Below are 113799 nucleotides of genomic sequence, written 5' to 3' on the forward strand. Positions count from 1 at the left end.
CACCCTCCCGGCCGTGCCCGAGTACTGGCGGGCCACCCCGGCCGAAGCGGTGCCCTTCTTCAGGAACCCCGTTTCGTCAATCGCCAGAATCCCTCCCGGGTCCCCCAAATGCCGCTCCACATACCCGAACAGGGCATCACGGACCGCATCTGGATCCCAGTCCGTGGTTGAGAGCAGACGCTGCATCCCATCCGGAGTGCCATGCCCGGCACGCTCGGACAAGGTCCAGGAGTTCTTCCGCTCCTCATCCGAGAGCAGCCCGCGGATATAGCCGATCGCATTGTTCCGCGGCTCCGCACGGGCAAACTCGCCCCCGATCAGCTCACGGATTTCCCCGAGCCCGTCGGCCCATTCCCGTATTTCAGCCACCCACATATTTTCGCCCATCCATCCTGATTAACAGGTTTCAGGAACGAAGTCCGATTAAAACGCCGCCAGCGCCAAGAATAAACGCGGCTGTAGTACTAGGCCCGGCGCCGGCTGCGGCCGGCCTGACCGCCATATGGAGTTGATCAGCCTGTCCAAATGGTGGATTGTTTGTCCACCTAGTGGACGGCCGTGCGTATTATGTCAGATATATCCATTCCTTAGCCGGGCGTTCTCCGCAGGGCGTGTCCGGTCTTACGTTAGTTGGCCATTTTCGCAATTTATCTGGCCACCTACGGTTTTCGGGGGTTTGTCTCAGTTAATCTGGCCACCATGGATGCTGCTCGCGCGTTGAGGTAGCTGTCTTCGAACATGACTGGAGGACCTACGCCATACAGCACGATACTGGCTCAAGCTGGGAGAATCTGGGCAGATAGCCCAGCGGCCAAGGCGCCCCACTCAGGGACGCAGGACCGCAGCCCGGTTCCCCTGAACTTACCCTCGCGGGATAACGACGCCGAGCATTCCATACGGAATGGCCATCTAAATTGAGACGATTCCCACCAATTCGTCTCAATTTATCTGGCCTTTTCCTACGTCAGGGTGGCCAACTAAATTGAGACCGGACAGGGCGGCCCGGTCTTCATGAAAGCGTTTCTACATGTCATCCACTGTTAAGCCGACGGAGAGCGGGGTCAAGCAGGTGAACTCGCGCGGCCGCGTGATCGTCGCCAGCCTGATCGGCACCACCGTCGAGTTCTACGACTTCTACGTCTACGCCACTGCAGCCGTCCTGGTTTTTCCGAAGCTCTTCTTCCCGGGCCAGAACGAGACCACCCAGCTGCTCAGCTCCTTCGCGGTCTTCGGTGTCGCCTTCGTCGCCCGCCCGCTCGGCTCGATCGTCTTCGGCCACTTCGGTGACAAGTTCGGCCGCAAGGGGACCCTCGTAGCCTCGCTGCTGACGATGGGTATTGCCACCTTCCTGATCGGCTGCCTCCCCACCGCACTGGTTCCGGGCTGGGAATTCTGGGCACCGGCCCTGCTGGTGGTCATGCGCTTCGCCCAGGGACTGGCCCTCGGCGGCGAATGGAGCGGGGCGGCCTTGCTGGCCACCGAGAACGCCCCGGCCAACAAGCGCGCCATTTACGGCACGTTCCCGCAGATGGGCGCCCCGATCGGCTTCATCATTGCCAACGTACTCTTCCTGGTCTTCAGCTACGCCCTGTCGCCGGCGGCATTCATGGAGTGGGGTTGGCGTGTGCCGTTCCTCGTCAGCGCGGTCATGGTCATCATCGGTCTCTACGTCCGCCTCAAGCTGATTGAAACCCCTGCTTTCACTAAGGTGCTCGAGTCCAATGAGGTCGCCAAGCTGCCGGTCGGCCGGGTCTTTAAGACCAGCTGGCGTCCGCTGATCCTGGGCACCTTCATCATGCTGGCCACCTATGTGCTCTTCTATCTGATGACCACGTTCACGCTGACCTATGGCACCAAGCCCACGCTGGCCGGCGCGCAGGCAGCTGCAGAGAAGGCCGGCAAGCCGATGACGGACGCGGCAACCGCCGCCTTCGTTCCCGGACTGGGGTTCACGCGCAACGACTTCCTGTGGATGCTGATTGCCGGGGTCGTCTTCTTCGGCATCTTTACCCTCGTGTCCGGTCCGCTGGCCGAAAAATACGGCCGCCGCAAGATGCTGCTGGGTGTGACCGCGGGCATCTTCGTCTTCGGACTGCTGTTTGTCCCGCTGTTCAGCGGCGGCTTTGTCGGCACCATGGCACTGCTGATCCTCGGCTTCACCCTGATGGGTCTCACCTTCGGACCGATGGGCGCGGTCCTGCCGGAACTTTTCCCGACCAACGTCCGGTACACCGGCTCGGCCATCAGCTACAACGTCGCCAGCATCCTGGGCGCGGCCGTGGCTCCGTTCATCGCCGTCTGGCTCTGGGAGATGTCCAAGGGTAGCCCGGTGCTGGTGGGTGTCTACCTCAGCGTGATGTCCGTGCTGACCCTGGTTGCGCTGTTCCTGAGCAAGGAAACCAAGGACGTCGACTACGAGAACAACCTGGCCTGACGCTCCGGCGCAGCCATGTTTCGTAGCTGAATGCCCGGTGTGTTCCTAAAACACGCCGGGCATTTCCGGCCGAGTGCGGTGGGCGCCCCCGAGGGCGTTCGTCCAGTTCGTCGGGCCTAGCGAGCGTAGCACTCCACAAAGTTGCGCAGGATTGCCATCGGCTCCGTCGCGCTGAAACCGCGGGCGCGGTCCATGAGCTCCTCGGCGGACTCGGGCGGGAAATAGCCCGCGTGGCGGTAGGTGTCGATCCGTGTGATCAGCCCGTCGGCGTCGAGTTCCGGATGGAACTGGGTGGCGTACAGGTTGTTCTTGATCCGGAACATCTGCACCGGGCAAGTCGCGGAGCTTGCCAGCAGCACCGCCGCACCGGGCAACACCGTGCACGCCTCCTTGTGGCCCACGAACGCCGTGAACTGTTCCGGCAAACCTCGCAGGAGGGGATCCTTCATCCCCTCCGGCGTCAGGCTGATCGTCACGCCTCCCAGCCCCTCGCCGAAGGTCCTGTCGATTACGGCGCCCTGGTGCAGGCCCAGCGTCCCCACGCCGTAGCAGGCACCCAGGAACGGGAAGTCCGCGGCCACGATCCAGTCCAGCAGCGCGGCCAGCTCCCGCTCGACCCGGTGCTGGGTGGCGCCCTTGGTCTCGTCGGGATCGCTGGACGTGAAAGGGCTCCCGCCCACAATCACACCGGAATACTGCGTGAGATCCAGCTCCGGAAGGGGAGCGGATTCCATCCGGATCCGGTGCAACTGGGCCGCCGCAAGCCCGGTGTAGCGCAGGTAGGCGAGGTATTCGTCGTCGGCCGCGTCATCCTCGGCGCGGGAGGCGAGCAATAGGAATGGGAACACGTAACTTAGTCTGCCCCCGCCGTCCCGTTTGCCGCTATTCGGCCGTCTCGTCTTCGATCGTGGCGATGAGCGCGCCCGCGGCGACGGTTTCGCCGGCCACGGCGGCGAGGCCGGTCACGATTCCGGCGCGGTGCGCTGTCAGCGGCTGCTCCATCTTCATGGCTTCGAGCACGACGATGAGGTCGCCCTCTGCCACCCGGTCGCCCTCGGCGACGGCCACCTTCACGATGGTGCCCTGCATCGGGGAGGTCAGCGCGTTGCCGCCGGCCGGAGCCGCCGTGCCGCCGTTGCGGGAGCGCTTCTTGACCTTGGCCGGCTTGCCGCCGCCGGCGAAGCCGGTGCCCAGCGATGCCGGCAGCACCACTTCGAGGCGCTTGCCGCCAACCTCGACGACGACGCGCTGGCGTTCGCCGGCGTCGGCCGCTTCGGCCCCGCTGCCGTTCGGAGTCCAGGCGGGGATGTCGTTGACGAAGGCGGTCTCGATCCAGCGGGTGTGGACCTTGAACGGGCCATCGGCCGGAGCGAAATCGGGGTTGGTGACGACGGCAAGGTCGAACGGGATTACAGTGGGGATGCCCTCCACCACCATCTCCTCAAGGGCCCGCCGGGAGCGCTGCAGCGCCTGGTTGCGGGTGGCACCGGTGACGATCAGCTTGGAGAGCATTGAGTCGAAGTTGCCGCTGATGACGTCGCCCTGCTCCACGCCGGAGTCGATCCGCACGCCGGGGCCGGTCGGATTTTTCAGGCCGGTGATAATGCCGGGGGCGGGCATGAAGTTCCGGCCCGGGTCTTCGCCGGTGATGCGGAACTCGATCGAGTGGCCGCGGACCTCGGGGTCGCCGTAGCCGAGTTCCTCGCCGCGGGCCAGCCGGAACTGCTCGCGGACCAGGTCGATTCCGGTGACTTCCTCGGAGACGCAGTGCTCCACCTGCAGCCGGGTGTTGACCTCCAGGAAGGAGATGGTGCCGTCCTGGCCGACCAGGAACTCGCAGGTTCCAGCGCCGAGGTAACCGGCCTCTTTCAGGATGGCCTTGGAGGATTCGTAGAGCCGGCGGTTCTGCTCATCGGTGAGGAACGGGGCCGGGGCTTCTTCGACGAGCTTCTGGTTGCGTCGCTGCAGCGAGCAGTCGCGGGTTGAGACGACGACGACGTTGCCGTGCGCGTCGGCGAGGCACTGGGTTTCGACGTGGCGCGGGCCGTCCAGGAAGCGTTCGATAAAGCACTCGCCGCGACCGAACGCGGCAGTGGCCTCGCGCACGGCGGATTCGAAGAGCTCGGGGATTTCCTCGCGGGTGCGGGCCACCTTGATGCCGCGTCCGCCGCCGCCGAAGGCCGCCTTGATGGCGATCGGCAGGCCGAACTTGTCCACGAATTCGAGGATTTCTTCGGCGGATTTCACCGGGTCCGCAGTGCCGGGGACCTGCGGTGCGCCGACCCTCTCGGCAATGTGGCGGGCCTGGACTTTGTCGCCGAGGGCGGAGATGGCCGCGGGGGAGGGGCCGATCCAGGTGATGCCGGCGTCGATCACCATGGCGGCGAACTCGGCGTTTTCGGCCAGGAAGCCGTAGCCGGGGTGGATGGCGTCGGCGCCGGAGCGCTGTGCCACCTCGATCAGCTTTTCCATCACCAAGTAGGACTCGGCAGCGGTGTTGCCCCCGAGCGCGTAGGCCTCGTCGGCGAGTTTCACATGCAGTGCGTCCCGGTCCGGGTCCGCGTAGACCGCCACGGAGGCGAGGCCTTCGTCGCGGGCGGCGCGGATGATCCGCACGGCGATTTCACCGCGGTTGGCGATCAGGACCTTGTTCAGGCGATGGGTGCCCGGCGTGGTGGCGGCGGGCACTGGCTGGGCGGACTGCTCCGAAATTGCTGACAAGGCGTCTCCTTCTTTCCTTCAGGGAGCCTAGCGCGGTTTTGTGGGGTCCGCCGATATTACTTGCGGATTCCGCGTGTAAACGGACAATCCTTTGTCGGGTTCCTACAAGGTGGTGGGCTTTGGCTTACTCGGCACGGACGTCGGCCGGGTCGGCAGCCCCGCCCGTCCAGAGTTCAGTGACGCCCACCTTGGCTTGGCCCAGGAGGGCGCGCAGGGTGGAGATCGAGAGCCCGACGACGGTGTGCGGGTCGCCGTCGACCTTGCGGATGAAGGCCCCGCCGTAGCCGTCGATCGTGAAGGAGCCGGCGCACTGGAGCGGCTCGCCGGTGGCGATGTAGGTGTCGATCTCGTCCTCGCTCATCTCCATGAAGTGCACTTCCGCGGAGGTGACGGAGCCCAGCGTTGCGCCGGTGCCGGCGACCGGGGTGCCGGTTTCCGAGGCGTCCACCGAACCGTCGGAATCGGTGTCCCGGCAGTCCACGAGCCAGTGGCCGGTGTGCAGCACGCCCATGCTGCCGCTCATCCGGAGCATCCGTTCCTTGGCGACCTCGGCGGTGTAGGGCTTACCGTGGGCCTCGCCGTCGAATTCGAAGACCGAGTCGCAGCCGATCACCAGGGCGCCGTCGGCCTCCGGCAGCGAGGCGACCGCCTCGGCCTTGGCGCGGGCCAGCAGCAGGGCGGTATCGTGCGGGTCGGTCACGCCGTAGCGGGCCTGCACGGCCAATTCGTCAACATCGGAGACAAGGACCTCGTGTGCGATGCCGGCGTTGCGGAGCAGCTTGGTGCGGGCGGGGGACTGGGAAGCAAGAATGAGGCGGGTCACGGCTCCAGCCTAATTCACCGCGACACGCGGCCTGAGCCGCGCCAGTTGCCCGGGCCGGACCGTCGCTGTGCACAACAAAGCCGCCCGCCGATCGAACTGATCGGCGGGCGGCTTGCGGTCCCGTTGTAGCCGGCCGGCTACCGGGCGGCCGCCTCGGCAGGTTCCGCGGTGACGCCGTCGCTGTTGGCGTCGGGCTTGCGCAGCCGGGCGCCCTCGACATCGACGTCCGGGAGAATGCGGTCCAGCCAGCGCGGCAGCCACCAGGCCTTGCTGCCGAGCAGGTACATCACGGCCGGGACAATCGTCATGCGCACCACGAAGGCGTCAATCAGCACGCCGAAGGCCATCGCGAAGCCCAGCGGCCGGACCATGTTGAGGTGCGAGAAGATGAAGCCTGAGAACACGCTGACCATGATGATCGCGGCCGCGGTGACCACGGCTGCCGCGTGGCTGAAGCCGACGCGGACCGCACGCTTGGCCGTCTCGCCGTGCATGTAGGACTCGCGCATGCCGGAGGCAATGAAGACCTGGTAGTCCATCGCCAGGCCGAACAGCACCCCGATCAGGATGATCGGCAGGAAGCTGAGCACCGCGCCGGGGTTCTCAACGCCGAACACGGCACCCAGCCAGCCCCACTGATACACCGCGACGACGGCGCCAAAGGCGGCCGCGAGCGAGAGCAGGAACCCGCCGGTCGCCAGCAGCGGCACCCAGATGGAGCGGAACACGAGCAGCAGCAGGAGCAGCGAGAGTCCGACGACGATCGCGAGGTACGGCGGCAGCGCGTCACCGAGTTTGGTGGACACATCGACGTTACCGGCGGTCTGACCGGTGAGGCCGATGCTAACCCCGGTGGAGTCCTTGATCCGGGCCTTTTCGGCGCGGAGTTCGGAGACCGCCTGGACGGTGCTCGCGCTGGCCGGACCCTCCGTCGGGAGGATCTGGAAGACTGCGGTGCGGCTGTCCTCGGAGAGTGCCAGCGGCACCGCGGCAGCCACGTTGTCCGTGCTGCGCAGGATGTCAGCGACGTCGAACTGTTTGGCCTGCGCGTCGGCGGCGCTGAGGCCCGCGGGCAGGTCGCCGACCACGATGATCGGCCCGGTCATCCCCTCGCCGAAACTCCGCTTGGTGGCGTCGTACGCCTTGAAGGCCTGCGAGGCCACCGGCTCGGAGCTGGCGTCCGGCAGGGCTAGCCGCAGCTGGCCGGCCGGCAGCGCCACCACACCCAGCAGCAGCACCCCTCCCAGCAGCGACAGCCACGGGTGCCGCGTGACGACGCCGCCCCAGCCGTGGCTGCTGCGGTATTCGTCCTTGGCCAGGTCCTCGGTCTCGTGACCGGGGGCGGCGTTGTGCTGCGCCGCCTTGGCCCAGGCCCGCTTGGACAGCAGCTTGCGGCCGACCAGCGACAGGACGGCCGGCGTCAGGGTCAGTGCGATTGCGACGGCGACGGCCACCGTCGCGGCGGCAGAGAGACCCATGACGGTCAGGAAGGGCAATCCCGGTACCACGAGGGCCGCGAGGGCGATGATCACCGTGAGGCCGGCGAAGAGCACGGCGTTGCCGGAGGTGCCGGTGGCCAGCGCCACGGATTCTTCGGGGTCCATCCAGGCGAGCAGTTGGCCGCGATGCCGGTTGACGATGAACAGGGAGTAGTCGATCCCGACCGCGAGGCCGAGCATGAGGGCCAGCATCGGGGAGATGGAGCTCATGTCCACGGCGCCGCTGAGCGCGAAGGTGCCGCCGACGCCGACGCCCACCCCGACAATGGCCATCAGCAGGGGAAGCCCGGCAGCGATGAGGGTGCCGAGCATGACCACCAGGACCAGAGCGGCGACCGCGATGCCGATGATTTCGGCGGTGCCGAAGATCTCCGAGATGTCTTCGCTGATCTCCTTGCTTGGCAGGGCGGTCACGTTGGCCGCGGAGACCTCTTTGACGATGTCTTGGACTTCCTGCCGCACTTCCGGCTTGAGTCCGTTGATCGAGGTGTTGAACTGCACCTGGGCAATGGCGGCCTTGCCGTCCTCGGAAACGAAGCGCAGGCCCTTGGAAGCGTCCAGTTGGCGTTTGCCCAGCGCCAGCTTGGCGTTGCCGGCCTCCAGGTCCTTGGTGCCGGCGTCGAGCTTTGCCTGGCCTTCGGCGAGGGCCGCCTTCTGCTGGCCGAGCCGGGCCTCGATGGCCGCGGCGGGGAGCCCGGCCGCGGTCAGCTGCGCTTCGGCGGCGTCCAGCTGGGCCTTGCCGGCCGCGAGATCCGCGGCGGACCTGTCCAGTTGGGCCTTGCCCGCGGCCGCCTGCTGCTCGCCGGCGGCAAGATCCGTGCCTGCCTTTTCCAGCTGCGCCTGGGTCGCAAAGGGGTCAACGGTGCCTCGCACTTCCGGGATGGTCTTGAGCTTGGCCAACGCGGCGGAGACCGCTTCCCGGCCCGCCGGGCTGAATCGCGCGTCGTTGGCTTCGAAGACGATGCTCGCGGAGCCGCCGGAGGATGCCGGCAGCTCTTTCTTGAGCTTGTCCGCCATCTGTTGGGTCTCGGTGGCAGGGATCTGGAAGTTGTTGGACAGGGTGCCGTGGAAGGCGGCCGCGGCGCCGCCCACGGCCACCATGACGGCCAGCCACAGTGAGATGACGAGCCAGCGGCGGCGGTAGGAGAACTTGCCGAGGCGGTACAGCAGAAGTGCCATGTCAGAACCGATCTGGGGAAGGGGCGGCGGTGGGGATGGCGGCCGGGGCGGCCGCCGGGGAAGCGAATCCGGAGCCCAGCAGGCTCATGGAGTCGATCAGGAGTTGACGGAGGGTGCTGAGCGATTCGGGCGAGAGGGAGCCTTTACAACGGGCGAACCAGACGTCCATTGCTGCTTTGCCACAGGAGATCACCGAGCCGGCGAGGGCGCGGAGATAAAGTTCGTCGATCGCGCTTCCGGCATCCTGCCCGAAGCGCGCCCGGGCGGCGTCGATAATCTCCGCCGTGCAGTGATCCCAGGCTTCCAGTTCAGACCGGTTCAGCTGCGGATTGGACTGGCCGAGGCTGTAGAGCTCGGCCAGCGGCGCCACGGTCATGGGATCCGCGAGTTCAACCAGGGCGGCGCGGGCGGATTCCAGGATCGGCTCGTCGGACGGGCGGAGCCGGAACTGCTGGAGCGCCTTGTCAAGGAACCTGTGGGTCGCCGAGGCCAGGGCCGCCTCGGTGCTGCTGAAGTAGTTGAAGAAAGTCCGGCGCGAGATGCCGGCCGCCTCTGCGATGTCCTCCACGGTGAAGTTGCCGGGCCCCCTGGCGCGGAGCAGGCCGACTGCCGACTCGGTGATGGCCTGGCGGGTGGCCGCCTTGTTCAGCTCGCGCCGGGAGGGGGCCGCAGCCCCGGCTTCGGAAAGGGGAGGAGAGGGCATGCGCTTACACTACGTGCATGTTTGCACTCAGGGCAACTTTTTATCGGCCCGCGTTTCCGTCCCGGGCCAGCCGGATGGACTGACCCGTGGCGCCGGCCTCGCCCTCGGCCAGCGGGACCGCGAGGACGGCCGTGCCGTAGGCGCAAATTTCCGTCCAGTTGTTGGCCATGTGGGCCGTGTCGAAACGCATCGCCACTATTGCGTTGGCGCCGCGCTGCGCAGCCTCTGCGACCATCCGGGCCATGACCTCCTGCCGGCTCTCGTAGAGGACCTGGGTCAGTTCACGAAGCTCCCCGCCGGCCAGCGACCGCAGTCCTGCCACCACCTGGGCGCCGATGTCCCGCGAGCGGACGGTGAGCCCCATGACCTCGCCGAAGACGGCATCGATCCGGTGGCCGGGAATGTCGTTGGAGGTGACGATCAACATGACCTGAGCCTAGCCACTTCGCGGGCCGGGGCACCCGGCACCCGGCGGAAATCATTCACAGGAAGCCGAAAGGTTGTGAACAGCTGCGCCAGAGCCCGCTGGCGGAGACTGGAGGCAGGTCTCCGGGAGAGACCGCAGCCAACTGAGCCGTCACCTGACGGCAGACCCAGGAGACAGTCCATGTCACGCACCAAGAAAATCACGCTCGGCATCTCTGCCGCCGCGCTGGCCGTGGGCGCCGGCCTCGGAGTGGCCGGGATGGCTTCGGCCACCACGACGCCGACCCCCGCTCCCAGCGCCAGCTCCAGCGCCCCGACTGACGGAACCACCACGACCGGTATCGGTGGCGGACGAGGCGGCCACAGCCACGGCGGCGAACGTGGCGGCCTCGGCGGCGTGGAGGCGTCCGAACTCGCCACCAAGCTAGGCGTCGACGAGGCCAAGGTCACCGCGGCCCTGAAAACCTTCCGCGAAGCGCACAGGCCGGCTGCCCGGCCGGCCGAGGGCACCAAGCAGGACCGTTCGGCCCTGAAGGCGGAGCTGGCCAAGTCGCTCGCTTCCTCGCTGGGCATCGATGAGGCCAAGGTCACCGCGGCCCTGACCGAGCTCCGCAGCACGGAACAGGCGGACCACGCCGCGGCGCTGAAGACCAAGCTGGATAAGGCCGTCAGCGTCGGCACCCTGACCCAGGCCGAAGCCGACGCGGTCACCAAGGCCGTCGAGAAGGGCGTCATCGGCGGAGGCGGCCGGTAGGGCTCCTGCCGGTAGGGCGCTCCCGAAACTGAGGTAACAAAGAAGTGGTCCCCGGGTCTTTCCCGGGGACCACTTCTTAGATGGGCTCTTGCAGCGCCCTGCAGCGGGTTAGGCGTCCAAACCTTAGGACCTGGCGCCCGCCAGTGCGCTTCCTTCGAACGCATCCGACTCGGCGTCGCGCCCAACGGCAGCCGGGACGCCGGCAGCCTGGACGCCGGCAGTCAGCGCGTCGACGTCGGCGTCAACGGCGTCGTCACTGAACGGGTCGCCGTGGCGCGGCGCGTTGTAGAGCGACTCGTCCAGGATGCCATGGCGCTTGGCCACGATCGTGGGGACCAGGGCCTGTCCGGCCACGTTGACCGCGGTGCGGCCCATGTCCAGGATCGGGTCGACCGCCAGCAGGAGCCCGACGCCGGCCAGCGGCAGTCCCAGCGTGGAGAGCGTCAAGGTCAGCATCACGACGGCGCCGGTGGTACCGGCAGTCGCGGCGGAGCCCAGCACGGCGACGAGTGCGATCAGCAGGTACTGGCTGAAGTCCAGCTGGATGCCGAAGAACTGGGCCACGAAGATCGCGGACACGGCCGGGTAAATTGCGGCGCAGCCGTCCATCTTGGTGGTGGCGCCCAGCGGAACGGCGAAGGAGGCGTAAGCGCGGGGTACGCCCAGGGAGCGTTCGGTCACGCGCTGGGTCAGCGGCAGCGTACCGATCGAGGAGCGGGACACGAAGGCCAGCTGCACGGCCGGCCAGACGCCGGAGAAGTACTGCTTGATGGACAGGCCGTGGCTGCGGACCAGGATCGGGTAAACCACGAACAGTACAAGGGCCAGGCCGACGTAGATCGCGAACGTGAACTTGCCGAGCGAGCCGATCGTGTCCCAGCCGTAGACGGCGACGGCGTTGCCGATCAGGCCCACGGTGCCGATCGGGGCGATCCGGATGATCCACCAGAGGACCTTCTGGATGACGGCCAGCGCAGAGGCGTTGAGATTCAGGAACGGCTCGGCGGCCTTGCCCACCTTGAGCGCCGCGATGCCGACGGCGATCGCGATCACCAGAATCTGCAACACGTTGAAGCTCACGGCGGTGCTGGCGACACCGTCGGTGACCGTGGTGCTGGCACCGAGGCCCAGGTAGTTCTTCGGGAACAGCCCGATCAGGAACGCCCACCAGTCACCGGACTTGCCGGCGTACTTGGCCTCCTGGCTGATGCCGGTACCGGCACCGGGCTGCAGCAGTACGCCCAGCCCGATGCCGATCAGGACCGCCACCAGCGAGGTGATGGCGAACCAGAGCAGCGTGTTCCAGGCCAGCCGGGCCGCATCGGAAACGGCGCGCAGGTTCGAGATGGAGCTGACGACAGCGGTGAAGATGAGCGGCACGACGGCGGTCTGCAGCAGCGAGATGTAGCTTGAGCCGATGGTCTGCAGCGTGGTGCCGAGGGCGTTGGGGTTGGCCTTGGTGCTGCCGGTGTATTTCGCGAGCAGGCCGAGGCCCAGGCCCACGATCAGGGCGGCAATGATCTGGAAGCCAAAAGAGCGGGCCCATTGGGGCAGCTGGAAACCGGGCTTTGATGCGGTTGCGGAGGTGCTTGTCTGAGTGGTCACCCGGACACGCTAGGGCCAGCACCCTTATCACGACGAACAAACGTTGAGAAATATTACGCGCACCCTTGGCCGGCCGCACCTTCGAAACCCCGCAAATCTGCCGAAGGACCGTCCGTTTATGAAGTTATTCCTAGCCCTGATGTGACGATTGTCACACCAACGGCCTGGGGGAGCAGGCATCCGGCCAACGACCTACCCCAGCAGCGCCCGTTTCAGGGTGTCCAACCCTACGGATCCCATGTTGAGCGCCTTGGTGTGGAACGCCTTGAGGTCAAAGCCAGGCCGGGATTCGAGCTCGGCGCGGATCTGCTCCCAGAGCCGCTGGCCCACCTTGTACGACGGCGCCTGGCCCGGCCAGCCGAGGTAGCGGGTGAACTCGAAGGTGAGCTGGCCCCCGCTGATGTCGAGGTTCTGCTTGAGGAACCCATAGCCCGTCTCCGGCGTCCAGGTGCCCGACCCCCAGCGCTCGGGGACCTCCAGCTCCAGGTGCACGCCGATGTCGAACACCACCCGGGCCGCGCGCATCCGCTGCATGTCGAGCATGCCCATGTGGTCACCCGGATCCTTCAAATAGCCGAGCTCCTGCATGAGCTTCTCGGCGTAGAGCGCCCAGCCTTCGCCGTGGCCCGAGGTCCAGCAGACATTGCGGCGCCACTTGTTCAACAGTTCGCGGCGGTAGGTGGCGGTGGCGACCTGGAGGTGGTGGCCCGGCACGCCCTCATGGTAGACAGTGGTGGTCTCGGACCAGGTGGTGAAGGTGTCTTCGCCCGGCGGCACTGACCACCACATGCGGCCCGGCCGGCTGAAGTCGTCCGAGGGCCCGGTGTAGTAGATGCCGCCTTCCTGGGTCGGGGCAATCTTGCATTCGAGCGTCGTCATGATGTCCGGGATGTCGAAGTGCACACCGGCGAGGTCGGCCACCGCCTTGTCGGAGCGTTCCTGCATCCAGGCCCGGAGGGCGTCCGTCCCCTTGAGCTGCCGGGACGGGTCGTTGTTCAGGATTTCCTTGGCCTCTTCGACCGTGGCTCCAGGACGGATCTCGTTGGCTACGCGTTCTTGTTCGGCGATCAGGCGGTCGAGCTCCTGCACGCCCCAGGCGTAAGTTTCCTCGAGGTCCACCGTGGCGCCCAGGAAGGAGCGGGACGCCAGGGTGTAACGTTCACGGCCCACGGCGTCCTTCTCCGGGGCGGCCGGCAGCAGCTCGGCTTCGAGGAACCCGGCCAGCCGGGAGTACGCCGCGCGGGCGGCGGCAGCGCCGGCGTCGAGCGTGGACTGCACCGCTGCGGGGAGCGGACCCTCTGCGGTTGCGGCGCCGGCCGCCAGTGCGGCGAAGAAGCCGTCGTCGGCGGCGTGTCTGGTGGCTTGCTCGATCACGATCCGCACCTGGCGGGCGGCGGCAACCTTGCCGCCTTCCTTAGCGGAGCGCAGCGACGCGACGTAGCCGTCCAAGGCGGCCGGGACGTTGTGGGCACGTCCGGCGATGTGATCCCACTGCGCGGCGGTGTCCGTCGGCATGAGGTCGAAGATCGCGCGGATCTCCTGGGCGGGGGAGGCGATGTTGTTCAGATCGGCCAGGTCCCAACCGGAATGGTGGATTTCCAGTTGCAGGCCCAGGCGCTCGCGCATCGCATCGAGGGTGACCGCGTCGACGTCGTCAACCGGCTCGAGCCCGTCGAGGGCGGAGAGGGTGTCGCGCGCGGCGGCGGCGAGGTCCCGGTGACCGGCGGGCGAGTAGTCCGGGTACTCGGTTTCGTGGCCGGGCAGCCCGAGCTCGGTGGCGAAACTCGGGTTAAGCCGGATCAGGGTGTCCGTGAAGGCGTCGGCGACGGCGTCGATCGCGGTCTGCGGGCGCGCTGGAGCCGGGCTGGCGGGCGTGCTGTTCTCATTGGGTTCGATAGTCACCCGAACGAGACTAGCCGGGGCGCGGCGGTTATGAAAGGTTTGCTGAACTTTTCCTAGCCGCGGCTGCGCTTCCATGACCCGGGGCCGGGCTTCGGCGCCAGCTTCAGCTGCTGCCGGCGGATCCAGTGCCGCACGCCCGGCTTCGCTGGCCCCGCGGTTTCGCCGCTGCCGAGGGAGAGGACGACGGCGGTCAGCGCCGCGAGTTCCTCCGCCGTCGGCTCGCCTTTGACGACGGCGAGCAACGGCTGTTCCGCGGGTCCTGCACCCGTTTCGGCCGGCGTCACAGCGGGATGTTCCCGTGTTTCTTGGCGGGCAGGCTGGCGCGCTTGTCCCGCAGCGCCCGCAGGCCCTTGATGATCTGGAGGCGGGTCTCGGACGGGGCGATCACCGCGTCCACGTAGCCCAGCTGGGCGGCCTGGTACGGGTTCAGCAGCTCCTCCTCATACTGCCGGATGACGTCCGCGCGCTTGGCCTCGACGTCGCCGCCGGCCTCCGCGACCGCGGCGAGTTCGCGGCGGTACAGGATGTTGACTGCGCCCTGGGCGCCCATGACGCCAATCTGCGCGGTGGGCCACGCCAGGTTGAGGTCGGCGCCGAGCTTCTTGGAGCCCATGACGATGTAGGCGCCGCCGTAGGCCTTGCGGGTGATGACGGTCAGCTTCGGCACGGTGGCCTCGGCGTAGGCGTATAGCAGTTTGGCGCCGCGTCGGATGATTCCCTGGAACTCCTGGTCCTTGCCCGGCAGGAAGCCCGGCACGTCCACGATCGTGATGATGGGGATGTTGAAGGCGTCGCAGTGCCGCACGAATCGGGCCGCCTTTTCCGAGGCGGCAATGTCCAGGGTGCCGGCGAACTGCATCGGCTGGTTGGCTACGATGCCCACGGTGTGGCCCTCGACGCGGCCGTAGCCGATCATCACGTTCGGGGCGTAGAGCGACTGCATCTCCAGGAAGTGCGCATCGTCGACGATCTGTTCGATCACCTTGCGCATGTCGTACGGCTGGTTGGCGGAGTCCGGGATGAGGACGTCCAGGGCCAGATCGTCGTCGTCGACCTCCGGCTGCTGGCTGTGCTCCAACACGGGAGACTCGGCCAGGTTGTTGGAGGGCAGGAAGTCCAGCAGTTCGCGGACAAACTCAACGGCGTCCGCCTCATCCGCGGCCAGGTAGGTGGAGGTGCCGGTGTTGGCGTTGTGCTGGCGGGCGCCGCCCAGGGTCTCCATGTCCACGTCTTCCCCGGTGACGGTCTTGATCACGTCCGGGCCGGTGATGAACATGTGCGAGGTCTTGTCCACCATGACCACGTAGTCGGTCAGAGCGGGGGAGTAGGCGGCGCCGCCGGCGGAGGGACCCATGATGAGCGAGATCTGCGGGACGACGCCGGACGCGTGGACGTTGTTGCGGAAGATGTCCGCGAACATGGCCAGCGAGGCGACGCCTTCCTGGATCCGGGCGCCGCCGCCGTCGAGGATGCCGACCACCGGGCAGCCGTTGCGGAGCGCGAACTCCTGAACTTTGACGATTTTCTCGCCGTTGACCTGGCTCAGCGAGCCGCCATAGACGGAGAAGTCCTGGCTGTAGACGGCCACGGGGCGGCCGTCGACGGTGCCGTAGCCGGAGACCAGGCCGTCGCCCAGCGGCTTCTTCTTTTCCATCCCGAACGCGGTGGAGCGGTGCACGGCGAGCGCGTCGAACTCGACGAAGGAACCGGCGTCGAGCAGCAGGTCGATGCGCTCGCGGGCGGTGCCCTTGCCCCGAGCGTGCTGCTTCTGGATCGCTTCCGGGCCGGACGGCTGCTCGGCACGGGCCTGGCGGTCGCGGAAATCGGCTATCTTTCCCGCGGTCGTGGTCAGATCGTGGCTCATCAAGTGTCTCCGGCTCTGTTGTTCTTTGCGGTTGTTCGTTACGGCTCTCGCTGGCCCGTGCGGGAAGCTTAAGTGGGTTCCACACAAAAACGTGGCCGTGCTGGCAAGTCTAGTGAGGGTATTCGCCTGAACCGCTGTAGAAAACCTACAATTTTCGCTCCGGCCCTCGCCGGATCGGCCGCGGTCAGCCACCGCGGGCCCCGGATGTTACTGGCCAGTAACGCAGGCTAAGGTGTGCTTATGACTTCAGGCAACGATGCTTCGGGCACCTCGCAATCCCACCGGCAGGGGCCCTACCGGACCTCGGCGTCCCTTCAGGGCCGTACCATCCTGATGTCCGGCGGCAGCCGCGGGATCGGCCTCGCGATCGCCACCCGCGCCGCCCGGGACGGCGCCAAGATCGTGCTGCTGGCCAAGACCGGCCAGCCGCACGCCAAGCTCGAGGGCACCGTGTACTCCGCCGCCGAGCAGATCGAGGCGGCCGGGGGACAGGCGCTGCCGCTGGTCGGCGATGTGCGCAACGACGACGACGTCGCCGGCGCAGTTGCCGCCGCCGTCGAACGCTTCGGCGGAATCGACATTGTCATCAACAACGCCTCGGCGATCGACCTGTCCAAGACCGACGGCATGGACATGAAGCGCTACGACCTCATGCAGGACATCAACGTCCGCGGCGCCTTCCTACTCAGCAAACTCGCGCTGCCCGCGCTGCGCGAGTCCGAGGCCGGGCAGATCCTCACGCTCTCGCCGCCGCTGAACCTGGACCCCAAGTGGGCCGGCATGCACCTGGCGTACACCATGGCCAAGTACGGCATGAGCCTGACCACCCTGGGCCTCGCCGAGGAACTCAAGGTGGACGGCATCAACGTGAACTCCCTCTGGCCCTGCACCCTGATCGACACCGCTGCAGTCCGCAATATGCCCGGCGGCGAACGGATTGTCCGCGGTGCGCGCGGCCCGCACATTATGGCCGACGCGGCGCACGCCGTGCTGACTGCCAGCAACGCGATCCCGGCTTCCGGCAGCTGGAGCGGCAATTTCTACACCGACGAACAGGTGTTGGCCGCGGCCGGGGTCACGGACTTCTCGTCCTACAGCCTGGGCGCGCCGGAAGACCAGCTGGTTCCTGACATCTTCCTCTGAATTCTGCCGGACCCGCGGCCGGTCCCGGCCGCCCCGGCGCCACGGGACCGGTTCCTCGGTAGGATTCAAGCATGGAAGCCGCGCAGGAGATACCGGACCGTCCGCCCCTGGATCAGGGCGCCCTCAGCGACGCCGCGTTCCTGGCGGCCAATGGCATCCCGCAGTTGGCCGTGGTGGAGTCCACCGGCTCCACCAACGCGGACCTGCTGCGCGGGGCGAGCGAGGACCCCCGGGCCTGGCCGGACCTGGCCGTGCTCACGGCCGAGTACCAGAGCGCGGCCCGGGGCCGCCTGGACCGGCGTTGGGAAGCCCCGGCCCGCAGCTCCCTCGCCGTCTCGGTCGTACTCCGGCCGGTCAACGCGGAGGGCCGGCCGCTGCCCACCCAGTGCTATTCCTGGCTCTCGCTGCTCGCAGCGCTGGCGTTGCGGGAGGCGCTGCTGGACACGGCAGGGATCCCGGCCGAGCTCAAATGGCCTAACGATGTGCTGATCCGCGGGAAGAAGATCGCCGGGATCCTTGCACAACTGGGCCCGATGGGCGACGGCGCCGTGCCCCCCGTGGTGCTCGGCACCGGCCTCAACGTCACCCTCACCCGGTCCGAACTGCCCGTTCCCACCGCCACGTCGGTACTGCTGGAACAGGCCGCCACGGTGGACAGGACAACCCTGCTCAAGAGCTACCTGTCGCGTTTCGCGACGCTCTACCGCAGCTTTTGCAACGCCGACGGCGACCCCGCCGCGGGACTGGCAGGCGGACCTTCCCTGCACCACCGGGTGGAGCACGCGCTGACCACCCTCGGCAGGCAGGTCCGCGCCCACCTCCCCGGCGACAACGAGATCATTGGCCATGCCACCCGGCTGGATGAATATGGCTCCCTGCTGGTGGTGGACTCCGGCGGGCACGAGCACGTGGTGACCGCCGGCGACGTCGTGCACCTGCGCCCCTGGACCCCTCCCGGCGAAGCCGGGCGCAGCGAAAGCGGCTATGCGTAAACAGCTCTTCCCGGGCGAGCAAGTGATAATCGTGACCCGCCCCCAGCCCCGGAAGCTGATTGTTCCGGCCCTGCTGTTCATCCTGATTACCGCCCTGGCCGCTTACGCCAGTGCCTGGATAGTGAAAGGCGGCCCGGCCAAGCTCGTACCGCTCATCACGTCGGACTGGACGCCCTGGCTGATCGGCGCCTGCCTGGCGCCGGCCGCCTGGGCTGTGATTGCCTACTGCGTGCCCAAGCTGGTGAGCTGGCAGGCCAGCCGCTACATCCTGACCAGCCGGCGCCTGGTGGCCCGTTACGGCATTTTGCGACGGCGGGACCAGCAGGTTCCGCTGGCCGCAGTCCGTAATGTGTTCGTCGAACAGACGCTGCTTCAACGGACCCTGCGGTCCGGGACTATATCCTTGGATACCGGGTACCCCTCCAACACGTTGGTTCCGGACGTCCCCGAGGTCATGACGTTCCGTGAATTCATCCTCGACGCGATCGACGAACTTCCGGAGGGCGAACCACTTGAGGCCGACGACACGGTGCACGGCTCCGGCGAATGGCCGTGGGACATGAGGGAAGGTGGAAGAGATGAACGCTGACAACGCGCACCCTGACACCGGACTCCTGGCGGCCGGGCCCTCCGGCCTCCCCGAGGTGGCCTTCGACGCGCCTGGGCTCGCAGCGGCGGCACCCGATTCCGTCGGCCCGGAAGAGATGGCCAACGGCCACCGCACGTCTGTTTCGGCCGATGGCAGGGCCGACGACGCCGACGCTGCCGGCCCGGAGGTTGCGGAGGCTCCGGCTGGCGCCCCTGCCACCGGCGCCATGTCTACGGATCGCCTCGCTGCCAAAGCCCTGGAGCAGCGTCTGCTGGGCGGCGAACGCAAGCTGCGCCGCCGCGAGGTGGCCGCTGGGGCCGGGCTCTCGCTGCTGTCCGCCCGGAAACTCTGGCGCGCACTCGGGTTCCCTAACCTGGGCGATGAGGACGTTGCGTTCACGGAGCGGGACCAGACCGCACTGAACACGATTGTGGACCAGGTCCGGACCGGAAAACTCACCGAAGAAGCAGCCATCTCGGTCACCCGCGCCATCGGCCAGATGACGGACCGCATGGTGGTCTGGCAGATCGAGGCCCTGGTCGAGGACATGGTCCACCAGCAGGGCGTCACCGACGCCGTGGCCCGCAAGCGGCTGGTCGAAGAGTTGCCCGCCCTGGTGGACGCCTTGGAGGAAATGCTGGTCTACTCCTGGCGGCGACAGCTCAACGCCGGAGTGCAGCGCCTCGCCGTGCGCGCCGAGGCCGGGCTGGCCTCGAGCGAGGAGGGCCGCGAAGGGGACGAGGACGACGCCCCATTGCCGCTGGCGCGGGGCGTCGGGTTCGCCGACCTGGTCTCCTACACCAGCCTGTCCCGCCGGATGAACGAAAAGACGCTCGCCCAACTGGTGCAGCGCTTCGAAAACAAGTGCGCCGAGATCATCTCCGTCGGCGGTGGACGCCTCGTGAAGACGGTCGGCGATGAAGTGCTGTACATTGCTGAGACTCCCGCGGCCTGCGCGGAGATCTCGCTGGCACTTTCGCAGGCGTTCAACGAGGATGAGATCCTGCCGCAGGCCCGCGTCGCCATGGTGTGGGGCCGCATCCTCTCGAGGCTGGGCGACATCTACGGGCCGACCGTGAACCTGGCGGCCCGGCTCACTTCGCTGGCCGATCCGGGCACCGTGCTGGTGGACTCCATGACGGCCGCCGCGTTGGAACAGGATGAACGCTTCGTGCTGCTGCCCCGGGCCGCGGAGAATGTGCGCGGCTTCGGCGAAATCCACCCCGTGGAGCTGCAGCGCGGCCGCGGGAAGGGCCTGGTCGTGGACTAGGTGCCGGCAAAAGGCGCCTAGAAGCATGACCCGTTCGGCGCGGGACGCACCTCGCAGGCGCAAGACCCGGTACTATCCCGGTAGCGCATTCGGACACCGGCCGCATCCGCGGCGCACTCGCTCCTGGCGGAAACCGCCTGGGCACGCACCGGATCCAGCGGACACCTCGGTGACCGCTCCTACTATCTAGGACAGGCATGACATCCCAGCCGGCTTCCGTTCCCCCCGCCGGGGCTTATGGTTCCTCGCCCGGAACCGCCTCCAGCGCAGCTTCCAGCAGTGACCCGAACAGGGCCCCCAGCAATGACCCGAACAGCGTCCCCGGCAGTGCTCCCAGCCTGCGGCTGAGGTTCGGCTGCGGGACGGACCGCGGCCTGCACCGTGCGATGAACGAGGACTCGTTCATCGCCGCGGACCCCGTCTTCGCCGTTGCCGATGGCATGGGCGGCCACGAGGCCGGCGAGGTCGCGAGCGGCATTTGCGTCCGCACCCTCGCCGAGATGCCTCAGCTCGCGACGGGGCAGCGGGATGCCACCGCCGCCGTCGTCCAGCAGTACCTGCTGCAGGCCGACGCCGGCATCCGCGAGGCAACCGGCTCCCGCGCCGGAACTACCCTCTCAGGCGTCGTCGTCGTGGAACAGATGGGCGTCCCATACTGGCTGGTGGTGAACATCGGCGACTCGCGCACCTACCGGCTCAGCCACGGCAAGCTCAGCCAGGTCAGTGTGGACCACTCCGAGGTGCAGGAACTGGTGGATGCCGGCGAGATCACACCGGCTGAAGCCGCGGTACACCCTCGCCGCCATGTGGTGACCCGGGCGCTGGGCACCGGCGACGAGACGGCCGCCGACTACCGGTTGCTGCCCGTCGAGGAAGGCGACCGTATCCTGGTCTGCTCGGACGGGCTCAACGGCGAACTCGACGACCAGAACATCGCCCGGATCCTGGGCTCGGAGTCGGACCCGCAGGCGGCCGTGGACGAGCTGATCCGGGCGGCCCTGCGCAGCGGCGGCCGCGATAACGTGACCTGCATCGTGGTGGACTCCAGCACCCCTGCCAACGTCGAGGCCGCCCGGGCCGCTCCGGCGTAGGACGGCGCTTCCTCGGCGGGACCGGGCGAGGGTAATTAGGCCCGGCACCGGGGAATTCTGACCGGACAATGTCGGCGATGTGAGGCAGGATAGGTCTGTGAGCACAGGGAAGACTGCAGTAGAAACCGACCTTAACGGCACTGCCGGGGAGATGGTCCCCTCCGGGGCCGTGCGCGAAGAGTACGAGGTCCTGGTCGAAGCGGTCCGCAAGCACCGTTTCGCGTACTACCAGGAAGACGCCCCGATCGTCTCCGACGCCGAGTTTGACGAGCTCTTCCGGCGGCTGCAAACCATCGAGGCCATCCACCCGGAACTGGTGGCCAACGATTCCCCCACCCAGGAGGTGGGCGGCGAGGTGTCCGCAGCCTTCGCCGCCGTCGAACACCTGACCCGGATGTACAGCCTCGAAGACGTCTTCTCGCTTGAGGAGCTTGAGGCCTGGATCGCCAAAGCCGAGGCCGGCATCGCCAAGTTGGGCAACGGCGGCAACCCGGCGTCGTGGCTCACCGAACTCAAGATCGACGGCCTGGCCGTGAACCTGCTCTACCGCGACGGCGTACTGATCCGGGCGGCCACCCGCGGCGACGGCTTCACGGGGGAGGACATCACCCACAACGTCCTGACCATCAAGGAAATCCCGCAGCAGCTCACCGGCGAAAATTTTCCGGCCGAGATGGAGATCCGCGGCGAGGTCTTCATCCCGTCCCAGGCGTTCGCGGACTTCAACGACACACTGATCGCCGCCGGCAAGGCTCCGCTGGCCAACCCGCGAAACGCCGCCGCCGGCTCGCTGCGGCAGAAAGACCCGGCGGAAACCGCCAAGCGTCCGCTTAAGATGTACGTGCACGGCATCGGCGCCCGCGAAGGGCTGGCTACGCTCAGTCAGTCGGACACCTACCGCCAGCTCGCCGCCTGGGGGCTGCCCACCAGCCCCTACTTCGAGGTGTTGCCCGGCCGGAAGGAAGTCCTTGACTTCATCCGGCGCTACGGCGACAAACGGCACAGCCTGAGTCATGAAATCGACGGCATCGTGGTCAAGGTGGACGACCTGGCCACCCAGCGGGCCCTCGGCTATACCTCGCGGGTACCGCGCTGGGCCGTGGCCTACAAGTACCCGCCCGAGGAGGTCAACACCAAACTTCTGGACATCGCCGTCAATGTGGGCCGCACCGGCCGGGTCACCCCCTACGGCGTGATGGTGCCGGTCAAGGTGGCCGGCTCCACGGTGGAGATGGCCACCCTGCACAACCAAGCTGTCGTCAAGGCCAAGGGCGTCAAGATCGGCGACATCGTCGTGCTGCGCAAGGCCGGCGACGTCATCCCGGAAATCGTCGGTCCCGTGCTGGCCCTCCGCGACCAGCAGGACCCGCCGGTCCGCGACTTCATCATGCCCACCGAATGCCCCGCCTGCGGCACGCCGCTGGCGCCGGCCAAGGAAGGCGACGTGGACATCCGCTGCCCCAACGCCCGGTCCTGCCCGGCGCAGTTGCGCGAACGGGTCTTTCACCTGGCCGGCCGCGGCGCCTTCGACATCGAAGCCCTCGGCTGGGAAGCGGCCATCGCCCTGACCCAGCCGGCCCAACCCGACGTCGCGCCGCTCACCAGCGAGGCGACACTGTTCGGGCTCACCCCGGAGGACCTCGCCGGGGTCCGGATCCGCCGCGAAAAGCGGTCCAAGGGCGTGGCGACCGGTGAATTCGAACTCGTCCCCTATTTCTATACCAAGGGCACCGCCAAGGCCCCGTCCAAGCCGACCGCCACCACCGACAAGCTCTTCAACGAACTGGAAAAGGCCAGGACCCAGCCGCTGTGGCGCGTCCTCGTGGCGCTGTCCATTCGGCATGTGGGCCCGCGGGCGTCCCGGGCCCTGGCCACCGCCTTCGGGAGCATGGATGCGATCCGGCAAGCCTCTGAGGAGGAACTTGCCCACGTCGACGGCGTCGGTCCGGTTATTGCTGTGGCGCTGAAGGACTGGTTCGCCGAGGACTGGCACCGCGAGATCGTGGACACCTGGGCGGCCGACGGCGTCCGGATGAAGGACGAGCGCGACGAGTCCACCCCTCGGACCCTTGAGGGCCTGACAGTGGTGGTCACCGGCAGCCTGGAAGGATTCAGCCGGGACGAGGCCAAGGAGGCGATCCTGATCCGCGGCGGCAAGGCGGCAGGCTCCGTCTCGAAGAACACCAGCTATGTGGTGGCCGGAGATAACGCGGGCACCAAGCTGGACAAGGCCGAACAGCTGGGCCTCCCGGTCCTGGACGAGGACGGGTTCCGTGCGTTGCTCGCCGGCGGGCCGGCCGGCCTCGGCGAGGGGTCCCGCATGGCGGACGGCGCCGAGGCTGAGGCCGAGGCTGAGGCCGAGGCTCTGGCCGCGGACGACGGCGAAGACCACCAGGAGACGGCCGAATGACTACCGGCCCGGCCGATTTTCCCGAGCCGGCGGCGTTCCTTGATCTGGCCAGGCGGGCAGCCGCCGCCGGCGCCGCGGTGCTGGCCGGACGGAGCGGCGCCGCGTTGGACATCAGCAACAAGGGTGACTCGGGGGACTGGGTCACGGCCTTCGATCTCGCGGCCGAGGCCGCCGTCCGCGAGGTCATTACCAGTGCACGGCCCGCGGACGCGATCACCGGCGAGGAGGGCGGCACCGTGCTGCCCGACACCCTGAGCGGTTTCCGCTGGTCAGTCGACCCGCTCGACGGCACCACCAACTTCATCCGCAACATCGTCTACTACGGCACCTCGGTGGCGGTGGCCGGCCCCGACGGCGCCTGGCTGGCCGGCGTCGTCCACGCCCCGGCGCTGGGACGGGTCTACTACGCCTCCCGCGGCGCAGGCGCGTGGCTGGAAGAGAACGGGCAGCGCACGCCGCTCAGCGGCCCGGTGCCGGGCCGGACCGGGCAGCTCCTCGCGACGGGCTTCAGCTATGACCCGGCGGTGCGGGCCGAGCAGACCGCCGGCCTGGGCGGACTCATGGACGGCTTCGCGGACGTCCGCCGGCTGGGATCCGCGGCGTTGGACCTCTGCCTCGTCGCTGACGGCACGCACGACGCGTACGGCGAACGCGGCCTCAACGAACACGACTTCGCCGCCGGCGCACTAATCGCGGAAGAGGCCGGCTGCTGGGTCCGGCGTCCCCGGCTCACCAGTGTCCTCGAAGGCGGCCCCGCCGACGAGGAACGGCTCGCCGCCTGGACCTGCGCCGGGCCCCTTGAACTCTCCGGCAGATTCCCGCTCTGACCGGGCCACACTCAGACGGACGCACCCTCTCCCTGCGGCTTGCTTCTTCGTCAAACCCGCATAGCGGGCGCGGAATGGTTGGGCCGGCTCCCGGCAGATCGGATCTGCCGGAACGCGCCGGGACCCTATAGCGTGTGGACCTACATCCGTTGCTGACAGGAGTACCGACATGCGAGCGACAAGCATCGTGGCGAACCTTCGAGTGGCCAACGTCGAGGCGGCGAAAGGATTTTATACCGACTTCCTCGGGCTCAGTACCGAGGAGTTCAACATGGGCTGGGTGGCCCGCTACACCTCGCCCGACACGCCGGCGGACGTCCAGCTCGTGGTGCGGGACGCCACCGCACGCGAAGACGCGGTCATCTCCGTCTTGACGGACGACATCGAGGAGGCTTATGCACAAGCGCAGCAACTCGGTTACGAGATCGTGCATCCACTAACGACAGAGCCATGGGGGCACCGCCGCTTCTTTGTCCGGTCACCGGACGGAAACGTCATCAACGTCGGCTACCACCGGGACTGAACCCGTTGGCCGCCGTTAGCTACACTGATCCTGCTGATGCCCCGACTGAAAACTCGACGTGGCCGATGTCTGGTGTGGGGGCCTGCCTGGCCGGTACGGTGCACGCCGGGTTTTAGCTTGTACTGGGCCGTCGGCGGGAAATGGCTTCTGGCCACTGTCGGCCAATGTGCGGTCCAGCTCGGCGTCGAAGCCCTGCCTGGGGCCGGGCTCGTACATGGCATATCCGTGCGCCGCGGACCTGGGACGCTCGGCCACGGGCGCAGTTCATCCGTGCCCGCCCGTCCCTGATAGTTCAGTCACGGAAACGGCCCGTTGGTGCTCGGCCGGCGCCTGCGCCCCTACCATGGATAGGTGCCTTCGCAGATCCTCATTCGCCCCGCCGTCCCGGCCGACTACGACGCCGTCGCCCGCATCACCCGCGACGCCTACCTGGCCGCGGGCTACTTCGAGGACGCGGACCACCCCTACATGCAGCAGATCCAGCGGGTCGCCCAGCGGCACGAACACGCGACCATCTGGGTGGCGGAGCGCGCCGGACGGGTCGTTGGCTCGGTGACGCTCGCCGTCGCAGGTGAACCGTACGCCGACATCGCGCAGGCGGACGAATTGGAATTCCGGATGCTCGTGGTGGACCCTGCCGTGCAGCGCAGCGGCGCCGGCAAGACGATGGTGCAGGCGATCATCGAGCACGCGAAGTCCCTTCCCGGCATTACCGGCGTGGCACTCACCACCGGCCTGACCTGGGAAAGCGCCCACGGCCTCTACCAAAAGACCGGCTTCCGGCGCGTCCCCGAGCGCGACTGGGTCGTCCCGGACACGGAGATCAAGCTGCTCGTCTACCGCCTGGACCTCTAGCGCCGCACGGGAAAAGCGGCACGGGAAAGCCCGGCACGGGAAAGGCCGCACGGGAAAGCCCGGCTCCGGTAGGGTTTGCAGCGAGAGCATCGTCCCTGACGCACGCCGGGAAGAGTTCGAGTCCGGTTGGAGGTTCCATGGCACCGCACATCCCAGGCACAATAGACGCGAAACTGCTCGGCCTGTATCTTTCGGACCACCTCAGCGGCTCCACTGCCGGCCTCGGCAGGATCGAACGGATGGCCAAGGACTTCACTGACACGCCGGTCCACGCTGAGCTCGTGGGCGTGGCTGCGGAGATCCGGCGGGAGCGTGAACTGCTTCTCGGTCTCATCCATGAGCTGGGCATCCCGCGACGCCCGCACCGGCAGGCCGCCGCCTGGTTGGGAGAGCACGCCGGCCGCCTGAAACTCAACGGCCGGCTGCTGGGCCGCTCGCCAATGACCCTGGTCCTGGAGGCGGAACTGATGCGAGCCGCCGTCCTGGCCAAGATCGGCGGCTGGCAGACGCTGGAGGAGCTCGCGCCGGAACTGGGACTGGACCAGTCCACATACGCCCGCCTCATCGCCGAAGGGCGCCAGCAAATCGAAGCCCTGGGCCGGGTCCACGAGCACGCCCGCATCAACGCCTTCCGCACGCACGGCGACATCACCGGCTAGCTGCGGCCCGGGAAACGCCAACACGGGCCGCGGCATCGGCTGAGCCCGGGAAATATCAACGAGATGGCAGTTCACGGCAGTAATTTCGCGGCAAAGTCAAACATTGCCGGGAACTGCCATTTCGGCGCCGGACGGTGGCAGCGCTGAGACCCACGTAGACTAGAGCGGAAAATAATCCGAACTTGCAGGGGAGATCCATGGCTGCGATCAACCGCGACGACGTCGCGCACCTCGCGCGTCTCGCGCACATCGAGATGAGTGCTGAAGAGCTGGACAGGATGGCCGGCGAGCTCGCCGTCATCGTGGAGTCGGTTAAATCCGTGAGTGAAGCCGCCGGTGATGACGTCCCGGCCACGTCCCACCCGATCCCGCTGACCAACGTGTTCCGCGAGGACGTCGTCGGCCACACCTTCACGGCCGAACAGGCACTTTCCGGCGCCCCCGACGCGTTTGAGGGCCGCTTCAAGGTCCCGGCAATCCTGGATGAGGACTAAGACATGACTGAAACCCACCCCGAGCTGTTCCGCCTCTCCGCAGCCGCGCTCGCCGAGAAGCTCGCCGCGCGCGAGGTCACCGCCGTCGAGGTCACCCAGGCGCACCTGGACCGGATCGCCGCCGTCGACGGCCAAGTCAACGCCTTCCTGCACGTCAACGCCGAGGAAGCCCTCGCCGTCGCCGCCGAGGTGGACGCGATCCGCGCCGCAGGCGGCCCCGCTGCCGAGGAGCTGCACGTCCTCGCCGGCGTCCCGATCGCCGTCAAGGACCTGATCGTCACGATCGGCCAGCCCACCACGGCGGGCTCCAAGATCCTCGAGGGCTGGTACAGCCCCTACGACGCCACAGTGGTGGAGCGCCTCCGCGCCGCCAAGATGCCGATCCTGGGCAAGACCAACCTGGACGAATTCGCCATGGGCTCCTCCACTGAGCACTCCGCGTACGGGCCCACCCACAACCCCTGGGACCTTGAGCGCATCCCCGGCGGTTCGGGCGGCGGCTCGGCTGCCGCCGTCGCGGCCTTCGAAGCCCCGCTTGCCCTCGGCACCGATACCGGCGGTTCCATCCGGCAGCCCGGCGCCGTGACCGGCACCGTCGGAGTCAAGCCCACGTACGGCGGCGTCTCCCGCTACGGTGCCATCGCGATGGCCTCCTCGCTGGACCAGATCGGTCCGGTCTCCCGTACCGTGCTGGATTCGGCCCTGCTGCACCAGCTCATCGGCGGCCACGACCCGCGCGATTCCACTTCGCTGCCGGACCCGCTCGAGGACCTTGTGGCCGCGGCCCGGACCGGCAATGTCGAGGGCATGAAGATCGGCATCATCAAGGAACTCCACGGCGAGGGCTACCAGGCCGGCGTCGAAAACCGCTTCAACGAGGCCCTCAAACTGCTCAAGGGCGCCGGCGCCGAGATCATCGAGGTTTCCTGCCCCAACTTCAAGTACGCGCTGGGCGCGTACTACCTGATCATGCCCTCGGAGGCCTCCTCCAACCTGGCGAAGTTCGACGGCGTCCGGTTCGGCCTGCGCGCGCTGCCCAAGGACGCGCCGCTCACGATCGAACGGGTCATGGCCGCCACCCGCGCCGCCGGCTTCGGCGACGAGGTCAAGCGACGCATCATTCTCGGCACCTACGCGCTCAGCGCCGGCTACTACGACGCCTATTACGGCTCGGCCCAGAAGGTGCGCACCCTGATCCAGCGCGACTTCGACGCCGCGTTCGCCCAGGCCGATGTGCTGATCTCCCCGACGGCGCCGACCACGGCATTCAAGCTCGGAGAGAAGCTCAACGACCCGCTGGCGATGTACCTCAACGACGTCGCCACCATCCCTGCCAACATGGCAGGGGTCCCCGGGCTGTCCCTGCCCGGCGGGCTCGCCGACGAGGACGGACTGCCGGTCGGCGTCCAATTGCTGGCCCCGGCCCGCCAGGACGCCCGGCTCTACCGGGTCGGCGCCGTGCTCGAGTCGCTGCTCGAGGCGCAGTGGGGCGGGCCGCTGCTGGACCGTGCGCCCGCACTGACAGCCCCCTCACCGACTGATTCTTCTACGGCTGGCTCTTCTTCTTCGGCTGGCGCCGCCCTGAGCCACGGAGGTTCACACTAATGACTGACGCAACCCTCAGCTTCGAAGAGGCGATGGAGAAGTACGACCCCGTCCTGGGCTTCGAGGTCCACGTGGAGCTCAACACCAGGACCAAGATGTTCTCCTCTGCGCCCAACGTCTTCGGCGACGAGCCCAACACCAACGTCAACGAGGTGGACCTCGGCATGCCCGGCGTGCTGCCCGTGGTGAACAGGACCGCGATCGAGTCCTCGATCAAGATCGGCCTGGCGCTGAACTGCAAGATCGCAGAGTCCTGCACGTTTGCCCGGAAGCAGTACTTCTACCCGGACACACCCAAAAATTTCCAGACGTCACAGTATGAAGACCCGATTGCCTACGACGGCTACCTGGATGTCGAGCTCTCCGACGGCACCGTGTTCCGCGTCGAGATCGAACGCGCGCACATGGAGGAGGACGCCGGAAAGCTGACCCACATGGGCGGGGCCGCCGGCCGTATCCAGGGCGCGGATTACTCCCTGGTGGATTACAACCGCTCCGGCGTGCCGCTGGTGGAGATCGTGACCAAGCCGATCGAGGGCGCCGGCAGCCGCGCCCCAGAACTCGCCAAGGCCTACGTGGCCGCCGTCCGCGAGATCGTCAAGAACCTCGGCGTCTCGGACGCCAAGATGGAACGCGGGAACGTCCGCTGTGACGCCAACGTCTCGCTCCGCCCGCACGGCCGCGACCGCTTCGGCATCCGCTCGGAGACGAAGAACGTCAACTCGCTGCGCGCCGTCGAACACGCCGTCCGCTACGAGATTCAGCGGCACGCCGCGGTGCTGGACTCCGGCCAGCCCGTCATTCAGGAAACCCGGCACTGGCACGAGGACACCCGCACCACCACCTCGGGCCGGCCGAAGTCCGACGCCGACGATTACCGCTACTTCCCGGAACCGGACCTCGTGCCGATCGTTGCCTCGCGTGAATGGGTCGAGGAGCTTCGGGCCACGCTGCCCGAGCCGCCGGCCGCCCGCCGCAAGCGCCTGCAAGCCGACTGGGGCTACTCCGACCTGGAGTTCCGCGACGTCGTCAACGCGGGTGTCCTGGACGAGATCGAGGAGACCATTGCTGCCGGTGCCACCGCTACTGTGGCCCGCAAGTGGTGGATGGGCGAGATCGTCGGGCGCGCTAAGAACGCCGACGTCGACCCCGGCCAGCTCGGCGTCAAGCCGGCCACCATCGTGGAGTTGAACCGGATGGTCGAGGACGGCAAGATCAACAACAAGATGGCCGCTGAGGTCCTGGACGGCGTCCTCGCCGGCGAGGGCACGCCGGCTGAAATCGTTGAGAAGCGCGGCTTGGCCGTGGTCTCCGACGACGGCCCCCTGCTCGAAGCCATCGACGCAGCCCTCGCCGCGCAGCCCGGCGTCGCGGACAAGATCCGCGGCGGCAAGCTGCAGGCGATCGGCGCGATCGTCGGCGCCGTCATGAAGGCCACCCGCGGCCAGGCCGACGCCGGCCGCGTCAAGGAACTGATCTTGGAGCGCCTCGGCGTCGAAGGCTAACTCCCCGGCCGCCTGCCCAACTAGCTCGCAGTTAAGGCCGTTTTGAGCGCTCAAAACGGCCTTAACTGCGAGCTAGTTGGGTCAAGCGGGGAAATTAGGTGACCAGCCCCGTCATGATGGTCTGCAACGCTTCGCAGACCAACATGACGGACTTGCGTTTAAGGTTCTCCGGGCGGGACAGGATGTCGATCCGGCGCCGGGTGCTGATGCCTTCCAGCGGCTTCAGTACGATCTCCGGGTTCAGCACGGGCCGCGCGGTGTGCCGCGGCAGCAGCCCGATCACGCCGCCGGCCGCCACCAGCGCCGCCACCGTGGAGTAGTCATTGATCCGGTGCACGACGTTCAGTTCGCGGCTGGACACCGCGGCGACAGCGGCGAGCACGTCCGCGGGGGAGTATCCGGCGTGGCTGGTCACCCAGGGTTCGCCGACGACGTCGTCCGCCGTCACCGCCGGCTGCCCGGCGAGCCGGTGTCCGGCCGGCAGGGCCACGTCCAGCGGCTCGTGTGCGAGCGGGATTACCGCGACCCGGTCCTCCGGCCACCGCGGGCTGTGGTCCATCCGGTGCGCCAGAACCAGGTCATAGCGGGCGGTCAGGGCCGGGAAATCCTGCTGGGCAACATCCTCGTCGGATAGCTGGATTCTCGGCTGCCCGGGTTCGGCCAGCAGCCGGGCCAGGGGTCCGAACAAGGCCTGGCCGGCGCTGTGGAACCCGCTCAGTGTTACCGGCGCCACCGGCGAACCGTGGTAAGCGCCGATCGCCATTCTCGCATCGGCCATCGCGCTCACGACGGCGGCCCCCGCATCCGCGAGCACCTGCCCGGCCTCGGTCAGCACCAGGTTCCGGCCCTCCTTCCGGGTCAGCGGCACCTCCACGGACTTCTGCAGCGCGGCGAGTTGTTGGGACACCGCCGAGGGGGTCACCAGGAGCGTTTCCGCGACGGCTTTGACGCTGCCCAGGGCGCCGAGTTCGCGGAGCATTTCGAGCTGGTGAATTTCCATACCTCTATCCTATGAGTAAGAATTATCTAAATCGTCGATTGAGAAAATATCGGTTGTGCTAATGCTTTGCGCCCGGTCTAATGGGGTGAGTTGTCCCACACGAACGCTCTGTAGCCGGCGTAACCAGCACAGCAGCAACCAGCACAGTTAGGCAGGCCCATGAAGGCCCTTTACAAGTCCGGTGCCCACGCGGGATTCGAACTGGTCGACCGCCCGGAGCCTGAAGCCGGGGCCGGGGACGTCAAGATCCGCGTCATCAGCACCGGAATCTGCGGCACGGACCTGCACATCCAGTCGTGGGACGCCTGGGCGCAGGGGATCATCAATGCGCCCCTGATCGCCGGCCACGAGTTCTACGGCGAGGTGGTGGAGGTCGGCGGGGACGTCCGGGACGTCCGGGTCGGCGACCGGGTCTCCGGCGAAGGCCACATTGTCTGCGGGATTTGCCGCAACTGCCGCGCCGGCCGCAAGCAGATGTGCATCAACACCGTCAGCGTCGGCGTGCAGCGCGACGGTGCCTTCGCCGAGTACGTCGTCATCCCGGAAACCAATGTCTGGGTCCACCACGATCCGTCCGTGACCCCGGAGCTCGGAGCGATCTTCGACCCGTTCGGCAACGCCGTCCACACCGCGTTGAGCTTCCCCCTGGTCGGCGAGGACGTGCTGATCACCGGAGCCGGACCCATCGGCCTGATGGCGATCGCCGTCGCCCGCCACGCGGGAGCCCGGAAGATCGCCATCACCGACGTCTCCGCACCGCGCCTGGAACTGGCCCGGCAGCTCGGCGTCGACCTCGCAATCGACGTCTCCACAACGCGCGTCAAGGATGCCCAGCGCGAACTGGGCATGCGTGAAGGCTTCGACATCGGCATGGAAATGTCCGGCCACCCCACCGCGCTGCCTGAGATGATCGAGAACATGAACCACGGCGGCCGGATCGCGATGCTGGGTCTGCCCAGCCGGTCCATCGACATCGACTGGGGCAAGGTGGTCACGCACATGCTGACCATGAAAGGCATCTACGGCCGCGAGATGTTCGAGACCTGGTACGCGATGAGTGCCATGCTGTCCTCCAACCCGGTACTGCGGGCGAACATCTCCGCCGTCGTCACGGACACGCTGCCTGCTGCCGACTGGGAGAAGGGCTTCGAGATTGCCCGGGCCGGCGTGGGCGGCAAGGTCGTGCTCGACTGGACCGGCTTCTAGGCCGCGCCCGTTTTCCGGTACCGTACAAAAATTCACCCCAGCTGAGGAGCGCAACCCATGTATTCAGCCATCAAGGACCAGCTGCAGCACGAACTCGACGAGATCCGCGGCGCCGGCCTGTTCAAGACCGAGCGTCACATCGACTCGCCGCAGGCCGGCCATATCCGGGCAGGCCGAATCGGCCAGGGCGCCGCGGACGTGCTGAACTTCTGCGCCAACAACTACCTCGGCCTCGCAGACCACCCCCAGATCGTTGCCGCCGCCAAGGCCGCCATGGACGAGCGTGGCTTCGGCATGGCCAGCGTGCGCTTCATCTGCGGCACCCAGGACCTGCACCTGGCCTTAGAGGCGCGGGTCTCGACGTTCCTCGGCACCGAGGACACCATCCTGTTCTCCAGCTGTTTCGACGCCAACGGCGGCGTCTTCGAATCCCTGTTCGGCCCGGAAGACGCCGTGATCTCCGACGCGCTGAACCACGCCTCGATCATCGACGGGATCCGGCTCTGCAAGGCTCAGCGCTTCCGCTACGCCAATCAGGACATGGCCGACCTCGAATCCCGGTTGATCGAAGCCACCACACAGGAAAACCCGGCCCGTCGCAAGATTATCGTCACCGACGGTGTCTTCTCGATGGACGGCTTCCTGGCCCCGCTCGAAGCGATTTGCGACCTCGCCGAAAAGTACGACGCCCTGGTCATGGTGGACGATTCGCACGCGGTCGGGTTCATGGGCGCCACCGGCGCGGGCACCCCCGAACACGCCGGCGTCCCGGACCGGGTGGACATCTACACCGGCACTTTCGGCAAGGCCCTGGGCGGCGCGTCCGGCGGCTACGTCTCCGGCCGGCGGGAGGTCATCGCCATGCTCCGGCAGAAGGCACGCCCCTACCTGTTCTCAAACTCGCTCGCACCGGCCATCGTAGCGGCCACACTGACGGCCCTGGACCTCGTGGAGTCCTCCGGGGACCTGCGCAGCAAGCTCTTCGCCAACGCCGAACTCTTCCGCCGCCGGATGGGCGAGGAAGGCTTTGAACTGCTCCCCGGCGAGCACGCCATTGTTCCGGTCATGTTCGGCGACGCCGTGATGGCGGCCAAGGTGGCTGACACGATGCTGGTCCACGGCGTCTTCGTCACCGCCTTCAGCTACCCGGTGGTGCCCAGGGGCGCCGCCCGGATCCGCGTCCAGCTCTCCGCCGCGCACAGCGCGGACGACGTCGAGCGCTGCGTCCAGGCGTTTGTCCGCAGCCGGGAGACGCTGGCCGCCTCCGCCTGACCCGGGCCCGGGGCGGCAGGCCGGCCGTCCCGAAACTACTGACGTGAGCTGGTGCCGGGTGCAAGGATGGAGGCATGTCAGCTAAATACGATGTCGTGATCGTCGGCGGCGGCATTGCCGGCCTGTCCCTCGCCTCCGCTCTCGCCGGCAAATGCAGCGTGGCCCTGGTCGAAGCCGAGCAGTCGCTGGGCTACCACACCTCCGCGCGCTCGGCCCGGCAGCTGATCCCCAGCTACGGCCCCCCCGTGGTCCAGGAGCTGACGATGCGCACCCTGGAACTCCTCGGCGCCCACGAGGGCACCCGGCCCGAACCGGTGCTCTCGCCCCGCCGCTTCATGCTGATCGGTGACGAGGACACCGTCCAGCAGCAGGCCAGCGGCTTCATGCGGCCGATCAGCCACGCCGAAGCCCTGGAACTCTGCCCCGCGCTCCAACCGGATGCCTTCACCGCCGCCGGTCTGGATTCCGGGTCCTTTGCCTGCAACGCTTCCCTGCTGCTCGAAGACCACCGGGAGCGGGCCGCCGCGGGCGGCGTGGACATCATCACCGGCGCCAGGGTCCACTCGGCCCAGCGCCTCGGATCCGGCTGGGAGCTCGGCGCCGGGCAGGAGGGGTTCGAGACCGCCGTCGTGGTCAACGCCGCCGGCGCCTGGGCGGACGAGCTCGCGGTGCTCAGCGGCGTCGAGAAGCTCGGACTCCAGCCCTATCGCCGCACCGCGGCGATCGTCGACGTCGCACACCCCCTCCCGCAGGGCTGTCCGATGGTGGCCTCGACCGGCAACTTCTACTTCCGGCCGGACGGGCGGCGGCAGGTGCTGATTTCGCCGTCCGAAACCGTGCCGAGCGGCCCCGAGGACGCCCGGCCGTATCCGGGCGACATCGAGGCGCTGATTGCCCGGCTCAACACCATCACCACGATGGGGATCGGCAGCGTCAGCCGGGCCTGGACCGGGCTCCGTACCGAAGCCGCCGACGGCATCCCTGTGGTGGGGTTCGACGCCGAGGCCACGGGCTTCTTCTGGCTGGCCGGCCAGGGCGGCTACGGTTTCCAGACTTCCTCCGGCATCGCCGAGCTGGCCGCCGGGCTGATACTGGCCGGGCAGGGCTCGCCGGAATCGTTCGAGGCCGGCAATCCGGCATCCCGGACAGCCGCAGCGCTTGCGGCGACCCGGATGTCGATCCGGGGCTGAAGAATGGACCCATGAGCACCCTGATCACCAATATCGCGGAACTGATGACCCAGGACGCGGAACACCGGGTCCTTCGCGCCGCGGCGGTTGTGATCGAGGGCGAACGGATCGAGTGGCTCGGTGCGGCCGCGGAGGCTCCTGCGGCCGACGACGCCGTCGATGCCGGCGGCCGCGCGCTGTTGCCTGGCTGGGTGGATTCCCACACGCACCTGATCTTCGCCGGGGACCGGACCGCGGAGTTCGAGGCCAGGATGGCGGGGGAGGGCTACAGTGCCGGCGGGATCGCCGTCACCACCGGCGCCACCCGGGGCACGAGCGACTTCGACCTCACCCGGCTTGCGCTGGGCCGCGTGGCCGAGGCCGTCGCCCAGGGCACCACCTACCTGGAGACCAAGACCGGCTACGGCCTCGACGTGGACAACGAGGCCCGCAGCGCCCGGATCGCCTCCACCGTCGCGGACGAAGTAACGTACCTGGGTGCGCATCTGGTCCCCGCCGGCATGGACGCCGAGGAGTACACCGACCTGGTCTGCGGACCCATGCTCGCCGCGGTCCGCCCTTACGTGCGCTGGGCTGACGTTTTTTGCGAACGGGGCGCGTTCAACGAGGACCAGTCCCGCCGCGTGCTGCAGGCCTGCCGGGACGCCGGGCTGGGCCTGCGCGTGCATGGCAACCAGCTGGGTGCCGGCCCCGGTGTGCGGCTGGCGGTTGAGTTCGGGGCCGCGAGCGTGGACCACGTGAACTACCTGTCCGGCGCTGACGTCCGGGCCCTCGCGGACAGCTGGTCCGGCTGGGAAGCGGCGGCCGGCGCGGGGGAGCGCGGCACCGTCGCGACCTGCCTGCCCGCCTGCGACCTGTCCACCCGGCAGCCGCTGGCACCCGGCCGGGAACTGCTCGACGCCGGCGTCCAGCTGGCCCTCGCCTCCAACTGCAACCCCGGCACGTCCTACACCAGCTCGATGGCGTTCTGCGTCACCACCGCTGTGCTGCAGATGCGGCTCAGCGTGCACGAAGCCGTCCGCGCGGCGACGTTCGGGGGCGCGCTGGCGCTGGGCCGGGAGACCGGGAACGACGTCGACGGCCAGCGCGCGGTGGGCTCGATCGCCGTCGGACACCGGGCGGACCTGCACCTGCTCAATGCCCCGTCCGCCACCCATCTGGCGTACCGGCCGGGGATGCCGCTGACCCACGCCGTCTGGCGGGCCGGGGTCCGCGCCCGTTAGAACACCATCGGCGGCGCGTTCAGCACGGTCTCGTCCACCCTGCGGTCCTCCCACTGGCTGAACGGCTTGTCGAGTTCGTACTTGCCCTCCGGGGTGCGCAGCAGGGTGCGGATCTCGGCATTTTCCGGGTTGTTCAGCGACTCGAAGTACTCCACCGACCAGTGGAACCAGCGCATGCAGTACAGCCGCATGGTCAGCCCATGCGTCACAAACAAGGTATTGGGCGGATAGTCCGGCCTGGACCAGTGCCGGTACAGCGTCTCCATGAAGGAGGAGATCCGGTCATAGACATCGGAGCCGGACTCGCCTTCGCGGAAACGGTAAAAGAAGTGCCCGTAGGCGTTGCGGAGCTCCTTCTGGTCCTCGATCTCGCCGGCGATCTGGAAGTTCGCCCAGTCCTGTTCGCGCAGCCGCGGCTCCTCGATCACGCGCTCCGTGAGGGACCCCAGCCGGAGTGCCTCCAGGGTCTGATAGGCCCGCAGATAGGGGGAGACGTAGACGCACACCTGCTGGCCGTCCAGTTCGCGCCGAAGCTGCTCGCCGGCGGCGGCGGCCTGTTCGACGCCGACGTCGGTCAGCGGGATCCGGTAGTCGGGCACCCGGTTGTAAATCGAGGTGTCGGCATTGGCGGCGGACTGGCCATGCCGGATCATGAAAATTTTCCCGGGCGCACTCACGTCTTCAGCTTAGGCACTTGCAGTCAACTCCCTGAAACGGCAGGCAAGATAGAAGCATGTTGGTTCCCTCCCGCCGTCGGCTGCGGCTAGAAGTCTGGATTGTCCTGGGACTGTCCCTGGGGCAGTCGGCGGTGTACTCGGTGGTGCAGTTGCTGGACAAGCTGACCAGGGCGCCGCTGGCGCAAGGCACCTCGACGCTGAACCGCTCGCAGAGCAGCCGCGAATACTTTGACCTCACCTACCAGTTGCTGGACATTATCTTTGCCCTCGTCCCTGTGGTGCTGGTGATCTACTTCCTTACCGAACACCGGGTGGCTGGCCGGGCGGACAGCACCGGCACCTCGGCGTTCGGGAAGCTGGGATTCACCTTCGCCCGCCCCGGCAAGGACCTGCTCCAGGGTCTGGGCCTCGCCGCGCTGATCGGGATCCCGTCGCTGGGCCTCTACGCGGCCGGCCGGGCGCTGGGAATTACGACGACGATCATCCCCAGCGCGCTGGACGCCTACTGGTGGACGGTGCCGGTGCTCATCCTCTCCGCGATCCGGCACGGGATCGTGGAGGAAGTAATTGTGGTGGGCTACCTGCTGGACCGGCTCGGCAAGTTCGGCTGGGGCATGCCGCTGGCCATCTTCGCCAGCTCCATGCTGCGCGGCAGCTACCACCTGTACCAGGGCTTCGGGCCCTTCATCGGCAACGCCATCATGGGCGTCATTTTCGCCCTTGTCTACACGAGGACGCGCCGGGTGATGCCGCTGGTGATCGCACACGCACTGCTGGACATCGTCGCCTTCGTCGGTTTCAGCCTCTTCGGGAAAGCGATCGGCCTGGGCTGACCCCGACGGGTTGCCGGGCCGATCTGCACTTTAAAGGGTTTCGGCCGCCAGCGGCGGGTGGCATCATTGGCACCCGCTGTTGGCGGCCGAAGTTTGGTTGGCCGAAGGCGTCAGATGGTGACGGCCCCGGAGGCGGTTTCGAAAGTGACGGACATGATCCCCGGCGTCCCATGCGGGGCCAGCCAGTTGACCGCCACGTCGTCGAGCGGCTTTTCCACCGGTTCGCCCAGCCACTCGGTGACACGCTCGGCTGAGCCCGCGATGGTGAGCTCAGACATTTTGAGGTTGCTCTCATACGCGTGGGACGGGTGCAGCGCAGGATCGCCCTCCCACTTGACCATGAAGGGGACCTGCGGATCCGCGATCAGGCCCAGGATGCCGATCTGCTTCCAGACCAGTTCGCGGCCGTCCGGGAATTTGCGGTTGCCGTCGACAGCCGAACGGCCCAGTCGCTCCTCGAAGGGTGCCAGGTCGCTAACCTCGACGCACCAGCCCATCCAGCCGCCGCCGGCCGCCGAGCGGGCGCGCACGGCCTGGCCGAACGGCGCCTTGTCCGAGGCAGGATGGTTCAGGACCTCCACGACCTCCACGTACTTGTGACCGGCGAGCGGAATAATCATGTTGCGGGTCCCGAACCGGGGGTGTACCCCGCCCTTGACGGCTTCAACACCGAGGGCGGTCGCAATTCGTTTGGTGGTGGCGGCGAGGCCATCCTGTTCACAGGCGTAAGAGACATGATCCATGCGCATGCCCTCATCTTGGCACTTTGTGATGGGGCTCTCAGCTTAGGTGACCCTAACCATTACGGAAGGTCATTCTGGCCGTCTGTACGGGCGCGGCTAGGCGGTCTGTAGCCAGCCGCTGGTACGGATGCCCCGGCGGAGGGATTCCGGCGACGGCTGTCCCGGGCCGCTGTCTCCCGCCGGGTAGATCCGGCAGGCCAGGGCCGGCTTGGTGCTGATCGGAAACAGGTCGTGGCCGCCGATGCTGAAGGTCGGGAATCCGCAGAAGGAATGGGCAGCGGCGTCGGCATCGGTGCTGCGGGGCGCCGTTGCGGGCCGGCTGCTGCTGGCGGTCCTCGCAGCGGATCCGCACGGCCAGAATGACGCCGGAGGCAGCGGTGAGAGCGGCGACGACGGCAATGGCGGGTCAGGCCGGCGCCGACGAGCGTGACTTCATCTTCGTCATAAAGCTATCCAGACGCCAGTGGGCCTTCCTAAACTAGAGCCAGGTCATGAGCGCCAGCATCAAGCCCCGGCTTGCTGGCCGGCAACCCTCCTTGCGCGGTGGGGTGCCCCGGGTGAAGACCTGGCCGTCCGGCGTCCGCCGGAAGGCAAGCGCGGCGCCAGAGCCGTCCGGGCCCAGGAGGCCAGGGCCGGCCTGTGCCCGGACACAGGGAGTTCTCCAATGTCTAACGCCTGGTCATTTGAAACACGCCAGATCCACGCCGGCCAGGAGCCGGACTCAGCCACCGGCGCCCGGGCGCTGCCCATCTACCAGACGACGTCGTTCGTCTTCCCCAGCGCCGAAAGCGCAGCCAACCGCTTCGCGCTCGCCGAACTAGCCCCCATCTACACCCGAATCGGCAACCCCACGCAGGACGCGGTGGAGCAGCGGGTCGCCAGCCTGGAGGGCGGACTCGGAGCCCTCCTGCTGAGCTCCGGCCAGGCCGCCGAAACCCTCGCCATCCTCAACATCGCGGAGGCCGGGGAGCATGTGGTCGCCAGCCCCAGCCTGTACGGCGGCACGTACAACCTGCTGGCGCACACGTTGAAGAAATTCGGCATCTCGGTGACCTTTGTGGCGGACCCGGACAACCTGGAGCAGTGGCGTGATGCCGTGCAGCCGAACACCAAGCTGTTCTTCGGCGAGGTAGTCTCCAACCCGCGCCAGGATGTGCTGGACCTCGAAGGCGTTGCCGGCGTGGCGCACCATGCCGGGGTGCCGCTGATTGTGGACAACACGCTCTCCACCCCGTACCTGATCCGGCCGATCGAGTGGGGCGCCGATATTGTGGTGCACTCGGCCACCAAGTACCTCGGCGGCCATGGCACTGCGATTGGCGGCGTGATCGTGGACTCCGGGAACTTCGACTTCGGCAAGGACCCCGAGCGCTTCCCGGGCTTCAACACCCCGGACCCCACCTATAACGGACTGGTTTACGCCCGGGACCTCGGGGCGGACGGAGCCCTGGGAGCGAATCTTTCCTACATCCTCAAAGCCCGGGTCCAGCTGCTGCGCGACCTCGGCTCGGCCGTCTCGCCGTTCAACGCCTTCCTCATCGCCCAGGGCATCGAGACGCTGAGCCTGCGCGTGGAACGGCACGTCGCCAATGCCATCAAGGTGGCCGAATGGCTGGAGGCCAGGGACGACGTCGAATCCGTCGCCTACGCCGGGCTGCCGTCCAGCCCCTGGTATGAGCGCGGCCGCAAGTACGGCCCGAAGGGCACCGGCGCGGTCGTTTCCTTCACTATTGCCGGCGGAGCGGAGGCCGGCAAGCGCTTCGTCGACGCCCTCGAACTCCACTCCCACGTGGCGAACATCGGTGACGTGCGATCCCTGGTTATCCACCCGGCGTCGACCACGCACAGCCAGCTCTCGCCCGAACAGCAGGCGGTCGCCGGCGTCCACCCCGGCCTGGTCCGGCTCTCGGTGGGACTCGAACACATCGATGACATCATTGCTGATCTTGAGGCCGGGTTCCGGGCGGCCAAAATCGCCTGAGGTCACACAGCCGTCACAATCTTCGCGCCTGCCCCGCCGTCTTTCGTAGAATCGAGGCAGGTCATGAGTGCCAGTGACAGCCCCGGCTTGCTGGCCGGCAACCCTCCTCTTGCGGCGGGGTGCCCCGGGTGAAGACCTGGCCTGCCGGTCAGCTGACGGCGGGCAAGCGCAAAGAATAGGTCCCGCACATGACGATTGCCGCCACCCGCACGGGTGCACCCCACAGCGAAGCAGCGAGCCGCGCAGCCGGCGACAACACAGGCGAAAAGGCAGGCGAAAAAGCGGCCAAAATCGCGGCCCGGTCCGTCCCGGACGGGACCGTGCGGCATCTTCGAATCGGCGCTTTGGCGCTCGAATCCGGTGCCACCCTGCCGGACGCCACCCTCGCCTACGAGACCTGGGGGACCCTCAACGCGGACGCGTCCAACGCGGTTCTGATCGAGCATGCCCTGACCGGAGACACCCACGTCACCCGGGGCGCCGGCGAGGAACCGGGGTGGTGGGAGCAGCTGGCCGGCCCCGGCGCGCCGGTGGACACGGACAGATACTTCGTCGTCTCGATCAACATCCTTGGCGGCTGCTACGGCTCCACCGGGCCCTCGACGCCCGCGCCGGACGGCAGGCCCTGGGGCTCGCGCTTCCCGCTGGTTACGCTCCGGGACAGCACCGACGCCGAAGCCCGGCTCGCCGACGCTCTGGGGATCGGCTGCTGGCACGCCGTACTGGGCGGGTCCCTCGGCGGAGCGCGCGCCCTCGAATGGGCCGTCAGCTACCCGGCACGGGTCCGGCGCTGCGCCGTGATCTCGGTAGGCGCCAGCAGCACCGCCGAGCAGATTGCATTCGCCCAGGCCCAGACCCTGGCCATCCGCCAGGACCCCCACTTTAACGGCGGGGACTATTACGGCGGACCGGAGCCGCATGCCGGTCTGGCCCTGGCACGCCGGATCGCCCACATCACCTACCGCTCCGCCGCCGAGCTGGACGGCCGCTTCGGACGGAACCCGCAGGCGGCCGAGGCTCCGCTTGAGGCCGGATCGCTTGCCGGCCGCGGCCGCTACCAGGTGGAGAGCTACCTGGACCACCAGGGCAACAAACTGGTGCGCCGCTTTGATGCCAACAGCTATATCGCCATCACCGAGGCACTGATGAGCCACGATGTCAGCCGCGGCCGCGGAAGCCTGGAGCAGGCCCTCTCCCGGGCCACCGCGGAGTTTTTCGTGGCTGCCGTGGACTCGGACCGGTTGTACTTCCCGGCCCAGTCCCGAGAACTCGCCGGCGCTCTGCCGGGAGAGGTGCCGGTGCACGTGATCGAGGCTCCGATCGGCCACGACGGCTTCCTGACCGAGATCGGCCAGCTCAGCGATCAGCTGCGCGAGGGCTTCTTCGGATAGCCGGCGGCGCCATCGACTGTGCATTTTTGCAGACGCGCTCTGCGCGAATGGTCGTTGAGCCTGCGCCGATGGCAGTCCATACTCGTTGAGAATAACGCTGTGTGTCACAACTCACACAAGCCTCAGGTTCACGGGGTGTCGACGGAGACATCGAAGGAGTCCCAATGAGTACGGAAAACGCCGCCGCAAGGCGCGCAGAAGAGCCCGACGTCAAAACGTCCGGCCTGAAGAAGGTAGTGGCGGCCTCGATGGCCGGAACGGTGGTCGAGTGGTACGAGTTCTTCCTCTACGCCTCTGCCGCCACCCTGGTGTTCGGCAAGATGTTCTTCCCCAACTCCGGCACGGAACTGGACGGAATCCTAGCCGCCTTCCTGACCTACGCGGTGGGCTTCGTCGCCCGCCCCATCGGCGGCATCGTGTTTGGCCACTTCGGTGACAAATTCGGCCGCAAGCAGCTCTTGCAGCTGAGCATCATCCTCGTCGGCGTCTCCACCTTCCTGATGGGCTGCCTCCCCAGCTTTGCGCAGATCGGCTACTGGGCGCCGGCCCTGCTGGTCTTCCTGCGCTTCGCCCAGGGCTTCGCCGTTGGCGGTGAATGGGGCGGAGCCGTCCTCCTCGTCGCCGAGCACAGCCCCAGCAAGTCCCGCGGCTTCTGGGCCAGCTGGCCGCAGTCTGCCGTCCCGATGGGTAACCTGCTCGCCACCGGCGTGCTGTACATCCTGTCCTCGGTCTTGTCCTCCGCTGACTTCCTGAGCTGGGGCTGGCGGGTCGCCTTCTGGCTGTCCGCCGTCATCGTCCTGATCGGCTACTACATCCGCACCAAGGTCCAGGATGCCCCCATCTTCCTCGAGGCCCGCAAGGAGGTCGAAGCGGGCCAGAAGAGCTACGGCGTTGCCGAGGTCTTCCGCCGCTACCCCCGCGGCGTGTTCACCGCTATGGGCCTGCGGTTCGCGGAAAACATCCTCTACTACCTGGTGGTCACCTTCTCGATCACCTACCTCAAGACGGTCGTCCACGCCGACACGGCCCGCATCCTGCTGCTGCTCCTCGTGGCGCATGCTATCCACTTCGCCGCAGTGCCGATGGTGGGACGGCTCTCGGACCGGCTCGGCCGCCGACCGGTCTACATGGCCGGTGCCGTGCTGGGTGCCACCTGGGGCTTCTTCGCCTTCCCGATGATGGACACCGGAAACGACTTCGCGATCCTCGCCGCCGTCGTCATCGGCCTGCTCTTCCACGCGCTGATGTACGCGGGCCAGCCGGCCATCATGGCCGAGATGTTCCCGACCCGGATGCGCTACTCGGGGGTCTCGCTCGGCTACCAGGTGACCTCGATCGTGGCGGGCTCGCTCGCTCCGATCATCGCCGTCGCGCTGTTGAGCGAGTACAAGTCCTCCGTCCCGGTGGCGATCTACCTGCTGATCGCCTGCGTGGTCACTGCAGTGGCGGTGTTCTTCCTCAAGGAAACCCGGGGCATCTCACTGCACGACGTCGACGCCGCCGACGCCCAGGGCACCGCCGACCTGGTTGCCGCAGGCAAGAGGTAACAGGCAAGAGGTAACAGGCTAGAAGCAAATAGGCTCAACGCAGCAGCCCCTGTCCCGCGCCCTGCGGGGGACAGGGGCTGCTGCTATTTGGGTGCAGTCCTTCGCCCGCGAGGATGGCTCAGCCTGCCAGGACTTCCTGGCGTTCGGCGATCTCGGTGCGGACGGCCGCCACCACGGCCTGCACCGGCGCCGACCGCAGCGACTCCGCCCGGGCCACGGCCCAAACGGGCAGCTGGCGCTGGAAGTCGTCCGGCAGAACAGGCACGAACCCGGGCTTGCCTACCACCATGAAGTTGGGCAGCAGCCCGATCCCGGCGGCGCGGCGGACAGCCTCGAGCTGGGCGAAGATACTGGTGGCCTGGAAGCTGGAGCGCGGCATCGGCAGCTGCGTGGAGCGGTGGCCAAGTTCAGCCACCTGCAGAGCCGACTCCACGTAAGAGACGAAGCCGTGCTGCCGGACGTCGTCGAGCGTCTCCGGCAGCCCGTGCTGGCGCACGTACTGCGGGCTCGCGTAGAGCCGGAGGTAGTAGTTGGACAGGAAGATGGTCTGGGCGTTGCTGACGTCCAGGTTGCCGACCACCACCTCCAGGTCCACCCCGGACCGGTTCTGGCTGACCTTACGGGTGGCGCTGAGCATCTCCACGTTCAGCAGGGGATGTTCCTGCTGCAGCCGGACCAACGCCGGAGTGACGAATTCCGCGCCGAAACCGTCCGGGGTGCTGATCCGGACCAGGCCGGAGAGCGCGTCCTCGGATTGTGCGATCCGGTTCGTGAGCGCGCCGAGGGTGCCCTCGATCGCCTCGGCAGCGGTTACCGCCTGGCTGCCGAGCTCCGTCAGTTCCCACCCGTGCGGGCTCCGCTCGAGGGTGCGGCCGCCCAGTTGCTTGTCCAGCGCCAGGATGCGGCGGGAAATCGTGGTGTGGGTGGTGCCGAGCGTCTCGGCCACCGCGTTGAACCGGCCCAGTCGGGCCACGGTCAGCAGGATCAGCAGGTCATCCGGGCTTGGGAGCCGCCTCAAGTCCACAATGACGCTCCTGATCCTGAGGTTGTGCATCCATGCACATACCATCTGTAGTTTTCCGTCTTGATTGCACTGTAACAGGGTGTGATGCTGGACACGGACGGCAGCATGCGCGGCGCAAGCCACAGAACGCACAGCACAAAGCAAAGGAGCTAATGCCATGGCAGTAATCGCTTGGATCGGACTGGGGAACATGGGCGGGTCCATGTCAGTGAACCTCGCGAAGGCCGGCCATGAGGTCCGCGGCTTCGACCTGAACGCCGAGGCTGTGGCCGCCGCCGAGGCCGGGGGAGTCAAGCCCGCCGGCAGCATCGCCGAGGCAGTGGCGGGAGCCGACGTCGTTTTCACCATGCTTCCGAAGGGCGAGCACGCCCGCGCCGTTTACCTCGGTGCCGACGGTGTCCTGGCGCACGCCGACACGAAAACCCTGCTGGTGGATTCCTCCACGATCGATATTGCCTCGGCCCAGGCCCTGCACGACGCCGCGGCCACGGCGGGCTTCCGCTTTGTCGATGCTCCCGTCTCCGGCGGGATGAGCGGCGCGCTGGCCGCCACGCTGACCTTCATGATCGGCGGTGAGGCCGGCGCCGTCGCCGACGCCACCGAATACATCCGGCCGATGGCCGCCAACATCATCCCCACCGGCGGCGCCACCACCGGGCAGGCCGCCAAGATCTGCAACAACCTGATGCTCTTTATCAATCTCGCCTCCACGGCCGAGGGCGCTGTGCTCGCGGACCGCCTCGGCCTGGACAAACAGGTCTTCTGGGACATCGCCTCGGTCTCCTCCGGCGACAGCTGGGCGCTGCGCACGTGGTACCCGGTGGCCGGCGTCGTGCCCACCGCCGCGTCGAACAATGACTTTGCCCCGACCTTCACCGCAGAGCTGGCCAACAAGGACATCGGCCTGGCCATCAGCGCCGCCCGGGACACCGGAACCCCGCTGGAAATCGGCGAGCACGTCCAGCAGCTCTTCCAGCGGCTCATCGACGGCGGCCAGTCCGGCAAGGACTGCTCCGCGATCGTCCAGCTGGTCGACGGCTCGTTCGAGCCCGCCAACTAGCCCCCACCCTTAAGAAAGAGACCCTCCCATGGAACGCATTCCGCACTTCATCAACGGCGCCCTCATCTCCGACGCCGAGCGCTACGGCCCCGTCTTCAACCCCGCCACCGGAGAGCAGGAAAAGGAAGTCGCCCTTGCCTCCGCAGCCCGGGTCGAGGAAGCCATCGCCGCTGCCCGTGCCGCCTTGCCAGGCTGGCGCGCCACGAGCCTCGCCAAGCGAACCACCATTTTCTTCCGGGTCCGCGAATTGCTCCTCCAGCGCCGGCCCGAACTGGCTGCCGTGTTGACCAGCGAGCACGGCAAGGTCCTCTCCGATGCCGAGGGTGAGATCACCCGCGGCCTGGAGAACATCGAATTCGCCACCGGCCTGTCCCACGCGCTCAAGGGGGAACGCTCCGAGCAGGTATCCGGCGGTGTGGACGTCCACTCCGTCCGCCAGCCGGTCGGCGTCGTCGCCTGCATCACGCCGTTCAACTTCCCGGCCATGGTGCCGCTGTGGATGATTGGCAGCGCTCTGGCCTGCGGCAACACCGTGTTGCTCAAGCCAAGCGAAAAGGACCCGTCCTCGGCACTCTTCATCGCGCAGGTCTTCGCCGAAGCCGGCCTGCCCGCCGGTGTTCTCAACGTGGTGCACGGCGACAAGGAAGCCGTCGACGTGCTGCTTGAACACCCGGATGTGAAGGCCGTCAGCTTTGTCGGCTCGACGCCGATCGCCCAGTCCATTTACAAGCGTGCCGCCGACCAGGGCAAGCGTGTCCAGGCCCTGGGCGGGGCCAAGAACCATATGGTGGTGCTCCCGGACGCGGACCTGAACATGGCCGCCGACGCCGCCGTTTCGGCCGCCTACGGCTCCGCGGGAGAGCGCTGCATGGCCGTCAGCGTCCTGGTCGCCGTGGGAAACATCGCGGACGAACTAGTAGAAGCGATCACAACCCGGATGGCCACGCTCAAGATCGGTCCCGGCACGGACCCGGCCTCCCAGATGGGCCCGCTGATCACCGCCGAGCACCGCGCCAAGGTGGCCTCTTACGTGGCCGGCGCCGCGGACGAAGGCGCTTCCGTGGTGGTGGACGGCCGGGACCAGAAGTTCGACTCCAACGGCTTCTTCATCGGCGTCAGCCTGATCGACCACGTCAAGCCCGGCATGAAGGTCTACGACGACGAGATCTTCGGCCCCGTACTCTCGGTGGTCCGCGTCGAGAGCTACGCCGACGCGGTCAAGCTCGTGAACGACAACGAGTTCGGCAACGGCGTGGCGATCTTCACCCGCGACGGCGGCGCCGCGCGGCAGTTCGAGTTCGACGTCGAAGCCGGCATGGTAGGCGTCAACGTGCCGATCCCGGTGCCGGTAGGGACCTTCTCCTTCGGCGGCTGGAAGAACTCGCTCTTCGGTGACACGCACATGTACGGTCCGGAAAGCATCCGTTTCTACACCCGTGGCAAGGTCGTCACGACCCGCTGGCCGGATCCGTCCACGTCGGTGATCGACCTGGGCTTCCCGCAGGTCGACTAGGGGACGGGGGCTCAGCCCTTCATGATCTCCGCGCGCTGGGCCATGTAATCCTCCATGGCAAGCTCGCCGTTGCTGTACTTCTGGTCCAGCTCGGCGAGCTTGCGCGCGCGGTAACCCTGGGATCCCGACGACGACGGCACCGGCGGAGCGGTAGGAGGACGGGGCTGCGCCGGGGGCTGCTGGTAATGTGCCCGCGGCGCAGCATGCGGCCCGGTTTGCGGCGGGTTGTTCAGGTACTCCGGACTGTCCTCGTAGGGAACCGGGAACTCGTGCTTGGCCGGTGGCTGCGGGGCGCCGAGCTGGCCGAATCCGCCGTAGTAGTCCCGCTGGGTAAAACCGTCCCGCGGCTGGTTGTTCTGCTGGCCGGGGAAGCTGCCGGAACCGTTGCCGTTCTGCCCGCGGTTGCTCGCGTTGTACCGGCGCACCCCGAACATGATGATTGCCGCCAGGATGGCGAGTCCAAAGAAGGAGAACACGGCACCGAACCTTTCAGGAGTGGTCCTTCAGCTTAACGCGCTGGCTGGGCGCGGAGTGCCCCGCCGGGCGTCGGGCCGCTCAGGGCCGCAGGACATCCTCGGCGCCGGGAGGGCCCTCGCCTGAACCGAGCGGCACCCCGGGGCCGAAAACCGGGCCGGCCAGCGGGCGCTTGGCCGTGATGCCGTCGCCGGAGGAGCGGTGCCGGAGCCGGCGGACCACCCACGGGACGAAGTGCTCGCGGGCCCAGATGAGGTCCCCCGTCCGCGCTTCCCGCCAGCTGCGCTGCGGCAGCGGTTTGGGGGACAGGGGCTCCAGGGTGTGCTGCACGTTCAGTGAATCCAGCACCATGGCGGCGATGGTGTGGTGGCCCAGCGGCGAAAAATGCAACCGGTCCGCATCCCACATCTGCGGGTCGTTGAGCTGCCGAAGGGACCACATGTCCGCAATGACCGCGTCGTGCCGGGCCGCCACGGTGCGCAGGTTCTCGTTGTAGATCGCCACCTTGCTGCGGATCCGGCCCAGCACGGTGGACCCGGTATCCGGTCCGTTGAACAAGACCACGGTGGCGCCGCCCAGACTCAGGATCTGCACCACCGAGTCCAGCCGCTCGGCCAGGACGTCGGGGTCACCGCCGGGCCGGATCAGATCGTTCCCGCCCGCTGACAGGGTGACAAGATCCGGCTTCAGGGACAGGCAGTGGGCCAACTGCTGGTCCACGATCTGCTGCAGGAGCCGGCCCCGGACAGCGAGGTTGGCGTAGGCAAAATCGTCGTGCCCCCGGCTCAGTTCCTCCGCCACCCGGTCCGCCCAGCCTCGGTGGCCGCCCGGGCTGGCAGGCTCGGGATCGCCGATGCCTTCCGTGAAGGAGTCGCCCATCGCCACATAGCGTGTCCACGGGTGGTTGACGGTCAGGTCCGGAAAATTCGGTAAGGCTTCGGTTTCGCTCACCTACATATCCTGCGCTCCGGTGCCAAAGCTGCGCCAGCGCCACTTGCGACCCACAGGTAACTGTAAGAATGGAGCCATGACTGAAGCCGCTCCTTTCCCCGCCGCCTTTCCCGCTCCCGTCGTCCAGTGGTCCCGGCCGGAAGAAGCCCGCGCCGGCAGGCCCCTGCTGGTGCTGCTGCACGGCTACGGCGCCAACGAACTAGATCTGTTGAGCCTGGCTGACATGCTGCCCGCGGAGTTCGTTGTGGCCTCGTTGCGTGCCCCGCTCGTCTCCGGTCCGGGCTTCACCTGGTTCCCGCTGACGGCCACCATTGACTATTCGCTCGATGCCGTCAAGCACGCCGCGGCCTACGCACAGGACTGGATCGACTCGGTCCGGGCCAACCACCCGTCGGTGACCCTGCTCGGGTTCTCGATGGGCATGGCGATGGCCACGACGCTGCTGCGGCAGCGGCCGGACGGCTACGCCGCCGTCGTCGGGCTCTCCGGCTTTGCCGTAGACGCCGGCGGCGATCCGGGCTTCCGCGACTCGGAACTGGACGGCACCGTGCCGATGTTCTGGGGTCGGGACCAGCAGGACCCCGTGATCACGCCGGACAAGATCGAGTTCACCATGGGCTGGGTGCGCCAGCACGTTAAGCTCACCAAGGTGCTTTACGCCGGTATGTGGCACGGCATCAACGAACAGGAGATCGGCCACGTGGGTGAATTCCTCAGCCACGAGGTGCTCAGCAAATAATCCGGGACGGCACGACGGCGGCGCCCAATTCCCGCTGGTATGCCGCTGTTAGCCTTCGGCCGGTGTCACGATCCGGACTGTCCGGCCGTTCACGGTGACGGTGTCGCCGTGGTGGAGCTGGCGCCCGCGGCGGTCATCGATCTGGCCGTTGACCTTGACCAGACCGTTCCTGACCAGTTCCGCAGCTTCCACACCGTCCTCGACCAGGCTGGCCAGTTTCAGCAGCTGGCCCAGCCGGATCATGTCGTCGCGGATGGAGATGTCTTCAATTTCCGGGTTGTTCATACCAGCAATAATGCCTGACCAAAGGTGGCATCAATGACTCATTCACCCCGGCTTCCACTGCTTCCCGGCCTTCTCCTTGCCGTTGCGGCGGGACTTTTCGTCCCCGCCCAGGGCCGGATCAACGGCGCCCTGGGAACGGCCCTGGCCGATGGCCTCGCCGCCGCGGTGGTCAGCTTCAGCACCGGCCTGGTCCTGATGGTCGTCGTCTCGCTGCTCCTTCCCAAAGGCCGTGCCGGGCTGGCCGAGGTCCTTCCCACGCTGCGGGAACGCCGGTTCCCACGCTATTACGCGCTCGCCGGCGGCATCGGCGCGTACTTCGTGTTCGCCCAGTCCTTCACCGTGGGGCTGCTCGGCGTCGCCCTGTTCACCGTCGCCGCCATCACGGGGCAAACCCTGAGCGGGCTGCTGGTGGACCGGATGGGGATTGGCCCGGCGGGCAGGAGACCCATCACCGGCATCCGGGTGCTCGGCAGCGTGCTCACCGTCGCCGCCGTCGCCTGGGCCGTGTCGCCGCGCTTCGGCGCCACGGGCGCTTCGGGGGCGGACCCGCTGCATATCCTGGTGCCGGTGCTGCTCCCTGTGCTCGCCGGATTCCTGATGAGCTTTCAGCAGGCCATGAACGGCACGGCCACGGTGCACTACGGCAGCCCCATCACCGCCACGCTGGTGAACTTCATCGCCGGCAGCATCGTGCTCTGGGTCGCCTGGCTGATCAAGCTGGTCGTGGCTGGAACCGGCAATCCGCTTCCCGGTGAGTGGTGGTACTACCTGGGCGGACCGATGGGCTGCGTCTTCATCGGCGTCGCAGCCTTCCTGGTGCGCAGCCTGGGCGTGCTGATCACCGGCCTCGGCATGATCGCCGGGCAGCTGCTGGGATCGCTCGGCCTGGACCTGGCTCTCCCCGCGCCGGGCACGGGCGTGGCGCTGCCCACCGTGCTCGGCACCCTGCTGACGCTGGCCGCCATTGTCCTGGCCAGCCTGCCCTGGCCCAACGGAGCCCTCAAGCGGTAACGGCCCGGGTAGGCTAGGACACTGCATCACACCGTTTGCAACACCCCGCCCGGCAACCAGCCGGTGACCCGGGGCTGACAGCGCGGACCGCACCCAGCGGCCCTGTAGAAATTGGAGTTCCCATGGCAGCAAAATCCGTACTCGACCAGATCATTTCCCTCGCCAAGCGACGGGGATTCGTCTTCCAGGCCGGCGAAATTTACGGTGGCTCCCGTTCTGCCTGGGACTACGGGCCCCTCGGCGCCGAGCTGAAGGAAAACATCAAGCGCCAGTGGTGGCAGTCCGTGGTCCGCGGCCGCGAGGACGTCGTCGGGCTGGACTCCTCTGTGATCCTGCCCCGCCAGGTCTGGGAAGCCTCCGGCCACGTCGAGGTGTTCTCCGACCCGCTGGTGGAATGCCTTTCCTGCCACAAGCGCTATCGCGCGGACCACCTCGAGGAAGAGTTCGAGGAGAAGAAGGGCCGCCCCGCCGAGAACGGCCTCATAGACATCGCCTGCGCCAATTGCGGCACCCGCGGCCAGTGGACCGAGCCGCAGGAATTCTCCGGCCTGCTCAAGACGTACCTGGGCCCGGTCGCCAGCGAAGAGGGCCTGCACTACCTGCGCCCCGAGACGGCGCAGGGCATTTTCGTGAACTTCAACAACGTGCTCACCACCTCCCGGCGGAAGCCCCCCTTCGGCATCGGCCAGATCGGCAAGTCCTTCCGTAACGAGATCACGCCGGGCAACTTCATCTTCCGCACCCGCGAGTTCGAGCAGATGGAGATGGAGTTCTTCGTCGAGCCGGGCACCGACGAACAGTGGCACCAGTACTGGATGAAGGAACGCATGGCCTGGTACACCGGCCTGGGCATTCGCGAGGATAACCTGCGCTTCTTCGAGCACCCGCTGGAAAAGCTCAGCCACTACTCAAAGGGCACCACGGACATCGAATACCGCTTCGGGTTCCAGGGCTCGGAGTGGGGCGAGCTCGAGGGCATCGCCAACCGAACCGACTTTGACCTCGCCACGCACTCGAAGGCCTCCGGCCAGGACCTCAGCTACTTCAACCAAGCCACCAACGAGCGCTACACCCCGTATGTGATCGAGCCCGCGGCCGGCCTCACCCGCTCCTTCATGGCGTTCATGATCGATGCCTACACCGAGGACGAGGCGCCCAACGCCAAGGGCGGCGTCGATGTCCGCACAGTACTCAAGCTCGATCCCCGCCTGGCCCCGGTGAAGGCGGCAGTGCTTCCGCTCAGCCGCAACGAGGACCTGTCCCCGAAGGCCAAGGACCTCGCCGCCCAGCTGCGCAAAAGCTGGAACATCGAGTTCGACGACGCCGGCGCGATCGGCCGCCGCTACCGCCGGCAGGATGAGATCGGTACGCCGTTCTGCATCACGGTGGACTTCGACACGCTGGAGGACCAGGCCGTCACGATCCGCGAACGCGACACCATGAGCCAGGAACGCGTCTCCCTGGACAAGGTGGAGGGCTACCTGGCCGCACGGCTGATCGGCGCCTGAGCATGGCGATTGCATACCGTCAATGGTGCGAGGGCGATGACCTTGCGCTGCTCGAAATGTGGGGCGGTCCGGAGACTGACCAGGCCCGGCAGTTCCGCGGCACCCTGGCGCCCTCGGGCAACGCCCCGTGGCGCCGCTGCATCGTGGCGGAGGACGTCGTCGACGGCGCCGCCATCCCCGTCGCGGCCGGCGTGGTCCACGAGGCCTCACTGCACCCGGAACGCCTCTGGGTCTACGTCGAGGTCGCCCGGGACCACCGCCGCGCCGGCATCGGCTCCACGCTGCTGGCCATGCTCCGGCACGAGGCGGAACACTCGCCGTCGGGAGTGTCCCGCCTCCGGACCAAAGTCGAGCCGGGCACGCCCGGAGCGGCCTTCGCCGAGGCCGCCGGCCTGGCCCCGATCCAGCGCTCCCGCCTCGTCGTCGTCGACCCCGGGGCCCTGAAACTGCCGGTCTTCGGCGACGGCTCCGAAGCCGCGGCCTCGGACCAGGTGGAGGACCTTGCCACCGGTTCGGTGGAGCTCAGCGGCGTCGTGGGCCGGTATTACACGGCCGTGCACGACTGGGACAGCCCCGGCGAGCTCAGTATCGCCGCCGTGCAGCGGCTGTTCCTGGATGAGCTCAGCGGCGCCCACGGCGCGATCGTCCTGCGTGCGCCCAAGGCCAGCGCCTTCGGTGCGGGCGTGCCGGCGAGCAAGAAGGGGCGGCTGCAGGCGTTCGCGGTCAGCTACGCCCAGGGCGGCCCCGAACTGGGCGAACCTGCGGACGGAAGCCGCGGCCACGGCACGAAGGCCGGCCAGCCCTCGGACGTGTTCCTCGGACACGAGCCGGAGCTGTCCGCCGTGGACGCCCGGGCCGCGGTCCGGGACCTGCTGGCGCTGATTGCGTACCAATACCCGGTGCTGCTGGAACTGGACGATTCGATGGCGGCCCTGCGCGCCGTCGTCGAGCCGCTGCTGGCGGCCGGCAAGGCCCGGCAGGCCGGCGCGGACACGCTGGTCGTCTCCGACCCCGCCTAGCTGTGGCACCCAACTGCCGGTCAGATGGGCTTGCGGCGCCCGGACTTATCGGTGCCGGCTGCGCGCGCGGCGCGGGCCCTCGGCCTCATCGAGCCGACGGCGTTCCTCCTCGGTGGGTGCCCCGCCGCCGAGCGCCGCCGGCATCCACCAGGCGCCCGGTGCCGGCTTCAGCGGGTAGTCGGCGATGCCGGCGTCGATTCCGTGCTGGAGGATCTCGCGCAACCGTTCGGTGGCCGTCGGAACGTCGAGCCCCGGGCCGGGGGTAAAGGGCTCGCCGACGTGCACGCGGACCGGAGCCCGCCAGGCGCGGAGCGGGGAGAAGCCGTGGTGCCGGGTCATGATCCGGTGCGCGCCCCAAACCGAAACCGGGATGATGGGGACCCCGGCCTCGGCGGCCATCCGCACGGCGCCGGTTTTGCACTCGCGGACCCGGAAGCTGCGGCTCACCCCGGCCTCGGGCAGGATCGCGATGTATTCGCCCTCGCGCAGTTTTTGCACGGCGGCGTCGTAGGCGTGGGAGCCGCTGCCGTAACTCACGACGACGTGCCCGGCGGCGTTGACGGCCGGCCCGGCGAACCAGTGGTCTGCGGCGCCCTGGGTGATCAGGAAGCGCATCTGGGCCCTGTTGTGCGACCAGAGCAGCAATTCGGCGAAGGCGAAGTCGAGATAGCCGAAATGGGTGATCGCGACGACGGCGCCTGTGCCCGGGGTGGGGCGCCGGGACGATCCGCTTGGGGTGGGGGCCGGTGGGGCGCCGAGCGGAACCGCCGCCGGGAGGTGCTCTTGCCCGGTCACGGTGACCCGGATCTGAAACAACCAGCGCAGTGCTTGGCCGGTCCGGACGATCTGGCGGTAGAAACGGTCGCTGGGCCCGGGCCGCCAGGTGCGTCCGTCGGCCGGCATGTCAGTGTCCGCCGGTGTTTCGGGGATCGGGTTTTTGTTGACCATGGTGGTGCCGGTGCGTCTGTCGACGGCGCGGCGGGCGGGGGATGAAGCCCGAGGTCGATTCGACGTATTCCTTATAGCCGGGCCGGGCTGACATGGCCTTCTCGGTCAGCGGTTTGCCGGTCCTGCCGGCCAGTGTCCAGATCATCAGCGCGGGGGAGAGGACGGTCAGTACCCCGGGCCAGGAGTCCGCGGCGACCAGGAACAGGCCGGCCCAGATGGCGGCGTCCCCGAAGTAGTTCGGGTGCCGGGTGTAGCGCCAGAGCCCGGTGTCCAGGACTGTGCCGCGCCTGGCCGGATCCGCCTTGAACCGGGCCAACTGCCAGTCGCCGACCGTTTCGAAGACGAAGCCGACAATCCACAGCAGAACCCCCAGCAGCGCCAGCCAGCCCAGGGCGCCGGTGCTGAACATGCCGACCTGGATGGTGAGTGAGACGAAGAACATCACGAGGCCCTGCGGCAGGTACACGCGGCGCAGCGCGTAGGTGTTCCGGGAACCGGGGGCCGAGGAGAGCATGTCCACGTAGCGCGGGTCCTCATGGGCCCCGCGGGCGCGGACACCGATGTGCACGGCCAGCCGGACGCCCCAGGCGGCCACGAGGGCCAACAGCAGCAGGCGCCGGCCGGCGTCGCCGTGGCCCGCGGACAGCAGCCACGAGACTGCAGCGGCCACCACGAAGCCCAGGCCCCACACGGTGTCGATGACCGAGTGGCGGCTCTGCCGCACGGCGACGGCGAACGTCACGGCCAGCAGGGCCAGCAGGCCGAGGGCCACCCAAGGCAGGCTGGCCAGAAAGTCTACTAATGGGAAATCACCTAATGGGAAGGCCGGCATCACAGCACCACCGGGAGCCCGGCCGCTGCAGGCAGGACCTGGCGGAGGGTGTCGGTGCCGGGGAGTTCGGTGCCGGCCCTGCTGCCGTAGGCATCGAGGATGAAGCCGTTCGCCAGCGCGTTCCAGAGCCGGACCCGGTGGAACATGAAGTGGCCGGCGCCCGTGAGAGAGATGTAGTCAACGGACGCCGCCACGCCTTCGGCACGCCGCGCGTAGGCCAGAGAGTTTTTGGGGTTGGTCCAGCGGTCCTGGCTGCCGTGCACAATCAGGACCCGGCGTCCGGCGACGGGGTCCACCGGGGTTGCTGCGTTCAGCCACGGGGCCAGTGCGACGACGGCCTCCACCTGCGGGTCATCCGCAACGCACAGCGCCGTCAGGCCGCCCATCGAGTGGCCCAGCAGGTAGACGGGTACGCCGGGGTGCTCGCGGCTGATCTGGGACAATGCCCAGCGGGCGTCCTGGACCGGGGACATATCCGGCCCGTTCCAGCCCCGGTAGCGGTTCCGGAGGGTCCACACGGCCAGGCCGTGCGGGCCGCCCTCGTTTCGCAGCGCCTGGGCGAAGGGAAGCATCCGGGCCGGGCTGAGATGCCGGGAGCGGACCTCCTGAAAGCCGTCGGCGCGTCCGCCATGCAGCACCAGGGCGACGCCGCGCGTCGGACCGGCCGGATCCGCGATGCTTAGCTCCGCCCGGGCGGCAGGGCCGGCCCCGGCGTGCTCCCGGTCGTCTGTCTTGCGTCTGGCCACGTTCGGGTCCTCCACATCGTTCGTTATTTCCAACCTTAGGGCGCTCTGTCTGCAGTTCAAGTGGCCCGCGGGAGCAGGCACGCCAACCGGCGCCCGGTTGACATGCTTACAGAACATTCGGTGCGGTGCCCGGGAAAGATGGGGCCGTTGCCCGGGTAATGCCGCGGACGCGCAAGGCACCTGTCCCGGCCCCCTTGACGGGGCGGGTGCGGAGGAGTATCACTAGTGCTCGTAAACCTCCTGGCGCCATGCCGGCTGGGATCACACCACCGTCCGGGTCGGAAATCGCGACGAAATCGACGGTGCAGAAAATGAACGGAACAGTTTTTGACACCCTGCGGGACCAGATCCGAGGGCAGATCTCCACACCGGGGGACGCCGACTACGACACCGCCCGGGCGGTGCACAACGGCATGATCGACAAGAAACCGGCGGCAGTGGTCAAGGTGTCCCAGGTCGCTGACGTCGTCGCCTGCGTCAATTTTGCCCGGGAAACGCCATTGATCTGGCGATCCGCGGCGGCGGGCACAGCGCCCCGGGATTCGGGACCTGGGACAACGCCCTGGTCATCGATTTTGCCAACACCACCGGCGTCCGGGTGGACCCCGCGAAAAAACGCGCGCGGTCCGAGGCGGGCGCAACGTGGGCCGACTTCAACCATGCCACGCATGCCTTCGGGCTCGCGACCACCGGCGGCATCGTCGGCACCACCGGAGTGGCCGGGCTGACCCTGGGCGGGGGCATTGGATATCTGGACCGGAAATACGGGCTCAGCTGCGACAACCTGCTCTCGGCCGACGTCGTCACCGCGGATGGCAAGTTCCTCACGGCCAGTGCAAGCCACAATGATGATCTTTTCTGGGCGCTGCGCGGCGGCGGGGGGAACTTCGGCGTCGTGACCTCGCTGGAATTCCAGTTGCATCCCGTGGACATGGTCCATGCCGGCATTGTGGTCTACCCGCTTGAGCACGCGGCGACCGTGTCGAAGTTTTACCGGGACTATCTGGCGGAGGCCCCGGAGGAGTTCGGCGCCTTCCTTGCCTTCGCGCTGGGACCGCCGGTGCCGTTCCTGCCGGCTGAGTGGCACGGAAAGCCGGTGTGCGTCGTAGTGGGGATGTGGACCGGGGATCAGGCGGCAGGACCGGCGCGCTGGCAGCCGTTCCTCGACGTCGCGCCGGTGGCCGGTTCCATGGTGGGGCCGATGCCTTACCCGGCCTTGAACCAGGCTTTCGACGCCATGCTGCCCAAGGGCCTCCGCGGCTACTGGAAGGCCGACTTCATGAAGGAGCTCGCCGACGGCGCCATCGATGTCCACATCAGCCACGCGACCTCTATCCCGACCATCCCCACCGCCGTGCACCTTTATCCCATCGACGGCGCGGTGCAGCGGGTCAAGCCGACCGACACGGCCTTCGCCAACCGCGATGTGAAGTTCGCCCCGGTCATTGCCACGTTTTGGGAGGATCCGGCGGACGACGCCGCGAACGTTGCCTGGACCCGCGAATATGCCCAGGCACTGCGCCCGTTCTCGGCTCCCGGCGGCTACATCAACTTCATGGACGGCGATGATCTGCCCCGGGTGGCGGAAAACTACGGGCCCAACTACCAGCGGCTGGGTGAGGTCAAGGCCAAGTACGATCCGCAGAACCTCTTCCATGTGAACCAGAACATCGTGCCGGCCTAACGGCGGGCTCCGAGCGCCTGAGGGCGCAGCACCGCCGGTCACGGCCGCGCGCGCGGAGGCCGTAAAGTTTTGGGCATGAGGTTGAGCTACTGATGGGCGCCGGACATTCCCACACCCCGCAAGGGCATCCCGAACCGACGCCCCGGGCGCTCGCCGCACGAAGGAAGGCCAACTGGCTTTTGGCGGCCGTCCTGGTCCCGCTGACCCTGCTGACCATCGCCGCGATGGTGCTGTTGTGGCCTTCTGGCAGCAAGGAAGGGATCACGTTGGCCAGCCCCTACGCGGCCGCGCCGGGCGTCAGCTTCGACACCGGCAAGATCCAGCGCGTCGTCGTCGGCAGCTGCATGGACCCCGCCGCGCCGCCGGGCGCGCCGGCCGAGTCCACGCAGGGGGCCGCGCCCGGGCAGGGCTCGCAGTGCACCTTCGCCTACACCGAACCGGACAAGGGCGGAAATCCGGTCAAGGTGGTGATCAACCCCGACGTCGCCAAGTCCCACGGCGTCAAAATCGGCGACAACATCCGCTACCTGAACCTCTCGAAGGCGCAGGGCGCAGCGGCCCAGGGCACGCCCGCCTATGTGTTTGTTGACTTCGTCCGGACGCTCCCCATCATCCTGCTCGCCGTCCTGTACGCCGTCGTCGTGATCGCCGTGGCGCGCTGGCGCGGGCTGCGCGCGCTGATAGGCCTGGCCGGCGCCTACGCCGTGCTCGTCTCGTTCATCCTTCCAGGCCTGGTCGAAGGAAAACCGCCGCTGCTCCTGGCGCTCGTCGGCTCCACCGTGATCATGATCGGCGTGCTGTACTTCGCCCACGGCTTCACCGCCCGGACCTCCACGGCGCTGCTGGGCACCATGTTCGGCCTCGGCATCACCGCCGCCCTGGCCGCGTGGGCCACCGACGCAGCCAACCTGGCCGGCGTCGGCAACCACGACGCCGCCACCCTGGCCAACGTCTCGGATCACATCTCCATCTCCGGGATCATCCTGTGCGGGCTCATTATTTCCGGGCTCGGCGTGCTCAACGACGTCACGATCACCCAGTCCTCCGCGGTGTGGGAGCTCTGGGAGCTCGCACCCGGGACCTCCGCGCGGCAGCTCTTCAGCTCCGCCATGCGGATCGGCCGGGACCATATAGCCTCGACCGTATATACCATCGCGTTCGCCTACGCCGGGGCTGCGCTGCCCATCCTGATCATCGTCATGCTCTACGAACGGCCGCTGGGCGACGCGCTCACCAGCGCCGAACTCTCCGAGGAAGTGATCCGCACGCTCGTCGGCTCCATCGGCCTGGTCCTGGCCATTCCGGTCACCACGCTGATCGCGGTCCTCGTCGTGAAAGCCACCGGTCACAAGGGCACCCGAACCACGGCGGACGACGACGCCGGCCGGCCCGCCGCCGTCATGCGCGGGAGCGCTTTGGCTCACGGCAGCTTGCCAGGAGACGGCACGCCGGGGGACGGCACGCAGGGCAGCGCCCCGGGCGGCGGCTTGCCTGATAGGAGCTCCGGGCCGGCGCCGGAGAGCCGCCGCGGCCGGCGCGCCGCCCAGCCGGGCTGAGCGGACGGGCCGCGCTGTCGGTGTCGCGGCGATTTCCACATAGCCGGTCAGGTCTCCCGCCGATTTGCCCGGCTTTGAGACAATGGTCGGGTGACTGTAGTAGCAACGCCTCCCGCCCCCAAGCTGGACCTCCCGCCCCTGAAGCTGGGACCTCTCACGGTGGACACCCCTGTGATCCTGGCCCCGATGGCGGGTATCACCAACTCCGCCTTCCGCAGGCTCTGCCGTGAATATGGCGGCGGGCTGTACGTGGCGGAGATGGTCACCTCCCGGGCCCTCGTGGAGCGTACTCCCGAGTCGCTGCGGATCATTTCGCACGACGAGGACGAGGACGTCCGTTCCGTCCAGCTGTACGGCGTGGATCCGGTCACGGTCGGTGCGGCCGTTCGGATGCTGGTCGAGGAAGACCGCGCTGACCACATTGACCTGAACTTCGGCTGCCCCGTGCCCAAGGTGACCCGGCGCGGCGGCGGCTCGGCGTTGCCGTGGAAGATCGACCTATTCACCGCGATCGTCCAGACCGCGGTCAAGGAAGCCTCCCAGGGCAACGTCCCGCTGACCATCAAGATGCGCAAAGGCATCGACGAGGACCACCTGACCTACCTCGACGCCGGCCGGATCGCCCGCGATTCCGGTGTGGCCGCCGTCGCCCTGCACGGCCGCACCACCGCGCAGTTCTACTCCGGCCAGGCCGACTGGTCCGCCATCGCCAGGCTCCGCGAAGCCCTCCCGGACATCCCGGTCCTCGGCAACGGGGACATCTGGTCCGCTGAAGACGCCGTGCGGATGGTCCGTGAGACCGGGGTGGACGGTGTGGTGGTGGGCCGCGGCTGCCAGGGCCGGCCCTGGCTGTTCGGCGACCTCATGGCGGCCCTGGACGGCAGCGACGTCCGGCACAACCCGGCGCTGCGCCAGGTGGCCGAAAGCATCTACCGCCACGCCGAGCTGATGGTCGAGACCTTCGGCGACGAAGGCAAGGCCCTGCGCGAGATCCGCAAACATATGGCCTGGTACCTCAAGGGCTATGTTGTGGGCAGCGAACTGCGGAACCGGCTGGCGCTCGTGACCAGCCTCGAGGTGCTCCGTGGAACCCTGGACGAGTTGGACCTCGATTCGCCCTACCCGGGTGCCGACGCCGAGGGCCCGCGCGGACGTGCCGGATCGCCCAAGAAGCCCGCCCTGCCCAAGGACTGGTTGCTGAACCGGAGCCTCGACGCCGAGCAGTCCCGTGACATCTCCTTTGCTGAACTGGACGTCTCCGGTGGCTGAAACCAGGACGACGGCGCCCGTACTTGACGGCTACGTGGCCCGGGACTGCGCCCGGTGGGTGGAGGAACCGCCCAAGACCACCTACCGCTCCGACTTTGAGCGCGACCGCGCCCGCGTACTGCATTCCTCGGCGCTGCGCCGGCTCGGCGCCAAGACCCAGGTGGTCGCCCCGGACACGGACGACTTCGTCCGCACCCGGCTGACCCACAGCCTCGAGGTGGCGCAGGTGGGCCGCGAACTGGGCCGCACCCTGGGCTGCGATCCCGACGTCGTGGACACCGCCTGCCTCAGCCACGACCTCGGCCACCCGCCCTTCGGCCACAACGGCGAGTCGGCCCTGAACGAGGTGGCGCACGGAATCGGCGGCTTCGAAGGCAACGCCCAGACCCTGCGGCTGCTGACCCGGCTGGAGCCGAAAGTCCTGGCTCCTGACGGCAGCCCGGCCGGGCTGAACCTCACCCGCGCCAGCCTCGACGCCGCCGCGAAGTACCCGTGGTCGGCGGCGAACGCTCCGGTGATCCACGGCCAGCGGACCAGCAAATTCGGCGCGTATGAGGACGACCTGCCCATCTTCGACTGGATCCGGGAGGGTGCGCCGGAACGCCGCTCCTGCCTCGAGGCCCAGGTCATGGACCTGGCGGACGACATCTCCTACTCCGTGCACGACGTCGAGGACGCGATCGTCGCCGGGCACTTCCAGTTGCGCTGGATGGACAACCCCGACCACCGGGCCCGGGTGGTGGGCTACGCCAAGCAGTGGTACCTGCCGCACAACGATCCGGCAGCCATCGACGCGGCCCTGACCCGGCTGGAAGCCACCCCTGTCTGGGTCCGCGAGGCCGACGGGAGCCGCAAATCCATGGCGGCTTTGAAGGACATGACCAGCCAGCTGATCGGTCGCTTCTGCCAGAGCGCGCTGGAGACCACCCGCGCCGTTCACGGTCCGGAAAACCTCACCCGCTACAACGCCGAACTCATTGTCCCGGACGAGACCGTGATGGAGATCGCCGTGATGAAGGGCCTTGCCACCACCTTCGTGATGACCACCGAACACCGGCAGCCGATCTACGAGCGCCAGCGTGAGGTCCTGCACGCCCTCGTGACCGCGCTTAGCGCCGCCGGCGACCGCCATCTGGAACCGATGTTCGCCGCCGACTGGCGGGCCGCGCCGGATGACGGCGCCCGGCTGCGGGTCGTCGTCGACCAGGTCGCCTCGCTGACGGACGGGTCCGCGCTGGCCATGTACGAACGGCTCGTTGGCAGCCTGCCGTCGCTGTGGTGACGGGGGCCACGGGCCGCCGTCCGGCGTCGTACCCGGGGACTAGGATGGCACTGTGGCCGGCCTGATCAAACGTGAAGATATCGACGAGGTACGCCAACGCACCGACATCAAGGAAGTCATTGACGGCTACGTGACCCTTAAAGGTGCCGGGATGGGGTCATTCAAGGGCCTGTGTCCCTTCCACGACGAACGCTCGCCCTCCTTTACGGTCCGCCCCCAAGTGGGCCGATACCACTGCTTCGGCTGCGGCGAGGACGGCGACGTGATCTCCTTCGTGCAGAAACTGGACCACACCAGCTTCCACGAGGCGGTGGAGAAGCTCGCTGCCCGGATCGGCTACGAACTGCGCTACGAGGACGGCGGTACGGGACCCAACCGCGAGGAAATCGGCCGGCGCCAGCGGCTGCTCGACGCGCATAAGATCGCCGACGAATTCTTCCGCGCCCAACTCCTGACCCCCGGCGCCACCGAAGGCCGCAACTTCCTCTACGGCCGCGGCTTCGACCGTGCCGCGTCCGAACAGTTCGGCGTCGGCTACGCCCCGCAGGGCTGGGACTCGCTGCTCAAGCACCTCCGCGGCCGCGGTTACACCGACGCCGAGTTGAAGCTGACGGGGATGTTTTCGGAAGGCGGCCGGGGAATCTACGACCGCTTCCGCGGCCGGCTGATCTGGCCCATCCGCGACATCGCCGGCGACACCATCGGCTTCGGTGCGCGCAAGCTCTACGAGGACGACCAAGGTCCCAAATACCTCAACACCCCCGAAACGGCGCTCTACAAGAAGTCACAGGTCCTGTACGGGATCGACCTTGCCAAGCGGAACATCGCCAAGGAGCGCCAGCTGGTGGTGGTGGAGGGGTACACCGACGTGATGGCCTGCCACCTGGCCGGGGTTCCGACGGCGGTCGCTACCTGCGGCACGGCGTTCGGCACCGAGCACATCAAGATCGCCCGCCGGCTGCTTTCCGACGACGGCAGCGGGGGAGAAGTCATCTTCACCTTCGACGGCGACGCCGCAGGCCAGAAAGCGGCGCTGCGCGCGTTCGAAGAGGACCAACGCTTCGTGGCCCAGACCTACGTCGCCGTGGAACCCGGCGGCGCCGACCCCTGCGAGCTGCGCCAGGCCAAGGGCGACTCCGCCGTCCGTGACCTGATCGGGACGCGCCGTCCGCTGTTCGAGTTCGCGATCCGTGCCACCCTGAGGCGGCACAACCTGGACACCGTGGAGGGCCGGATCGCGGCCCTGCGCGAGTCGGCTCCCGTGGTCGCGCAGATCCGCGACGCCGGCATCCGGCCCGGCTACGCCCGGGAACTGGCCGGATGGCTGGGAATGCCGGTTGAAGAAGTCAGCCGGGCCGTCGGGGTCGCCATGAAGCGAGGGAGCACGGGTGTGCCGGCCGCTGCCGGGGTATCGCGGCCCGACGGCCGGCCGGCTGTGGGGGGCGCGGCCCAACCCGGCGGACCCGGGGTGGCCGTCGGTCCGGCGTCGGGCGCTGTCCCGTCCTACCAGCGCCCCGACCCCCGCGATCCTGTGGCTTCAATGGAGCGGCAGGCGCTCGAGGTGGCGCTGCAGGAGCCGGCCCTCCTGGGTGGTGGCATTTGGGAGCGCTTCTCCGGCGCCCGGTTCATCACGCCGGCTTTTCAGGCCGTCCACGATGCCATGCGCGCCTCGGGTCCTGGTCTGATCGGGGAGCCCGCGCGGTGGGTCGGGCAGGTCATGGAGGAGGTCCCAGAACCCCTACGGCTGTTGGTCTCCGAGCTGTCCGTGGTGCCGTTGCCCGCCAACACGGCTGAGGGGATCCAGAAGTACGGCAAGGGGATTCTTAAGGCGCTCTTTGAACTTCAGATCACGCGGGTGAAGGCGGACAAGATGAGCCAGTTGCAACGGCTCGATCCCGGCTCCGAGCACGAACGAATCCAGCAGGTGCAGCGGGAACTGATGATGCTGGAAATGGAGCGCCGGGCGTTGCGCTCGGACGCCTAAGCCGCCGGTTTCGTTTCCGATTTCACTCCCGTCCGGGACTTTGCTAGGCTTATACCCGCCTCATTCCTCCTTAGCTCAATTGGCAGAGCATTCGACTGTTAATCGAAGGGTTGCTGGTTCAAGTCCAGCAGGAGGAGCGCGCAGTCCCCGTTCCGGGTCACCGGAACGGGGACTTTTTGTATACCCGCCAGGGGTATGCGGCGGAACCGGAGGGCAGGTTGCCGCACTCCTGCGCCGCCGATTTCCTTCGCGGTAAAACCTTTGCTAAAGTCATACCTGCTTCATTCCTCCTTAGCTCAATTGGCAGAGCATTCGACTGTTAATCGAAGGGTTGCTGGTTCAAGTCCAGCAGGAGGAGCGGACAGGTCCCGCGGCTGGCTAAAAACTAGCCGCGGGACCTTTTTGTTTCCCGGTTTAGGGCCGGGCGGGCCATCGGCGCTGTTCAGGGGCCTAGACGAAAAACATCTCTACCTGCAGGAAGCGCTCGGCCTCCGCAACCGCCGCCTGGAAGGCCTCGTCTTCCGTGGGGGACTGCCTCGGCTCCCGGGGGTGCCACTCGTGGGCGGCGGAGTGCACACGCGTGAAGCCGCCGCGCGGGGGCGCGTAGAAGATGCCAAAGCGTTGCACGGGCCACTCGGGGGAAGTCTCGGGGGCTACCAGGAGGGCCGCATCGAAGGCAGGGGTGCACCACTGGGCGATGGGCCGGCGCCGGTCTTCGGTAAACAGCCCGGCCGCGTACAGGGCGGCCGACTGAGGGCTCGTCTGGGAGCACAGCCGCTCCCACCACAGAGGCAGAATGACGTCGTCGCACCGCTGCCACGTGGCCGGAAGGGGAGGAGGGTCCTGCCAGTCTGGCACACCACAACTTTATCCCCCGCTGTGGGCCGCGAACAGGGCAGGATGGCCGCATTCCTCCCGCACGTCTGGGCCGGCCCTGTTCCCGGGCCGCACGTCTGGGCATGTCGTGTTCCCGGGCCGGCCGGTGGACATGCCCAATGTTCGGGCCGGTGGGTGGGCATGTGCGCGTTATGTCCGTTCGTGGCTGCGGGGACTGGGCATGTCCACCACGGGTGTCCGCGCACCCGCGGCCCAGGCGCGCTTTCCCGCCCCGGAGACACCCAGCTCAATTCCGGCGAGTGAAAGACAGCAATTATCCGGGCCGAGGTTAGGGCCCGTGTTGGTTGCATGACGAAAATGAGGGCAGCCGCCGATCACCTCGGGCGGGACGTGCCGCGAGTATTGAGGCGAACCCGGGAGGTGTCACCGCGCTGGACCCCGGTCCTGCTGCGATCTGGGAGCGCGCAGCACCTTTCTTGCGGGTCCGGGACAACGATGCCCACACCCTCCACGCCCTGTGCCCGGCCCAAGCGTTGGTGGCTTCGCACCCGGAAGCAGATGCCGCCGTCGTTCTTCCAGCTATCATGCTGTATGACGGGGACTATCGCCTGCAGCAGCTACGATCCCGTGAAGATCCCGGCCGTTCCGTACATCATCGACAGGCCTGACAGCCGCCGTGAAGCCGTCTCCATCGAGGACGCAACCGTTAGGACTCGGACAAGACCTGGCCGCTCAGCCCGCTCGGTATCGATATGGTCACGGAACGGTTCGGACTCGACCGTGGACAGCCCTCCGGCTAAGCAGCCAGCGGGGCCATGGATACCTGCTTACCGCCGAGGCACGCTCCCTGGCGCGGCCACTGTCCGCCGTGGAATCCGTGACCCGGTGGGCGCAGCGGCAGCGCCCGCCGGACCGGTCGGGGCGGGCCTGTGTTCGGAGGCGATCCGAAGGCGGCACTGGACGTGGCCGACTGGATGGACACCGGGTCGGTGGGCATCAACTTCTTTGCCTCCAATCACGCCGCGACCTTCGGCGGCCGGCACAACGCCGGGGTCGGCACGGAATACGGAATTGAAGGCCTCAAGGCCTACCTGAGCTACAAATCGATCCGCCGGAAGCCATAGCCCGTCAGCTTGGCCCGCCGCCACACCCCCGGGCCGGGTCAAAGCCGACGCGGCCGTCGGCGGTGCTATTGGATCGCCGGCACGGTCCGCGGCTGGACCACCAGCCAGAGGGCAGCAGCGGCTAGCAGGATGCAGCCGGCCTGGACTCCGCCCATCGGCGTCGCGGAGCCGAGGCCCAGCCAGCCGACGACGGGCGAGATGATTCCGGCCGTCAGGAACGTCGCGGCACCGAGCAGGGAAGCGGCGGTTCCTGCCTGCTTGCCGTGCTTCGCCAGGGCCAGCACCTGGACGCAGGGGAAGGTGAAACCGGTGCCCAGAATGTAGAACCAGAGCGGAACCATGACGCCCCACAGGCCAAAGCCCAATTGGTCGAAGACCACGATCAGCACCGCCATGAGGAACATCCAGGCCGTCGACCAGGCCAGGATCCACTGCGGCGGGACGCGCCGGATGAGCCGGGAGCTGGTCTGGACACCCGCGACGATCCCCAGCGAATTGACGCCGAACAGCAAGCCATACTGCTGCGGCGAAAAGCCGTAGACGTTCTGGAACAGGAACGGAGACGCCGAGAGATAGGTGAAGAGGCCGCCAAAGTTCATGCCGCCCACCGCCAACATGCCCACGAAGATCCGGTCGGCGAGGAGGACGCCGTACCGCTGGCGGACCGTCAGTCCGGTGGTCCCACGCTGCTCACGCGGCAGGGTCTCGCGCACGACGAACACGGCCGCGATGATCACACAGCTCCCGTAGCCGGCGAGGAAGAAAAAGATTCCCGGCCACGGCATCAGCAGCAGCAGCTGCGATCCGATCACCGGAGCCAGGATCGGAGCCAGGCCGTTGACGAGCGCCATCCTGGAGAACATGCGGACCATCGCATAGCCGCTGAACAGGTCCCGCACCATCGCCATCGCCACCACGCTTCCGCCGGCGGCGCCGATGCCCATCAGCACCCGGAACAGGCCCAGCGTGGCGATATCCGTGGACAGGGCGGCGCCGAGCGAAGCTCCGATGTGCACCGCCGTGGCCAGGATCAGCGGAGTCCGCCGCCCGAACTTATCACTCAGCGGTCCCACCACCAGCTGGCCCAAGGCGAAACCGACCGTCGTGCCGGTCAGGGTCAGCTGTACCGCTGCCTCGGACACGCCAAGGCTCGTCTCCAGGGCGGGAAATGCCGGGAGGTAGAGGTCCACCGTAAACGGCCCCAGGGCCGTCAGGGCGCCAAGCATCAGGATGTAGAGGAGCTTACGGCGGCGGCTCAGGGAATCCCCGGGATTGCTGGGTGTCTGCACAGAGGTCAATCCTAGGCCCGCACCGCGAACCTCGCCGGAACCCGCCACGCCCAGCGTCCCGTCCGTCGGCGGGACGCTGTCAGGACCCTGAATGATAGCTTTGACACCTGGGTGTGCACACAATCGGGCGCACCCTGCAATTCAGCGTAAGCGGATGGCAGATGGAACCAGTTAGGCGGAACCGATGAGCGGACGTCACACCGGCAGGACAAGCGGCGGGCTGCGCCTTTCCGCGCTGCCCAAGACCCTGAAATTGATCTTCAAGCTCGCGCCGCGGCAGCTCAACGACGAGATTGCCTTCGCCAAGGCCGAACTTAAGCGCAAAGGCATCCAGCTCGGCGTCGCGGCGGCCTTCCTCGCCGTCGCCCTGATCTTTGTCGCCTTCCTGGTGATCGGCCTGATCGTGGCCGCCATCATGGGCCTGGCCACGGTGATGCCGGCCTGGCTCGCGGCACTCGTGGTCTGCGCTGCCTTCCTGGTGATTGCCCTGGTTGTGGGCCTGATCGGTTACAGCCGGTTCAAGAAGGCCATGCCGCTGCTGCCGGAGGAGACGATCCGCGGCTTCAGGCACGACCTCGGCATCGCGAAGGACGGTTCGTCCTTTGACGCCGCCGTCCTGGACCCCAACACCCCGCAGGCCAAGGCGGCCAAAGCCGCCAAGGACGAGGCTGCCGCGAAAGCCAAGGCCGAAAAGGAGGCCAAGAAGGCCGCCGAGCAGCCCGACCTGGGCCCGGCTCCGACTGAATCCGAATTGCGCAGCCGGCTAGACCAGCGACGCCGGCACCTCACCGGGGTACGCGACGAACTCGGCGAGGAACTCGACGTCAAGACGCAGGCCCAGGCCCTCCTCGCCGCCTCCCGCCACCGGCTGGCTGAAGGCAAGGAGCTTGTGGATGACAGGGTCGCCGCGTTCCGCAGCCAGGCCAAGGCCCCCGGCGCTCTCGATTCGACGGGCGCTAAGGGCGGGTCCGGTGCCGCAGCCGAGCTCGGGAAGCGCTGGAAGCCGCTGGCTGCCCTGGCCGCCTCCGCCGCCACCCTCGTCTTCCTGCTGCGCAGACTAATTAAGGGTTAGGCGTCACCCTGGGCTCCGACGCTAACTCCCAGCCGGCTGTGGAAAGGGCGAACCGATGAAGTTCATCGGCGCTGGCGCGCGCCCCGGGCGGTCCCAGATCCATCACGACACGGTGCTCACCGTTCCCAACCTGCTTACCGTCGTCCGGTTCCTTGGCGTCCCGCTTTTCGTCTGGCTCGTCCTGGCCGAACGGGAGTACGGTGTCGCAGCGCTCGTGTTGGTGGTCATGGCCAGCACCGATTGGGTGGACGGCTACATCGCGCGCCGCTTTAATCAGATGTCCAAACTGGGCCGCGTCATGGACCCGATCGCGGACCGGCTGTCCCTGATCGCCGTCGCCGTCACTCTCGTGATCGCCGGCGTCGTCGAGTGGTGGTACCTGGCCGCCCTCCTTGTCCCCGACGCGGTGCTGCTCCTTCTCTCGCTGTTTTACTTCCGCGGCCACCCCGACCTGCCCGTTAGCCGGATCGGCAAGATCCGCACCGGCCTGTTGCTGGTCGGCACGCCGCTACTGGTGCTCTCCAAGCTGCCCGTCCCGGGGACCAGCGCCTACTTCGTGGCCGCCTGGATCTTCCTGGGAGCGGGACTCGTGGGGCACTGGATCGCTGCCTACAACTACGTCTGGGCCATCATCCGCAAGGGCCGGGGGGGCAGCGCCGGGCCCCAACCCGCCGCGGACCAGGGACAGAACACGGGCGACGGCGGCTGCCGCTGATGGTCTGGTTGGCAGTCCTGCTCGCGATCCTCGGCGCCTTCTTCCTGGCCTTCGGCGCCCAACGGCAGGGGAGCGCGGTCAAGGCCGACACCGGAGGCCTGGCACTCAATTCCCACGGCCTGCTCCGCCTGATCCGCAACCCGCGCTGGGTGCTCGGGCTTCTGCTGCTCGGTGTGGGGACGGTCATGAACGCCGTCGCACTGGTCTCGGCACCGCTCACCGTGGTGCAGCCGATCGGCGCGATCGCGCTCGTCATCACCACCATCATCAACGCCAAGGACCAAGGCCTCAGCGTTAACCGGGCCACCGTGGTCGCCATCAGCGCCTGCGTCGCAGGTTCGGCCCTGTTCGTGGTGCTGGCAGTCAACGTCACGCAGGAAAACCACCACGTCAGCGGCTCGGACGAACTGACCATTGTGCTGCTGCTGGCCCTGGCCGTGGGCCTCTTCGGAACGCTGGCGCTGCTCTTCAGACACCGGATGAGCGCCTTCGTTTACATCCTTGGCGCCGGCGTACTTTTCGGCTTCGTCGCGGTCCTGACCCGCATCATCGGCAAGCACCTGCTGGATGCGAACGGACTGTTCCTGCTCAACGTCCAGTGGTACACCCTGGTCGCGATGGCGGCTGCCGGGGGGCTCGGATCGTGGTTCGTGCAGAGCGCCTACTCCGGGGGGCCGCCCGACCTCGTGATCGCCGGGCTGACGGTGATCGACCCGATTGTCGGCATCGCGATCGGTATCGTGATTTTGGGGGAGTTGCGCTCCGACGTCCACGCCGTGACGGCGATTGCCATGGGGGTCGCCGCTTCCCTTGCTATCGTGGGAGTGATCGCCCTTTCCCGGCACCACCCCGAGGTCACGAAGCGCAAGAAGGATGCGCGGAAGGCCGCGGGACGGTCGTCCTAGGGCGGCGCCACAGACTTCAGGCGCAGGCCCGGCGCCTGCGCCGACGGCCAGCCGGCCGCCGCAGCCCAGCTGACCGCACCGTGACCACCAGGAGCTATCCCGTGACCAGGCTCGAGAATGACCAACCCGACAAACAACTGACCATTCTGATTGCTGCGGACACCTACCCGCCGCACGTCAACGGGGCTGCGCAGTTCGGCTACCGCCTGGCCAAGGGCATGACCGGCCGCGGCCACAACGTCCACGTCCTGGCGTGCCGGCCCGGCAAGGGCAAGAGCTTCAGCGAGTTCCGCGACGAGGCCACCGTGCACCGCCTCCGCTCGCACTCGGTCCCGACCCACGAGTACTTCCGGGTCACCTTCCCGTGGGAGATCAAGAAGGAAATCGGCCTGCTGTTCGACCGGATCCGGCCCGACGTCGTCCATATCCAGAGCCACTACATGATCGGTGAGCACGTCCTTTACGAGGCCGTAAAGCGCGGCATCAGGATTGTCGCGACGAATCACTTCATGCCCGAAAACCTGAACCCGTTCCTGCCGTTCCCGAAATGGTTCAAGGACGTTGTGGGCCGCGTGTCGTGGCGTGACATGGGCAAGGTCATGGGCCAGGCCGACGTCGTTACGACGCCGACGCCGCTCGCCGCCAAGGCCATGCACCAGCACGCTTTCCTCCGCAAGGTGCTCCCGCTGTCCAACGGCATCGACGCGGCAGCCTACGAACTCAAACCCGGCGAGGAAGAGATTCGCCACGCCAGCCCCACTGTCCTCTTTGTCGGACGTCTGGCCGAGGAGAAGCACATCGACGTGCTGATCGACGCCGTGTCCAAGACGCCGGCAGCGCTGGCCATCCATCTGGAGATCGTTGGCGGGGGCGAGGTCCGGCCGGCCCTTGAGACGCAGGTCGAACGCCTCGGACTGCAGGACCGGGTGAAGTTCCTGGGTCTCGCCAGCGACGAGGAACTGCGCCGGGCCTACCTGGGCGCCGACCTCTTCTGCATGCCCGGGACCGCAGAACTGCAGTCGCTCGTGACCCTGGAGGCCATGTCCGCGTCCACCCCGGTGGTGCTGGCCAACGCCATGGCCCTGCCGCACCTGGTGCACGACGGCGAGAACGGCTTCCTGTTTAACCCGAATGACAGCGACGACCTGGCCAAGAAGGTCGTCCGCGTGCTGTCCCTGCCCGCGGACGAGCGGGCAGCCATGGGCAAGGCGAGCCGGAGCATGGTGGAGGGCCACAGCATCGAACGTACGCTGCAGACCTTCGAGGACATTTACCGCGGCGCCAGCTACGACGATCTCGTCGTCTAGGGCCCGCCGTGCCGGCGACGCTGCTCCCGGCACTGTCACCCGATCCAGGGCGACTAGTATTGCTAGAGTGTTTTTGCCCGGAACTGTCCGGCCCGCACGGGCCAGGGCCGTTCCGGTCGTACGGGGCTATAGCTCAGCTGGTTAGAGCGCGGGACTCATAATCCTAAGGTCCTCGGTTCAAGTCCGAGTAGCCCTACCCGAAAATAGCTCTTGAACTGCGGAAACGTAGGTCAGGGGCTCTTTCGTTTTGATGTTCTCAGCTAGCAATCCTCGTGGTCTTTTGGACGTAGTGCTTCCGCGTGACGTTTTCGCTGGAGTGCCCGAGCTGGGCGGACGCGACGGCCAAGCCGGAGGAAGCTTCCAGCAGGTTCCGACGGTCTTTCGGAAGGTGTGCGGGGTCACGCACTCGAAGCCGGGCTCGTCGCGGGCAGAGCGCCACTGCTTGCGGAAATTGTTGGGGTCCCGTAGCGACCCGACGGCAGAGGGGAACACCACGTCCCACGGGTTGGCCTCCAGCTGCCCAATTTGCCGCCTCAGCAGCATTTCCACGGCGAAGGCCGGTAGGAAGTACCTTTGGCGGGAACGGGCGCTCTTAGGGTCATCCTGGATGGTCAGGCCCTGGCCCGGCATGTAAACGATGGTCGCGTTCACGGTGACTGTCGGCTTGAATGACTTCAGGTAGATGTCCTTCCAGCGGATCGCGGGGGCCTCACCAATCCGCGCGCCGGTGGCGAGCATGATGTCGACGACGTCGACTATGTCCACGGTGGGGTAGCGGCCGGCCTGCTTCTTGTTGGCCTCCCACTGGCGGAGGCCGGCGCGCAGCGCGCCGACCCCGGCGACTGTCAGGGCCCGGACCTCCTTGTGGTTGGTTGGAATCGTGGCGACGTCACGCAGCGGGGTCCCGTCAAGGGCGCCGTGCCTGGCTGCCAGGCCCAGCACGCCCGACAGGACGGTCTCGCAGAGCTTCACCGTGGCGTTGCCGTGGTTTGTTCTCATGGCATTGAGGAACCTGTCCAGGGTTGAGACGGTGGCTTCCAGGATCCGGATTCCGCCCGTGCCCGGGCGGACAAAGTTGTCCATGATGTCCCGGTACCGGCGCCGTGGGTTCAGAAGCCGGACAGTGTCCTCAAACACGGCCCACCAGATGACCGCGAGCTTTGTGATTCGCATGTCACCTGTTTTGATGTCTACTCCCGCCGGCATCGCACGGTCGGAAAGTGCGGCGATGAGCAGCCGCTAGGCTTTCGCGCCGCGGTCATTCTTTGATGGCGCTGTTGCCCGCGTTTCGACTTTCCGTGTAACACCGTCGAAGTCGCGAAACCTGGCAATGGCCCGCCAAACTCCAGGGCTGCCCCGGGTTTGCTAGGACCGCCCAGCAGCTCGAGGATGAGGCACTGAATGATGATTCACCGGAATCAGCCCAGTGTCGCCTGATCTGTCGCAACTGGTCAATAGGCTGTGCGGCGGCTACCGCCGGCTTAGCGTCATCGTGCCACATGTTTACTCTCGCCCACGGACACAGCAAGAGACTGGCCGGCCGCAACGGCTGACCAGTCTCTCTGGCATTGCTAGAGCGGCTGAATGTTCTCAGCCTGGGGGCCTTTGGGGCCCTGGGTGATGTCGAACTGAACCTTCTGGTTCTCGTCCAGGGACTTGTAACCGCTGGACGCGATTGCCGAATAGTGTGCGAACACGTCAGCGCTTCCGTCGTCAGGGGCAATGAAACCAAAGCCCTTTTCGGAGTTAAACCACTTGACAGTACCTGTTGCCATGCTTGATTTCCTTCACGGGTCGCTGGGCGGGGCGGTGTCATACCCTCGAAGCAACAACACGTTGAATAGAGGGATTGCCGGTGGCGCGCAGGGCGTTGAGTTTTTCGGATCGTGCGGATATCGCGGTAGGGCTTCAGGCCGGTAAAACGGATCGGCAGATCGGTGCCGACATCGGCCGGGACCACACGATCGTGTGGCGTGAACGCCGCCGGAATTCCACCAAGACCCGTGGTTACCGCCCCGTTACTGCGGACGTGTCGGCGGAGCGGAATCGCAGGCGTCCCCAGGCCCGGAAGGTGGACACGGATCCTGTCCTCGCGGCACGGGTGAAGGCTGATTTGTTCCGGTCCAGGACGCCGCGGCAGATCGCCGGGCGTTTGTGTTTGGAAGCCTCAGACCCCAGCGTGGAGACCATGGTGAAATCCCCTGACGCGCAAGGCCGGACCGTCTCCCACGAGGCTATCTACCGGTGGATCTATGCCTTGCCCAAGGGCGAGCTGGCGAAGTCCGGGATCCTGCTGCAGTCCAAGCGCACCAAACGCAAATCCCGCAAGCCGTTGGGTGAGCGGACAGGCGGGAGGATCATCGGCATGGTCAGCATCGATGACCGCCCGGAAGAGGCCGCGGACCGGCGGGTTCCGGGGGCGTGGGAAGGGGACCTCGTCGTCGGCAAAGCCGGCCGGAGCGCTGTCGCCACCCTCGTGGAACGGCACAGCAGGTTCCTGATCATGCTCGGCCTGCCCGAAGGCAAGAAGTCCGCGGGACTCGCCGATGTGCTGATCGAGAAGGTCAATGACCTGCCGGCACTGATGCGCGGATCGCTGACCTGGGACCAGGGCACCGAAATGGCCCGCCACGCGCAGCTGACACTGGCCACGGACCTGCCCGTGTACTTCGCCCATCCGCACTCACCGTGGGAACGGCCAAGCAACGAAAACACCAACGGCCTCATCCGGGAATACCTGCCCAAAGGAACCGAACTCCCCAGCCACCAGCCCTACCTTGACTCCATCGCGGATGAACTCAACGACAGACCCCGCGCCGTCCTCGGGTTCCTCACACCGCGGGAAGTGTTCACCAAGCTACTCAACGACGATGTTGCTAAGACGGGTTGACACCGCCCGGTTCCGCTTCTCGGAATACCGTCCCCGCCACTCACATGTATGAGCCTATGGGTGATCGTTTGCAGGGGCAACAGTTGGCGTCAAAAGCGGAGGTCGACGAAGCGGCTTGGCATCAGCTGGGGCCTAAGAGTGCCGAACCGTGAACCGGCCGATGCGGGGTTAGTGTTGCAGGTCTGCCTCAGGGTGTCTGAGAGCTGATCCATTGCCGGGCATCCAGCTCTCCGATCCGCCGGTACAGGGTGGCCCGCGACATACCCAGGTCATGGGCGACGTAGGTGGCTGCCTCACCGGCGTCGATGAGGCGGCCGGAGTTGCTGATCTGGCTGTCGCTGTGCCGCCGTCCGCCCAGATCCTTCCCCGCGGCCCGGCGTTTCGAGGCAGAGTCGTTGATGCGTTCGCGCTGAGTCTCAGGTTTCATCTGGGCCAGTGCCGCCATGACGGTTAAGACCCTTAATTGCATCGGGGTGCCGGTGTCCACATTCCGCCGCCCAGGTTCAGTACCCGAAGGTTGGTACCCCTGGCCCGCAGCGAGGCCGTCGCGAAGGATTCACCCTTCCGCAGCGGGGCGTTGAAGACCGAAACCGACGTGATCGAGATCGTCTTCGAATGGGTCCACCGGTACAACAACGGATGCCTGCATTCCGGCCTGGATCACCAGACGCCAGAGGAATATGAGCAAACGTTTTATGATCTATAAACCGGTCCGCTACCCGACGAAGCCGTCGACAAACAGGAGGCATGATTCCCCGAAAGGTTCATTGTAAATCTTCTATTCCGGGAACGTACGGTAGCAAACACAGGTAGCCATGTAATGCTGGTCCTATGGTATTCGCATAGTGTTGAGTATATAGGGGGTGTAATCATTGAATAATTTTTCCGTACTCGTGATAGTTCATGGCCGCGCTGATCACCTACGGCGTTTATTGACAGGCGTTGAGTCTTCGACAACGCGTCCTACTGAGGTGGTGATCGTCTATATGGACGATCCTTCTCCTTCTCCGGTGCGATGCAGTGTTCCTTTGCGCACCGTTCATATCTCCTCATCCGATCATGATGTGGGTTTGCCCTTGGCCCGCGCGCGCAACGCGGCCGCCGCAGCTGCAAACACCCCGAACCTTGTTTTTCTGGATGTAGATTCCATTCCCGCAGCCAGCTTGTTCTCCGCGTTCATCACAGCGTTAAATAACGAGAAAGTGCTGGCAATGGCAAAGCCTCGTTACCTCAGAAAGGCCTTGGAAACTTCGCAGGTGGTGGACGACGAACAGTTGTTCGAAAGATCTGTCCGACATCACACGCGCGCGGGACTACCAACGGAAACGACCATGTCGCGACATGAAATGTTCTGGTCCCTTGGCTTTGCTATGCATGCGTCAGCATTTTTTGGCGTCGGAGGGTTCGATGAAGGCTACAGCGGATATGGTGGGGAAGATACCGATTTTGCCTTTCGAGTGAGGGAGTCCGGGATCCCGATCCGGTTCGTTGAGGAACCGGTGTTCCATCAACACCATGGGGTATACGTCCCTCCGCTGAACCATTTCACGGCAATTATTTGTAATGCCCGCCTTTTTCGTGCGCGCTGGGGTGTTTGGCCTATGGAGGGCTGGTTGAAGGAATTCATGAAGATGGGGTTAATCTCTTGGTCCCCATCAGAATCCGTACTAACTGTCCGCCGCACTCCCACGCCTCAAGAAATAGATAACGCATTCAGCTTTGCTGCCTACTAGCGTCTTATCGCACTCTTGTTCCGAGGGCACAGACGTGAATCAGCTTATGGAGTTTAGCTGTGAAGTCTGCGGGCTTAACAAAGAGCGCTTTCGCTAGTCCCTCTGGGACGCTTAGTGCCGCTTGTTCCAAGACCTCTGACCAATTAACGGGCGATTCCCAGGTATCGAGCATTTTGATGTTCGCGCTGGTGTTCAGGTTCCGGGCGAAGGTGTGTTGTTCTTCAAAAGGTCTATCTTCGGGGACCAAAAGGACCGGTCTGTGACAGCTAGCCGCAGCGACTACGGCGTTATGACCGGCTGAACTAATAATTAGATCTGCCGAATGCATGATCGGAATTGGATCAGAAAGAACACCGTGGAGGATTAAATTTGCTGGTAGGGGCGTGCCATCAGCTTCAACGGCCCCAACAACTTCCCAGTCCCACTCAGGCGATTTTGCGGCGGCACAAGCCACATGATACAGCCGGATGGATGATGCCAGGGATGTCTGAACCACTACCCGAGATTTCTGTGCTGGGTTCAATTTGGTGGGATCGGCGGACGAGGAGTTTTCCGATGGTTGTGCTACGGAGAGGTAGTGGCTCTTATGACCGAATATTTCCATATGTCTTGGGTCTTCCAGGTCCGAGGGAAAATACGCAAAGAGGGCGTCGGCAAGTGAATATGCCATCTGATGTGCCTGGTCTCTCCGGTTCCCCGGCATTCGCCGGAAAGCCACGGGATACCCACTCAGTCTGGCGAAAAGTGCGACTTCCACCGACACGTCGACCATCACCACATCGGGATTGAACTCTTTCCATGCTCGGTTCAGCTCGGCGAATCGTTGTTGAATAAGATCACCGGTGGGGGCGAAATGCAGGTAGGAATCGCTGGAGACCTTAGCTGGGGGGGCTGCGCTACCCACATCAGGACTCAACTCGACATATTCCAAGGTGCCGTTCAACAGAGTATCTTTTCGAGGCCCCGTACTGGTTACCTGAAGGTCAAAAAGTTCGCTGGCTGCCACCTTCTGGGCGTGGCGCAAATGACCCGTGCCAAAATGGTGGGCGTAATAGGAGACCTTGTACCGGTTCATGATTTTTCTAGTACCAGTGATGGTAGGTTTTGTATCATGGAATGAAGTATTTTTTCATAAGCCTCGATCATTCCTGAGAGCGTAAACCCACTGGCCCGAGTCAGAACCTGCGCCCGGTCCATGTTTTTTGCCGTAGTTGCTGCCGCTGCGAGGGCTTCGCTGTCTCGGCTCTTAGCTATTGCTCCGCCGGTTGTTCCGATGAGTTCGCGCATGGCACCGGATGGCAACGCGGCCACTGGTGTACCGCAGGCCATTGCCTCGAGGGTCGTGAGCCCGAACGGTTCTTCCCAAAGAGGCGATGAGATAAAAACCTGGGACGAAGCAATCATGCGTTGGAGGTTTTGTTGATCAAGGTGACCCAGGTAAGTAATGTCATCGTCCAGTCGGGGCTCGATCATGGTCCGGAAGTATTCCTTGTTATGGATGGGACCTGCCAACCGCAATTTCAGTGAGGCCGCCCGGGCTGCAGCTATCGCCACATGCGTTCCTTTTTCAGATGCGATGCGTCCGCTCCACGCAGCTACCCCCTTTTGTGGTTCCGGCCGTCCGTGCCACCGATCCAGAGCGATGCCGTTATGGATGACGTCAAGCTCCGGCAACCATTGTCGCCACGGCTGTGCATTGGTCTGCGAAACAGTGACGTAACGGTTCAGCGAGTCAGGTCTCCTGTCGGCCTGTTTGAAGACTTCAATCAGTCTTGGCAGGGGCGGGGTGTGCAAGACATGAAGCGTGGGCAGCTGTACCAAGACGCGGTGCGGAATGGGGCTTAACGAGTTGTTCACTACTGCATCAAAGGAACCTGTGCGTATGAGCGTCACTGCTCGTTCCATGGCCCTATCGAGCATTTGAAGCTGTTCGTTAGACCGTTCGTCTTCCGGGTAGCCACGCACAACGAACCCGGATTGAAGTACGGATTCCAAACGGCAGCCGACCACGCTGCCTTCCTTGGCAAAGAGCGTCACCTCATGTCCACGATCGACCAGCCCGGAGATCAAGTGCGCGGTATGGGACTCCATGCCGCCAGCAAAAGGTGGAGTAATCGGATGATGCAGATGGGCTAATACCGCGATGCGCAGGGGACTGATCGTTTGCGGGATTTGGGATTTCATATCAGCATCAACATAACCAGCGGGCTCCTCTCATGTTGTTTGATGTATTTGAAACGGTTCCAGGATCCACACAGATTTCGTTATCATCTCACAACGCCCACCGGCGCTGCCCGAGGTTCAGTTAGCGGTCTGGGCCGGTATTTCGGGACCAGCTGAGCTGTCTTGTTATGGTCTCAAACTCGATTGGCTTCGGCTTGCCGAGCCGTTGCTGGCGCCGTAAGCGGCGGTATTTCCGGGGCGACGGCCGCCGGCCAGCCTACGGCTGTCCACCGAGGAACAGAGTTCGCGAGCTCGTAGTGTTCGAACGGGAAACGACTTTCAGACCCGTGCCGTAGCTCCCGCCACTGCCCAAACGCGGCGGCGCTGAGAAGATAAGACCACCCGGGTTGATGACCGCCGCGGTGTGCGATCTAGCGTGTTCCATCCGTGAGGCGCGGGCCGCGGCTGCTGGGCCAATCGGTGTCCTATGTTCCGCCGCGATGCCCTCGGACGGCGTAATCACCGCTGGTGGTCATCCGGGAAGGCTTCTGCATCCGCGATCCATGGGATCACTGTTTCCGGATGGAGGCTGGAGGCCTCGTCTTCGTCCAGGTGGGTCAAAACGGAAGCCCGTCAGTCCCGCCCGGAAGTCACCAAGCCGTTCGGCTGGACGTTGCACACCGTTCCCCTCATCGCAAAAAATCAGGCTATTGGGCCAGGAGTCCACCTCCGTTGCCTGGCCCGTCCGGCGTGATGACCCATCCCGGATCAGGGCCGCCCGTTCAGGTAAGCATGACGGTTCCGGATCGCGGCGCCGTAGTTCCGCTGGTGCGCCGGGCAGGAGACATAGCTGTGCTGTCCGCGCCGGATCGCCGGGCAGCAGTGCCGGCGCACCGCAGTATTTACTTCAAGCGCCCGCATCCGGAGCATAAATGGCCGCACGGCCATTGCAGGCGGTCCCGGGCTGGTGCCGGTCCGTCCGTGGTGGTGAGGCCATGGCACTGCCCCCCCGCCGGAAGTTGCCCTGTCCAGGTGAGTGCACACGGACTTCGAGGACTCAGCTGTTGAAGGAGGCCTGGATATCGTTCTCCTTGACGCCTAAGGGCAGTTGGAAACTGCGACTGAACACCCCGTAAGGCGCATGCTGGTCAGATTCAATCCTGCGTGGAATACTGGCTTCCCACCTCACCTCGTAGGAAAAGGGAGAAAATCGTGCTGGAGAAACTTCACGACATGGGCATCAAAAGCGAATATGCCTACATGGGCGGCTTCGCCTCAATCATCCTGTCCTTTATTTCCTGGGCAGTCAGCCGCGGTAACCCCCGTCATGACCGGGCCCAGTCAGACCGGTGGGGGATCTTCGTTGGACACTGGGCCCCCACTTTCTTCGCACTCGGTATAGCCCTGCGTCTCGAAGAGAAGAAGTAGCACTCGGGTTTTTGCCGTGTTTGGAGCTACAGCGGCTCTTCCGAATTGAGAGTGTAATCGGCCCGTGTGAGGAGCCCGGGGCGGGGAGGTTGTTTGGGCTGAGGTGAGGGCCTTGGGAGAAATCGGATTGTCTAGATCGTGCCTCTTCTACCCCAAGGCCTTCGGGATCAACGCTACCTTCCAATGCCCTGACCTCCTGTTCAGCGACGGCCTCCATACCCACGGCCGAGGGCCACGGGCTGCTGGCCGTGGCTATCGGCAACGTCGGACCTGCCCCGCGGCCGTACGCGTCCTCAGCAATTTCTTCCGCGTCGCGTAAGCCGATCGTGTAGCGGGTGACGATAACCGCGCAGGCGCAACAAAGCCGCGCTAGGTCGCAACAATCACGACGAACCCATTGCCAGCGGCCCGTGTAAGGACTGCGGCAGTGACCACACCGAAGAGCACTCATTCGTAATCCTAAGGTCCTCGGTTCAAGTCCGAGTAGCCCTACGACGTGGCGGCATTTCCTGGACAGTCCGCGTCCCCGGGGCCGCAGCCGACGTTTCCGCGGTGGCTGCGGCTCCGCGCCCGGCCGCACCCGGGGCCGGAAACCGGTCGGAGGTGTTCCCGGTCACTTGCCACCCTGGCGGCGACTGAGATATGTTACTCGTGAGTAACATTTCCGCCGGCGCGACGCCTGCGCCCTTTTGATCTCCACTGATCACAAGTGAAGGAACAACATGTCCAAAGCTGCAATCGACATCAACAACCTCCCCTACGCCGATGGCGACTTCTTCGCGTTCGAGCAGTTGCTCAGCGGCAAGGAACAGGACCGGCTCGCGGAGGTGCGCGAGTTCATGGCCCGCGAGGTGAAGCCGATCGCCGTGGACTGCTGGAACCGCGGCGAGTTCCCGATGGAGCTGATCCCCAAGCTCGCGGAGATCGACCTGGTTAGCCCGGTTAAGCGCCAGGGCTACTCGAACCTCTTCGCCGGCATCCTGCACGCGGAGGCAACCCGCGCGGACACCTCGATCGCCACCTTCATGGGCGTGCACGACGGGCTCTTCACCGGATCCATCGAGGCGCTGGCGTCACAGGAACAGCAGGAGGCCTGGCTGCCGGACATTTACTCGCTGAAGAAGATCGGCGCCTTCGGCCTGACCGAGCCACTGGGGGGCTCGGACGTTGCCGGCGGCACGCGCACCACGGCCCGGCGCGAGGGCGACAGCTGGATCCTCAACGGCGCCAAACGCTGGATCGGCAACGCGACCTTCTCCGACTGGGTAGTCATCTACGCCCGAGACCTGGCCGACAACCAGGTCAAGGGCTTCCTCGTGGACACCAAGACCGAGGGCTACAGCGCCACCAAGATCGAGAACAAGATTTCGCTTCGCAGCGTGCAGAACGCCGATATCACCCTCGAAAACGTCGTGGTGCCGGCGTTCTTCAAGTTGGCCAATGCCAACAGTTTCCGGGACACCAATAAGGTTCTCAAGGTCACACGCCTGGCCGTCTCCTGGCAGGCCGTCGGCCAGCAGCTCGCCGCGTTCGATGTCGCCCGCCGCTATGCCGTCGAACGCAGCCAGTTCGGCCGGCCGATCGCCTCCTTCCAGCTTGTCCAACACCAGCTCGTGCAGATCCTCGGCAACGCCGTCAGTTCGATGGGCTTGATGGTCCGCCTGTCCCAGCTTGAGGACGAGGGCGTTGCCAAGGACGAGCAGTCGGCCTTGGCCAAGGCGTTCACGACGGCACGGATGCGTGAAAGCGTCGCCATCGGCCGCAGCCTTCTTGGCGGCAACGGCATCGTCACGGACTACGAGATGGCCAAGATTTTCTCCGACGCCGAAGCGATCTATTCCTACGAAGGCACCCACGAGATCAACACCCTGGTCGCAGGCCGGGCCATCACCGGGATTTCCGCCATCGTCTAAACTCACGGGCGGGGCGCCGCCTCCCTGGCACTTCTCGAATCGGGCCCCATGAGCGGAAGCAGGACGGAGGGCCGCAGGTCCATCACGAAGGCCAGCGGGTTGAGGTACTCGTCGCCGCGCCGCACACCCCAGTGGACGCAGGGAGTTCCGCCGCAGTGGCCGGGCAGTGCCCGGCCCAGCACGGAGCCCCGGGCGACGGCGTCGCCGGGCCGTAGGGCGCTTTCGACGGGTTCGAAACTGCTCCGCAGACCGTCGCCGTGGTCGACAGTGAGCACCGGGCGGTCCACCACGACGCCCGCGAAGCTGACCCGGCCCGGTGCCGGCGAGGTGACCGGCGCGCCGTCGTACGCCGCCCGGAGGTCCACGCCACGGTGTCCGCTGAGCCACGGCCGGTCCGGCGGGTCGAAGCCGCGCAGCACGGCAGGCCTAGGGGAGAGCGGCCAGCTCCAGCCGGCGGCCGGTGATGCCGGCGCGGGAGCGACGGCACCGGGCAACGGAACCCGCGCTGGAACCGGCCCCGGAACCAGGCCCGGAATCCCGACCAGCAGCAACACCGCGAGCAGAGCGGAAACCTTCATGCCGCCAGCCTGCGGCGGCCGGCCATGGCCCGGAAGGCCCCGAAGCGGCTATGTGGATCCAGCCCGGTGCCGGCACCGATTGGGCCCGGCTCCGGCCCCAATCAGAGCCCTGACTGACGCCCTTAAGCCCACCGGCGGCCGGCCCGAAGGCCGCCCGGAAACCGTCCGTCCGGGCAGGTCTGCTGTAGTACACTTGGTGGAGCAGTTTGCTGTGCCCTCGTGCCTGTTTCCACTTGTGTGTCCGGTTTTTCCTAGACAGATCTTCCGGCAGATTTGTAGACAGGCAGCACGTCTCATTCAGGAGTGCGGGAGCGGCGGCTGACTACGCGTATCCAGCCCTCCCTGTCCGAAGCCCGGCTTCCGGGTGCGGAGGACTGCGCCTCTTACGGTCCGGCCCCTCGTGGCGGGATGAGGGGTGCGGTGGATGCCAGGAGTAACACCCGCCTGGGTGTTGCTAAATAACCGTCAACTATTGGCAGGGTAAGAGAGCCTAGGGCTTTCTCATGAATGACCTGCCGGAAGGAGCGTCGGCATGCCCGTCGTAACTATGCGCCAGCTGCTTGACAGCGGCGTCCACTTTGGACACCAGACCCGCCGTTGGAACCCGAAGATGAAGCGTTTCATCTTCACGGAGCGCAACGGCATCTACATCATTGACCTTCAGCAGTCACTGTCCTACATCGACCGCGCCTTCGAGTTCGTGAAGGCCACCGTTGCACACGGCGGCACCGTTCTCTTCGTCGGCACCAAGAAGCAGGCACAGGAAGCCATCGCCGAGCAGGCCACCCGCGTCGGCCAGCCGTACGTCAACCAGCGTTGGCTCGGCGGTATGCTCACCAACTTCCAGACGGTTTCCAAGCGCATCCAGCGCATGAAGGAACTCGAAGAGATCGACTTCGACGACGTCGCCGGCTCCGCTTACACCAAGAAGGAACTGCTGCTCCTTCGCCGTGAGCTGACCAAGCTGGAGACCAACCTGGGCGGTATCCGCAACCTGACCAAGGCGCCTTCGCTCCTCTGGGTTGTCGACACCAAGAAGGAACACCTCGCCGTGGACGAGGCCAAGAAGCTGAGCATCCCGGTTGTGGCCATCCTGGACACCAACTGTGATCCGGATGAGGTTGACTTCCCGATCCCGGGTAACGATGACGCCATCCGCTCCGTCAATCTCCTGACCCGCGTTGTTGCCGACGCCGTGGCTGAGGGCCTGATCGCCCGCCACAACCGCGCCACCGGCACCACGGAAGCTCCCGAAGAGCCGCTGGCCGAGTGGGAGCGCGAGCTCCTCGAAGGCAGCAAGGCGGAAGCTGCCGCTCCGGCCGCCCCTGAAGCTGAGGCCCCCGCCGCAGAAGCTCCGGCCGCTGAAGAGGCTGACGCCCCTGAAGCTGAGGCCCCCGCAGCCGAGGCTCCGGCCGCTGAAGCTACCGAGGCTGCTCCGGCTGCCGACGAAGCCAAGTAGCCAGACAAATAAATCTGGATCTCCCCCCGCGACGCTTGCGGCGCTTGGGGTACTGACAGGATGGCTGCCCACTCGGTGGGCAGCCGTCCTGTTGGTCCGTACACCACACAAATTTCTAGACAGAGGGGTTCACATGGCGAACTACACTGCCGCTGATATCAAGGCTCTGCGCGAGCGTACCGGCGCCGGCATGATGGATGTCAAGAAGGCTCTTGACGAAGCCAACGGTGACGCCGAGAAGGCCATCGAAATCATCCGCATCAAGGGCCTCAAGGGCGCGACCAAGCGCGAAGGCCGCTCCACCGCGGAAGGCCTGGTTGCTGCCAAGGTCGACGGCGGCATCGGCGTGATGATCGAAGTCAACTGCGAGACCGACTTCGTCGCCAAGGCGGATAAGTTCATCCAGCTCGCCGACAAGGTGCTCGCCGTTGCTGTCGAGTCCGGTGCTGCCGACCTTGACACCCTGCTGGCCACCGAGGTCGACGGCAAGCCGCTCTCAGAGGTTGTCATCGAAGAAGGTGCGATCCTGGGCGAGAAGATTGTTGTCCGGCGCATTGCGCGCGTCGAGGGCGCCACTGTCGATGCGTACCTGCACAAGACCTCCAAGGACCTTCCGGCCCAGGTCGGCGTGCTGTTCGCGGTTGACGGCAAGGGTGAAACGGCTTCCACCGCCGCCCACGACGTCGCCGTGCACATCGCCGCGATGGCTCCGAACTACCTGACCCGCGAGGACGTCCCGTCCGATCTGGTCGAGTCCGAGCGCCGCATCGCCGAGGAAACCGCGAAGGCCGAGGGCAAGCCCGAGGGGGCCATGACCAAGATTGTGGAAGGCCGCGTTACCGGCTTCTACAAGGGCGAGGTCCTTGTTGACCAGGCATTCGCCAAGGATGCCAAGAAGTCCGTGGCGAAGGTCCTCGAGGAGGCCGGCGTAAAGGCAACCGCGTTTACGCGGTTCCGCGTAGGTTCCTAAGTAACTTCCGCTGAGGGGTGGTCACTGCGGTGGCCACCCCTTTTGCATGCGCCCGAAGAACGCGGGGACCCGGAGTGCAGCCTTTGGTCCCCGGCACGATACCCTTTTCAGAGCTCACCAACGGGAGGCACCATGGATACCGTCAACAATTCAGTCCAGCCAAAGAAGACCAGGCGCCGCGTGCTCCTGAAGCTCTCCGGCGAGGTTTTCGGCGGCGGCAAACTGGGCGTCGACCCGGACACCGTCCGCGGCGTCGCGAAGCAGATTGCGGCCGCCGTCCCCGACGTCGAGGTCGCAATCGTCGTCGGCGGCGGGAACTTCTTCCGCGGCGCCGAACTCTCCCAGAGCGGCATGGACCGCTCCCGTGCCGACTACATGGGGATGCTCGGTACCGTGATGAACTGCCTGGCCCTCCAGGACTTCCTGGAACAGGCAGGCGTGGAGACGCGCGTGCAGAGCGCCATCACCATGGGCCAGGTCGCCGAGGCCTACATTCCACGCCGCGCCATCCGCCACATGGAAAAGGGCCGCGTCGTCATCTTCGGCGCCGGAGCCGGACTTCCGTACTTCTCCACCGACACGGTCGCCGCGCAGCGCGCCATGGAAGTGCACGCCGACGTCGTCCTGATGGCCAAGAGCGGAGTCGACGGCGTCTACACCGCCGACCCGAAGAAGGACCCTGGCGCCGAGAAACTGCACCACCTCAGCTACGACGAGGCGCTCCGCCGCGATATCCGGGTGATGGACCAGACGGCCATGACGATGTGCAAGGACAACAACCTGACCATGGTGGTGTTCGGCATGGAGGGTGAAGGCAACGTCACCCGGGCCATCCGCGGCGAGGAGCTCGGCACCGTAGTCACCCCCTAGCTGCGGCTAGGATGTTTTTTAGGACAGTTCAGCTCCCCGGGCACTGGGGCGCGCACCAAATTTCTGAGGAGAGAACGTGATCGAAGAGACCTTGCTCGAAGCCGGGGACAAGATGGACAAGGCGGTTGAGGTAGCCAAGGAAGACTTCGCCTCAATCCGGACCGGCCGCGCCACCCCTGGCCTGTACAACAAGGTCCTGGTGGACTACTACGGTTCGCCGACGCCCCTGCAGCAGCTGGCCTCATTCGCCGTACCGGATGCCCGCACCATCCTCATCACCCCGTTCGACAAGGCCGCCCTGCGGGACATCGAACGTGCCCTCAGCGACTCCGAGGTCGGTGCCAACCCGTCCAACGACGGCAACGTCATCCGGATCACCATTCCGGAACTGACCAAGGAACGCCGCAAGGAATACGTCAAAATCGTCAAGGCCAAGGGCGAGGACGCGAAGGTGTCCATCCGCAACATCCGCCGCAAAGCCAAGGAAACCCTGGACAAGCTGGTCAAGGACGGCGACGCCGGCGAGGACGAAGGCACCCGCGGCGAGAAGGAACTCGACGCCTTGACCAAGGCCCACGTCGACGGCATCGACGAGCTGCTCAAGCGCAAGGAAGCCGAGCTGCTCGAGGTCTGATGGGGGAGGAAAAGCAGGCTCCCGGACCGCGGGTCCGGGCGCGGGGGAAAGAGCGGAAGAATCCGACGCCGAAGGCCGGCAGGAACCTTCCTGCCGCCACGGCGGTGGGCCTTGCCATGCTCTTCGCCGTGCTGGGAGGCCTGCTCTTCCTGCCCCTGGCCTTCGTGCTGCTTGTCACTGCGTTCGCGGTCTTCGGCGTCTGGGAGGTGTTCCGCGCGCTGGAAGCCTCCGGGACCCGGCTGCCGATCATCCCCGCGATGACCGGCACGGTGGCGATGCCCATCGCAGCCTACTTCGGCGGCCCCGAAAGCCTGCTGTTCGCGTTCCTGCTCAGCAGCGTCGCGGTGCTGCTATGGCGTTCCCTGGAGGGGGCAGCCGGGTCGGCGCGCAGCATCTTCGCCGGCGTCTTCACGATGGCCTGGGTGCCCTTCCTGATCAGCTTCGCCGTGCTGCCGCTGCACGCCGGCGGTGTCAGCCCGATCGGGCTCTGGCCCGGCGGCGTGGTGCCGACCGGGGCCTGGCAGATCGGCACCCTGCTGCTGCTGGTGGTCTCCAACGACACCTTCGGCTACCTCGTGGGTGCCTCGCTGGGCAAACACCCGATGGCTCCCAAGATCAGCCCCAAGAAGTCCTGGGAGGGTTTTGGCGGGTCGGTCGCGGGAGCCGTGCTGGTCGGCATCCTGGCCTGCATCTTCGTGCTGGGTGAACCCTGGTGGTTCGGCGTGGCCCTCGCCGTGGGCATGGTCGCTTCGGCGACGGCCGGTGACCTTGCTGAATCCATGGTCAAGCGCGAACTCGGCATCAAGGACATGGGCAACAGCCTCCCCGGCCACGGTGGAGTCATGGACCGGCTCGACTCCATCGTCTTCGCCTCCCCGGTGGCATTCATGATCTTCTCCGCCAGCGGCGGCGGCTAGCGCGGCGCCCGCATCCTTCCGGCGCCTACAATGGTGCCGGTCGAACAGTCGAATAGCAAAATCAGTCCGAAGTTGGCGCAACCAGAGCCGAACGGCATCGAAGGAAACATAGTTACAGTGGACATCCAACGGCAGATTCCTGCCTCCTTTGACCGCGTCCAGCGGAACCAGTACGGCTATAACGCCAAGCAGGTGGACCAGTTCCTGCAACGCGCCCGGGTGTCGTTTGAAACGCCGCACACGGCAGCACGAGCGGTCAAGAGCGCCGACGTCCGCGCGGTCTCCTTCGACCCGGTCAAAGGCGGCTATGCCGCCGCCGGCGTCGACGCGGCCCTGGACCGGCTGGAGGACGCCCTGGCCCGCCGGGAACGCGACGAGCTGATCGGCGAACGTGGCGAGGAAGCCTGGCTGCGCGAAATCGGCCGGCTCGCCGGACTGCTCCGCAGCCGCCTGCACCGCCCCGACGGCCAGCGCTTCCGGCGCCCGGCCAAGGCGAAGGTGCGCAGCTACAACACCGCCGACGTTGACGACCTCTGCCACGAGCTGGTCGGCTACCTCGAGGAGGACCAGCCGCTAAGCGTGGACAACGTCCGCCGCGCGACCTTCCGTCCCGCCGTCGGGCGTGAGGGCTACGAGGAAAGCCAGGTGGATGCGTTCCTGGAGCGCGTCGTCGAACTCATGGCTGCCATCGACTGAAGCGCTGCCGGATAACCCGCTAGCGCTCGGTCGCGAGTGGCCGTTCCGGGGTGTGCAGCCGGGTCATGAGCCGGGTGATGGTCCGCGGGACCCGGCCCCGGGTGGCCCGGGAAACCACGACCATTACCGCGAAGGCGGCCGGGACCGTCCACGCGGCCGGCTGGGCGAGCCATGGCTGGGTCCCGGCGGAGCCCAGCACGGCCCCGGCCAGCATGGCGCCGCCGCAAAGCACCGCTCCGGTCAGCATCCCGGCGATCGCGCCGACGTCGGTCAGCCCGCGCCACCAGATACCCAGCAGCAGTACGGGGCAGATGGTGGACGCTGTGAACGCGAAGACCAGGCCCACGCTTCCGGCCAGCGCCGTGGATTCCGTCATGGCCGCGATTCCCAGCGGCACTACCGCCGAGATCAGCGCGGCGACCCGGAAGCCGCGCACGCTGCCGTCCAGGACGTCCTGGCTGATGACGCCCGCCAGCGAGACCACGAGGCCCGAGGTGGTCGACAGGAAGGCGGCGAAGGCCCCGGCCACCACGAGAGCGGATAGCAGGTCTCCGGCCGGGCCGCCGACCATCCGTCCGGGCAGCAGCAGCACGAGGGCGTCCGACTGCCCGCTCTGCGCCAGCACGGGGGCGTACATCCGCCCGAGCAGGCCGTAGGCCGTCGGGAACAGGTAGAAGACCGAGAGCAGCCCCAGCACTATCAGTGTGGTCCGGCGCGCCGAATTGCCGTCCGGGTTGGTGTAGAAGCGCACCAGCACGTGCGGCAGCCCCAGCGTCCCGAACAGCAGCGCCACCAGCAGGGAGAAGTTCTGGTACGGCCCGGCCGCGGCCAGAGCCGTCGGGTTGACGGACGCTTCGGCGACCGCGGGGGAGCCGTGGCCGGCCAGCACGAACAGGATGAATAGTACCGGCACGGCCAGCGCTGTCAGCTTTAGCCAGTACTGGAACGCCTGGACGAAGGTGATGGACCGCATCCCGCCGGACACCACGGTGACGCAGACGACGGCGACCACGGCTACCTGCCCCACCCAGGCCGGCAGCCCGGTGGTGATGCGGATGGCCAGCGCGGCGCCGTGGAGTTGCGGGACGATGTACAGCCAGCCGACCACCACCACCACCAAGCTCGTGACCCGGCGGACCGGGCGGGAATCCAGCCGGGCCTCGGTGAAGTCGGGAATCGTGTAGGCGCCGGAACGCCGCAGCGGCGCGGCGACGAACAGCAGGAGCATCAGGTACCCGGCCGTGTAGCCCACCGGGAACCACAGCGCGTCGGTGCCCGAGAGCAGAATCAGCCCGGCGACGCCCAGGAAACTCGCGGCGGAAAGGTACTCCCCGCCGATCGCCGAGGCGTTCCACCAGGGCCGCACCGTGCGCGAAGCGACGTAGAAGTCGCCGGTGGTGCGGGAGATCCGGAGGCCGTAAAAACCGATCACGGCGGTGGCCAGCGAAACGGCCGCGAACGCGGAAATGCCGACGACCGGGTTCACCCGGGCCTCACTTATCCCCGGCGAGGTCGCGGTAGCGGGACTCGTTCCGCCCCGCCGTCCGGACATACAGCCAGGCGCTCAGGCCGATCACCGGATAGACTCCGGCGCCGAGCAGGACCCAGCCGAACGGCAGTCCGGCGATCCGCAGCTCCGCCATGCCCGGCACCAGCCCAAGGAGCAGGGCGAAAGCCAGCAGAATCAGCATGAAGCCGGCCGCCACCACAATGCCGAGCCGCAACTGGGAGCGGATCAGCGAGCGGACGAACAGTTGCCCGGCGTCGGACTCCTCGGCCGCCTCACGGGTGTCGGCGGCCGGGCGGCCGGCGGCAACGCTCCCTGCGTTGAAACTGCGCGGCGCGGTGACGCGGACCCGAATCATGCCTGCGGCCGGATCCGGGTCGCTTCGAGCTTCTCCCGGACGGACGGCAGGTGCCGGCGGCTGATCGGCAGTTCGGCACCGGCCACGGTCACGCTGGGACGGGCCGCGGCCAGCTTCATGTGGCTGACGTGGTTCAGGGCGATCAGGTAGGAGCGGTGGATGCGGAGGACACCTGCGTCGGCCCACTGCTGCTCGAGGTCCGCCAGCGGCACCCGGATCAGGTAGCTCGCGTCCGGGGTGTGCAGCCGGGCGTAGTCGCCCTGCGCCTGGACATAGGTGACGTCCTCGCGCCGGATCATCTTGGTGGTTCCGCCGAGGTCCACCGTGATCATCTCGGCGGCCGGGGCACCGTCGCGGATCAAGTCGTTGATCCGTCCGATCGACCTGGCCAGCCGCTCGGGGCGTACGGGCTTGAGCAGGTAGTCCACGGCGGCCAGCTCGAACGCCTCCAACGCGCAGTCCTCATCGGCGGTGACAAAGACGACGGCAGGCGGCTTGCTGCCGCGGGAAATAGCCCGGGCGATGTCCAGCCCGGAGACGGCCGGCATATGGATGTCAAGGAACACGGCGTCGACGTCGCCGGCCTCCAGGACACGTAGCGCCTCGGCGCCGGAGGAGGCGCGATGGATGGTTCCGATCCGGTCGTCCCGCCCTAGCAAGTAAGCCAACTCCTCGACGGCGGGCAGCTCGTCGTCGGCGACCAGCACGTTAATCATGGTCCTAGGGTACCGCCGCTGCGGGGATCACCGGCCGAAGCCGCGGTAGCTCAGGCGTCGTGGTGGGGCTGGGACTTGGGTACCCGCATGGTGATCAGGGTGCCCTCGTCGGGCGCCGTCTCGATCACCAGGCCGTTGTCCTCGCCGTAGACCTGCCGCAGCCGGGCATCCACGTTCCGCAGCCCTACGTGTTCGCCGTCGCCGTGGCCCGCCAGGACGGCGCGCAGCTTCTCCGGGTCCATGCCGACGCCGTCGTCCTCGATGGTCACCTCGGCGAAGGAGCCGGAATCGTTCGCCGTGATGGTGATGTGGCCCGGGCCCTCTTTGGCCTCGAGGCCGTGCCGGACGGAGTTCTCGACCAGCGGCTGCAAGCTCAGGAACGGGATCACCGTGCTGAGCACCTCGGGCGCGATCCGCAGGCTGACCTGGACCCGTTCGCCGAAGCGCGCCCGCTCCAGGAGCAGGTACCGGTCAATGCAGCGCAGTTCCTCGGCCAGCGTGGTGAAGTCGCCGTGCCGGCGGAAGGAGTAGCGGGTGAAGTCGGCGAACTCCACCACCAGTTCCCGCGCACGTACCGGGTCGGTGTTAATGAATGACGCAATCGCATTGAGCGAGTTGTAAATAAAGTGCGGGCTGATCTGGGCCCGCAGTGCCCGGACTTCGGCCTCCATCAGCAGGGTCCGCGACGCGTCCAACTCGGCCAGCTCCACCTGCGTTGCCACCCAATCGGCCACTTCGCTGGTGGCGCGGACCAGGCCCGCGTTCGCTGCCGGGGCGAAGGCCGCCACCACCCCCACCACCCTGGTGCTGGCCTTGATCGGGGCAATGATGACGGCTCGCTCAGCCCCCGGGGCCGCCGGCGCGGCGCCTTGGCTACCGGCGAGCAGCTGCAGTTCACCGGCCGGAATCACAGCGGTGTGGCCGCCCGCCAGCACCTTGGCGGCGAGGCCCATCAGGGCGGGTTTGAGCTCCTCGGCGGCACCGTCCCACGCCAGCACCCCCATGGTGTCGGTGATCGCCAGCCCGTCGCAGCCCAGCAGGCCGCGCAGCTGCCGGCTTGCCTTCGCGGCTCCCGCCGGGTTCAGGCCGGTGCGCAGGTGCTGTCCGGCCCGGGAAGCGGTGTGCAGCGTCTTATATGTGGCGCGTTCCGCGTCCGTGCCCAGCTCGCGGAAGGAGCGCAGGACCTTGAGTCCAACGGCCACGACGACGGCGACCGCCAGGGCGATCACGGCGATCGCCGCGGCGGCGACAAGGGGAGAGTCCGGCATGCTGCCAGCGTAGCGCGGCCCGGCTCAAGGGCGTCCGTAGGCGCCGTTGGGCGCAGCATCGCAACCGTTGAGCGACAGGAAACGCGGGGTGCTGGAACGTAGCGTGCGTCACGGTGCACAGTGATTTCAGTCACACAGCGCCGGAGGTCTCTTGCCGGGGCCCGGGGGTACCCGTCGGTGGCTGGCCAGTCTCAATGAGGAGGAACGATGGGTCACGACGCCCAACATGCGGACGCAGCGGCGTCCGTGGACTTCAAGGAAGTCCAATCCACGGAGCGGTTCCAGGAACTGCGCAAACGTCACCGCAGCTTCGTCTTTCCGATGGCCATCGCATTCCTGCTGTGGTACTTCGCCTACGTCCTGCTGGCCGACTACGCGGTGGGTTTCATGTCCACCAAGGTCTGGGGCAACATCAACATCGGCCTGATCCTGGGGCTGCTGCAGTTCGTGTCCACGTTCGCCATCACCGGCTGGTACGTCAGTTACTCGAACCGGAAACTGGACCCGATTGCCTCCGAGATCCGCCAGGAAATCGAAGGCCACGAGTTCGACAAGCACGGCAACCCAGTGAGCGGAACAGCACAATGAAACTAATGGTCCCTGCGGTCGACGTCGCCGCCCTCAAAGACACCACCCTGCTGAACATGGGCATCTTTGCCCTTTTCGTCGCGGTCACCATGGTGATCGTGTTTCGCGCCAGCCGCAACAACAAGACCGCCGCGGACTACTACGCCGCCGGCCGTTCCTTCACCGGTTCGCAGAACGGCACCGCCATCGCCGGCGACTACCTCTCCGCCGCGTCCTTCCTGGGCATCACCGGCGCCATCGCCATCAACGGCTACGACGGCTTCATGTACTCCATCGGCTTCCTCGTCGCCTGGCTCGTCGCGCTGCTGCTGGTGGCGGAGATGCTCCGCAACACCGGCAAGTTCACCATGGCCGACGTGCTGTCCTTCCGGCTCAAGCAGCGCCCCGTGCGGATCGCCGCGGCCATTTCCACCCTGGCTGTTTGTTTCTTCTACCTGCTGGCCCAGATGGCCGGAGCCGGCAGCCTGATCTCCCTGCTGCTGGGCATCAGCGACTGGGGCGGGCAGGCGCTGGTGCTAGTCGTCGTCGGCGCCCTCATGATCATGTACGTCCTGATCGGCGGTATGAAGGGCACCACCTGGGTCCAGATCATCAAGGCCATGTTGCTGATCGTCGGCGCCGCCGTGATGACCTTCTGGGTCCTCGCCATCTACGGCTTCAACCTTTCCGACCTGCTCGGCGGCGCGGTGGAGACCGCCAAGAACCCGGCCGTGCTCAACCCTGGCCTGCAGTACGGCAAGTCGGACACGTCCAAGCTTGACTTTATGTCCCTCGGTCTGGCTCTGGTACTCGGCACCGCCGCCCTGCCGCACGTGCTGATGCGCTTCTACACGGTTCCGACCGCCAAGGAAGCCCGCAAATCCGTGGTGTGGTCCATCTGGCTGATCGGCATCTTCTACCTGTTCACCCTGGTCCTGGGCTACGGCGCTGCGGCTCTGGTTGGTGCTGCCACGATTAAGGGCGCCCCGGGCGGGGTCAACTCGGCGGCTCCGCTGCTGGCCTTCCACCTGGGCGGACCGCTGCTGCTCGGCTTCATTTCGGCGGTGGCCTTCGCCACCATCCTCGCCGTGGTCGCCGGCCTCACCATCACGGCGGCGGCGTCCTTTGCACACGACATCTACGCCAACGTTATTGCCAAGGGCAACGCGGACCCGGAGACGGAGGTCAAGGTGGCCCGCCGTACTGTCATCGTGATCGGTATCCTGGCCATCGTCGGCGGAATCTTCGCCAACGGCCAGAATGTCGCGTTCCTGGTGGCACTGGCGTTCGCCGTGGCGGCGTCCGCCAACCTCCCGACGATCATCTACTCACTGTTCTGGCGGAAGTTCACCACCCAGGGTGCCATCTGGAGCATGTACGGCGGCCTCGGCTCCGCCATCATCCTGATCGCGCTCTCACCGGTGGTCTCCGGAGCCAAGACGTCGATGATTCCCGGGGCCAACTTCGCGATCTTCCCGCTGAGCAACCCCGGCATTGTTTCCATTCCGCTCGCGTTCTTCCTGGGCTGGCTGGGCACGGTACTGGACAAGAGGCTGGAAGACACCACGAAGCAGGCCGAGATGGAAGTCCGTTCCCTGACCGGGGTAGGCGCCGAAAAGGCCACCAACCACTAGCGCCTCACCGGCAACCACTAACCTCACCGGCCGGTACCGGCCGACAGAGGAGCCCCCGTGCAGCAGTTCACAGCACGGGGGCGTCTCTTTGCCTTGTGGGGATCGCAGTGGCCCGCGGAGGCCCGCGGCCACCCGTCAGGCCTCGGCGGAGCCGCGTTCCAGCAGCGGCTGGATCCGGAATGGAATCATCTCACTCATGGCGAGGGCGGTGTCGGTGCGGTCCACGCCCTCGCAGGACAGTATCTTGCCGTTGATCCGGAACAGGTCCTCGGCGTCGAGCGCCACCACGCGGAGCAGCAGGTCGGCGGATCCGGTGAGGCCGTAACCCTCAAGGATCTCCGGGATGCCGGCAAGTTCCACCGCCAGCTTGCCCAGCTTCTGTTGCTGGACGTGGACGGAGATGAACGCCATCAGGGGATAGCCCAGGGCCGCCGGGTTGATCCGCCGTTCGAATGAGAGGAACACGTGCTTCTTCTCGAGCTGGGCCATCCGGGCCTGCACCGTATTTCTCGATAACCCCAGCCTCTGTGCCAGGGCCACCACAGTGCGGCGGGGATCCCGCGCCATGGCGGAAAGCAGGCGCGTGTCAGTGCCATCCAAAGCTCGCATAATGCGCAAGGTTAGCACGGTCTCAAAGACCCGGACACAGCAAAATGCTCAGGTTATTCGAAGGTGGTTGTACCCTATGGCAGTTGTGAGTAGGGTCACAATTATCCGGGGCAACGGCGCCCGGGCGGCCGTCGCGCGTAAGGATCACGAGTCCCGCGTGCCAGGGTCAGACGACGTCAGAAGGTTGCGGACAAGCTGTGTTTACCGACGACGCGGGGAAGGGCGGCATGACCGCCGACAGCCCCGGGAACAGTGCACATTCAAACAGGCGCACGGGCGGGGATCTCGTCCAGCTGATCACCCCGGGAGGTGTTCGCGTAAGCCATCCGGCGTTTGACTCCTGGCTCCAGGATGTGGGCGACGAGCAGCTCGCGGCGCTCTACGAGGATATGGTGGCGATCCGGCGGATCGACGCCGAAGCCACTGCCCTGCAACGCCAGGGCGAGCTCGCCCTCTGGCCCCCGCTGCTGGGCCAAGAGGCGTCCCAGATCGGCTCGGCCCGGGCGCTCCGCCAGGACGACTTCGTCTTCCCGAGCTACCGCGACAACGGGGTGGCGTACTGCCGCGGCGTCAAGCCGGCGGACCTTGTCAAAGCCTGGCGCGGCAACGCCCTGGCCGGCTGGGATCCCTACACGGTCAACGTTGCCACGCAGCAAATCATCATCGGCGCCCAGTCGCTACACGCCACCGGGTACGCCATGGGGATCCAGAACGACGGCGCCGATTCGGTCGCGGTGGCCTATTTCGGCGACGGCGCCACCAGCGAAGGCGACGTCAACGAAGCCATGGTCTTCGCGGCAAGCTTCCAGGCACCGGTGGTGTTCTTCTGCCAGAACAACCATTGGGCCATCTCCGAGCCTGTTCTGCTGCAGTCCCACATCCAGATCGCGGACCGCGCCTCCGGCTTCGGCATTCCGAGCATGCGGGTGGACGGCAACGACGTGCTGGCCGTCATGGCCGCCACCCGGATCGCCATCGACCGGGCCCGCCACGGCGGCGGCCCCACCTTCATCGAGGCCGTTACCTACCGGATGGGTCCGCACACGACGGCCGATGACCCCACCCGCTACCGGGACGCCAACGAACTCGAGGACTGGGCCGCCAAGGATCCGATCGCACGGCTCAAGACACTGCTGGACCGCCAGGGCCTGCTCACCGAAGAGCTGGAAGCCGCCGTCGCCGCCAAGGCCGACGCCGTGGCCAAGGAACTGCGCTCCGGCACGATCAACATGCCTGAACCGCAGCCGCTGGACATCTTCAAGCACGTCTACAGCACGCCCAACTCCTCGCTGGAGCGCCAGCAGGACCACTACACCCGTTACCTGGCTACCTTCGGCGATCCCGCAGCAGCCGTTTCCGAAGAAGGTGCACGCTGATGACACAGATGACCTTTGCCCGCGCCATTAATTCGGGCCTGCGCAAGTCCCTCGAAAATGATCCCAAGGTAATCCTGATGGGAGAGGACATCGGCACCCTCGGGGGCGTCTTCCGCGTCACCGACGGCCTGCAGAAGGATTTCGGCAAGCACCGCGTGGTGGACACGCCGCTGGCCGAATCCGGCATCCTCGGCACCGCCGTCGGCCTTGCCTACCGCGGCTACCGCCCGGTGGTGGAGATCCAGTTCGACGGCTTCATCTACCCGGCGTTCGACCAGATCGTCAGCCAGGTGGCCAAAATGCACTACCGCACGCAGGGCGCCGTCAAGATGCCCATCACTATCCGCGTCCCCTTCGGCGGCGGCATCGGCTCGCCGGAGCACCACTCCGAATCACCCGAGGCCTACTTCACCCATACCTCGGGCCTGCGCGTCATCAGCGTGTCCAACCCGCAGGACGCCCACACCATGATCCAACAGGCCATCGCCTCGGATGACCCGGTGCTCTACTTCGAACCCAAGCGCCGCTACCACGACAAAGGGGAGGTGGACGACTCCCTCGACCTCGCTGCCGCCCTGTCCATGGAGCAGGCGCGCGTGGTCACCGAAGGCACCGACGTGACGCTGGTTGCCTACGGCCCGCTCGTGAAGACCGCCCGCGATGCAGCCCTCGCGGCCGCCGATGAAGGCGTCTCCATCGAGGTGATTGACCTGCGCTCGCTGGCCCCGCTGGACTTCGCAACCCTGGAGGCCTCGGTTCGGAAGACCGGACGGCTCATTATCACGCACGAGGCCAGCCAGTCCGGCGGCCTCGGCGCGGAAGTGGCCGCCAGCATCACCGAACGCTGCTTCTACCACCTCGAAGCGGCCCCCGTCCGGGTGACCGGCTTCGACGTCCCCTACCCGTACTCGAAGCTTGAAATGCACCATCTGCCGGGCCTGGACAGGATCCTCGACGGCGTCGACCGGGCCCTGGGCCGCCCCAATTCCCTGAGCGGGCTGGAAGGATGACCGGCACCATGATCAAGGAATTCCGGCTTCCGGACCTCGGCGAAGGCCTGACCGAATCGGAAATCGTCGCCTGGAAAGTGGGCGTCGGGGACACCGTCACGCTCAACCAGATCATCGCCGAGGTGGAAACCGCCAAGGCCGTCGTCGAATTGCCCTCACCGTTTGCCGGCGTCGTGACGGCGCTGCACGAGCAGCCAGGCACCGTGGTCGAAGTCGGCAAGCCGATCGTCTCCTTTGAGATAGCGGGCGACGACGGCGACGGCGCCGGTGAGGAGCCGGCCAAACGCGAACCGAACCTCGTCGGCTACGGCGCCGTGCTGGAAAGCTCCGGCCGTCCGGCGCGCCGCGCCCGGAGCTTCGCCGCAGGGGCGGCGACGGCGGCGGCCCCCATGGCACCCGTGGCACCCGTGGCCCCGACGATCGAAGCTGCGGAGGCGCCGGCACCAGCAGACGACTCCGCGGCGCCGGCACCCAGCGGCAGCCGGGCCGCCGAGCGTCCGCGCTCCACGCCGCCGGTGCGCAAGCTGGCCAGGGATCTCGGCGTCGACCTCACTGCCATCACCGGCACGGGGGAGCACGGGCTTATCACCCGCGATGACGTACGGAACTTTGTTGGCGAAGGCGACCTTCCGCAGGCGCCCCGGGAGCTGGCCGGCGGCCCCACGGGCGCGCCCGCCGTCGTCCAGGGCGAGCGGGAAACCCGGACCCCGATCAAGGGCGTACGGAAGTTCACCGCGGCGGCCATGGTGTCCAGTGCCTTCACGGCGCCTCACGTCACAGAATTCCTGACCGTCGACGTCACGCCGACCATGGAACTCCTGGCCCGGCTCAAAGCCGGCCGGGCGTTCGCGGGCTACAAGCTGACGCCGCTGACGCTGGTCTCCAAAGCGGTGCTGATCGCGCTGCGCAACCACCCGACGCTCAATGCCCGCTGGGACGAGGCCAGCCAGGAGATCGTCCAGTTCAACTACGTGAATCTCGGCATCGCGGCCGCAACGCCAAGGGGGCTGACCGTTCCCAACATTAAGGACACGGACCGGATGTCCCTGCTGGAACTCTCCACAGCGCTCACCGAGCTGACCGAGACCGCGCGGGCCGGCAAAACAGCCCCCGCGGATCTCACCGGCGGGACCATCTCCATCACGAACATCGGAGTCTTCGGCATCGACGCCGGCACTCCCATCCTCAACCCCGGCGAGGCCGCCATCCTGGCGCTCGGCGCGGTGCGGAAGATGCCCTGGGCGTACCAGGATGAGGTGGCGCTGCGCCAGGTCATGACGCTCAGCCTGTCTTTCGACCATCGGCTGGTCGACGGCGAACAGGGTTCACGCTTCCTGCAGGACCTGGGCACCATCCTCGCCGATCCCGGCATGGCCCTGGCGATGGTCTAGGCACTCTCAGTTCAGGGCCGCCGGCTGTCCTTTGGGGGCGGCCGGCAGCCCCGTGCTGGAGGGGTTGTCTCGCGTGGGTTCCGTCCGCGTCGTTCCGCAGGCGTTGTTTCCGTCCGGGGCGGCTTTAGGGCGGATTTCGACGTCGACGGCGCCAGGGAGCGGCGTGTCCGTGTCAATGTGCCCCCGGACCGCCGGCGGAGCCGATGAAAACCTTCGGGAGAGCGGCGTCAGCGGAGGGGTCGGGGAGTGGCCGGCGCCGTCAGGGCGGCCAACGCCATGCTCTCCAGCAGCGGCCGGGCCCGCCGGAGCGCCACCCTGCGTCCCTGGTTCGGCACCGAGCGCGGCGTGGAGTTGATCAGGCCGAAGGTGGCGTGCGCGCGCATCCGCAGCTCGGCCGGATCGATGTCCGGATGCAACCGGGCCAGGACGTCCGCCCAGAGCTGCACATAGTTGCGCTGGAGGGTGCGGACCTCGGCCTCGTCGTCCTCGTCCAGGTTGCTGAAGTCCTGGTCCTGAACCCGGATGACGTCCGGGTTGCTGAGGGCGAATTCGACATGGAACTCCACCAAACCGGCGAGGGCAGCCGCGGCGCCGTCGGAGGCCTCCACCACGGTGCGGCCGCCCTCCAGCAGGTCCCGGCTGACGCTCAGTAGCAGCGCCCCGAGGACGGCCTGCTTGCCGGCGAAATGGCGGTAGACAGCGGGTCCGCTGACCCCCGCGGCCGCGCCGAGGTCCTCCAGCGAGACCCGGTTAAAACCGTCGGCGGCGAAAAGCGCGGCCGCGGCGGTCAGGAGTGCCTGCCGGCGGTTCTCCTTGGCCTGACTTCGCTGGGTGGTCTGGCTGGGCTCGGTCACCGGCGCACCCTCCTCCTGGCTGTCCTGCGTGGAAGCTGTCCTGCGTTGAAACCGTCCAGTGGTGGACATCACAGTTAATAGAGACTAACCTAAAACTCAGTTATGCGTTACTAACCGAAAAGACGCGGGGCGGCCGGGGACAGGCGCCGGCAGTGCAGTCGAGGATGGAAGAAGTCAATGGAGACAATCGCCAGCCAGGTGGACCCCACCAGCGCCGCCTTCACCGCGAACCGCGGGGCGCAGCGTGCGCTGGCCCTGGAGCTGAAGGACCGGCTCGCCACCGCCGCGCTGGGCGGGCCGGTAAAGTCGCGGGAACGCCATGTGGCCCGCGGCAAGCTCCTGCCGCGGGAGCGCATCGACCGGTTGCTGGATGAAGGCAGCCCGTTCCTGGAGATCGCGCCGCTGGCCGCCAACGGCATGTACAACGACGATTCGCCCGGCGCCGGCGTGATTGCGGGCATCGGCCTGGTGCGCGGCCGCCAGGTCCTGGTCATCTCCAACGACGCCACCGTCAAGGGCGGCACCTACTACCCGGTGACAGTGAAGAAACACCTCCGCGCGCAGGAAATCGCGCTGGAGAACCGGCTGCCCTGTATCTACCTCGTGGACTCCGGCGGGGCCTTCCTGCCCAAACAGGATGAGGTGTTCCCGGACAAGGAGCATTTCGGCCGGATCTTCTTCAACCAGGCGAAGATGTCCGCGGCGAAGATCCCGCAGATCGCCTCGGTGATGGGGTCCTGCACCGCCGGCGGTGCCTATGTGCCCGCGATGAGCGATGAAACCGTGATCGTCCGCAACCAGGGCACCATCTTCCTGGGCGGCCCGCCGCTGGTGAAGGCCGCGATCGGCGAGATCGTCACGGCCGAGGAGCTCGGCGGCGGAGACGTGCACTCGAAGATTTCCGGGGTCACCGACCATCTGGCCGAGAACGATGAGCATGCCCTGCAGATCGTCCGCGACATCGTCGCCACCCTGCCCCGGCCGGCCGCCGCCGTCTGGGACGTGGACACCGCCGTCGAACCCCTGGCTGACGAAAGCGAGCTCTACGGCGCCGTCCCCACCGACGTCAACGCGCAGTACGAGGTCCGTGAGGTCATTGCCCGGCTCGTGGACGGCAGCCGCTTCCACGAATTCAAGAAGAACTACGGCACCACTCTGGTGACCGGTTTCGCCAGGCTGCATGGCCACCCGGTCGGCATCGTGGCGAACAACGGGGTGCTGTTCAGCGAATCCGCGCTCAAGGGCGCGCACTTCATCGAACTCTGCGACCAGCGCGGCATCCCGCTGATCTTCCTGCAGAACCTCTCCGGCTTCATGGTCGGGAAGGACTACGAGCAGGGCGGCATCGCCAAGAACGGCGCCAAGATGGTCACCGCCGTCGCCACCGCCCGGGTGCCCAAACTGACGGTGGTGATCGGCGGATCCTTCGGCGCCGGCAACTACTCCATGTGCGGACGGGCCTACTCGCCGCGCTTCCTTTGGATGTGGCCCGCCAGCCGGATCTCCGTGATGGGCGGCAACCAGGCCTCCAGCGTGCTGGCCACGGTCAAGCGGGACCAGTACGAGGCCCGCGGCGAAGACTGGTCGGCGGCGGACGAGGAAGCGTTCAAGGCCCCGATCAAGGCCCAGTACGAGGACCAGGGCAGCCCGTACTATTCCACCGCCCGCCTCTGGGATGACGGCATCATCGACCCCGCGGACACCCGCACCGTCCTGGGACTGGCGCTCGACGTCGTCTCCCGAACCCCGCTGCCGGAGACCTCCTTCGGCCTGTTCCGGATGTGAGCCAACAGTGACTGACTCTTCGCCGACCGCACCCTTCCTAAATCCCCTCTTCGGCACCGTCCTGGTCGCGAACCGCGGCGAGATCGCCTGCCGCGTCATCCGCACCCTGCGGGCGCTGGGCATCCGTTCGGCGGCCGTCTATTCCGACGCCGACGCCGGCGCCCGCCACGTGCACGAGGCGGACCTCGCCGTCCGGATCGGCCCCGCGGCGGCCGCCGAGAGCTACCTCAAAATCGAGGCGATCGTCCAGGCCTGCCGCGACACCGGCGCCGACGCCGTGCACCCCGGTTACGGCTTCCTCAGCGAGAGCGTCGACTTCGCCCGCGCCCTGGAGAAGGCCGGCATCACCTTCATCGGCCCCGGCGTCGAGGCCCTGAATGTGATGGGGGACAAGATCCGCTCCAAGATCCACGTTGCCGGCTACGGCGTGCCCGTCGTCCCGGGCATCGCCGCGCCCGGCATGACCGACGCGCAGCTGATCGAGGCCGCGGCCGGGGTCGGCTTCCCGCTGCTGATCAAGCCCTCCGCCGGCGGCGGCGGCAAGGGCATGCACGTTGTGGAGCACCCCGAGGAGCTGCAAGCCACCCTGGCCACCGCACGCCGGGTCGCGGCCAGCGCCTTCGGCGACGACACCCTGTTCCTTGAACGCCTGGTCAGGACCCCGCGGCACATCGAGGTGCAGGTCCTCGCAGACAACCACGGCAACGTCATCCACCTCGGCGAGCGTGAGTGCTCGCTGCAGCGCCGGCACCAGAAGGTCATCGAGGAAGCGCCCTCCCCGCTGCTGGAGGGGCTGCCCGGCGGCGCGGCCATCCGCGCACGTCTCGGTGAGGCCGCCTGCCAGGCCGCCCGCAGCGTCAACTACAGCGGCGCCGGCACCGTGGAATTCCTGGTCTCGGACGCTGCCCCGGACGAGTTCTTCTTCATGGAGATGAACACCCGCCTGCAGGTCGAGCACCCGGTCACCGAGATGGTCACCGGCGTCGATCTGGTCGAATGGCAGGTGCGGATCGCCGCCGGGGAGGAGCTTACCGTCCGCCAGGACGACGTCGTGCTCAGCGGCCACGCGGTGGAGGCCCGCGTCTACGCCGAAATTCCGGAGAAGAACTTCCTGCCGTCCACGGGGACCGTGCTGCTGCTGGACGAATTGCCCGGCCCCGCCCAGCGCCCCAGCGCCCCGGCCCGCAACGAAGTCGGAACGGCCCGCGGCCGCGTCCGGGTGGACTCCGCCTTGATCCATGGACTCGAAATCTCTTCCAGCTACGATCCGATGATCTCCAAGGTCATCGCGTGGGGCGCGGACCGCGCCGCTGCCCTGGACACCCTGGATGAGGCGCTCGCCGGGTACACCGCGCTGGGTATTGACACAAACGTCGAGTACCTGCGGCTGCTGATCACCGACGACGACGTCCGCGCCGGCCGCCTGGATACCGGTCTGATCGAGCGCAAGATGCCGGAGTTCACCTTCCGCCACCCGGGCGACGCCGAACTCGTGACCGCCGCCTTGTACGCTTTGGCCCTGGCGGAGGAAGCCAGGCGGGAGGACCGTGACGGCAGCCTGTGGCGGCGCCGTGACGGCTGGCGGATCGGTGCGCCGGCGCCCCTCAGGATCAGCCTGGGAACGTCCGACGGCGGCGTCGTCACGGTGGACATCAGCGGCCCGGCCGCAGCGGGGCAGGTCACCGTGAGCGTGAACGGCGGGCCGCAGCTGACAGCGTTCCTACAGTTCACCGCGCGGGATCACCCGGTGCTGACGCTCAAAGGTGAGACCAGCAGCGTTGCCCTTGCACCCGTTCTCACCGGCCTTCCCGCCGGGAGCTGGATGGCTCCCGATCCCCGCGTCCTATCGGCGCTCTTCCTCGGCAACCAGGGCTGGTCCTGCCGGCTGGAGGTACTCAGCCGCGAGACACGGCTGGCAAGGGTGCTTGCCGCCGTCGAACGTGAGGAAGGCGCCGCGGACCCGGCGGTGCGCTCACCGATGCCCGGCACCGTGGTGTCCGTATCGGTCACCGACGGCGACACTGTCGCGGCCGGCCAGGTGCTGGTCTCGGTGGAGGCCATGAAGATGGAACACCAACTGGTGGCGCCGCTGGACGGGACCGTGCACATCAGCGTCGGCTCCGGCGACCTGGTCAAGGCGGACCAGATCCTCGCCACCATCCACCCCGCAGTCCCGGTCTAACAAACCACAGCGTCAGCACCACAGCCACACCAGACGAACGCATCAGACACAGGAGTCACCCCATGGCCAGTTTTGAACTCAGCGAGGAATACCAGGATCTCAGCAACACCGTCCGCGAATTCGCCGACGAAGTGGTGGCCCCGGTTTCCGCCAAGCACGACCAGGAACACAGCTTCCCCTACGAGGTGGTCTCCCAGATGGCGGACATGGGCCTGTTCGGTCTGCCGTTCCCGGAGGAGTTCGGCGGCATGGGCGGGGACTACTTCGCCCTGGCCCTGGCCCTCGAGCAGCTAGGCCGGGTGGATCAATCCGTCGCGATCACCCTCGAGGCCGGCGTCTCACTCGGCGCCATGCCGATCCACCGCTTCGGCACCGAAGCGCAAAAGCAGGAATGGCTGCCGCTGCTGGCCTCCGGTAAAGCGCTCGCAGGCTTCGGCCTGACCGAACCGGAAGCCGGCTCGGACGCCGGCGGCACCAAGACCACCGCCCGGCTCGAAGGCGTTGGAGACGCAAAAAATTGGGTCATCAACGGCAACAAAGAGTTCATCACCAACTCCGGCACCGACATAACCCGCCTCGTCACCGTCACCGCGGTCACCGGCCAGGAGGAACTGCCGGACGGCAGCGTCAAGAAGGAAATCACCACCATTCTGGTGCCCACCGACACCCCCGGGTTCACTGCCGAGAAGGCCTACAACAAGGTCGGCTGGAACGCCTCGGATACGCACCCGCTGACCCTCGACGACGTCCGCGTCCCGGAAGCGAACCTGCTCGGCACCCGGGGCCGCGGCTACGCGAACTTCCTGTCCATCCTGGACGAGGGCAGGATCGCGATCGCGGCACTGGCCGTCGGCGCGGCCCAGGGCTGCGTGGACCACGCGGTGAAATACGCCAAGGAACGCAGCGCATTCGGGCAAAACATCGGCAAGTACCAGGCCATCGCCTTCAAGATAGCCCGGATGGAAGCCCGCGCCCACACCGCCCGGCTGGCGTATTACGATGCGGCCGCGCGGATGCTCGCAGGCAAGCCGTTCAAGACGCAGGCCGCCATCGCTAAGATGGTCGCAGGCGAGGCAGCCATGGACAACGCGCGGGATGCCACCCAGGTGTTCGGCGGCTATGGCTTCATCAACGAATTCACCGTGGCACGCCACTACCGGGACTCCAAGATCCTCGAAGTCGGCGAGGGCACCACGGAGGTCCAGCTGATGCTGATCGCCCGCGAACTCGGGCTCTAGCCGGCCCACTGGCCGCAACTGTCGAGGGAAGGATCACTGATGATCAACAAAGTTGTTGCCAGCGCCGCCGAGGCCGTCGCCGACATCCACGACGGGGCCTCCCTCGCCGTCGGCGGCTTCGGGCTGTGCGGCATACCGGTGGCCCTGATCGAGGCCCTGCACCAGGGCGGTGCCACGGAGCTGGAGACCGTAAGCAACAACTGCGGCGTGGACGACTGGGGCCTCGGGATCCTGCTCAAGGATGGCCGGATCCGACGCACCATCAGCTCTTACGTGGGGGAGAACAAGGAGTTCGCCCGCCAGTACCTTTCCGGCGAACTCGAAGTGGTCCTCACCCCGCAAGGCACCCTGGCCGAGAAGCTCCGCGCCGGCGGCGCCGGCATCCCCGCCTTCTACACACCCGCCGGCGTCGGCACCCAGGTCTCCGACGGCGGCCTGCCGCAGAAGTACGACGCCGACGGGAACGTCGCCGTCGCCTCCGCGCCCAAGGAGGTCCGCAGCTTCCACGGCGCCGACTATGTGCTGGAGGAGGCCCTGGCTCCGGACTTCGGCCTGGTCCATGCCTGGAAGGGGGACCGGCACGGCAACCTGGTCTTCCACGCCACCGCGATGAACTTCAATCCGCTCTGCGCCATGGCTGGCCGGATCACCATCGCCGAGGTTGAGGAACTCGTGGAGCCGGGGGAACTGGAACCGGAGCACGTCCACGTCCCCGGGATCTTCGTCCAGCGCGTGGTCCTCTCGCCGCAGGTGGAGAAACGCATCGAGAAGCGGACGGTGGCAGTGCCTGCCGCCCCCTCCAACGCACCAGAGCAGGCAGGAGCATAGCCGTGGAAACGAACAACGCTCAGGGCGCGCCGCCCCGTCCCGAAGCCGTGCGGCACGAATACCGGCGTTCCGCCGTCGAACACGCCGGCGGCAACGACGGCGACGGCCGCAAGGGCTGGACGCGCAATGAACTGGCCGCACGGGTGGCGCAGGAGCTAGAGAACGGCCAGTACGTGAACCTCGGCATCGGGATGCCCACCCTGATCCCCAACTACATTCCCGCCGGCGTCGAGGTGGTGCTGCATTCGGAGAACGGCATCCTGGGCGTCGGACCGTACCCGGCAGAGGACCAGGTGGACCCGGACCTGATCAATGCGGGCAAGGAAACCGTGACGGTCAACAAGGGCGCCGCATTCTTCGACTCCGCAGCCTCCTTCGGCATGATCCGCGGCGGCCACGTCGACGTGGCGGTGCTCGGTGCCATGGAAGTGGCCCAGAACGGCGACCTCGCCAACTGGATGATCCCCGGCAAGATGGTCAAGGGCATGGGCGGGGCGATGGACCTGGTCTTCGGCGCCAAAAAGGTCATCGTGATGATGGAGCACGTGGACCGCAACGGCAACCCGAAAATCGTGGAACGCTGCACCCTGCCGCTGACCGGCAAGGGCTGCGTCAACCGGATCATCACCGACCTTGCCGTGATCGACGTCGTGACCGAGGTGGGCAGGTCCCGGCTGGTGTTGCGCGAGCTGGCCCCGGACGTCACCGCCGAGGACGTTGCTGCGGCGACCGGCGCCGAACTTTTCGAAGAAGACCAGGAACTGACCGTATGAGTGAGCCTGACCGGACTTCGCCCGGGACCAGTGCCGGCCGCCGGGTGGTTGAACAGCGCGGCCTCTACTTTGAAGAACTCGACGAGGGCGTCGTCTACGCACACCGGCCCGGCCGGACCGTGACTGAGACGGACAACGTGCTGTTCACTACCATGACCATGAATACCCAGGCCCTGCACCTGGACGCGGCCTGGAGCGCGGGGCAGCCGTTCGGCCAGCGGCTGATGAACTCGATGTTCACCCTTGCCACCGTGGTGGGCCAGTCCGTGCCCCAGCTGACCCAGGGCACCATCGTCGCGCAGTTGGGCCTGACGGATGTGTCCTTTCCGCACCCGCTCTACCACGGCGACACTCTCTACACGGAGACCGTGGTCACCGGGAAACGGCTGTCCTCCTCCCGGCCCGGGCAGGGGATCGCGACCATGCAGCACACCGGCCGGAACCAGGCGGGTGAGGTGGTGGCGCTGGCGACCCGCAGCTGCCTGATGTGGACGCGCGAGGCACACGTTGCCGCGCAGCAGGAAACAGCGCAGCACGGGACCGTCGAAAAGGGGACAATCGGAGCATGAGCTTCCTGATGGGCCCCGCCCTGCTGTTTTGTCCCGCAGACCGTCCCGAGCGGTACCAGAAGGCCGCCGGGCGCGCCGACGCCGTGATCCTGGACCTGGAGGACGCCGTCGCGCCGGCGGACAAACAGCGGGCCCGCGGCGCGATCCTCGCCCAGCTGGATTCTGCCGGGGATGCCCCCGAGCTGGACCCGAGCCGCACGATCATCCGGATCAACCCGGCCGGCACCGAAGAGTTCGAAAAGGACCTGCACTTCCTTAAGCACACCCCGTACCGGCACGTGATGCTCGCCAAGGCCGAGAGCGCCGCCCAACTCAGGGAGCTTGAAGGCTACGGCGTGATCGCCTTGTGCGAGACGGCCGCGGGCATCGTAAACGCCGCCGCGATCGCCGCGGAACCCAATGTGGTGGCATTGATGTGGGGCGCCGAGGACCTGCTCGCTTCCCTCGGCGGCACCGCAAGCCGGGACGACGACGGCGGCTACCGGGCCGTGGCGCTGCACGCCCGCTCCACGGTCCTGCTGGCCGCCCGGGCCTTGGGCAAGGAAGCGATCGACTCCGTCTACGTCAACATCCCCGACCTTGACGGGCTCGCCGCCGAGGCCCGGGATGCCGCCGCGTCCGGCTTCGGCTCCAAGGCGTGCATCCACCCGAACCAGGTCGCCACGGTCCGGGCGGCCTACGCCCCGTCCGAGTCCGACGTCGCCGCGGCCCGGGAACTGCTCGACGCCGCGGCCGCCGCCGGCACGGGTGTCTTCCAGTTCCAGGGCAAGATGATCGACGGGCCCATCCTCAAGCACGCCGAGTCCACGCTCCGCCGCGCCGGTCGCCGCTGACCCGCATCCGCGTCGATTGGTCCGCGGCGTCCGGAACCTCAGTTCTCCGGCGGCAGGGACAGCGGCGGAATCGATTCGTGCAGCGGGATCCGGATCCAACGCTGGCCGGTGGCGCGGAACTCCGCCCGGGTGGCGAATCGGTAAAGGTAGCTGCGGGCACGCACCCAGCGGGGCCGGGCGCCGTCGAACGGATCGTGCCGCAGCAGGCGCAGGGTGGGTGGGTCGGCCTCCAGCAGTTTGGCGAGAAACGCGTAGAACCATTGCTCGTGCACCGTGCGCAGCGGCAGGAACCACATCAGCCAGTCCAAGCGAAGGTGATAGGGCGCCCACTGGCCCGGGATGCGGCGGACATCGCCGGGTTTGCCGCGGAAGCCGTATTCCCGCCAATCCGCAGAATCGTCAGGCTCCGCACCGAGCGTTCCTTCCACCACAATTTCGATCCGTTGCTTGGTGACCGTGCCGAAGGCGCCATAGGCGTTCACCAGCTGCCACCGGTTGAAGGCGGCATTCATCAGCTGATAGTGCGAGAACAAGTTCTCGAGCGGCCGGTAGCTGAGGACCAGCAGCAGGACAGTGGCCAGGAAGACCACCACCAGCCACGGGACCGGCGCCTGGCTGCCGTCGACCGCTGGACCGCCCGCGCCGCCCATAGCCGTGCCTGCGGACACCGCGTGCCAGTCGAGCGGAATCGCCGGTAGCACAGCGTGCGCCACCGGGTCACTGACCGCCGAAAACGCGAGCACGATCGCCATCCAGTTCAGCCAGGCAAAGTTCCCGCTGGCCACCAGCCAGAGCTGAGTGCCGATGATGATCCCCGCCGCGGCGCTGGCCAGCGGTTGCGGGGCGAAGAGGAAGAACGGAACCACCAGCTGGGCGAAGTGGTTGCCCAGGACCTCCACCCGGTGCCACGCCTTGGGCAGCAGGTGGGCCTGCCGGCTGAGCGGCCCCGGCATCGGCTGGGTCTCGTGGTGGTAGTACAGGGCGGTCAAATCGCGCCACTCCCGGCCGCCGCGGATCTTGATCATGCCGGCACCGAACTCCAGGCGGAACACCAGCCACGCCAGCAGGATCAGGATGGTCCTGGGCGGGGGAGTCTGGTCCGAGCCCAGGAACGCCACGGTAAACCCCGCCTCGAGCAGCAGCATCTCCCAGCCGAAGCTGTAGAACGTTTGCCCCACATTGACGATCGACATGTACAGCAGCCACAGCGCCAGGAACACCAGCAGGGGAACCCACGGCGGGCCAAGCTGCGGAAGGCCCAGAACGAGCGCGGCGGCCAGCAGTATCCCGCCCCAGCACACGCTGCGCAGCAAACGGTCCGAGTACCGCCAGCTAAACAGCGTGGGCCGGCGCAGTGGGCCGGAGCGCGCCAGGAAATCCGGTACCGGCAACAGCCCGCGCTCGCCGAGCAGAGCCGGAAACTGGTTGAGCGAAGACAAAAACGCTACCAGGTAGAGGACGGCGACGCCGCGCTGCAATACCTGCCGCGCGAACTCATATTCCGGCGCGTCCAACCAGGCCGTCCACTCCACGAATCCCACGTTACGCCTGGCGCCTGTGGCGTCAACGGGCGGCCTTATGCGGTCCCTGGCACGCACTTAATCGGCACTTCGCGGCTGTTCTCGGCGCCGGGACTGCCATGACGTGCAACATCGATGCGGGATGCTGCGCACCGGCACGTGCGGGATACTTAAGCCATGCAGCCGCGCACAATCGTCCTTCTTGGGTCCACCGGTTCCATCGGGACTCAGACCATAGACGTCGTCGACGGTGCTCCGCACCTTTTCGAGATTGCGGCTCTCAGCGCCGGCGGCGGCAACCTCGAACTCCTCGCCCGGCAGGCCGTACACACCCGCGCCCGGGCCGTCGGCATCGCCAGCGGGAACCCCGCGGCCCTCCAGCAGCTGATCGACGACGCCGCCCGCGCGGCCGGCGTCGCAGGCTACCGGCCGGAGATCATCACCGGGCCGGACGCCTCCACCCGGATCGCGGAAATTCCGGCGGATGTTGTGCTCAACGGCATCACCGGCTCGATCGGACTCGCCCCCACCCTGGCCGCGCTGAAGTCAGGTGCCACTCTGGCGCTGGCGAACAAGGAATCCCTGATCGTGGGCGGTGCCCTGGTCAAGGCCGCTGCCCGCGAGGGCCAGATTGTTCCGGTCGACTCGGAGCACTCCGCGATCGCCCAGTGCCTGCGCTCCGGCGCCCCCGCCGAGGTGGACCGGCTGATACTGACCGCTTCCGGGGGACCGTTCCGCGGCAGGACGCGGGAGCAACTGCATGACGTTTCCCCGCGGGACGCCCTGGCCCACCCCACCTGGGACATGGGCCTGATGGTTACGACCAACTCCGCGAGCCTGGTCAACAAGGGCCTGGAAGTCATCGAGGCCCACCTGCTCTTCGACATCCCGCTGGACCGCATCGACGTCGTGGTCCACCCGCAGTCGGTGGTCCATTCCATGGTCCAGTTCGTAGACGGTTCCACCATTGCCCAGGCCTCGCCGCCGGACATGCGCCTGCCGATCGCCCTCGGCCTCGGCTGGCCGGACCGGGTGGCCGGGGCTGCGCAGCCCTGCGACTGGAGCAAGGCAACCAGCTGGACCTTCGAACCGCTGGACACCCGGGCCTTCCCCGCCGTCGGCCTGGCCAAGGAAGCAGCCCGGCGGGCGGGCACCTTCCCTGCCGTGTTCAACGCCGCCAACGAGGAAGCCGTGATGGCGTTCCATGCCGGCCGGATCCGCTTCACCGATATTGTCGATACGATCGAAGCAGTTCTCAGTGGGCACTCAGGATCCTCCGGGCTGACGGTCGAGTCCGTGCTGGATGCTGAACAGTGGGCACGCGCGCGGGCCCTCGAGCGTTTGGCCGTTGGAAGTGCCTAAGAAGTAGCCGACCAGTGCCCAGGAAGTAGCAAAGCCCAGCATGAGCCCCGTTGTACTCTTTATCCTCGGCGTCGTCTTCGTCGTGATCGGCATCGCCGTGTCCATCGCCTTGCACGAAGTGGGGCACCTTGTCCCGGCCAAGCTCTTCAAGGTGCGCGTCACGAAATACATGATCGGTTTCGGGCCCACCCTGTGGTCTAAGCGTCGAGGCGAGACCGAGTACGGCGTGAAGGCGATCCCGCTGGGCGGCTTCGTCTCGATGATCGGCATGTACCCGCCGAACAAGACCGACGGGAGCGTCCGGCCCTCCAGCACCGGTATGTTCCAGTCGCTCGCGTCCGATGCCCGCTCGCTGGCGCACGAAGAGATCGGCCCCGGCGACGAGAACCGCGTCTTCTACCGGCTTCCGGTCTGGAAAAAGGTCATCATCATGCTCGGCGGCCCGGCGATGAACCTGCTCATCGGCGTGGCGCTGACCGCCGTGCTGCTGATGGGCTTCGGCGTGGCGGCGTCCACTACCACCATCGCGGACGTCTCCAAATGCCAGGTCAAGGCAGGGCAGACGGTGGACCCCAACTCCGCCGACTGCAAGCCCACCCCGGCGGCCGCGGCCGGCCTCAAACCCAACGACCGGATCACGTCTTTTGACGGCAAAACCGTCACTAGCTGGGAGGAGCTGACCGGCTGGATCCGTGCCTCGGCCGACAGGCCGGTCAGCATCACGGTGGAGCGCGACGGCGCCCCCGTCACCACCACGGTCACCCCCGTGTTGTCCGCACGCCCGGTTCTCGGACAGGACGGCCGGCAGGCCAAGGACGCCGCCGGCAAGCCCAGCTACCAGGACGTGGGCTTCCTCGGCATCGGCGCCCAGACCGCGCTGGTGCAACAGCCGGCCACGGCCGTGCTGCCGCTGGCCGGCGAAAACATCAAACAGATCGCCGGCGTCGTCCTCAACCTGCCGGCCCGGGTGGCGGGGGTGGCGCAGGCGGCCTTCAGCGAGGAACCCCGCGACCCCAACGGTCCCATCAGCGTCGTCGGGGTGGGCCGCGTGGCGGGTGAAGTTGCCGCCATGGAACAGGTTCCGCTGCAGAGCCGCGTCGCCGCCCTGGTCGGGCTGCTTGGGGGGCTCAACTTCGCGCTGGCCGTGTTCAACCTCGTCCCGCTGCTGCCGCTCGACGGCGGCCACGTGGCCGGGGCGCTCTATGAGGGCGCCCGCCGCCGGATCGCCAAGCTGTTCGGCCGGCCCGACCCCGGCGCCTTCGACATCGCCAAGCTGCTCCCTGTGACGTATGTCGTGGCCGTGCTGTTGATGGGCATTTCCGCCCTGCTGATCTACGCGGATATCGTCAAGCCGGTCAACCTCTTCGGCTAGCTGAGTGCCCGCCACAGGCCCCCGCCACCGGCCTCCGCGGTCGAAACCGGATCGCAGCCATTTATTGTTATCAGCTCATTTAGGCTGATTTTGAGTAATCAGCTGTAAGTGGTTGATTTAGTGGAATCAGCCCCTTAGGGTTGGGACATGTACGTTCTGACGATTGATCAGCGCGGCAGCACCGCCGACGTCGACCGCGTCCCGGAGCTCCTGGCCGAACTGGCAGCCCTGTGCCCCGACGCGCACTTCGAGCGCTCCGTCGGCGATGAAGTCCAGGGCGTCCTGCAGCGCCCGGACGAGGTGGTGGAGATCGCCCTGCACGCGCTCCGCAGCGGCCACTGGTACGTGGGAATCGGGGTGGGCCCGGTGGAGCTGCCGCTACCCGCCAGCCCGCGGGAAGGATCGGGTCCAGCCTTCGTGGCGGCCCGTCTCGCGGTGGAACGGGCCAAGTCCGCGTCCTCCCACGTCCCCCTCTCGATCGTCGCCGGCGGCCGCCGGCGGGGGATCACCGCAATCCCGGGGCGGGGCGCGGCGGAAGAGGCGCACGGGGCGCAAGCGGCTGCGAATGCTGAAGCCGTACTGCGGCTGATCGGGCGCCTCGTCCAGGACCGAACCGCCGCGCAGTGGAAAGTGGCGGACGTGCTGCGTGGCATCCAGAACGGCCACACGGCCACCCACGGCACGCAAAAGATCGCGGCCCGGCAACTCGGAATCACCGAGCAGTCGGTGAGCCGCGCACTGCTTCGCTCCGGCTGGCAGGAAGAATGGGCGGCGAGGCCAGCTGCTGAAATGCTGCTGGCACTGGCGCATAGCCTGACCACCGGGACGGACGACGCCGCCCCGCAAGCACGTAGCGAAGGAGACCGGTGAGCGCACTCTGGATCACCCTGGCCCTGCTGGCCGCCGGATTCGCCGGCTGGCCGGTCACCGCCCTGGTGTTCCGGCTGGCCCGGACCTTCGATGACCGGGCGGACGGCCGGGGGTCCGGCGGCCCGGGTTCCGGCGGCCCGGGTTCCGGCGGCCCGGGTTCCGGCGGTCCAGCGCCGGACGGGGCGGTCGACGGCGAGATCACCCGGCCGGCTCCGGCGCCCGCCCTGCCCGCGGAGGGGAGCACCGGCGGCACCGTGCCCGTTCCGGCGGCCCAGGGAACCAGCACTCGGATCCTGCGCGGCGGCGCGATCATCGGCGTGCTCGAGCGGCTGGCCGTCTGCCTGGCGATCCTGACCGGCCAGCCCGTGGCGATCGCCTACGTTGTCGCGATTAAAGGCCTCGGACGCTTCGCGGAACTCAAGGAAACACCGGTAGCCGCCGAGCGGTTCATCATCGGCACCCTCACCTCCCTGCTCTGGGCTGCCGGAGTGGCGGCACTGGTCAAGGTGCTCCTCCTCGGCTGACGCTCCCCGGCCGCGGCGGCTGACGGGCCGGGGCGATAGGGTATCGGTATGACTGTTTTTGCTGTTGAGTATGTTTACGATGCCGAATCCGCCGAAACCCGCGCCGCCACCCGGCCCGCGCACCGCGAATGGACCGCAGGGCTCGCCCAGGACGGCACGCTCCTTGCCAGCGGCCCCTATTCGGACGGCGCCGGCGCCCTGCTCATCTTCAAGGCGGCCGACGAACAAGCCCTGAACGAGATTCTGAAGCAGGACCCCTTCGCCGGTGCCGGTGCCATTTCCGGCATCCGCACGATGGGGTGGGCTCCGCTGACCGGCCTGCTGGCCGGGCACGTCGCCTAGCCCCGCACCGCCCGCCCGCACCGCCCGCCCGCCATCGATCCTGAGATTCAAGAGGAGTCCATGTGACCTCGGTCAGCCTGGGAATGCCGTCCGCACCGCCCCCCGTACTTGCCCCGCGCCGAAAGACCCGCCAGATCAAGGTGGGCTCGGTCGGCGTCGGCTCCGACTCGCCGATCAGCGTGCAGTCGATGACCACGACTCCGACCACGGACATCAACGCCACCCTGCAGCAGATCGCCGAGCTGACCGCCTCGGGCTGTGACATCGTCCGGGTCGCGTGCCCTTCGGCCGACGACGCCGCGGCCCTGCCGATCATCGCCCGCAAGTCCCAGATCCCGGTGATCGCGGACATCCACTTCCAGCCCAAGTACGTGTTCGCCGCAATCGAGGCCGGCTGCGCGGCCGTCCGCGTCAACCCGGGCAACATCCGCAAGTTCGACGACCAGGTCAAGGAAATCGCCCGCGCGGCCAAAGACCACGGAACCTCGATCAGGATCGGCATCAACGCCGGTTCGCTGGAGCCGGGCATCATGAAGAAGTACGGCAAGGCCACACCGGAGGCCCTGGTGGAATCCGCGGTCTGGGAGGCCTCGTTGTTCGAAGAGCACGGCTTCCACGACTTCAAGATCTCGGTCAAGCACAACGACCCTGTCATCATGGTGGCCGCCTACGAGATGCTCGCGGAAAAAGGGGACTGGCCGCTGCACCTCGGCGTGACCGAGGCGGGACCGGCGTTCCAGGGCACCATCAAGTCCGCCACCGCCTTCGGTGCGCTGCTCTCGCGCGGCATCGGCGACACCATCAGGGTCTCCCTCTCCGCCCCGCCGGTGGAGGAGATCAAGGTGGGCAACCAGATTCTGCAGTCGCTGAACCTGCGCCCGCGCAAGCTCGAAATTGTTTCCTGCCCGTCCTGCGGCCGCGCCCAGGTGGACGTCTACACCCTCGCCGAGCAGGTCACCGCCGGTCTCGAGGGCATGGAGGTTCCGCTGCGCGTCGCCGTCATGGGCTGTGTGGTCAACGGCCCCGGCGAGGCCCGGGAAGCGGACCTGGGCGTGGCCTCCGGCAACGGCAAGGGCCAGATCTTCGTGAGGGGCGAGGTCATCAAGACTGTCCCCGAAGACCAGATTGTTGAGACACTGATCGAAGAGGCAATGCGTCTCGCGGAAGAGATGGGGGAGTCCGATGGCGAAAATGCTGTCCAGGGTGGCCCCGTGGTTAGCGTCTCGTAGGGACGGCTCGGCCGGCCCCGCGGCCGGCCTTACCGTTCGGGTCCTGGCCGGCGAGGACACCGGCGCCCTGCTGGACCTTGCCCGGCAGGACGCCGTCGCCAACGTCTTTATCCTCTCCCACCTCGAAACCGCCTCAACGGCGGCGCCCACCGCAGGCGGCGCCAGCATCTTCGGCGTGTTCGACGGCGGCTCGCTTCTGGGGGCGTGCTGGGCGGGCGCAAACCTGGTACCCGTGCAGCTGGATCCGGAACTCGCCGGCCTGGTAGCAGCCGCCGCGCACCATGCCGGCCGCCGTTACGCGTCGATCTTCGGACCGGCCGAGACGGTCGTGGCGCTGTACGCGGCCTTGGAACAGTTGGGTAGCACCGCGCAGGAGATCCGCGCCGACCAGCCGCTCATGAGCATCGCCGGGCCGCCCCGACTCAAGCCCAACCCCGCCCTGGGCTTTGGCCAGCCCGCAGACTTCGACCGGATCCTGCCGGCTTGCGCTGCCATGTTCGAGGAGGAAGTGGGCTATTCGCCCTATCTGGGCGGCCGCGAGTACTACAGCCGCCGCGTCAAGGCACTGATCCGCTCCGGCCATTCGCTGGTCCACTTGGGTCCGGACCGTGAGGTGGTGTTCAAGGCCGAACTCGGCGCGGTCACCGCAGATGTCACGCAGGTGCAGGGCGTCTGGATGAACCCGGCGTTCCGCGGGCTGGGCAGGAGCGCCGGCTATATGGCCGGCGTCGTGGTCCTCGCCCAGACCCTGGCCCCCGTGA

The 113799-nt window shown here is 67.0% G+C and carries 105 protein-coding genes, 3 tRNA genes, 1 pseudogene and 2 riboswitches (1 of these 111 only partly in view); of the genes and pseudogenes, 73 read left to right on the top strand and 36 right to left on the bottom strand.

Annotated elements, in window-relative coordinates; translation table 11 throughout:
* A partial coding sequence (locus tag ABIB14_RS03665; protein WP_502909605.1) for a transposase occupies positions 1–375 on the bottom strand: 375 nt, incomplete at its 3' end.
* Between the two features lie 652 nt (positions 376–1027).
* On the opposite strand from ABIB14_RS03665, the gene ABIB14_RS03670 reads away from it, so the two are divergent.
* Positions 1028–2434 (top strand): MFS transporter, encoded by a 1407-nt coding sequence (locus ABIB14_RS03670; protein WP_354234153.1) that lies wholly within the window; start codon positions 1028–1030, stop codon positions 2432–2434.
* A gap of 116 nt (positions 2435–2550) precedes the next feature.
* On the opposite strand, the gene ABIB14_RS03675 is transcribed toward ABIB14_RS03670, so the two are convergent.
* The 6 genes from ABIB14_RS03675 to ABIB14_RS03700 all read right to left on the bottom strand — a co-directional run bounded on the left by ABIB14_RS03675 (position 2551) and on the right by ABIB14_RS03700 (position 9786).
* Positions 2551–3282, bottom strand: coding sequence for a glutamine amidotransferase (locus ABIB14_RS03675; protein WP_354234154.1), 732 nt, complete (start codon positions 3280–3282; stop codon positions 2551–2553).
* A gap of 34 nt (positions 3283–3316) precedes the next feature.
* On the bottom strand, positions 3317–5155 hold the full coding sequence (locus ABIB14_RS03680; RefSeq protein WP_502909599.1) for an acetyl/propionyl/methylcrotonyl-CoA carboxylase subunit alpha: 1839 nt from the start codon (positions 5153–5155) through the stop codon (positions 3317–3319).
* A 124-nt stretch (positions 5156–5279) separates the two neighbouring features.
* Positions 5280–5978 carry a Maf family protein gene (locus ABIB14_RS03685; protein WP_354234155.1) on the bottom strand — a complete coding sequence of 233 codons (699 nt, stop codon included), beginning with the start codon at positions 5976–5978 and terminating at the stop codon, positions 5280–5282.
* Positions 5979–6115: 137 nt separating this feature from the next.
* On the bottom strand, positions 6116–8656 hold the full coding sequence (locus ABIB14_RS03690; RefSeq protein ID WP_354234157.1) for an MMPL family transporter: 2541 nt from the start codon (positions 8654–8656) through the stop codon (positions 6116–6118).
* A 1-nt stretch (position 8657) separates the two neighbouring features.
* Entirely contained in the window at positions 8658–9359 is a 702-nt protein-coding gene (locus ABIB14_RS03695) for a TetR/AcrR family transcriptional regulator (RefSeq protein ID WP_354234158.1), read from the bottom strand.
* 40 nt (positions 9360–9399) lie between these two features.
* A complete protein-coding gene (locus ABIB14_RS03700; protein WP_354234159.1) occupies positions 9400–9786 on the bottom strand; it encodes a YbjQ family protein in 387 nt (128 codons plus the stop codon).
* A 180-nt stretch (positions 9787–9966) separates the two neighbouring features.
* Here ABIB14_RS03700 and ABIB14_RS03705 point away from each other — a divergent pair, with 180 nt between their 5' ends.
* The gene (locus ABIB14_RS03705; RefSeq protein WP_354234160.1) at positions 9967–10539 is read left to right on the top strand and encodes a hypothetical protein; all 573 of its coding nucleotides are present in this window, start codon (positions 9967–9969) and stop codon (positions 10537–10539) included.
* A 123-nt stretch (positions 10540–10662) separates the two neighbouring features.
* Here ABIB14_RS03705 and ABIB14_RS03710 read toward each other — a convergent pair whose 3' ends face one another.
* From ABIB14_RS03710 to ABIB14_RS03725, 4 genes are all read right to left on the bottom strand, one after another.
* The gene (locus ABIB14_RS03710) at positions 10663–12144 is read right to left on the bottom strand and encodes a dicarboxylate/amino acid:cation symporter (RefSeq protein WP_354234161.1); all 1482 of its coding nucleotides are present in this window, start codon (positions 12142–12144) and stop codon (positions 10663–10665) included.
* A 192-nt stretch (positions 12145–12336) separates the two neighbouring features.
* Positions 12337–14046 (bottom strand): DUF885 domain-containing protein, encoded by a 1710-nt coding sequence (locus tag ABIB14_RS03715; protein WP_354234163.1) that lies wholly within the window; start codon positions 14044–14046, stop codon positions 12337–12339.
* A 53-nt stretch (positions 14047–14099) separates the two neighbouring features.
* Complete coding sequence (locus ABIB14_RS03720; protein ID WP_354234164.1) at positions 14100–14330, bottom strand: acyl-CoA carboxylase subunit epsilon; 231 nt, start codon at positions 14328–14330, stop codon at positions 14100–14102.
* The gene (locus ABIB14_RS03725) at positions 14327–15910 is read right to left on the bottom strand and encodes an acyl-CoA carboxylase subunit beta (RefSeq protein WP_354234165.1); all 1584 of its coding nucleotides are present in this window, start codon (positions 15908–15910) and stop codon (positions 14327–14329) included. The genes ABIB14_RS03720 and ABIB14_RS03725 overlap by 4 nt, the downstream gene beginning before the upstream one ends.
* A gap of 240 nt (positions 15911–16150) precedes the next feature.
* Here ABIB14_RS03725 and ABIB14_RS03730 point away from each other — a divergent pair, with 240 nt between their 5' ends.
* The 13 genes from ABIB14_RS03730 (at position 16151) to gatB (ending at position 29873) form a co-directional block, all read left to right on the top strand.
* Positions 16151–17053, top strand: a complete 903-nt coding sequence (locus tag ABIB14_RS03730; protein ID WP_354234166.1) for an SDR family oxidoreductase — start codon at positions 16151–16153, stop codon at positions 17051–17053.
* 71 nt (positions 17054–17124) lie between these two features.
* Entirely contained in the window at positions 17125–18045 is a 921-nt protein-coding gene (locus ABIB14_RS03735) for a biotin--[acetyl-CoA-carboxylase] ligase (protein ID WP_354234167.1), read from the top strand.
* Positions 18038–18634, top strand: coding sequence for a PH domain-containing protein (locus ABIB14_RS03740; RefSeq protein WP_354234168.1), 597 nt, complete (start codon positions 18038–18040; stop codon positions 18632–18634). Before ABIB14_RS03735 ends, ABIB14_RS03740 begins: the two co-directional genes overlap by 8 nt.
* Positions 18635–18749: 115 nt before the next feature.
* Positions 18750–19904: an adenylate/guanylate cyclase domain-containing protein gene (locus ABIB14_RS03745; protein ID WP_502909606.1), complete on the top strand. Its 1155-nt coding sequence runs from the start codon at positions 18750–18752 to the stop codon at positions 19902–19904.
* Positions 19905–20101: 197 nt separating this feature from the next.
* Positions 20102–20995 carry a PP2C family protein-serine/threonine phosphatase gene (locus tag ABIB14_RS03750; RefSeq protein WP_354234170.1) on the top strand — a complete coding sequence of 298 codons (894 nt, stop codon included), beginning with the start codon at positions 20102–20104 and terminating at the stop codon, positions 20993–20995.
* Between the two features lie 151 nt (positions 20996–21146).
* Positions 21147–23405, top strand: coding sequence for an NAD-dependent DNA ligase LigA (gene ligA / locus ABIB14_RS03755; protein WP_354234421.1), 2259 nt, complete (start codon positions 21147–21149; stop codon positions 23403–23405).
* A complete protein-coding gene (locus tag ABIB14_RS03760; protein ID WP_354234172.1) occupies positions 23402–24232 on the top strand; it encodes an inositol monophosphatase family protein in 831 nt (276 codons plus the stop codon). The genes ligA and ABIB14_RS03760 overlap by 4 nt, the downstream gene beginning before the upstream one ends.
* A 169-nt stretch (positions 24233–24401) precedes the next feature.
* The gene (locus ABIB14_RS03765) at positions 24402–24755 is read left to right on the top strand and encodes a VOC family protein (RefSeq protein WP_354234173.1); all 354 of its coding nucleotides are present in this window, start codon (positions 24402–24404) and stop codon (positions 24753–24755) included.
* Between the two features lie 351 nt (positions 24756–25106).
* A complete protein-coding gene (locus ABIB14_RS03770) occupies positions 25107–25610 on the top strand; it encodes a GNAT family N-acetyltransferase (protein WP_354234174.1) in 504 nt (167 codons plus the stop codon).
* 137 nt (positions 25611–25747) lie between these two features.
* Positions 25748–26269, top strand: a complete 522-nt coding sequence (locus ABIB14_RS03775; RefSeq protein ID WP_354234175.1) for a hypothetical protein — start codon at positions 25748–25750, stop codon at positions 26267–26269.
* Positions 26270–26466: 197 nt separating this feature from the next.
* Positions 26467–26763: an Asp-tRNA(Asn)/Glu-tRNA(Gln) amidotransferase subunit GatC gene (gatC, locus tag ABIB14_RS03780; protein WP_354234177.1), complete on the top strand. Its 297-nt coding sequence runs from the start codon at positions 26467–26469 to the stop codon at positions 26761–26763.
* A 3-nt stretch (positions 26764–26766) separates the two neighbouring features.
* Entirely contained in the window at positions 26767–28368 is a 1602-nt protein-coding gene (gatA, locus tag ABIB14_RS03785) for an Asp-tRNA(Asn)/Glu-tRNA(Gln) amidotransferase subunit GatA (protein WP_354234178.1), read from the top strand.
* Positions 28368–29873: an Asp-tRNA(Asn)/Glu-tRNA(Gln) amidotransferase subunit GatB gene (gatB, locus tag ABIB14_RS03790; protein ID WP_354234179.1), complete on the top strand. Its 1506-nt coding sequence runs from the start codon at positions 28368–28370 to the stop codon at positions 29871–29873. The genes gatA and gatB overlap by 1 nt, the downstream gene beginning before the upstream one ends.
* A 94-nt stretch (positions 29874–29967) precedes the next feature.
* On the opposite strand, the gene ABIB14_RS03795 is transcribed toward gatB, so the two are convergent.
* Positions 29968–30873 (bottom strand): LysR family transcriptional regulator, encoded by a 906-nt coding sequence (locus tag ABIB14_RS03795; protein WP_354234180.1) that lies wholly within the window; start codon positions 30871–30873, stop codon positions 29968–29970.
* Between the two features lie 159 nt (positions 30874–31032).
* On the opposite strand from ABIB14_RS03795, the gene tdh reads away from it, so the two are divergent.
* The 4 genes from tdh (at position 31033) to ABIB14_RS03815 (ending at position 35764) form a co-directional block, all read left to right on the top strand.
* A complete protein-coding gene (gene tdh, locus ABIB14_RS03800) occupies positions 31033–32079 on the top strand; it encodes an L-threonine 3-dehydrogenase (protein WP_354234181.1) in 1047 nt (348 codons plus the stop codon).
* Positions 32080–32136: 57 nt separating this feature from the next.
* Positions 32137–33351: a glycine C-acetyltransferase gene (locus ABIB14_RS03805; protein WP_354234182.1), complete on the top strand. Its 1215-nt coding sequence runs from the start codon at positions 32137–32139 to the stop codon at positions 33349–33351.
* Between the two features lie 74 nt (positions 33352–33425).
* Positions 33426–34541: an NAD(P)/FAD-dependent oxidoreductase gene (locus ABIB14_RS03810; protein WP_354234183.1), complete on the top strand. Its 1116-nt coding sequence runs from the start codon at positions 33426–33428 to the stop codon at positions 34539–34541.
* Positions 34542–34552: 11 nt separating this feature from the next.
* Entirely contained in the window at positions 34553–35764 is a 1212-nt protein-coding gene (locus ABIB14_RS03815) for an amidohydrolase family protein (protein WP_354234184.1), read from the top strand.
* Here ABIB14_RS03815 and ABIB14_RS03820 read toward each other — a convergent pair.
* A complete protein-coding gene (locus ABIB14_RS03820) occupies positions 35761–36417 on the bottom strand; it encodes a histidine phosphatase family protein (protein ID WP_354234423.1) in 657 nt (218 codons plus the stop codon). The two genes, ABIB14_RS03815 and ABIB14_RS03820, sit on opposite strands and share 4 nt — an antisense overlap.
* Before the next feature lie 80 nt (positions 36418–36497).
* On the opposite strand from ABIB14_RS03820, the gene ABIB14_RS03825 reads away from it, so the two are divergent.
* Positions 36498–37274: a CPBP family intramembrane glutamic endopeptidase gene (locus ABIB14_RS03825; RefSeq protein WP_354234185.1), complete on the top strand. Its 777-nt coding sequence runs from the start codon at positions 36498–36500 to the stop codon at positions 37272–37274.
* Between the two features lie 110 nt (positions 37275–37384).
* Here ABIB14_RS03825 and ABIB14_RS03830 read toward each other — a convergent pair whose 3' ends face one another.
* On the bottom strand, positions 37385–38023 hold the full coding sequence (locus tag ABIB14_RS03830) for a VOC family protein (protein ID WP_354234186.1): 639 nt from the start codon (positions 38021–38023) through the stop codon (positions 37385–37387).
* A 205-nt stretch (positions 38024–38228) separates the two neighbouring features.
* Between ABIB14_RS03830 and ABIB14_RS03835 the strand changes: the two genes are divergently transcribed.
* The 4 genes from ABIB14_RS03835 (at position 38229) to ABIB14_RS03850 (ending at position 42936) form a co-directional block, all read left to right on the top strand.
* The gene (locus ABIB14_RS03835; protein WP_354234187.1) at positions 38229–38447 is read left to right on the top strand and encodes a hypothetical protein; all 219 of its coding nucleotides are present in this window, start codon (positions 38229–38231) and stop codon (positions 38445–38447) included.
* Between the two features lie 57 nt (positions 38448–38504).
* Positions 38505–38620: riboswitch (SAM riboswitch) on the top strand.
* 61 nt (positions 38621–38681) lie between these two features.
* Positions 38682–39998: a bifunctional o-acetylhomoserine/o-acetylserine sulfhydrylase gene (locus ABIB14_RS03840; RefSeq protein WP_354234188.1), complete on the top strand. Its 1317-nt coding sequence runs from the start codon at positions 38682–38684 to the stop codon at positions 39996–39998.
* 59 nt (positions 39999–40057) lie between these two features.
* Positions 40058–40173, top strand: a riboswitch (SAM riboswitch).
* A 13-nt stretch (positions 40174–40186) separates the two neighbouring features.
* On the top strand, positions 40187–41389 hold the full coding sequence (gene metX, locus ABIB14_RS03845; protein ID WP_354234189.1) for a homoserine O-acetyltransferase MetX: 1203 nt from the start codon (positions 40187–40189) through the stop codon (positions 41387–41389).
* A 164-nt stretch (positions 41390–41553) separates the two neighbouring features.
* Positions 41554–42936, top strand: a complete 1383-nt coding sequence (locus ABIB14_RS03850) for an MFS transporter (RefSeq protein ID WP_354234190.1) — start codon at positions 41554–41556, stop codon at positions 42934–42936.
* 118 nt (positions 42937–43054) lie between these two features.
* Here the strand turns inward: ABIB14_RS03850 and ABIB14_RS03855 are convergent, their stop codons facing one another.
* Entirely contained in the window at positions 43055–43954 is a 900-nt protein-coding gene (locus tag ABIB14_RS03855) for a LysR family transcriptional regulator (RefSeq protein ID WP_354234425.1), read from the bottom strand.
* A gap of 163 nt (positions 43955–44117) precedes the next feature.
* Here ABIB14_RS03855 and mmsB point away from each other — a divergent pair, with 163 nt between their 5' ends.
* Together mmsB and ABIB14_RS03865 are read left to right on the top strand one after the other, a co-directional pair.
* Positions 44118–45020: a 3-hydroxyisobutyrate dehydrogenase gene (mmsB, locus tag ABIB14_RS03860; protein WP_354234192.1), complete on the top strand. Its 903-nt coding sequence runs from the start codon at positions 44118–44120 to the stop codon at positions 45018–45020.
* A gap of 28 nt (positions 45021–45048) precedes the next feature.
* Positions 45049–46533: a CoA-acylating methylmalonate-semialdehyde dehydrogenase gene (locus ABIB14_RS03865; RefSeq protein WP_354234194.1), complete on the top strand. Its 1485-nt coding sequence runs from the start codon at positions 45049–45051 to the stop codon at positions 46531–46533.
* A gap of 11 nt (positions 46534–46544) precedes the next feature.
* Here ABIB14_RS03865 and ABIB14_RS03870 read toward each other — a convergent pair whose 3' ends face one another.
* Positions 46545–47009, bottom strand: coding sequence for a hypothetical protein (locus ABIB14_RS03870; RefSeq protein WP_354234195.1), 465 nt, complete (start codon positions 47007–47009; stop codon positions 46545–46547).
* 79 nt (positions 47010–47088) lie between these two features.
* Complete coding sequence (locus tag ABIB14_RS03875; protein ID WP_354234427.1) at positions 47089–47886, bottom strand: SGNH/GDSL hydrolase family protein; 798 nt, start codon at positions 47884–47886, stop codon at positions 47089–47091.
* Between the two features lie 148 nt (positions 47887–48034).
* Between ABIB14_RS03875 and ABIB14_RS03880 the strand changes: the two genes are divergently transcribed.
* Positions 48035–48697, top strand: coding sequence for an alpha/beta hydrolase (locus ABIB14_RS03880; protein ID WP_354234196.1), 663 nt, complete (start codon positions 48035–48037; stop codon positions 48695–48697).
* A 48-nt stretch (positions 48698–48745) separates the two neighbouring features.
* Here the strand turns inward: ABIB14_RS03880 and ABIB14_RS03885 are convergent, their stop codons facing one another.
* Entirely contained in the window at positions 48746–48982 is a 237-nt protein-coding gene (locus ABIB14_RS03885) for an RNA-binding S4 domain-containing protein (RefSeq protein ID WP_354234197.1), read from the bottom strand.
* Between the two features lie 33 nt (positions 48983–49015).
* Between ABIB14_RS03885 and ABIB14_RS03890 the strand changes: the two genes are divergently transcribed.
* The 3 genes from ABIB14_RS03890 (at position 49016) to ABIB14_RS03900 (ending at position 52520) form a co-directional block, all read left to right on the top strand.
* On the top strand, positions 49016–49993 hold the full coding sequence (locus tag ABIB14_RS03890) for a DMT family transporter (RefSeq protein ID WP_354234198.1): 978 nt from the start codon (positions 49016–49018) through the stop codon (positions 49991–49993).
* A 122-nt stretch (positions 49994–50115) separates the two neighbouring features.
* Complete coding sequence (locus tag ABIB14_RS03895; RefSeq protein WP_354234199.1) at positions 50116–51501, top strand: glycine--tRNA ligase; 1386 nt, start codon at positions 50116–50118, stop codon at positions 51499–51501.
* A gap of 2 nt (positions 51502–51503) precedes the next feature.
* On the top strand, positions 51504–52520 hold the full coding sequence (locus tag ABIB14_RS03900; RefSeq protein WP_354234200.1) for a GNAT family N-acetyltransferase: 1017 nt from the start codon (positions 51504–51506) through the stop codon (positions 52518–52520).
* 45 nt (positions 52521–52565) lie between these two features.
* Here the strand turns inward: ABIB14_RS03900 and ABIB14_RS03905 are convergent, their stop codons facing one another.
* Genes ABIB14_RS03905 through ABIB14_RS03915 form a run of 3 tightly spaced genes read right to left on the bottom strand, consistent with a single transcriptional unit; the run spans position 52566 to position 55046 of the window.
* Positions 52566–53423, bottom strand: coding sequence for a lysophospholipid acyltransferase family protein (locus ABIB14_RS03905; RefSeq protein WP_354234428.1), 858 nt, complete (start codon positions 53421–53423; stop codon positions 52566–52568).
* A gap of 1 nt (position 53424) precedes the next feature.
* Entirely contained in the window at positions 53425–54300 is an 876-nt protein-coding gene (locus ABIB14_RS03910) for a DUF1295 domain-containing protein (protein ID WP_354234201.1), read from the bottom strand.
* Positions 54300–55046 (bottom strand): alpha/beta hydrolase, encoded by a 747-nt coding sequence (locus ABIB14_RS03915; RefSeq protein WP_354234202.1) that lies wholly within the window; start codon positions 55044–55046, stop codon positions 54300–54302. Before ABIB14_RS03915 ends, ABIB14_RS03910 begins: the two co-directional genes overlap by 1 nt.
* A 511-nt stretch (positions 55047–55557) precedes the next feature.
* Here ABIB14_RS03915 and ABIB14_RS03920 point away from each other — a divergent pair.
* The 7 genes from ABIB14_RS03920 (at position 55558) to ABIB14_RS03950 (ending at position 63179) form a co-directional block, all read left to right on the top strand.
* A complete protein-coding gene (locus tag ABIB14_RS03920) occupies positions 55558–56730 on the top strand; it encodes an FAD-binding oxidoreductase (protein WP_354234430.1) in 1173 nt (390 codons plus the stop codon).
* Positions 56731–56822: 92 nt separating this feature from the next.
* On the top strand, positions 56823–58286 hold the full coding sequence (locus ABIB14_RS03925) for a YibE/F family protein (RefSeq protein ID WP_354234203.1): 1464 nt from the start codon (positions 56823–56825) through the stop codon (positions 58284–58286).
* Positions 58287–58376: 90 nt separating this feature from the next.
* Positions 58377–59555 (top strand): tRNA dihydrouridine synthase DusB, encoded by a 1179-nt coding sequence (dusB, locus tag ABIB14_RS03930; RefSeq protein WP_354234205.1) that lies wholly within the window; start codon positions 58377–58379, stop codon positions 59553–59555.
* A complete protein-coding gene (locus ABIB14_RS03935) occupies positions 59548–60837 on the top strand; it encodes a deoxyguanosinetriphosphate triphosphohydrolase (RefSeq protein ID WP_354234206.1) in 1290 nt (429 codons plus the stop codon). The genes dusB and ABIB14_RS03935 overlap by 8 nt, the downstream gene beginning before the upstream one ends.
* A 52-nt stretch (positions 60838–60889) precedes the next feature.
* Complete coding sequence (gene dnaG, locus ABIB14_RS03940) at positions 60890–62821, top strand: DNA primase (protein WP_354234207.1); 1932 nt, start codon at positions 60890–60892, stop codon at positions 62819–62821.
* A gap of 64 nt (positions 62822–62885) precedes the next feature.
* Positions 62886–62958, top strand: a tRNA-Asn gene (locus ABIB14_RS03945).
* Between the two features lie 148 nt (positions 62959–63106).
* A tRNA-Asn gene (locus tag ABIB14_RS03950) sits at positions 63107–63179 on the top strand.
* A 92-nt stretch (positions 63180–63271) separates the two neighbouring features.
* Here the strand turns inward: ABIB14_RS03950 and ABIB14_RS03955 are convergent.
* Positions 63272–63679 carry a hypothetical protein gene (locus tag ABIB14_RS03955; RefSeq protein ID WP_354234209.1) on the bottom strand — a complete coding sequence of 136 codons (408 nt, stop codon included), beginning with the start codon at positions 63677–63679 and terminating at the stop codon, positions 63272–63274.
* 899 nt (positions 63680–64578) lie between these two features.
* On the opposite strand from ABIB14_RS03955, the pseudogene ABIB14_RS03960 reads away from it, so the two are divergent.
* Positions 64579–64782 (top strand): annotated as a pseudogene (locus tag ABIB14_RS03960) (aldehyde dehydrogenase family protein); the annotation flags it as partial.
* A 65-nt stretch (positions 64783–64847) separates the two neighbouring features.
* On the opposite strand, the gene ABIB14_RS03965 reads toward ABIB14_RS03960, so the two are convergent.
* A complete protein-coding gene (locus ABIB14_RS03965; RefSeq protein ID WP_354234211.1) occupies positions 64848–66071 on the bottom strand; it encodes a multidrug effflux MFS transporter in 1224 nt (407 codons plus the stop codon).
* A gap of 184 nt (positions 66072–66255) precedes the next feature.
* On the opposite strand from ABIB14_RS03965, the gene ABIB14_RS03970 reads away from it, so the two are divergent.
* From ABIB14_RS03970 to ABIB14_RS03990, 5 genes are all read left to right on the top strand, one after another.
* On the top strand, positions 66256–67143 hold the full coding sequence (locus ABIB14_RS03970) for a phage holin family protein (protein WP_354234212.1): 888 nt from the start codon (positions 66256–66258) through the stop codon (positions 67141–67143).
* Between the two features lie 55 nt (positions 67144–67198).
* Entirely contained in the window at positions 67199–67858 is a 660-nt protein-coding gene (locus ABIB14_RS03975) for a CDP-alcohol phosphatidyltransferase family protein (protein ID WP_354234214.1), read from the top strand.
* Positions 67858–68763 (top strand): DMT family transporter, encoded by a 906-nt coding sequence (locus ABIB14_RS03980; RefSeq protein WP_354234216.1) that lies wholly within the window; start codon positions 67858–67860, stop codon positions 68761–68763. The genes ABIB14_RS03975 and ABIB14_RS03980 overlap by 1 nt, the downstream gene beginning before the upstream one ends.
* Before the next feature lie 101 nt (positions 68764–68864).
* Complete coding sequence (locus ABIB14_RS03985) at positions 68865–70070, top strand: glycosyltransferase (RefSeq protein ID WP_354234218.1); 1206 nt, start codon at positions 68865–68867, stop codon at positions 70068–70070.
* Positions 70071–70192: 122 nt separating this feature from the next.
* Positions 70193–70266, top strand: a tRNA-Ile gene (locus tag ABIB14_RS03990).
* Here ABIB14_RS03990 and ABIB14_RS03995 read toward each other — a convergent pair.
* A complete protein-coding gene (locus ABIB14_RS03995) occupies positions 70248–71243 on the bottom strand; it encodes a tyrosine-type recombinase/integrase (RefSeq protein ID WP_354234221.1) in 996 nt (331 codons plus the stop codon). The genes ABIB14_RS03990 and ABIB14_RS03995 overlap by 19 nt on opposite strands.
* Before the next feature lie 398 nt (positions 71244–71641).
* Positions 71642–71845, bottom strand: coding sequence for a cold-shock protein (locus ABIB14_RS04000; RefSeq protein WP_069951488.1), 204 nt, complete (start codon positions 71843–71845; stop codon positions 71642–71644).
* An 80-nt stretch (positions 71846–71925) separates the two neighbouring features.
* Here ABIB14_RS04000 and ABIB14_RS04005 point away from each other — a divergent pair, with 80 nt between their 5' ends.
* Positions 71926–72960 (top strand): IS30 family transposase, encoded by a 1035-nt coding sequence (locus ABIB14_RS04005; RefSeq protein ID WP_354234223.1) that lies wholly within the window; start codon positions 71926–71928, stop codon positions 72958–72960.
* A gap of 187 nt (positions 72961–73147) precedes the next feature.
* Here ABIB14_RS04005 and ABIB14_RS04010 read toward each other — a convergent pair whose 3' ends face one another.
* Positions 73148–73387, bottom strand: coding sequence for a hypothetical protein (locus ABIB14_RS04010; RefSeq protein WP_354234225.1), 240 nt, complete (start codon positions 73385–73387; stop codon positions 73148–73150).
* A gap of 90 nt (positions 73388–73477) precedes the next feature.
* On the opposite strand from ABIB14_RS04010, the gene ABIB14_RS04015 reads away from it, so the two are divergent.
* Together ABIB14_RS04015 and ABIB14_RS04020 are read left to right on the top strand one after the other, a co-directional pair.
* Positions 73478–73666, top strand: a complete 189-nt coding sequence (locus tag ABIB14_RS04015; RefSeq protein WP_354234227.1) for a hypothetical protein — start codon at positions 73478–73480, stop codon at positions 73664–73666.
* A 187-nt stretch (positions 73667–73853) separates the two neighbouring features.
* Positions 73854–74693, top strand: coding sequence for a glycosyltransferase family 2 protein (locus ABIB14_RS04020; protein WP_354234431.1), 840 nt, complete (start codon positions 73854–73856; stop codon positions 74691–74693).
* 4 nt (positions 74694–74697) lie between these two features.
* Here the strand turns inward: ABIB14_RS04020 and ABIB14_RS04025 are convergent, their stop codons facing one another.
* Positions 74698–75768 carry a glycosyltransferase gene (locus ABIB14_RS04025; protein ID WP_354234229.1) on the bottom strand — a complete coding sequence of 357 codons (1071 nt, stop codon included), beginning with the start codon at positions 75766–75768 and terminating at the stop codon, positions 74698–74700.
* Complete coding sequence (locus ABIB14_RS04030) at positions 75765–76877, bottom strand: glycosyltransferase (RefSeq protein WP_354234232.1); 1113 nt, start codon at positions 76875–76877, stop codon at positions 75765–75767. The genes ABIB14_RS04025 and ABIB14_RS04030 overlap by 4 nt, the downstream gene beginning before the upstream one ends.
* A gap of 1191 nt (positions 76878–78068) precedes the next feature.
* Between ABIB14_RS04030 and ABIB14_RS04035 the strand changes: the two genes are divergently transcribed.
* Entirely contained in the window at positions 78069–78284 is a 216-nt protein-coding gene (locus ABIB14_RS04035; RefSeq protein ID WP_354234234.1) for a hypothetical protein, read from the top strand.
* A gap of 722 nt (positions 78285–79006) precedes the next feature.
* Positions 79007–80197: an acyl-CoA dehydrogenase family protein gene (locus ABIB14_RS04040; RefSeq protein WP_354234236.1), complete on the top strand. Its 1191-nt coding sequence runs from the start codon at positions 79007–79009 to the stop codon at positions 80195–80197.
* A gap of 2 nt (positions 80198–80199) precedes the next feature.
* Here the strand turns inward: ABIB14_RS04040 and ABIB14_RS04045 are convergent, their stop codons facing one another.
* The gene (locus ABIB14_RS04045) at positions 80200–80775 is read right to left on the bottom strand and encodes a murein hydrolase activator EnvC family protein (RefSeq protein WP_354234238.1); all 576 of its coding nucleotides are present in this window, start codon (positions 80773–80775) and stop codon (positions 80200–80202) included.
* Between the two features lie 532 nt (positions 80776–81307).
* On the opposite strand from ABIB14_RS04045, the gene rpsB reads away from it, so the two are divergent.
* From rpsB to ABIB14_RS04075, 6 genes are all read left to right on the top strand, one after another.
* Complete coding sequence (gene rpsB, locus ABIB14_RS04050; RefSeq protein ID WP_354234239.1) at positions 81308–82234, top strand: 30S ribosomal protein S2; 927 nt, start codon at positions 81308–81310, stop codon at positions 82232–82234.
* 133 nt (positions 82235–82367) lie between these two features.
* Positions 82368–83204 carry a translation elongation factor Ts gene (gene tsf / locus ABIB14_RS04055; RefSeq protein ID WP_354234240.1) on the top strand — a complete coding sequence of 279 codons (837 nt, stop codon included), beginning with the start codon at positions 82368–82370 and terminating at the stop codon, positions 83202–83204.
* A gap of 132 nt (positions 83205–83336) precedes the next feature.
* Positions 83337–84074, top strand: coding sequence for a UMP kinase (gene pyrH / locus ABIB14_RS04060; RefSeq protein WP_354234242.1), 738 nt, complete (start codon positions 83337–83339; stop codon positions 84072–84074).
* 76 nt (positions 84075–84150) lie between these two features.
* On the top strand, positions 84151–84708 hold the full coding sequence (gene frr, locus ABIB14_RS04065; RefSeq protein ID WP_354234244.1) for a ribosome recycling factor: 558 nt from the start codon (positions 84151–84153) through the stop codon (positions 84706–84708).
* Complete coding sequence (locus ABIB14_RS04070) at positions 84708–85625, top strand: phosphatidate cytidylyltransferase (RefSeq protein WP_354234246.1); 918 nt, start codon at positions 84708–84710, stop codon at positions 85623–85625. Before frr ends, ABIB14_RS04070 begins: the two co-directional genes overlap by 1 nt.
* 117 nt (positions 85626–85742) lie before the next feature.
* The gene (locus ABIB14_RS04075) at positions 85743–86321 is read left to right on the top strand and encodes a DivIVA domain-containing protein (protein WP_354234247.1); all 579 of its coding nucleotides are present in this window, start codon (positions 85743–85745) and stop codon (positions 86319–86321) included.
* Positions 86322–86340: 19 nt separating this feature from the next.
* Here the strand turns inward: ABIB14_RS04075 and ABIB14_RS04080 are convergent, their stop codons facing one another.
* From ABIB14_RS04080 to ABIB14_RS04095, 4 genes are read right to left on the bottom strand one after another with little or no spacing between them, the layout of a single operon-like run.
* On the bottom strand, positions 86341–87807 hold the full coding sequence (locus ABIB14_RS04080; RefSeq protein WP_354234249.1) for a sodium/solute symporter: 1467 nt from the start codon (positions 87805–87807) through the stop codon (positions 86341–86343).
* Between the two features lie 7 nt (positions 87808–87814).
* Positions 87815–88186: a hypothetical protein gene (locus ABIB14_RS04085; RefSeq protein WP_354234250.1), complete on the bottom strand. Its 372-nt coding sequence runs from the start codon at positions 88184–88186 to the stop codon at positions 87815–87817.
* Complete coding sequence (locus ABIB14_RS04090; RefSeq protein ID WP_354234251.1) at positions 88183–88902, bottom strand: LytR/AlgR family response regulator transcription factor; 720 nt, start codon at positions 88900–88902, stop codon at positions 88183–88185. Before ABIB14_RS04090 ends, ABIB14_RS04085 begins: the two co-directional genes overlap by 4 nt.
* Positions 88903–88952: 50 nt before the next feature.
* Positions 88953–90170 (bottom strand): sensor histidine kinase, encoded by a 1218-nt coding sequence (locus ABIB14_RS04095; RefSeq protein ID WP_354234252.1) that lies wholly within the window; start codon positions 90168–90170, stop codon positions 88953–88955.
* A gap of 207 nt (positions 90171–90377) precedes the next feature.
* Between ABIB14_RS04095 and ABIB14_RS04100 the strand changes: the two genes are divergently transcribed.
* Together ABIB14_RS04100 and ABIB14_RS04105 are read left to right on the top strand one after the other, a co-directional pair.
* On the top strand, positions 90378–90758 hold the full coding sequence (locus ABIB14_RS04100; protein ID WP_354234254.1) for a DUF485 domain-containing protein: 381 nt from the start codon (positions 90378–90380) through the stop codon (positions 90756–90758).
* Positions 90755–92371 (top strand): monocarboxylic acid transporter, encoded by a 1617-nt coding sequence (locus ABIB14_RS04105; RefSeq protein ID WP_354234256.1) that lies wholly within the window; start codon positions 90755–90757, stop codon positions 92369–92371. The genes ABIB14_RS04100 and ABIB14_RS04105 overlap by 4 nt, the downstream gene beginning before the upstream one ends.
* Before the next feature lie 135 nt (positions 92372–92506).
* Here ABIB14_RS04105 and ABIB14_RS04110 read toward each other — a convergent pair whose 3' ends face one another.
* The gene (locus tag ABIB14_RS04110; RefSeq protein WP_354234257.1) at positions 92507–92980 is read right to left on the bottom strand and encodes an Lrp/AsnC family transcriptional regulator; all 474 of its coding nucleotides are present in this window, start codon (positions 92978–92980) and stop codon (positions 92507–92509) included.
* Positions 92981–93177: 197 nt separating this feature from the next.
* Here ABIB14_RS04110 and pdhA point away from each other — a divergent pair, with 197 nt between their 5' ends.
* From pdhA to ABIB14_RS04125, 3 genes are read left to right on the top strand one after another with little or no spacing between them, the layout of a single operon-like run.
* Complete coding sequence (pdhA, locus tag ABIB14_RS04115; protein WP_354234258.1) at positions 93178–94356, top strand: pyruvate dehydrogenase (acetyl-transferring) E1 component subunit alpha; 1179 nt, start codon at positions 93178–93180, stop codon at positions 94354–94356.
* On the top strand, positions 94356–95366 hold the full coding sequence (locus tag ABIB14_RS04120) for an alpha-ketoacid dehydrogenase subunit beta (RefSeq protein WP_354234260.1): 1011 nt from the start codon (positions 94356–94358) through the stop codon (positions 95364–95366). Before pdhA ends, ABIB14_RS04120 begins: the two co-directional genes overlap by 1 nt.
* Positions 95363–96757 (top strand): dihydrolipoamide acetyltransferase family protein, encoded by a 1395-nt coding sequence (locus tag ABIB14_RS04125; protein ID WP_354234262.1) that lies wholly within the window; start codon positions 95363–95365, stop codon positions 96755–96757. The genes ABIB14_RS04120 and ABIB14_RS04125 overlap by 4 nt, the downstream gene beginning before the upstream one ends.
* A gap of 227 nt (positions 96758–96984) precedes the next feature.
* Here the strand turns inward: ABIB14_RS04125 and ABIB14_RS04130 are convergent, their stop codons facing one another.
* Positions 96985–97680 (bottom strand): SACE_7040 family transcriptional regulator, encoded by a 696-nt coding sequence (locus ABIB14_RS04130; RefSeq protein ID WP_502909601.1) that lies wholly within the window; start codon positions 97678–97680, stop codon positions 96985–96987.
* Between the two features lie 108 nt (positions 97681–97788).
* Between ABIB14_RS04130 and ABIB14_RS04135 the strand changes: the two genes are divergently transcribed.
* The 7 genes from ABIB14_RS04135 (at position 97789) to ABIB14_RS04165 (ending at position 105819) form a co-directional block, all read left to right on the top strand.
* Positions 97789–99396: a carboxyl transferase domain-containing protein gene (locus ABIB14_RS04135; RefSeq protein WP_354234264.1), complete on the top strand. Its 1608-nt coding sequence runs from the start codon at positions 97789–97791 to the stop codon at positions 99394–99396.
* A gap of 7 nt (positions 99397–99403) precedes the next feature.
* Positions 99404–101578, top strand: a complete 2175-nt coding sequence (locus ABIB14_RS04140) for an ATP-binding protein (RefSeq protein WP_354234265.1) — start codon at positions 99404–99406, stop codon at positions 101576–101578.
* Positions 101579–101640: 62 nt separating this feature from the next.
* The gene (locus tag ABIB14_RS04145) at positions 101641–102816 is read left to right on the top strand and encodes an acyl-CoA dehydrogenase family protein (protein ID WP_354234267.1); all 1176 of its coding nucleotides are present in this window, start codon (positions 101641–101643) and stop codon (positions 102814–102816) included.
* A 39-nt stretch (positions 102817–102855) separates the two neighbouring features.
* Positions 102856–103644: a CoA transferase subunit A gene (locus ABIB14_RS04150; protein WP_354234268.1), complete on the top strand. Its 789-nt coding sequence runs from the start codon at positions 102856–102858 to the stop codon at positions 103642–103644.
* Between the two features lie 2 nt (positions 103645–103646).
* Complete coding sequence (locus ABIB14_RS04155; protein WP_354234269.1) at positions 103647–104417, top strand: CoA transferase subunit B; 771 nt, start codon at positions 103647–103649, stop codon at positions 104415–104417.
* The gene (locus ABIB14_RS04160) at positions 104414–104986 is read left to right on the top strand and encodes a MaoC family dehydratase (RefSeq protein ID WP_354234270.1); all 573 of its coding nucleotides are present in this window, start codon (positions 104414–104416) and stop codon (positions 104984–104986) included. The genes ABIB14_RS04155 and ABIB14_RS04160 overlap by 4 nt, the downstream gene beginning before the upstream one ends.
* Positions 104983–105819 carry an HpcH/HpaI aldolase/citrate lyase family protein gene (locus ABIB14_RS04165; RefSeq protein WP_354234272.1) on the top strand — a complete coding sequence of 279 codons (837 nt, stop codon included), beginning with the start codon at positions 104983–104985 and terminating at the stop codon, positions 105817–105819. Before ABIB14_RS04160 ends, ABIB14_RS04165 begins: the two co-directional genes overlap by 4 nt.
* A gap of 38 nt (positions 105820–105857) precedes the next feature.
* Here ABIB14_RS04165 and ABIB14_RS04170 read toward each other — a convergent pair whose 3' ends face one another.
* Complete coding sequence (locus tag ABIB14_RS04170) at positions 105858–107351, bottom strand: lipase maturation factor family protein (protein ID WP_354234273.1); 1494 nt, start codon at positions 107349–107351, stop codon at positions 105858–105860.
* 165 nt (positions 107352–107516) lie between these two features.
* On the opposite strand from ABIB14_RS04170, the gene dxr reads away from it, so the two are divergent.
* The 7 genes from dxr to ABIB14_RS04205 form a co-directional block, all read left to right on the top strand.
* Positions 107517–108701, top strand: a complete 1185-nt coding sequence (dxr, locus tag ABIB14_RS04175; RefSeq protein ID WP_354234274.1) for a 1-deoxy-D-xylulose-5-phosphate reductoisomerase — start codon at positions 107517–107519, stop codon at positions 108699–108701.
* Between the two features lie 40 nt (positions 108702–108741).
* Positions 108742–110073: a M50 family metallopeptidase gene (locus tag ABIB14_RS04180; protein ID WP_354234276.1), complete on the top strand. Its 1332-nt coding sequence runs from the start codon at positions 108742–108744 to the stop codon at positions 110071–110073.
* Positions 110074–110220: 147 nt separating this feature from the next.
* Complete coding sequence (locus tag ABIB14_RS04185) at positions 110221–110943, top strand: MarR family transcriptional regulator (RefSeq protein ID WP_354234278.1); 723 nt, start codon at positions 110221–110223, stop codon at positions 110941–110943.
* Positions 110940–111467, top strand: a complete 528-nt coding sequence (locus ABIB14_RS04190; RefSeq protein WP_354234279.1) for a hypothetical protein — start codon at positions 110940–110942, stop codon at positions 111465–111467. Before ABIB14_RS04185 ends, ABIB14_RS04190 begins: the two co-directional genes overlap by 4 nt.
* Positions 111468–111515: 48 nt before the next feature.
* Complete coding sequence (locus ABIB14_RS04195; RefSeq protein ID WP_354234280.1) at positions 111516–111809, top strand: YciI family protein; 294 nt, start codon at positions 111516–111518, stop codon at positions 111807–111809.
* A gap of 62 nt (positions 111810–111871) precedes the next feature.
* A complete protein-coding gene (ispG, locus tag ABIB14_RS04200) occupies positions 111872–113038 on the top strand; it encodes a flavodoxin-dependent (E)-4-hydroxy-3-methylbut-2-enyl-diphosphate synthase (protein ID WP_354234282.1) in 1167 nt (388 codons plus the stop codon).
* A protein-coding gene (locus ABIB14_RS04205) for a GNAT family N-acetyltransferase (RefSeq protein WP_354234432.1) crosses the window boundary here: on the top strand, positions 113001–113799 show its 5' portion. It continues 98 nt past the right edge of the window; the window shows 799 of its 897 coding nt (coding positions 1–799); it begins with the start codon at positions 113001–113003; the stop codon falls past the right edge of the window. The genes ispG and ABIB14_RS04205 overlap by 38 nt, the downstream gene beginning before the upstream one ends.

It is taken from the genome of Arthrobacter sp. UYEF3, from assembly GCF_040546245.1.
Classification (GTDB): domain Bacteria; phylum Actinomycetota; class Actinomycetes; order Actinomycetales; family Micrococcaceae; genus Arthrobacter.

Bases quoted from the DNA above. Each gene is read 5' to 3' on its own strand.
- rpsB (WP_354234239.1), top strand. From the start codon at position 81,308: ATGCCCGTCGTAACTATGCGCCAGCTGCTTGACAGCGGCGTCCACTTT.
- ABIB14_RS04150 (WP_354234268.1), top strand. From the start codon at position 102,856: ATGATCAACAAAGTTGTTGCCAGCGCCGCCGAGGCCGTCGCCGACATC.
- ABIB14_RS03825 (WP_354234185.1), top strand. From the start codon at position 36,498: ATGTTGGTTCCCTCCCGCCGTCGGCTGCGGCTAGAAGTCTGGATTGTC.
- ABIB14_RS03695 (WP_354234158.1), bottom strand. From the start codon at position 9,359: ATGCCCTCTCCTCCCCTTTCCGAAGCCGGGGCTGCGGCCCCCTCCCGG.
- gatC (WP_354234177.1), top strand. From the start codon at position 26,467: ATGGCTGCGATCAACCGCGACGACGTCGCGCACCTCGCGCGTCTCGCG.
- ABIB14_RS04165 (WP_354234272.1), top strand. From the start codon at position 104,983: ATGAGCTTCCTGATGGGCCCCGCCCTGCTGTTTTGTCCCGCAGACCGT.
- ABIB14_RS04125 (WP_354234262.1), top strand. From the start codon at position 95,363: ATGACCGGCACCATGATCAAGGAATTCCGGCTTCCGGACCTCGGCGAA.
- ABIB14_RS03885 (WP_354234197.1), bottom strand. From the start codon at position 48,982: ATGAACAACCCGGAAATTGAAGACATCTCCATCCGCGACGACATGATC.
- ABIB14_RS03795 (WP_354234180.1), bottom strand. From the start codon at position 30,873: ATGGAAATTCACCAGCTCGAAATGCTCCGCGAACTCGGCGCCCTGGGC.
- ABIB14_RS03750 (WP_354234170.1), top strand. From the start codon at position 20,102: ATGACATCCCAGCCGGCTTCCGTTCCCCCCGCCGGGGCTTATGGTTCC.
- ABIB14_RS04010 (WP_354234225.1), bottom strand. From the start codon at position 73,387: ATGAAACCTGAGACTCAGCGCGAACGCATCAACGACTCTGCCTCGAAA.
- ABIB14_RS03700 (WP_354234159.1), bottom strand. From the start codon at position 9,786: ATGTTGATCGTCACCTCCAACGACATTCCCGGCCACCGGATCGATGCC.
- ABIB14_RS03810 (WP_354234183.1), top strand. From the start codon at position 33,426: ATGTCAGCTAAATACGATGTCGTGATCGTCGGCGGCGGCATTGCCGGC.
- ABIB14_RS03905 (WP_354234428.1), bottom strand. From the start codon at position 53,423: ATGCCGGCCGACGGACGCACCTGGCGGCCCGGGCCCAGCGACCGTTTC.
- ABIB14_RS03980 (WP_354234216.1), top strand. From the start codon at position 67,858: ATGGTCTGGTTGGCAGTCCTGCTCGCGATCCTCGGCGCCTTCTTCCTG.
- tdh (WP_354234181.1), top strand. From the start codon at position 31,033: ATGAAGGCCCTTTACAAGTCCGGTGCCCACGCGGGATTCGAACTGGTC.
- ABIB14_RS03895 (WP_354234199.1), top strand. From the start codon at position 50,116: ATGGCAGCAAAATCCGTACTCGACCAGATCATTTCCCTCGCCAAGCGA.
- ABIB14_RS04095 (WP_354234252.1), bottom strand. From the start codon at position 90,170: ATGCCGGACTCTCCCCTTGTCGCCGCCGCGGCGATCGCCGTGATCGCC.
- ABIB14_RS03775 (WP_354234175.1), top strand. From the start codon at position 25,748: ATGGCACCGCACATCCCAGGCACAATAGACGCGAAACTGCTCGGCCTG.
- ABIB14_RS03725 (WP_354234165.1), bottom strand. From the start codon at position 15,910: ATGAGCCACGATCTGACCACGACCGCGGGAAAGATAGCCGATTTCCGC.
- ABIB14_RS04045 (WP_354234238.1), bottom strand. From the start codon at position 80,775: ATGAAGGTTTCCGCTCTGCTCGCGGTGTTGCTGCTGGTCGGGATTCCG.
- ABIB14_RS03970 (WP_354234212.1), top strand. From the start codon at position 66,256: ATGAGCGGACGTCACACCGGCAGGACAAGCGGCGGGCTGCGCCTTTCC.
- ABIB14_RS03690 (WP_354234157.1), bottom strand. From the start codon at position 8,656: ATGGCACTTCTGCTGTACCGCCTCGGCAAGTTCTCCTACCGCCGCCGC.
- ABIB14_RS03760 (WP_354234172.1), top strand. From the start codon at position 23,402: ATGACTACCGGCCCGGCCGATTTTCCCGAGCCGGCGGCGTTCCTTGAT.
- ABIB14_RS03740 (WP_354234168.1), top strand. From the start codon at position 18,038: ATGCGTAAACAGCTCTTCCCGGGCGAGCAAGTGATAATCGTGACCCGC.
- gatA (WP_354234178.1), top strand. From the start codon at position 26,767: ATGACTGAAACCCACCCCGAGCTGTTCCGCCTCTCCGCAGCCGCGCTC.
- ABIB14_RS03900 (WP_354234200.1), top strand. From the start codon at position 51,504: ATGGCGATTGCATACCGTCAATGGTGCGAGGGCGATGACCTTGCGCTG.
- ABIB14_RS04040 (WP_354234236.1), top strand. From the start codon at position 79,007: ATGTCCAAAGCTGCAATCGACATCAACAACCTCCCCTACGCCGATGGC.
- ABIB14_RS04160 (WP_354234270.1), top strand. From the start codon at position 104,414: ATGAGTGAGCCTGACCGGACTTCGCCCGGGACCAGTGCCGGCCGCCGG.
- ABIB14_RS04030 (WP_354234232.1), bottom strand. From the start codon at position 76,877: ATGAAATCCCAAATCCCGCAAACGATCAGTCCCCTGCGCATCGCGGTA.
- ABIB14_RS03925 (WP_354234203.1), top strand. From the start codon at position 56,823: ATGGGCGCCGGACATTCCCACACCCCGCAAGGGCATCCCGAACCGACG.
- ABIB14_RS03995 (WP_354234221.1), bottom strand. From the start codon at position 71,243: ATGCGAATCACAAAGCTCGCGGTCATCTGGTGGGCCGTGTTTGAGGAC.
- ABIB14_RS03670 (WP_354234153.1), top strand. From the start codon at position 1,028: ATGTCATCCACTGTTAAGCCGACGGAGAGCGGGGTCAAGCAGGTGAAC.
- ABIB14_RS04070 (WP_354234246.1), top strand. From the start codon at position 84,708: ATGGGGGAGGAAAAGCAGGCTCCCGGACCGCGGGTCCGGGCGCGGGGG.
- mmsB (WP_354234192.1), top strand. From the start codon at position 44,118: ATGGCAGTAATCGCTTGGATCGGACTGGGGAACATGGGCGGGTCCATG.
- ABIB14_RS03975 (WP_354234214.1), top strand. From the start codon at position 67,199: ATGAAGTTCATCGGCGCTGGCGCGCGCCCCGGGCGGTCCCAGATCCAT.
- ABIB14_RS03880 (WP_354234196.1), top strand. From the start codon at position 48,035: ATGACTGAAGCCGCTCCTTTCCCCGCCGCCTTTCCCGCTCCCGTCGTC.
- ABIB14_RS03830 (WP_354234186.1), bottom strand. From the start codon at position 38,023: ATGCGCATGGATCATGTCTCTTACGCCTGTGAACAGGATGGCCTCGCC.
- ABIB14_RS03820 (WP_354234423.1), bottom strand. From the start codon at position 36,417: ATGATCCGGCATGGCCAGTCCGCCGCCAATGCCGACACCTCGATTTAC.
- ABIB14_RS03805 (WP_354234182.1), top strand. From the start codon at position 32,137: ATGTATTCAGCCATCAAGGACCAGCTGCAGCACGAACTCGACGAGATC.
- ABIB14_RS03850 (WP_354234190.1), top strand. From the start codon at position 41,554: ATGAGTACGGAAAACGCCGCCGCAAGGCGCGCAGAAGAGCCCGACGTC.
- ABIB14_RS04185 (WP_354234278.1), top strand. From the start codon at position 110,221: ATGTACGTTCTGACGATTGATCAGCGCGGCAGCACCGCCGACGTCGAC.
- ABIB14_RS04145 (WP_354234267.1), top strand. From the start codon at position 101,641: ATGGCCAGTTTTGAACTCAGCGAGGAATACCAGGATCTCAGCAACACC.
- ABIB14_RS03735 (WP_354234167.1), top strand. From the start codon at position 17,125: ATGGAAGCCGCGCAGGAGATACCGGACCGTCCGCCCCTGGATCAGGGC.
- gatB (WP_354234179.1), top strand. From the start codon at position 28,368: ATGACTGACGCAACCCTCAGCTTCGAAGAGGCGATGGAGAAGTACGAC.
- ABIB14_RS03840 (WP_354234188.1), top strand. From the start codon at position 38,682: ATGTCTAACGCCTGGTCATTTGAAACACGCCAGATCCACGCCGGCCAG.
- ABIB14_RS03730 (WP_354234166.1), top strand. From the start codon at position 16,151: ATGACTTCAGGCAACGATGCTTCGGGCACCTCGCAATCCCACCGGCAG.
- tsf (WP_354234240.1), top strand. From the start codon at position 82,368: ATGGCGAACTACACTGCCGCTGATATCAAGGCTCTGCGCGAGCGTACC.
- ABIB14_RS03745 (WP_502909606.1), top strand. From the start codon at position 18,750: ATGGCCAACGGCCACCGCACGTCTGTTTCGGCCGATGGCAGGGCCGAC.
- ABIB14_RS04130 (WP_502909601.1), bottom strand. From the start codon at position 97,680: ATGTCCACCACTGGACGGTTTCAACGCAGGACAGCTTCCACGCAGGAC.
- ABIB14_RS03875 (WP_354234427.1), bottom strand. From the start codon at position 47,886: ATGGGCGACTCCTTCACGGAAGGCATCGGCGATCCCGAGCCTGCCAGC.
- ABIB14_RS03705 (WP_354234160.1), top strand. From the start codon at position 9,967: ATGTCACGCACCAAGAAAATCACGCTCGGCATCTCTGCCGCCGCGCTG.
- ABIB14_RS04180 (WP_354234276.1), top strand. From the start codon at position 108,742: ATGAGCCCCGTTGTACTCTTTATCCTCGGCGTCGTCTTCGTCGTGATC.
- ABIB14_RS04100 (WP_354234254.1), top strand. From the start codon at position 90,378: ATGGGTCACGACGCCCAACATGCGGACGCAGCGGCGTCCGTGGACTTC.
- ABIB14_RS03815 (WP_354234184.1), top strand. From the start codon at position 34,553: ATGAGCACCCTGATCACCAATATCGCGGAACTGATGACCCAGGACGCG.
- ABIB14_RS04195 (WP_354234280.1), top strand. From the start codon at position 111,516: ATGACTGTTTTTGCTGTTGAGTATGTTTACGATGCCGAATCCGCCGAA.
- dxr (WP_354234274.1), top strand. From the start codon at position 107,517: ATGCAGCCGCGCACAATCGTCCTTCTTGGGTCCACCGGTTCCATCGGG.
- pyrH (WP_354234242.1), top strand. From the start codon at position 83,337: ATGGATACCGTCAACAATTCAGTCCAGCCAAAGAAGACCAGGCGCCGC.
- ABIB14_RS04025 (WP_354234229.1), bottom strand. From the start codon at position 75,768: ATGAACCGGTACAAGGTCTCCTATTACGCCCACCATTTTGGCACGGGT.
- metX (WP_354234189.1), top strand. From the start codon at position 40,187: ATGACGATTGCCGCCACCCGCACGGGTGCACCCCACAGCGAAGCAGCG.
- ABIB14_RS04110 (WP_354234257.1), bottom strand. From the start codon at position 92,980: ATGCGAGCTTTGGATGGCACTGACACGCGCCTGCTTTCCGCCATGGCG.
- ABIB14_RS03890 (WP_354234198.1), top strand. From the start codon at position 49,016: ATGACTCATTCACCCCGGCTTCCACTGCTTCCCGGCCTTCTCCTTGCC.
- ABIB14_RS04090 (WP_354234251.1), bottom strand. From the start codon at position 88,902: ATGATTAACGTGCTGGTCGCCGACGACGAGCTGCCCGCCGTCGAGGAG.
- ABIB14_RS03865 (WP_354234194.1), top strand. From the start codon at position 45,049: ATGGAACGCATTCCGCACTTCATCAACGGCGCCCTCATCTCCGACGCC.
- ABIB14_RS04120 (WP_354234260.1), top strand. From the start codon at position 94,356: ATGACACAGATGACCTTTGCCCGCGCCATTAATTCGGGCCTGCGCAAG.
- ligA (WP_354234421.1), top strand. From the start codon at position 21,147: ATGGTCCCCTCCGGGGCCGTGCGCGAAGAGTACGAGGTCCTGGTCGAA.
- ABIB14_RS03765 (WP_354234173.1), top strand. From the start codon at position 24,402: ATGCGAGCGACAAGCATCGTGGCGAACCTTCGAGTGGCCAACGTCGAG.
- ABIB14_RS04000 (WP_069951488.1), bottom strand. From the start codon at position 71,845: ATGGCAACAGGTACTGTCAAGTGGTTTAACTCCGAAAAGGGCTTTGGT.
- ABIB14_RS03910 (WP_354234201.1), bottom strand. From the start codon at position 54,300: ATGCCGGCCTTCCCATTAGGTGATTTCCCATTAGTAGACTTTCTGGCC.
- ABIB14_RS04085 (WP_354234250.1), bottom strand. From the start codon at position 88,186: ATGATTCGGGTCCGCGTCACCGCGCCGCGCAGTTTCAACGCAGGGAGC.
- ABIB14_RS04135 (WP_354234264.1), top strand. From the start codon at position 97,789: ATGGAGACAATCGCCAGCCAGGTGGACCCCACCAGCGCCGCCTTCACC.
- ABIB14_RS04105 (WP_354234256.1), top strand. From the start codon at position 90,755: ATGAAACTAATGGTCCCTGCGGTCGACGTCGCCGCCCTCAAAGACACC.